Source organism: Lacinutrix sp. MEBiC02595 (assembly GCF_053601555.1).
Map to the genome: position 1 here is coordinate 1 of NZ_JBSHNU010000135.1, position 115,343 is coordinate 115,343.

The following is a 115,343-nucleotide window of genomic DNA, read 5'->3' on the forward strand; positions in this document are numbered from 1 at the left end:
TCGTCTAAGTTACTTACTCCATCTCCATCACAATCTGCAGTTGCCCAGTCACTTGTTGTGTCTGTTAAATCTACATTTGATAATGTTCCTCCGATACAAGGATCCGTATCATTTGGATCCGTATCACTTGTTTCTCCATCACCATCACAATCCGTAATTGCTGTTACAGGTAAAGTAATATCTGCTGCTGTAAATTCACAAGCATCGTTTGGATCGGTGTCGTTTGGTCCTTGAACGCCGTCTCCATCAGGATCCACCTCGTCTAAGTTACTTACTCCGTCACCATCACAATCTGCAGTTACCCAGTCACTTGTTGTGTCTGTTAAATCTACATTTGTTAAATCTCCTCCGATACATGGATCGGTATCATTTGGATCCGTATCACTTGTTTCTCCATCACCATCACAATCTGTGATTGCTGTTACAGGTAAAGTAATATCTGCTGCGGTAAACTCACATGCATCATTTGGATCTGTGTCGTTTGGTCCTTGAACGCCGTCTCCATCAGGATCCACCTCGTCTAAGTTACTTACTCCGTCACCATCACAATCTGCAGTTGCCCAGTCACTTGTTGTGTCTGTTAAATCTACATTGGATAATGTTCCTCCAATACATGGATCCGTATCATTTGGATCCGTATCACTTGTTTCTCCATCGCCATCACAATCTGTAATTGCTGTTACAGGTAAAGTAATATCTGTTGCTGTAAATTCACAAGCATCGTTTGGATCGGTGTCGTTTGGTCCTTGAACGCCGTCTCCATCAGGATCCACCTCGTCTAAGTTACTTACTCCGTCACCATCACAATCTGCAGTTGCCCAGTCACTTGTTGTGTCTGTTAAATCTACATTGGATAATGTTCCTCCGATACAAGGATCGGTATCATTTGGATCCGTATCACTTGTTTCTCCATCGCCATCACAATCTGTGATCGCTGTTACAGGTAATGTAATATCTGTTGCTGTAAATTCACATGCATCATTTGGATCTGTGTCGTTTGGTCCTTGAACGCCGTCTCCATCAGGATCTACTTCGTCTAAGTTACTTACTCCGTCACCATCACAATCTGCAGTTGCCCAGTCACTTGTTGTGTCTGTTAAATCTACATTTGTTAAATCTCCTCCGATACAAGGATCTAAAGGATTAGGATCAGAACTATTTGGTGTTCCATCTCCATCACAATCTTCCGTAGGTATATTTAAACAAGGCACTGTATAACCATCTATTCCTGCATCTACACTACCATTTGTTGTTATCGTTACTGATGTTGGCTCTGATCCTTCTGTTAATGTAGCTCCAACTGGTAAAGTAGTCGTATCTACCACGATATCCACTGTTCCTGCTGGTACTCCTTCTATAGTATACGTTCCATCCGCCGCTGTAGTTGCTGTTGGCTCTCCTGCGTCTAATACACCATCGCCATCTAAATCAGCAAATACAGTTACTGGTGTAGTGAATCCGGTTTCTGTTCCGTTTTGTATTCCATCACCATCTTCATCGTTATATACGGTTCCAGTTACTGTTCCGGCTGTAGTATAACCATCTGTCCCTGCTGTAACTGTTCCACTTACTGGTACCGTTACCTCTGTTGGTTCTGTTCCTTCTGTTAATGTTGCACCTGTTGGTAAAGTAGTTGTATCTACTACGATATCTACTGTCCCTGCTGGTACACCTTCTATAATATAGGTTCCATCCGCTGCTGTAGTTGCTGTTGGCTCGCCTGCGTCTAATACGCCATCGCCATCTAAATCAGCAAATACAGTTACTGGAGAAGTGAATCCGGTTTCTGTTCCATTTTGTGCTCCATCACCATCTTCATCATTATATACTAAACCAGTTACCGTTCCTGTAGTAGTATAACCATCTGTTCCGGCTGCAACTGTTCCACTTACTGGTACGGTTACTTCCGTTGGTTCTGTTCCTTCTGTTAATGTTGCTCCAGTTGGTAAAGTTGATTCATCCACTTGGATATCTACTGTTCCGGCTGGTACACCTTCTATAGTATAAGTTCCATCTGCTGCTGTAGTTGCTGTTGGCTCGCCTGCGTCTAATACGGCATCACCATCTAAATCAGCAAATACGGTTACTGGAGATGTGAATCCGGTTTCTGTTCCATTTTGTGTTCCATCACCATCTTCATCGTTATATACTGTTCCGGTTACGGTTCCAGCTGTAGTATAACCATCGGTTCCTGCTGCAACTGTTCCACTTACTGGTACCGTTACCTCTGTTGGTTCTGTTCCTTCTGTTAAAGTTACACCTGTTGGTAAAGTAGTTGTATCTACTACGATATCTACTGTTCCTGCTGGTACGCCTTCTATAGTATATGTTCCATCCGCTGCTGTAGTTGCTGTTGGCTCTCCTGCGTCTAACACGCCATCGCCATCTAAATCAGCAAATACAGTTACTGGAGAAGTGAATCCGGTTTCTGTTCCATTTTGTGTTCCATCACCATCTTCATCGTTATATACTGTTCCCGTTACTGAACCAGCTGTAGTATAACCATCGGTTCCTGCTGCAACTGTTCCACTTACTGGTACCGTTACGTTAGTTGGTTCTGTTCCTTCCGTTAAGCTTGCACCTGTTGGTAGTGTTGTTTCATCCACTTGGATGTTTACAGATCCTGCTGGTACACCTTCTATAGTATAGGTTCCATCTGCTGCTGTAGTTGCTGTTGGCTCTCCTGCGTCTAATACGCCATCACCATCTAAATCTGCAAATACGGTTACTGGAGATGTGAATCCGGTTTCTGTTCCATTTTGTGTTCCATCACCATCTTCATCGTTATATACGGTTCCGGTTACGGTTCCTGCTGTAGTATAACCATCTGTTCCAGCTGATACAGATCCGCCACCAATTGGTGTAACATTCGTTGGTTCTGTTCCTTCCGTTAAGGTTGCTCCCGTTGGTAAAGTAGTTGTATCCACTACGATATCAACAGCAACACCTGTTGGTAAACCTGTAATAGTATATGTTCCATCTGTTGCCGTGGTTGCTGTTGGCTCTCCTGCGTCTAATACGCCATCGCCATCTAAATCTGCAAATACAGTTACTGGGGAAGTAAATCCTGTTTCTGTTCCGTTTTGTGATCCATCACCATCTTCATCATTATATACCGTTCCTGTTACAGAACCTTCACAACCATTAATACCATCATCTGTTACCGCTAATGCAGTACCTTGTCCACCTGCACCTGCTGTAGAAGGAGCGATACCTGTAGCATTAACGCCTCCGGTTAACATTCCATTGGCATCTACATTAGAAGGTAAAAACGCACCACCACCTTCAATAGCATCCGGACAAGTATCATTATCACTATCTGTATCTAAATGATTTGCAATTCCGTCACCATCAGAATCCAAAGTTGTTGTGTTCATTGGGTTAACAAAATTAGTAACACAATTAAACTCCACGTTATGTTGTCTTCCTGAAGCTGAAGCTCCTGCAACTCTAGCAACAACACCTAATCTAATAGTATAAGAAGATCTACCTGTATGTTGTGTCGCATAATTTACTTGCGGAAAATTGCTAGACACAGATGGGTATTCTGTAATACCAGCAGTACCAACTATAAAATTATCTTCAAATGTCACCAATAATTCTGTATCCTGATTAACCGTATAGCTATTTGCCAATTCCGACCAATTCTGTTCGCCAAATCTTGCCCCACCATCTACGTCGTTAAAATTAACAAAGAATTCAGGAATAATAACATCATTAACACCAACTGTTCCACCTGTTGTTACAAAATCAAATCTATATTCCGTATATGCACGATCTCCAATACTAGTTAAAGCAAAAGCCGATCTTGGCTGAAAAGAGTTAATGTTTACAGAATTATCATCTAAAACAGGAATTGTTGTTCCGTTTAATGCTACAATTGTTACTAAAGCATCAATTCCAGAAGTTACACTAGGAAACCTGAATGTTTCATTTACTAAGAATGTATTTATATTACCATCACCACCTGGCTCTTCAGAATAGGCATTATTAAAATTTAATACTGTAGCAGAAGTACAAGCTGGTTGACCAGGTGAAGTAACTAAACCTTCATCTATATCGGTAATACCATCATTATCATCATCTTCATCACATCCATCAGGATAAGCATCCCCATCATTATTTGCTTTATCATCAAATCCAGGACATAAATCGTTTGCATCAATAGTTCCATCATTATCTGAGTCACATTGACCATTTGAATCTGAAGGTGTTCCATCTATAGAACCTCCTACACCTTGACCTGTATTTTCATCCACATTATTTGGCACACCTGTTACGCTATCAACAGTTCCAGTTAATTGTCCATTGACAACACTACTAGTATTAATATTATCTGCTCCTTCAAGTGCATCCGAACAACCATCACCATCACTATCTAAATCTAAATAATCTGGAGTACCATCGCCATCTGTATCTAAATCTGTACAAGCGAAAAGTATAAATTCAATACCATCTGAAAGCACACCAGAAACACCATCTTGAACAAATTCAATTGTAAAAGTTGACATATTACCATTAACTTGTAATGATCCTGCCGCAGTTCCATCTGAAGAGTTTTGCGTACTTTCAAAAGTATAAGCCCCTGAAAGTTCATTTCCAGAACCACTATCTTTTGCTGTAGTTGCTGTCACAAGAAAATCACTAGTACCAGATAATGCAGTCCAAGTCAAACCATCTTGAAGTGTCATTAAAGCAGAGTTTTCTGTTAAACCATCACTTCCTCCCAATCTATCTAGATGCAATATTGGGTTGGTAACATTAATAGGATCTCCCGCTGCGTCTTCAAAAGAAAAAGTTAAAGTACTTCCCCAACTATATTCTCTTTGCAGAGAGACATCTCCACTTAAATTTTCTGACCAAAAAGATGCTGTATTAAAAGCTCCTACTGAATTTGCCTGAAAACCTGTTGAATTAGTTACTAATCTAGCAACAACTCCGTTTCCATAATCAAAAGTAGCTTCTGACCCACTAACTAAAGTCCATGTTCCAGATTGCACTGGAGAAGTACAAATACCTTCATTAATATCTGTAATACCATCATTATCACTATCTAAATCACAACCATCAGGAACTAAATCCCCATCTATATCTACCGCATCATCTGAACCCTGACAGATATCACTACCATCTAAAACCCCATCATTATCTCTATCACATTGTCCATCTGCATCAAAAGCAGATGCATTTTGAGAAGTCCCCAAATCTTGACCATTATTTACATCCACATTATCAGGTACCCCAGTTGCATTTTCAACTGTTCCATTTAACGAACCATCTGTATTGACTTCCGTTGTTACAATAAAATCACCACCTTCTAAAGCATCTGAGCAACCATCATTATCGGAATCAAAATCAAAATGATTAGGGATTCCATCACCATCAAAATCATACACATCTGGCACGCCATCGGCATTAGAATCTGTATAATCCGTTATACTGCTATCCACTCCAGTTCCATTATCGGTTGTGTCATTCCAGTTTGGAATACCATCTCCATCTTCATCATGACTTGGCATAAAATTCCCTGACTCTTCTGTATCTAAAATACCATCATCATCATCATCTAAATCATCTATATCATCCAATCCGTCTCCATCTTCATCTGGCTGAGACCAAATAAAAACTTTACCATCACCCGGATCACTAGAAGCTGCTGAATATTGAATACTAGTAATAGTTGCTCCCACATCTGCTAATTCGCTTAACAAAAACAAAGCAACACCTGCTGTACCACCATTACTATACACTCTATTAGTTAACCAATAATCAGAATCCGGATTTCTACTTGTACTAGGCTCATTTACGGTTCCGACAGTACCTATATCATTAGAATTAGATCCTGTACCTCCATGTCCCCATTGCACATTGTCTCTATTCACAAAAGTTTCACCTAATGAAACTGTTGTAGTACTACCTAATTCCGTTCCGAAAACTTCAATATGCAAGCAGTTGTTTGCATTCCTTTCTGTAACAGCAATAATAGAACTTGAAGCCGAAACAATTCCAGGAGAATATGTTAATGTATGTCTTATAGTACTTTGGCTTTCTTCTAAAGTAAAATCATCACAAGTATCCGCTCCACTTCCAGCAGAAGCTTCAAAATAGTGGTTTAAATTTGCGTCTTGAAAAGCTGCCAAGGCCACCGCATTCCAGTTAGCATCTGCGCTACCTCCAGCTGTAGAATTCGTATGATCATTTTCTCTTATAAAGTGAGAAGATTGATTACCAGGACCGACCTCTGTTAATTGATAACCATTTGGTAGACTAAACTCACTATATATTTTTGTCCCTATAGTTATACTTTGCAATGTAGCAGGGTCCGTATTTCCTGCCGTAGAGCTTGTGTCTTGCGTGTCACTCCATTGAAAAGAGGCCCCAATTCTAATACTATTTGCATTCGATTGAGCAACAATAGATACAATACTAAATATAGCAAAAACTATAGTTAAATAAATTGATTTTGAATTCGAGAATCGTGTAATGATTTTCATATAATTGTGGTAAAATTGTTTTATACTTATAAAAATTATCTGCAACAATATTTTGCAATGCTAAGCACTACAAAACATTGTTAAACTTGTTTTATGCAAAAAAGCCAATACAAATTTGCATTGGATCTATTAAAAATATTAATACTAATACTACTCATTCTCTTAGGGAAAAATAATGGTTAATTTCTTGTTTTACGGTTTTCCCGTAAACTAATATTCCTACAAAAATATCATTACAATATTTTTAACAAAGGGATTTAATAAAATTATTCACTTAATTCGGCTAAACGCAAATACGCTCGATTAAACGCTAATTGTGTTAATTTATTTAACAAAAATATCTAAAATAAACATCTAATTTATCCTAAACCATCAACTAACTACTGTATTCTCGACCATATGTTCTTCTTTTCCGATGAATCATATTTTTTAGCAAATTTAATGGACATACTACCTAATGGATTACTTCATCTTACTATAATTTACAAAAGACCGAGATATTCTAGACTTAAGTTTTATTATATTCCTAGTTTAAAATATATTATAATTATCGAAATACAATTAAGATAATTCTGTGAATACTTTATATTTGCACAAATTATTTTTTATGAAATTTACAGACGAAATCAAACGAAGAAGAACCTTTGGAATTATCTCTCATCCCGATGCTGGTAAGACCACTTTAACAGAGAAGTTACTATTATTTGGTGGAGCAATTCAAGAAGCTGGAGCTGTAAAAAGTAATAAAATTAAAAAAGGGGCCACGAGTGATTTCATGGAAATAGAAAGACAGCGTGGAATTTCTGTAGCGACTTCTGTATTAGCTTTTGAATATAATGGTATTAAAATAAACATTCTAGATACGCCAGGTCATAAAGATTTTGCGGAAGACACTTTCCGTACTTTAACAGCAGTAGATAGCGTTATAGTAGTAATTGATGTAGCAAAAGGGGTAGAAGAGCAGACTGAAAAATTAGTGGAAGTATGTCGTATGCGTAATATACCTATGATTGTTTTTATTAATAAAATGGATCGTGAAGGTAAAGATGCTTTTGAACTACTTGATGAAATTGAGCAAAAATTAGGATTACGAGTAACCCCTTTAAGTTTTCCTATAGGAATGGGTTATGACTTTAAAGGGATCTATAATATATGGGAGAAGAATATTAATTTATTTAGTGGAGATAGTCGAAAGAATATTGAAGAAACCATTGAGGTATCTGATTTAAACTCTCCTGAATTAAATACTTTAATTGGTGATAAAGCTGCCGAAACACTGCGAGAAGAAATAGAATTAGTAGAAGGTATTTATCCTACTTTTAATAATCAAGAATATTTAGATGGTACATTACAACCTGTATTTTTTGGATCTGCTTTAAATAGTTTTGGAGTACGTGAATTATTAGATTGTTTTGTTGAGATAGCTCCTAAACCAAGAGCGAAACAAAGTGAAGAGCGTCTTGTACAACCCGATGAAGAAAGCTTTACTGGTTTTGTATTTAAAATTCATGCCAATATGGATCCTAACCATAGAAACCGTTTGGCTTTTGTTAAAATAGTTTCAGGAGAGTTTAAAAGAAACACGCAATACTTACATGTAAGACACAATAAAAAAGTCAAATTTTCTAGTCCGAATGCCTTTTTTGCAGAAAAAAAGGAAATTGTAGACATCTCCTATCCTGGTGATATTGTAGGTTTACAGGACACTGGAACTTTTAAAATTGGAGATACATTAACCGAAGGTGAGATACTGAATTATAAAGGTGTACCGAGTTTTTCACCAGAGCATTTTAGATATATCAATAATGCAGATCCGATGAAATCTAAACAATTAAATAAAGGTATAGACCAATTAATGGATGAAGGTGTAGCTCAATTATTTACTTTAGAATTAAACGGAAGAAAGGTTATTGGTACCGTTGGAGCATTACAATATGAAGTAATACAATATAGATTAGAGCATGAATATGGTGCAAAATGTACCTACGAAAATTTAAATGTATTTAAAGCGTGTTGGATTGAAACCGATGATATAAAAAGCGAAGAATACAAAGAATTTTTAAGAGTAAAACAACGCTATTTAGCAAAGGACAAAAGAAATCAATTAGTCTTTTTAGCAGATTCCTCTTTTTCTTTGCAAATGACACAACAAAAATACCCTAGTCTAAAATTTCACTTTGTAAGTGAGTATAAGTAATAAAAAACATTTTAAAGCTATTTAAGAGGCTTTATAAAAACAAACGATTAATATTAAGTAAATATTTATTAACGAAAAAATCACCTATTTAAAACAGGTGATTTTCTTTAAAGTTATAATTTATTTCTATAATAAAAATTAAACTAATAAGAATATATTATACCTTGATGTATTTATCAATAATTGGTTAAGCTTCTCCTGTTAGTCCAAAATTCAATGGAATTGGAGGTTGCTCAAAAAAAACATTTGGAGCACATCCTTAAAAACTAAGATTTAAATTTTTATACTAGATCCACTACTAAGCTTCACCCGTTGGTCCGAAATTCAATGGAATTGGAGGTTGCTCATAATCTTTGATTTCACCATGCATGTTTTCAAATTTAGCTACATTATCACTTAAAGCCTTCATTAAACGCTTTGCATGTTGCGGTGTTAGTATAATTCTAGATTTCACCTTACTTTTTGGTGTTCCAGGCATAATACTAACAAAATCCACTACAAATTCTGAAACAGAATGGTTAATGATTGCTAGATTAGAGTAGGTTCCTTCTGCAACTTTCTCGTCTAATTCAATATTAATTTGCCCTGGTTTTTTCTTATTTTTATCTTCTGCCATTGTAAACTTATTTACGCTTCCGCAAAAGCGAAAGTCTTATTAATAATCATATTTAAAATAAAAAGTCCTGTTTAAAAAAACAGGACTTTTAAATCTATTATTTATAAAATCTCATAAACATTCATGAGATCCCAACCTGTGTTGGGATAAATTCGATTAGCCAACACTTCAAAAAGAAGTGTTGTAATCTCATTTAATTATAATTCACTTCTTGTTTTGCTTGCATCATTTGATCAAACTCTTCTTTAGAACCTACGATAATGTTTTCATAGTTACGCATTCCTGTTCCTGCTGGAATTCTGTGTCCTACAATTACATTCTCTTTAAGTCCTTCTAAAGTATCGATCTTACCAGCTACAGCAGCCTCATTTAATACCTTTGTAGTTTCTTGGAAAGAAGCTGCAGATATAAACGATTTTGTTTGTAGTGATGCTCTTGTAATACCCTGTAAGATAGGTGTAGCAGTTGCAGGCTTAGCATCTCTAGCTTCCACTAACGCTTTATCCTCACGACGTAAAATAGAATTTTCATCTCTTAAATCACGTGCTGTTACAATTTGTCCTTCTTTTAAGGTAGCAGATTCTCCTGCGTTTTCAACTACTTTCATTCCAAAGATATCATCATTTTCAACAATGAAATCTGATTTATGCACTAGTTGATCTTCTAAGAAGATAGTATCACCAGAATCTATGATTCTAACTTTACGCATCATTTGTCTAACAACAACCTCAAAATGCTTATCATTAATTTTTACACCTTGTAAACGATATACTTCTTGTACTTCGTTAACTAAGTATTGTTGCACTGCTGAAGGTCCTTTAATATTAAGGATATCGTTAGGTGTTATAGAACCATCGGATAAAGGCATACCAGCTTTCACGAAATCATTTTCTTGAACAAGAATTTGATTCGATAATTTCACTAGATATTTCTTAATATCTCCAGTTTTAGACTCTATAATAATCTCACGATTACCTCTTTTAATTTTACCGAAAGAAACAACACCATCAATTGCACTTACAACTGCTGGATTAGAAGGGTTACGCGCTTCAAATAATTCTGTTACACGTGGTAAACCTCCTGTAATATCTCCTGCTTTAGAAGACTTACGTGGAATCTTAACTAAAATTTTACCAATCTTAACTTTCTCACCATCATCAATCATAATGTGAGCTCCTACTGGTAAGTTGTAAGAACGAATTGCTTCCCCTTTACTATCCTCAACAATAAGTGTTGGAATAAGCTTTTTGTTTCTAGATTCAGAAATTACTTTCTCTTGGAAACCTGTTTGCTCATCAATTTCAACTTGGTAAGTTATACCTTGCTCAATGTTCTCATAACGTACTTTTCCAGCAAATTCTGAAATAATTACACCATTATATGGATCCCAAGAACAAACTACATCTCCTTTAGATAATTTGTCTCCGTTTTTAACTTGAACAAAAGAACCATAAGGAATATTGTTAGTACTTAAAGTAATACCAGTTTTCTTATCTATTAATTTGATTTCAGAAGTACGAGAAATTACAACATCTACGATGTTACCTTCATTATCTTCTCCTTTAACCGTTTTTAACTCTTCAATTTCTGCAATACCGTCAAACTTAACGGCTAATTTATTTTCTTCAGAAATGTTACCTGCAATACCACCTACGTGGAATGTACGTAAAGTTAACTGTGTACCTGGTTCTCCAATAGATTGTGCTGCCACAACTCCTACTGCTTCACCACGTTGCACCATTTTATTCGTTGCAAGGTTTCTACCATAACATTTAGCGCAAATACCTTTTTTAGCTTCACAACTTAATGGAGAACGAGCATCTACTTTATCCACTGGAGAGTTTTCAATTGCTTTTGCAATATCTTCTGTAATTAACTCATTAGCTCCAACTAATAATTCATCAGTTAATGGATTATATATATCGTTTAATGAAATACGACCTAAGATTCTTTCTTCTAAAGTTTCAACAACTTCATCATTCTTTTTAAGTGGAGAGATTTCTACTCCTCTTAACGTACCACAATCTACAGTGTTTACTATTACATCTTGAGATACATCTACTAGACGACGTGTTAAATAACCTGCATCGGCAGTTTTAAGTGCTGTATCGGCAAGACCTTTACGTGCACCGTGAGTAGAAATAAAGTACTCTAAAATAGAAAGCCCTTCCTTAAAGTTAGAAAGAATTGGATTTTCAATAATAGATCCACCTCCTGCAGTCGATTTTTTAGGCTTCGCCATTAATCCACGCATTCCTGTTAACTGGCGAATCTGTTCTTTAGATCCACGAGCACCAGAATCAAGCATCATATACACCGAGTTGAAACCTTGTTGATCTTCACGAATACGTTTCATTGACAATTCTGTCAATTCTGCATTTGTAGAAGTCCAGATATCAATAACTTGGTTATAACGCTCATTATTTGTTATAAGTCCCATGTTATAGTTACCCATAATACCGTCCACTTTTACGTTTGCAGCATCAATCATAGATTGTTTTTCTGGTGGAATAATAATATCCCCTAAACTGAAGGATAAACCACCTTTAAATGCGTAGTAATATCCTAAGTTTTTAATTTCATCTAAGAAATCCGCTGTTTCTGGTACCGATGTTACTTTTAAAATATCACCAATAATATTTCTTAGTGATTTTTTAGTTAATACATCATTGATATACCCTGCTGCTGCTGGCACTTTTTTATTAAAGATTACACGACCAACAGTAGTTTCAATAATTTGAGGAACTAATTCTCCTGCTTCATTGAAATCGATTGCTCTTACTTTAATTCCCGCATTTAAATCCACACGTTTCTCATTGTAGGCAATAGTTACTTCTTCATCCGAATAAAAAGTTAAACCTTCTCCTTTAATTTTAACATCTTTAGTAGAAGTTCTTAGCTTGGTCATATAATATAGACCAAGTACCATATCTTGTGAAGGTACTGTTACTGGCGAACCATTTGCAGGATTTAGGATATTATGAGATGCCAACATTAATAATTGACATTCTAAAATAGCTTCTGGTCCTAATGGTAAATGCACAGCCATTTGATCTCCATCAAAATCGGCATTAAATGCAGTAGTTACTAATGGGTGTAATTGAATTGCTTTTCCTTCAATTAATTTTGGTTGAAAAGCTTGAATACCTAGTCTGTGTAATGTAGGAGCACGATTTAAAAGCACTGGATGTCCTTTTAAAACATTTTCTAAAATATCCCAAACTACAGGTTCTCTTTTATCTATAATTTTCTTTGCAGATTTTACAGTTTTTACAATTCCTCTTTCAATTAGTTTTCTAATTACAAAAGGTTTGTAAAGTTCTGCTGCCATATTTTTAGGCAATCCACATTCAAATAATCTTAATTCTGGTCCTACAACAATTACAGAACGTGCAGAATAATCAACACGCTTACCAAGTAAGTTTTGACGGAAACGTCCTTGTTTACCTTTAAGTGAATCTGATAATGATTTTAATGGTCTATTCGAGTCTGTTTTTACAGCAGATGATTTACGTGTGTTATCTAATAAAGAATCTACAGATTCTTGTAACATACGTTTTTCATTACGTAAAATAACTTCTGGTGCTTTTATTTCAACTAATCTTTTAAGACGGTTGTTTCTAATAATTACACGACGATATAAATCATTTAAATCTGAAGTTGCAAAACGTCCACCATCTAAAGGCACTAATGGTCTTAATTCTGGTGGGATAATTGGTACTACTTTCAAGATCATCCATTCTGGACGATTCTCTCTATTTTCGTTAGAGTCTTTTAGAGCCTCTACAACTTGTAAACGTTTTAAAGCTTCCGTTTTACGTTGTTTAGACGTTTCGGTATTTGCTTTATGACGCAACTCATAAGAAAGTGTTTCTAAATTTATTCTAGCCAATAAGTCGATCAAACATTCAGCTCCCATTTTTGCAAGGAACTTGTTTGGATCTGTATCATCTAGATATTGGTTTTCTTGCGGAAGTGTTTCTAGAATATTTAAATATTCTTCTTCGGTTAAGAAATCCATTTTTTGTAATGGTTCTCCTTCGGCATTTTTAGCAATACCTGGTTGAATTACTACGTAACGTTCGTAGTAGATTATCATATCAAGCTTCTTTGAAGGAAGTCCTAATAAATAACCAATTTTGTTTGGTAAAGAACGGAAATACCAAATATGTGCAACAGGAACCACTAAATTAATGTGTCCTACTCTATCACGACGTACTTTCTTTTCTGTTACTTCTACACCACAACGATCACATACAATACCTTTATATCTAATACGTTTATATTTACCACAAGCACATTCATAATCCTTTACAGGACCAAAAATACGCTCACAGAATAAACCGTCACGTTCTGGTTTATGTGTACGATAATTGATAGTTTCTGGTTTTAAAACTTCCCCTCTAGATTCTGCTAAAATAGATTCTGGTGATGCTAAACCAATGGAGATTTTATTAAATCTCTTTACCGTGTTCTTATCTTGTTTTCTTGCCATGTTTTTTAAGTCTTCAGTTATCAGCCTTCAGTATACAGCGCTTGCTATATACTGTTGACCGACTACTATTTTTTTACTCCTCTAATCTGATGTCTAATCCTAAACCTTTCAATTCATGCATTAATACATTAAATGATTCTGGTAATCCCGGATCTGGCATTGGTTCCCCTTTAACAATACTTTCGTATGTTTTAGCTCTACCAATTACATCATCAGATTTAACTGTCAATATTTCTCGTAATGTTGCTGATGCACCATATGCTTCAAGTGCCCAAACTTCCATTTCACCAAAACGTTGTCCACCAAATTGTGCTTTACCACCAAGAGGTTGTTGTGTAATAAGTGAGTATGGTCCTATAGAACGCGCGTGCATTTTATCGTCAACCATATGTCCTAGTTTCAACATATAGATAACTCCAACCGTTGCTGGCTGATCAAAACGATCTCCTGTACCACCATCATAAAGATAGGTATGTCCAAATCTTGGAATTCCAGCTTCATCTGTAAATTCGTTAATTTGATCTAGAGTTGCACCATCAAAAATAGGCGTAGCATATGTACGATTTAATTTTTGTCCGGCCCAACCTAATACGGTTTCATAAATTTGACCAATATTCATACGAGAAGGTACACCAAGTGGATTTAATACAATATCAACTGGAGTTCCATCTTCTAAGAAAGGCATATCTTCTTGACGTACAATACGTGCAACAATACCTTTGTTACCATGTCGTCCTGCCATTTTATCACCAACTTTAAGCTTACGCTTTTTAGCAATATAAACTTTTGCTAATTTGATGATTCCTGCTGGTAATTCATCACCAACAGAAATAGTGAACTTCTCACGTCTTAAAGAACCTTGTAAATCATTTTCTTTAATTTTGTAGTTATGAATTAAATCTGCAACTAACGTGTTGGTCTTGTCATCTGTTGTCCAAGTACCTGACGTTAAGTGTGTATAATCATCTACAGCATTTAACATTTTAAGTGTAAATTTCTTTCCTTTAGGAAGTACTTCTTCACCTAAATCATTAAAGATACCTTGTGCAGTTTTACCATTAACAAGTGTAAATAACTTATCTACTAAAACAGCTTGCAAATCGTCAAACTTCGTATAATATAAAGCTTCTAATTGCGCTATATCTTCTTTATCTTGCGCACGTTTACGTTTATCTTTAACTGCTCTTGAAAATAACTTCTTGTTAATTACCACACCATGTAATGAAGGTGAAGCTTTTAAAGAAGCATCTTTTACATCTCCGGCTTTATCCCCAAAGATTGCACGTAATAATTTTTCTTCTGGAGTAGGATCTGATTCCCCTTTTGGTGTAATTTTTCCGATAAGGATATCACCAGGTTTTACTTCTGCTCCAACACGAATCATTCCGTTTTCATCCAAATCTTTTGTCGCTTCTTCAGAAACATTAGGAATATCATTAGTTAACTCTTCGTTACCTAATTTGGTATCTCTAACTTCTAAAGAATACTCATCTATATGAATAGATGTAAAGATATCTTCACGTACTACTTTTTCAGAAATTACAATTGCATCCTCAAAGTTATACCCTTTCCAAGGCATAAAGGCTACTTTCATATTTCTACCTAAAGCTAGCTCTCCTTTTTGAGTTGCATAACCTTCCGATAAAACTTGTCCTTTAACAACATGATCTCCTTTTTTAACAATAGGTTTCAAGTTGATAGAAGTACCTTGATTGGTTTTTCTAAATTTAGTTAGCGGATATGTTTTTGTATCGGAATCGAAACTAACTTTAGCTTCATCATCTGTACGGTCGTATTTTATTGTAATTTCTAATGAATCTACATACTGTACAACACCATTTCTCTCTGCATTAATAAGTACACGAGAATCTGAAGCCACTTGACGTTCTAAACCAGTTCCTACAATAGGAGCTTGCGGACGTAATAATGGTACAGCTTGACGCATCATGTTAGATCCCATTAGGGCTCTATTCGCATCATCATGCTCTAAGAAAGGAATTAATGAAGCTGAAATAGATGATATTTGATTCGGTGCAACATCTGTATAATGTAAATCTTTAGGATCAATTACCGGGAAGTCACCTTCCATTCTAGCAATTACCTTATCATGTAAGATTTTACCATCTGCATCTACTTTTACAGTTGCTTGTGCGATTAATTTATCTTCTTCCTCTTCTGCACTTAAGTATATAGGTTCGCTTTTAATATCTACTACACCATCTGTAACTTTTCTATACGGCGTTTCAATGAATCCCATAGAATTCACTTTAGCAAATACAGAAAGTGACGAGATAAGACCAATATTTGGTCCCTCTGGTGTTTCAATAGGACAAAGTCTTCCGTAGTGTGTATAGTGAACATCACGTACTTCGAAACCTGCTCTTTCACGAGATAAACCTCCTGGTCCTAATGCCGAAAGACGACGCTTATGCGTAATCTCTGCAAGAGGATTGGTTTGATCCATAAATTGCGATAACTGATTGGTACCAAAGAAAGAATTAATTACAGAAGATAATGTCTTCGCATTAATTAAATCAATAGGTGTAAATACTTCGTTATCACGAACATTCATACGCTCACGAATAGTTCGTGCCATACGTGCTAAACCAACACCAAATTGTTGTGATAATTGCTCACCAACGGTACGTACACGACGGTTAGATAAGTGATCAATATCATCAATCTCTGCTTTAGAATTGATTAGCTCAATTAAATATTTTATAATAGTTATGATATCTTCTTTGGTAAGCACTTGCTTATCCATACCGATATCTAACTGTAATTTCTTGTTCATTCTGTAACGACCCACTTCTCCTAAAGAGTAACGTTGATCACTAAAGAATAATTTATCTATAATACCACGTGCAGTCTCTTCATCTGGCGGCTCTGCATTACGTAGTTGTCTATAAATATGTTCTACAGCTTCTTTTTCAGAGTTTGTAGGATCTTTTTGAAGTGTATTATGAATAATAGCATAATCTCCTTGTTCTGCGCTTTCTTTATGTAAAAGAATTGCTTTTACATTCGCATCAAGAATTTCTTCAATATTATCTTTATCTAAAACAGTATCCCGATCTAAAACGATTTCATTACGTTCAATCGATACTACTTCTCCTGTATCTTCATCTACGAAATCTTCATGCCATGTATTAAGAACACGTGCAGCAAGTTTACGTCCTAAGATTTTCTTAAGACCTGATTTTGAAACTTTAACTTCTTCAGCTAAATCAAAGATCTCTAAGATATCTTTATCACGTTCAAAACCAATTGCTCTAAATAAAGTAGTTACAGGTAATTTTTTCTTTCTATCAATGTATGCATACATTACAGAGTTGATGTCGGTAGCGAACTCTATCCAAGAACCTTTAAATGGAATTACTCTTGCAGAATATAATTTAGTTCCATTTGCGTGGAAGGATTGTCCAAAGAACACACCTGGTGAACGGTGTAATTGAGAAACTACAACACGTTCTGCACCGTTGATACAAAAAGTACCAGAAGGTGTCATGTAAGGAATAGTACCTAAGTATACATCTTGAACAATAGTCTCGAAATCCTCATGTTCAGGGTCTGTACAATATAACTTTAACCTTGCTTTTAATGGCACACTATATGTAAGTCCTCTTTCGATACATTCTTCTATAGAGTATCTAGGTGGATCAATAAAGTAATCTAAAAATTCTAATACAAATTGATTACGTGTGTCTGTTATTGGGAAGTTTTCTAGAAAGGTATTGTATAAGCCTTCATCTCCTCTTTCTTCAGATTTAGTTTCTAACTGGAAAAAATCCTGAAAGGATTTTATTTGAATATCCATAAAATCAGGATACTCCGTTCTATTTACAATAGACGAGAAATTTAATCTTTCAGCTTGTTTTGCTAACATCAATGGACGGAATTTTGATTAAAAAAAATATAAAGCGTATACGTCATATTTATATACGCAAAATGGTCTAGGTCTTAGAACGCATGTTCTAGACCTAAACCTTTATGTTGTTTGCTTGTTAAACTTACTTAAGCTCAACCTCTGCTCCAGCTTCCTCTAAAGAAGATTTTAAGCCTTCAGCTTCATCTTTAGAAACACCTTCTTTGATTGCACTTGGTGCATCATCCACTAAACCTTTAGCTTCTTTTAAACCTAAACCAGTTAATTCCTTAACTAATTTTACTACTGCTAATTTAGAACCACCAGCGGCTTTTAATATTACATCGAATTCAGTTTGAGCTTCAACAGCTTCTCCACCAGCAGGTCCAGCAGCAACTGCTACAGCAGCAGCAGCAGGCTCAATACCGTACTCATCTTTTAATATAGTTGCTAATTCATTAACTTCTTTTACAGTTAAGTTAACTAATTGTTCTGCGAAATCTTTTAAATCTGCCATTTTTTCTATCGTTTTAATAATGTTGTAATAATATATTTGTAATTAAGTGCGTACTTCTTTAATTATCCCTCTTTTTGAGATAATGTTTTTAAGATACCTGAAAGTGTTTGTCCACTCGATTGAAGCGCTGAAATAACGTTTTTAGCTGGAGATTGTAATAATCCAATGATGTCTCCAATTAACTCTTCTTTCGACTTGATGTCTACTAACATATCTAATTGCTCATCACCAATGTAAATAGCTTCTTCAATAAAAGCACCTTTTAATAAAGGCTTATCTGTTTTCTTTCTGAAAGCTTTAATTACTTTAGCTGGAGCGTTTCCAGTTTCAGAATACATCACGGATGTATTTCCTTTTAAAACTGTAGGAAGGTCACCAAATTCTCTATCTGATGCTTCCATTGCTTTTTCAAGTAATGAGTTCTTAACAACTGCTAATTGTACGTTTGCTTTAAAACAAGCACGACGTAAATTTGATGTTGCAACTGCATTTAATCCAGAAATATCTGCTAAATAGATATTTGCGTTATCAGCTAATTGTGCAGTTAAGTCTTTAATTACTTGTGATTTCTCTTCTCTTGTCATAATAAAAGTTTTTAACTAATTAACCAATTTTTGGATCTACAGCAATACTAGGGCTCATAGTAGAAGACATAAAAATGCTTTTTACATAAACACCTTTTGATGCAGTTGGTTTAAGTTTCATTAATGTTTGTAATAATTCATTTGCATTATCCTCAATTTTATCAGCACTAAAAGATGCTTTTCCAATTGCAGCGTGTACAATACCAGTTTTATCTACTTTAAAGTCAATTTTACCAGCTTTTACTTCTGTAACGGCTTTTGCAATATCCATTGTTACTGTACCTGTTTTTGGGTTAGGCATTAAACCACGAGGACCTAATACACGTCCTAAAGGACCTAACTTACCCATAACACTAGGCATAGTAATAATAACGTCAACGTCTGTCCAACCACTCTTAATTTTATCAAGGTACTCATCTAAACCAACGTAATCTGCTCCAGCTTCTTTAGCTTCTGCTTCTTTATCTGGAGTTACTAATGCTAAAACTTTCACGTCTTTACCTGTACCATGTGGAAGAGATACTACACCTCTCACCATTTGATTAGCTTTTCTAGGATCTACTCCTAAACGAACTGCTAAATCTACAGATGCGTCAAACTTTGCATTAGAAATTTCTTTAATTAATGCAGATGCTTCAGTAACAGAATAAATTCTTCCTTTTTCTATTTTTGCTAAAGCCTCTTTTTTCTTTTTTGTTAATCTTGCCATTTTAAATTTCTTTTATAGATTAATTTGGCGCGTTTCCAGTCACGGTTATACCCATTGACCTTGCGGTTCCAGCTACCATCTTCATTGCAGATTCAATTGTAAATGCATTTAAATCTACCATTTTGTCTTCTGCGATAGTTTTCACTTGATCCCAAGAAACTTTAGCTACTTTTTTTCGGTTTGGTTCTCCTGAACCCTTCTTGATCTTTGCCGCTTCTAATAATTGTATTGCAGCTGGTGGTGTTTTGATTACAAATTCAAATGATTTGTCTTTGTAAACAGAAATTACCACAGGTAAAACTTTACCTGGTTTATCTTGTGTTCTAGCATTAAACTGCTTACAGAACTCCATGATATTAACCCCAGCAGCTCCTAGAGCGGGTCCAACCGGTGGCGACGGATTCGCTGCACCTCCCCTTACTTGTAACTTAACTACTTTGTCTAACTCTTTTGCCATTTTAAATAATTTAGTCGATTTTTTCTTTTATTGGAAGCAAAAGAAAAATCTATCTTTATGTAACAATTATTATACTTTTTCTACTTGCATATAACTTAGTTCTAATGGTGTTTTTCTTCCAAAAATTTTCACCATTACTTCCAGCTTACGCTTTTCTTCATTTATCTTCTCAATACTTCCGTCAAATCCATTAAAAGGACCATCTATCACTTTTACGGTTTCACCTATAGTGAACGGTATAGCAACATTAACATCGGTATCTACTTCTAGTTCATCTACCTTACCTAACATTCTGTTTACTTCAGATTGTCTTAAAGGCACAGGCTCTCCTCCTTTTGTTTCCCCTAAAAAACCAATAACGTTAGTTACGGATTTTATAATGTGAGGTATCTCTCCACTTAAATTAGCCTGAACCATAATATAACCAGGAAAGTAAACTTTTTCTTTACTTACCTTTTTACCATTACGTATTTGAATTACTTTTTCGGTAGGAACTAGTACTTGATCTACATAATCTTGCAAACCTAATCGAGCTATTTCATTCTCGATATATGCTTTGATTTTGTTTTCTTGACCACTTACTGCTCTAACAACGTACCATTTCTTCTCAATTCCTTCAGACATAAATCTTAAAATTATCCGTTTATTACATTAAAATAATACCCAATAACTTTACTAAAAACTGTATCAACTCCCCAAATTGCTAATGAGAAAATAATAGAAAACACAGCTACTAGAATAGTTAAACTTTGTGTTTCTGCCCATGTAGGCCAGCTCACATTGTTTTTTAATTCTTCAAATGATTCTTTTATATAATTTACAATTCCTGCCATTATAATATTTGTATTTGCACGGGTTGAGAGACTCGAACTCCCGACACCTGGTTTTGGAGACCAGTGCTCTACCAACTGAGCTAAACCCGTAAATATAAGTGAAGGCGTTCCGAAAAACGGAACACCTTTACCTATTATTTATAAACTTTTAATTAGTCTAAAATCTCAGTTACCTGACCAGCTCCAACTGTTCTTCCTCCTTCACGTATAGCGAAACGAAGACCAACATTCATTGCAATTGGTTGGATTAACTCAACATGAATTGTTAAGTTATCTCCAGGCATTACCATTTCAACTCCATCAGGAAGCGCAATGTTTCCAGTTACATCCGTTGTACGAACGTAAAATTGAGGGCGGTAATTTGTATGGAATGGAGTATGACGTCCACCTTCTTCTTTCTTAAGGATATAAACCTCTGCTTTAAATTTAGCATGAGGAGTTACAGAACCTGGCTTACAGATTACCATACCTCTAGAAATCATTGATTTCTCTATACCTCTTAATAAAATACCTGCATTATCTCCAGCTTCACCTCTATCAAGGATTTGACGGAACATTTCAATACCTGTTACAGTAGATGTTAACTTTTCAGCTCCCATTCCAATAATTTCTACAGGATCTCCAGTATTTGCTACACCAGTCTCAATACGACCAGTTGCTACAGTACCACGACCAGTAATTGAAAATACATCTTCAATAGGCATTAAGAAATCTTTATCAATCTCTCTTAATGGCTCTTCGATCCAAGCATCAACAGCTTGCATTAATTCTAATACAGAATCAACCCATTTTTGTTCCCCATTAAGTGCTCCTAAAGCAGAACCTGCAATTACAGGACCATTATCACCATCATATTCGTAGAAAGATAATAAGTCTCTGATTTCCATGTCTACTAATTCTAGTAACTCTTCATCATCAACCATATCCACTTTATTCATGAATACAACCATACGAGGAATTCCTACCTGACGACCTAATAAGATATGCTCACGTGTTTGTGGCATTGGACCATCAGTTGCAGCTACTACTAAAATAGCTCCATCCATTTGTGCTGCACCTGTAACCATGTTCTTCACATAATCGGCGTGACCTGGACAGTCAACGTGCGCATAGTGACGATTCTCTGTTGCATATTCTACGTGAGAAGTATTAATTGTTATACCTCTTTCTTTTTCTTCAGGTGCGTTATCAATTTGATCAAATGATCTTGCTTCTGAAAAACCTGCATCAGCTAATACTTTAGTAATAGCAGCAGTTAAAGTTGTTTTACCGTGATCTACGTGTCCAATAGTACCAATATTTAAATGTGGTTTTGAACGATCGAAAGTTGCCTTTGCCATGTTTAATTTATTTTAATCTTATTTATATTATTGTTCAATTTATTCTATACTATACTTTAAAAAGAGCCAATGACGGGAATTGAACCCGTGGCCTCTTCCTTACCAAGGAAACGCTCTACCCCTGAGCTACACCGGCTAAATATTAGAGCGAGAGACCGGGTTCGAACCGGCGACATTCAGCTTGGAAGGCTGACGCTCTACCAACTGAGCTACTCTCGCAATTATTTATAATCCTTAATATTTACAACCTTCATTTTAAAACCGCTTTACTGGTATCGCAATTAAAAAAGTGGGGAGAGTAGGATTCGAACCTACGAAGTTAAAAACAACAGAGTTACAGTCTGTCCTCGTTGGCCGCTTGAGTATCTCCCCAATTATAAATATTTCACTCTGTTAAAGAACTTGAGCCGATGGAGGGACTCGAACCCACGACCTGCTGATTACAAATCAGCTGCTCTAGCCAGCTGAGCTACATCGGCTTTTTTTTTAATGCCTTTTAGCTATAAAAAAAGCCCGCTATTTCTAACGGACTGCAAATGTATATATTTATTTAATTATTCAAAACATTTTTTCAATATTTTTTTCATAAATGTGCTCTTAATTTCTCTTTTCGCTTTTTTAGCTGTCTTTCAAGGGACGCAATTGCCACATCTGTACCCTCTTCGAAAGATTTACATTGTTTTTTCACAACAAAACTATCTCCTGGCACACTTACTCGTGCTTCAAAAATCTTATTTTCTTTATCGCTGGTGTTATCTAATTTTAAAAAAACGTCTGCTTTTATTATCTTATCATAAAAGGTATCTAACTTATCCATACGTTTTTGAACAAAGTCTAATAGTTTTTGGTCTGCATTAAAGTTGACGGATTGCGTGTTTACTTTCATACTTCTAATTTATTATAGGTTAAACAATTATGCTATTTTTTTTTACTTCGTGGATGTGCGTTTAGGTACACTTTTTTTAATTCTGCTATACTGTTATGTGTATAAACTTGCGTTGCAGCTAAACTAGAATGCCCAAGTAATTCTTTAACAGCATTTAGGTCTGCACCTTGATTTAGTAAATGAGTTGCAAAGGAATGTCTTAATATATGCGGACTCTTTTTTACTTTAGTAGATGCTAAACTAAAATACTCATTTATTATACGGTACACAAGTGTTTCGTAAATTTTAACTCCTTTTTGTGTTAAAAACAAATGGTCTTTATCTTTTAGTACTTCTAGTTGATTTCTTACTTCTAAATATTTTTTTATGGTTTGTATAACGGATTCCAACAGAGGCACAAATCTTTCTTTATTACGCTTACCAAGCACTTTTAATGTTCTATTAGAAACATCAACATCCCCTAACTGCAACTGTACTAATTCTATACGTCTAATTCCTGTGGAATAAAACAGTTCTATTATTAGCTTATCTCTAAGCCCTTTAAAGTCTTCTTGAAAATTAAGTTCATCTAAAACAATTGCTACTTCTGCTTCTGAAAACGGTATTTGTATTTTCTTGCTTGTTTTTAATGCTTTGTGTTTTGCGAGTGGATTTATTTCTATTTCCCCAATTTTAAGAAGGAATTTATAGTAGGAATTTAATGCGGAAACTTTTCTATTGATACTTCTGTTTGAAATCTCTCCTTCCACCATAGAGACTATCCAACTTCTTATTTGTGAATAGTTTGCGTCTTCTATACTTTCTTGATCAAATTGCGCCGCATTAAACGTTAAGAAGTTTGACAAATCATTTTCATAGGCTTTAACGGTTAGCTTAGAATAATTTTTTTCTAATAAAAGATAATCTATGAAGGCTTGAAATGGCATTATTGCAGTTAATAGTTAATAGTTAATAGTTAATAGTTAAATGTACTAAAGTTTTATCTGAAATAATTTTTAAAGCAAAAAAAATCCCACTAGCTTTAAACTAATAGTACTTTATCTTTTTTTTACCTCCTATTTATTTTACCGACCAAACCGAATAACTTCTAGGTGGTGCTTGTATTTTCACCCACTTACCAGATTGCGTAGTTGGCTCCCAAGTAGAATGTCCTGTATAATCTTTAATTATGGTATTAGACCAATTGGTTTCTATCCATCGTTCTTGCCAAGAATCTGAATTGTTTATATAAACCACTAAACCATTATTATTAGAACCATTTCTTTTGGCGATATATTCATCGGTATCTACATGTAAGATGTTTGTTGTTCCCCCAGCTAAATTATTATGAATCCAGATTAAGTTATTTAAGCGTTCTTTATTCAACCATTCTTCATAATCTTTATAGAACATTGTAGGATATCCTTCATGGGTTAATATATACGCATATGCTAATATTTTATTGTTTGTAATTTCGTCTGTATCGTGATTCGTTACAAAAGTTACTGCTCTAGATGCATTTTGTTTCCAAAGCATATTATCATTTAAAGCATTTAGATTATTACCCATAAATGCATCTTTCATTTTATAATAACAAGCAAAATCAAAAGCACTTGCCTCTGCTGCACCAGTCCAATAATCTAAGGTAGACACATTACTATCCCAATATTCACCCACTGAAAAACCACCTACTTCATTTTTCCATTCTTTAACCACCCAAGGTTCAAAACCTTTAACATAATCAAAACGCCACCCATCAAAACCAATCACATCTCTATAGTATTTTGCTACACTATTTGCGTTTTTCCATAACCAACCTTGCACATACGTTTGGTCGTGGCATAAGTCGGGAAACCCACCAAATGCACCACTATCATTAGCATGAACGTTATTGGAATGAAAGTCTGTTGCCGAACGAAGAAAATTTCCAGAAAGCGGATTAAAATCTGTCCAAGTGTTTCCTCCTGTATATGGATTATACTCACTCGCTCCACCACTATTATGATTTACTACAATATCTGCAATAACACTCAATCCGTTTAGGTGTGCATTATCTATCATATCTGTAAGCTCTGTTCTGGACCCAAAACGAGTTTCTACACTTCCCATTTGGTTATATTCTCCAAAGTCAAAATAATCGAAAGGATCATAGCCCATAGAAAATGGTCCGTTTTGCGCTTTAGAAACTGGCGGCAACCAAATAGCGTCAATTCCGGCGTTGCTCCAATCTTGCACTTTAGAGTCTATTGTATCCCACCAAGTTCCACCTGCAGGAACATCCCAATAAAAGGCTTGCATCATTACTCCAGAACCTATAGGCTTTAATCCCACACGTTGAGCAATTGGAGATCCTATTTCTTTTGAAACAGAGGCATTGGTTTCTGCTATATCTTCTTGACTACAACTAAATGCGAATAGGGATAGAAATACGAGGCAGCTAATTTTAAAGTTTTTCATTTTGTTTACGCTTTGTGGTTATTCATAGCAAGGAAGCTACCGCTTAACCAGCGATTAACAAAACGGAATCAGTAACGAAAACGTTTTCGTGTTGATAAATAATCAAAATTTAACAGTAAAAATTAACAAAAACACAAAATTAGCGTTTAAATATTAGAAAATCAATAATTAAAAACAGGTGTTTTATTGCTTTATCGATGTTCTGCAAAAAGGATTGAACGGTTTGTTTGAGCTCTTTTTATTTTTCATAAAAAAGCGAGTAGTGAAAGCGTGGTGCTACGAAGCTTTAGCGCAGTAGCATTTGCCCAAATAAAACTGCTATAAAAACAGGATGCTTTACAAAACAAGACAATAAAATTAATCTTTATATAAAGACGCTCTTCTGCTTAAATCTAAAATAAGCTGTTCGTCTTCTTCACTTTCTAGCAAGACGTTGTAGCTCTTCCAGAAGTCTTTATTATACGGTTTTGGTGCAAAAATGTCTGGATCCCAATCTTCTTGTTGTAGGTTTGCGATTTCGTCTTTGTCTAGAATAATTTCGGAGAATAAAATTTCTTGCACGGTATAATAGTAGCGTTCTTCTTTATTGTAACGCGCTTCTTCTACTTTTGAAATCTTTAAAGACGGTTTCATTCCTACATTCACCAATTTTGGTGTTTCGTAATAGATGTAGTTTGGATACATTTTATCTTTATACTCTATATAGGTAATAACCAACTTATGATTGGTTTGCGTATCGAAAAGTCGTTTACTTCTGTCTTTTTGCGCATCGGAAGCTGCTACTAGATTGTATTCTATTTTCTTGATTGCGTAGTTATCGTAGTACACATAAATCCAACCTTCTGCTTGATAGCCTTGATTAAAAACACCTTTGGTATCTAAACCAACAAAGTCTTTAGAGCCTTCAATTTTTATTTTATATAGTTTACGCTCATTATCTACAAGAATTGTATCTAATTTAAATTGATGCGTATCTAAAATGTTATCGCCAAACAGTGCTTTTGCATTATTTGCATTACGTAGCAAGTTTAGTTTTCCTTGAAAAAGGTTTTGTAAACCGTTAATTCTGGTATCATTCCATTTAATAGCTGCTAGCAATTGCTCTGTAGTTACTGATCTTCTACTAATGTCTTTTGCTTTAAGTTTCTGTCTTGTATTTTGATTTTTATAGGATGCAAAAGTGAACAAACTATCTATATCACGAAGGTCATAACTTTTACGTACTTGATCTACATTAATTTTTAAATGGTCTGCACTACTAGCGGCATAACCAGAATCGTATACGGTTATTGCACTTTCTATTAGCCATTTAAATTCGTTTTTATTACGTTCTTTATGTCGTAAAAATCCTTTTTGAATGTATGAGGAATCCGGAAGGTTTCGATCTAGCTTTTTAATTGCTTTCACCACAATTTCGTTTCCTGTTGTTGGTCTTGCTTCTGCTATTAAAACCACTTCATCTAAAGACGCTTGCTCTTCATTCAAATAGATTACTGTTGCATTATCAAAGGATTGAATTGGAATTTTAAATGTAGAATAACCAATAGAAGAAATAACTAGCGTGTCTTGTTCGTGTTTTTGTGGCACTTGTAAAACAAAATTACCATCAATATTGGTTACGGTACCAATCGTTGTATTTTTAATATAGACACTTGCGCTTGCAATAGGAAAAGAATCTAAAGTATCTACAACGGTATTTTTAAGTTCGGTTTGTGCATAACTTGTAAGTCCGAAAAAAAGTAAGGCTACAACGACTAATTGTTTTGTGTTTTTAAATTGCATAGTTTAAATTTAATAGTTTTAGGACCATTTTATTTAGTTAACGATTTGGAATACTAATTAGTATTTCACCTTGTGAGATTCTTAAATCGCCACATTATTTTGTAAAAAAACAATGTAGCGATTTTTAAAATACTACTGAAATTATTTTTCAGCAGGTTTATATACTTTGGAATCTATTACCATTTTATCAAAATAGGGATACCATTTTAACGAAAATGCTAATAAAATTATTTAGCTGCAGGTTTATATTCTTTTTTATCGATAACCATTTTTGCAAAATTATTCTATAATTTTCGCTAAAATAATAATCAGTTTATTTTGCAGCAGGTTTATACTCCTTCTTATCAATTACCATTTTAGCGAGAATCTCACGAAGGATTTCACTTGTTCCTCCTCCAATTGGTCCTAGTCTACTATCACGCAAAAGTCGTGCCATTGGATATTCTTCCATATAACCATAACCTCCTAAAAATTGCATGCATTGGTATGCAACGTCATCTGCCATTTTTGTAGACTTCAATTTAGAGATCGTTGCTTCTTTTACCACATACTCGCCGTTATTAAGTCTGTTGGCTACAGAATAGTTATATTCTCTACACATATCCATATCGGCATAAAGATCTACAAAGCTATGACGTAATGCCTGAAACTTATCTATCGTTGTACCAAATGCGGTACGTTCACTCATATATTGTCTTGCATACTCTAAAGCATAATCTGCTCTTGCATGTGCATTAATTCCCATAATTAAACGCTCTAAAGCAAAATGTTGCATGATATACGGAAAACCTTTTCCTTCTTCACCCATTAAATTACTTGCTGGAATGGTTACATTATCGAAAGCAATTTCAGCAGTATCACTTGCTCTCCAACCTAATTTATCAAGTTTGGTCGCAGAGATTCCTGGGGTATCTCTATCCATGATAAACATACTCATTCCCTTATGTCCTGCGTCTGGATCTGTTTTAGCAGCAACTACTAAATAGTCACTATACACACCATTTGTAATAAATGTTTTAGAACCATTTAAAACATAGGTATCTCCTTTTTTAATAGCTGTTGTACGCATTCCTGCAACATCCGATCCTCCAAAAGGTTCTGTAATACAAAGACAACCTATTTTGTCTCCTGCTATACTTGCTGTTAAATATTTCTCTTTTATTTCGTGACTTCCTTCTTTATTAACATGGGTCATTGCTAAATAGGTGTGTGCCCAAATATTAGCTGCAAATCCGCCAGAGTTTATTTTTTGTAATTCTTCTAACAATATAACGGTGTAGAATAAATCTAAGTTTAATCCTCCATATTCTTCAGGGTATGCTAAACCAAAGAAACCCATATCTCCGAATTTTTTCCAAATAAAACGTTCTACCGTTCCAGTTTCTTCCCATTTATCTATATGTGGAACCACTTCTTTTTTTAAGAAGTCTTGTAAACTTTGTCTAAATAATTGATGCTCTTCGGTGAAGTACATGTTGTTCATAAAGTTGATTTTTTATTATATTCTAATTTAGAGTCAAATATAATTTAATTATCTCAATTTTTTTAACCGGAAAGCCTTTAACTTTTGTTAATTCTTCAATAGATTGAAAACCGTCCCGTAAGACTCTTTGTTCCATAATTTGATGCGCAACTTCGTAATCTATATACGGTATATTTACTAACTGATCTCTTGTCGCTTTGTTTACAGATACTTTATCTATTGCTTTTGGTGTTTTTACGGTAAAATCATTAGTAATACGTGAAATGACTTCTGGTTTTAGTCCGTATACTTCTTGCAGTTGTACGTCTGCAATAAAGCCGTTTTGTTTGTCTCGATATTTTACAATGCGATTAGAGTATGCTTCGCCAATTCCTCTTACCTGTTGTAATTGACTAGCAGTTGCGGTATTTAAATCTGTTTTTTGCTGAAATGTTTTTGGTGTATCAGAATAGTTTGTTGTTTTATAATTAGTATATGTTTTGGGTTTGGGGTTGGTAACCCATTCTGGGAATTTAAAAAACGGGGAGATTTTATTTAAAAGGGAATCGGAAACTTTAGTGACTTGCTGAAACTGTTTCACTGAGTTCACCCATTTATTTTGTTTTCTAAACTGAAGCAATCTATTAATCTCTTCGCTAGTCATTCCTAAAGTGTACCCTTTATAATCGGTAATAAAATTAGGGTTGAAAGGATAGATCTTCGGTTTACGCTTTTCTATTTCTAGTATACGAAGCGAATCCATTTCCTTTTTAAAAAGAGCAAGTTGCTTTTGGTTTACCGGAATTTCTTCCGAAGAAAAATCGCTAAAAAAGGAAAAGCATTGCAAAGCAATAATGATTGCCAACAATAGAAAAATCCCATTTCGTTGTTTTTTAGTAAACACGAAATGGGATTTAAAAGCATTCATCTTAAACAGTTTAGTTTAGATGAAGTTACAAAAAATATTTAATCTTCTGAAATTCTATTTTTTATAGCGTCTTTATATTTGATTAATTCTTCACGCACTCTTGGCGCTAACAATACCAATCCTATCATATTTGGAACCATCATTGCAAAAATCATCGCATCGGAGAAACCAATTACAGAACCTAAACTTGCTGCAGAACCAATAACTACAAATACGCAGAAAATTAATTTGTATGCATATTCCATTTTTTTAGATCTACCAAAAAGGTAAGCCCAACCTTGAAAACCATAGTAAGACCATGAGATCATCGTACTAAATGCAAACAATACTACTGCCACCGTTAATACATAAGGGAACCATGAAATAGCAGATTCGAATGCTCCAGAAGTTAATAAAATAGCTTGTGCATCATTTAATCCTGCGTTTGCTGCCGTTACATTACCTGTAATAATTAATACTAAAGCGGTCATTGTACAAACGATAACCGTATCAATAAATGGTTCTAATAAAGCAACTAGACCTTCACTTGCTGCATAGTTTGTTTTTACTGCAGAATGTGCAATAGATGCAGAACCAACACCAGCTTCATTAGAGAATGCTGCACGTCTAAATCCTTGCACTAATACACCAATTGCTCCACCAGCCATTCCTTCTGGGCTAAATGCACCATTAAATATCTGTGAAAAAGCATCACCAACCATGTGGTAATTTGCAAGAATTACAAATAAAGAAGCAGCTACATAAATAGCAACCATAAATGGTACAATCTTATCGGTTACTTTAGCAATCTTTTTAATTCCTCCAATAATAACAATACCAACTAGTACCGCCATAACGATTCCGAATAACCATCCTCTACCATATAGGAAAGATTCTGTTCCTCCTGTAATACTTTGCACTAGTTGAAAGGCTTGGTTTACTTGAAACATGTTTCCACCTCCAAAAGAACCACCAATTACAAATATGGCAAATAAAACGGCTAATACTTTTCCTAGACCTCCAAGTCCTTTTGCTTTTAACCCTTTAGTTAAGTAGTACATTGGTCCACCATAAACGGTTCCATCTTCTCCAATATCTCTATATTTTACACCTAGTGTACATTCTACAAATTTAGATGCCATTCCAAGAAATCCTGCAACAATCATCCAGAATGTAGCTCCTGCTCCACCAATAGAAACTGCAATTGCAACTCCAGCAATATTTCCTAAACCTACGGTTGCAGATAATGCTGCTGTTAATGCTTGAAAGTGACTTACTTCTCCTTCATGCCCTTCTACTCTAATTGTATCTGGATTATCACCTTCATCTGTAAAGTCCGTTTTTTCATTTTCTACTTTATGATTCGCTCTGTGATCTAAATCGTCATACTTACCTCTAACAATATTAATAGAAGTAATAAAACTAGTAAAATTGATAAACTTAAAGTAAAATGTAAAGTATAATGCTCCTAATATTAATGGAAACAACACCCAAAATATTTTCACATCTCCTCCAAAATCAATTTGATAGAATATAAGGTCTACAAACCATCCTGTTGCATTTCCAAAAACTCGGTCAATTTTTTGATCAATACCAACCTCTTGTGCATCTTGCGCAAAATTTATAAATGGTGAAATTAAAGTAAGAAAAGATAGAAGATATTTCTTCATAATATATGTTAGTTAGTTAAAATTTTAGTTTAAGATAGCAAGATGCTAAAAAAAATTGATTTTTTAAAGCTTATGCTGTTAAAATAGGCAAAGAAACATTCTTATAAAACATTATAAGAAGTAGGTTTCACAGATAAATATGTATACTATAATTAAAATAAATTTTTCTTTTATAGGTATGAAATTCCGCTAAAATAATAGCATAACAGGAAACAAAAAGACAAAGCATGCATGTTTTATTTCACTAGTGTAGGTTATAGACTGTATTTAATACTTTTATTTGTTCTGGTCTACCAAGGACAATTATTTTAGCATTAGCTTCTAACTTTTGATCTGCTTCCGGATTTACTACATACTCGCCATTTCCATTTTTATAGCCAATTACATTACAGCCCGTTTTTCTACGTAAGTCTAAATCCCGAATGGTTTTAATACTTGCATTGGTGTCATATAGTTTTTCGACTACAATTTCTTCAATATTAATTTTTGAATTCCCTACAATTCCTAAATTATCTATAAACTCTATTAAATCTGGAACCACCACTAAAGAAGCCATGTGATCTCCACCAATTCTATCTGGAAGTATTACATTATTTGCTCCTGCAAATTTCAGTTTTTTATACGATGTTTCTTCCGATGCTCTGCTTATTATTCGCATGTTGGTATTCATCTGTCTTGCGGAAAGCACCACAAACAAATTATCTGCATCACTAGGCAAAGCAGAAATTAAAGTATTTGCTCTATCTATTCCTGCTTCCAACAAAACTTCATCTTCATTTGCATTTCCAAAAATAAAAGGTACTTCTTCAGTTTCAAATTTGTCTATAACCTCTTTGTTTTTTTCTATAACAACAAAGGGTTTATTATAAGCAAGTAATTTCTTCGCTGCTTGTTTTCCGTTTCTTCCATAACCACAAATAATAATATGGTTCTCCAACTCATCTATGGTTTTTTGCATCTTTTTTTGTTTTAATTCTTCCAAATTATTTTTGCTTAAAATATATTCTGTAATTACTGATAAGGCGTAACCAACAATAATTATACTCGTTAAAATTAAAAAAATAGTAAATATTTTGGATATTGGATCTAGTGGTTGTACTTCACCAAACCCAACCGTTGTAATGGTTATTACGGTCATGTAAAACGCATCAATCCAGGAATAATGAGATAATAACTTAAAACCTAATACACCAACAAATAGCAGCAGGACTAATAGACTTACTGCGGTATAAATCCGCGTTCTAAAAAATTTTAAAAAAGGGCTAATCATACGCTATAGATCAAAGACCGAAGTTCGTTTTGTATATACAATATCTTTTATTTTCATCCAGAAAGCTAAGAATAAATATAAAGCAAAGCCAAAACCTACCGTTACAAAAGTTAAATAAATAAAGGAGGTTCTTACCACTTTTGCTCGCATACCTAATCGATCTGCAATACGTTGGCAAACATAATAACCATGCTTTTGAAAATATAAGAGAATGCGATAAAAAATATTCATGACTGCAATTTAGTATTAAGTTTATTAGTTTAAAAGTTTATGTGTTGAAAAGTTTCACAAAACCTAATTACTCTTAATTACTTACTTCTCACTGGTTAACAAACAATTACCAATAGCACATTGCAAACATTTATTTTTATCACAATATTCCGTTTTAAGCTGCAATAAAGCTTGGCTATGCATCGCAGATTTCGCTATCGGTTTTAACTCTTGAAACTTGGCAACAATGCTGTTCTTTTCATATGCAATTTCATTAATAATACGCACAATAGCATCATCTACATCTTTGCCTTGCTGTTTTGCATAGCTAAATTTAATTGGGACAATGGTATTTATAATTAGTAAATCGATAAAAGATTTTGTGATTCTTTTTTTAGCGGATTTGCTTGTTTTTCCAAAGGTAAAATGTGTTTCCCAATACGCAGAAGTATCCACCTGAAACAGCTTATAAATTTCTTCTTTAGCGGAAGCTTTTATTATTTTAGAAAATAAACTAGTTTCGGAAGCATAGACATTTACCAATTGCGAAATACGAATGGTAGGAAAATTTGGTGGTCGTAATCTAAAAAACTGCAACGGCATTACAGCAGCGGAGGACAAAGCAAACTTCTGTTTTAAAAACTGATATTCTTTTTGAAGCTCTAAATAATATACATCTTGCACATCTGCATCTAACAAATCTGCTTGCCCAAAAAGCAAAGCCTCCAAACTGGATGGTTTGGCTTGTAGTTTTTGTACCAAATTAAAAGGAAAAGAATTCGCAAGACTTAGAAAAGCATCGCCATTTACTTTTAGTCCGAAATTTTTTGCAAGCATCTTAAAAAGCACCGCTTCCCAATTGTTTTTACTACTTTTTAGTAATTGGGTAATATCTGCCGATTTTCTTTCTAAACGTTCAAAGTACAAACGTTCTAACCAATTGTCCCTTATAAAATCATCGATACCAGCAAAGTCATTTTCGCAGTTTATCCATTTTTGTTTTTTACTAAATAGTTTTTGGTAGTTATGCAACGCAGTTTTACTAACCACCTCTTTAAGCACCAACGTTGGAATTACGGTATTATCTTTTCGATGTATTTCTGTATCGTGTTCCCAAACGACATGCAAGATTACATTATCATAATTCTGGTCTTGCTCATGATTATGTAAAAACCAATCACTAGATTTTATATGAATTTCTACATTGCCAGCCCAAAGTTGGTCTGCAATTTTAATTTGTGCATTAAAAAAGTCTGGTCCTGTATTATGGTTATGCATACCAACTTGTAAAACAATAATCGGTTCTTGCGTCGTTGTTTTTAAATTGGTAAGTGCGAACTTTTTGTGTTTCCAAATATAATGTAGAAAATTTTCTATCATTATACTAAAGTAGTAAATTGTAGCTAAATATTCCATTTCTTATAAAAATCTATTAATTTAGCTTAAAGTCTTCTGTTACATAATTAATTAAATCCCTGCTAATGCTTCATCTAATCTTAGGAAATACAGGCTCTGGAAAAACTACCTATTCCAAGCAACTAAAGAAAGAAACCAAAGGCGTGATTTTTTCTATTGACCAATGGAACAATACTCTATTTCTTGCGGACAAAAAACTAGAAGATGGATTAGCATGGTTTTTAGAACGTATGGAAAGATCAGAAACACTTATTTTGGATTTAGTTACCCAATTAGAAAATGCCAATACCGATGCTATTCTAGATTTAGGGCTTTCTAAATTATCCCATCGAGAAAAATTTAGACAATTTGCTGCTTTGCATGGTTTTGAACTAAAAACACACTTTTTAGATATTAGTAAAGCAACCAGACTACAACGCGTACTTCAACGAAACACCGAAAAAGGAGATACTTTTGAATTTGAAGTGTCCCAAGAGAATTTTGATTTCATGGAGACTTGGTTTGAAAAACCTACAGCATTAGAAATGAAAGATGGTGTAACAGTTACAGAGTAAAAGCTAGTTATTTTCACATTATTATTATTATTATTATGTATGATATTACATTTTAGGCATGACTTTTGTTAAAATTTTAACAACTATAAAAACAATCTATCATGAAAAAACTAAACTTACTATTTGTCTTAAGCATTGCATTTTTACTTATTTCTTGTAATTCTAATGATGACAATTCTGGAACTTCTAATAGTTCTGGAAATTTAATTTCAATTTTTAAAGAATATAATATTAATGGAACATTTTCTCACTCAGTAAATTATAGCTTTGAAGATAACAAATTAATTAAAATCGAACCTTCCTTTGGCAGAAATGAAGAATTGTTCTATGAGAATGATTTACTTTCAACTATCTTAAAATATGATGCATCTAATAATTTAGAATGGACACATACGTTTACCTATGATAATTCTAACAGATTAATACAAAAAAACTCAATAGCAAGTTCTACTAATCCTGTTTCAAATCAAGAAAAATTAATATCATATCCTGATAATTCTAACATACAAGCATTATTCACTTTAAGTAGCACTCAAACCACTCAAGAAAATAGCACTCTAAATTCTGAAAATTATATTATTGAAACCCATTTATTAACTGATGAAGACGATGTAATTAGAACAGATTATTATGAATATACAAATCAGAATTTAACTGAATTTGAGCAAACAGATCATAATGGAATTATAATAAATGAATTAACTTATGAATATTTAGATAAAATTGCATCTGATGCCTATCATTATAATAAATACTTATTTGGCACAGAATGGAAAAATAATTTGGCTTTAGATACTCAATTTGGTTTAGGGCTGGAGTTATATCAAATAAGCAAAAATTATATTAGTAGTTATTATCGTTTTGATTATCTGAGAAATATTTCAAGGACTGTAACATTTGAATATGAATTTGATTCTAATGATAATATTATTGAACAGGTTAAGAACACTGTTGAATCTGATGGAGATACTTATGCAACTATTACTACTTATGAATATGAGTAAACATTGTACATCCTTGTAAAACAAAAAACCTTCAAAAATTTAGAAAGTTTTTTTGTTTCTGAAAATATTCTCAATTTGCTTCAATAATTCGTATTCATAGAGACAGTTCAATATATTAATTTGCTGTTAAGAATTCCCTACAAATTCGGTTATAACTATTGACATCATTATTTTTGTATTCATAATCACTACACTATTAATACAAAACATATACAATGGAAAACTTAAAAAACAAAAAAGCAATAATTACTGGAGGAGGAAGAGGCCTAGGAAAAGCAACCGCTTTAGCTTTTGCCAAGGAAGGAATAGACGTAGCAATTACAGGTAGAAATGAAGCAGTTTTAAAAGAAACCGTTGCCGAAATAAAAACTTTAGGTGTAAACGCTGTTTATGCTGTTTTTGATGTTGGTAATTATGATGAAGTAAAAAAAGGTATTAAAAATTTAGTAGATGCACTTGGATCTGTAGATATTTTGGTTAACAATGCAGGAATTGCTGCTTTTGGAACGCTAAACGATATGGATGTAGAACAATGGAGTGCGATAATACAAACCAACGTAATGGGCATGTATTATGTAACTAAAGAGGTTTTACCTTACTTAATAGATAAAAACGAAGGAGATATTATAAACATATCTTCTACAGCTGGTTTATCTGGAAATGCAACTACTTCTGCATATTCGGCATCTAAATTTGCCGTAATTGGTATGTCGGAATCTTTGATGAAGGAAGTCCGAAAAAACAACATTCGTGTTTGCACCTTAACACCTAGTACAATTGCTTCAGATATGTCTATAGATTTAGGTATTGCAAGTAAAGACTCGGAAGATAGCGTTTTACAACCGGAAGATTTTGCAGAATTAATTGTTGCCGGATTAACTTTACCAAGAAGAGCGATGCTTAAAAGTGCTGCTTTATGGTCTACAAATCCTTAGTGGTTTTTCGTTGCTGGTTTTTAGTTTTTAGACTACAAATGGATATTAAAAAAACCTCCTGAAATTTTCAGGAGGTTTTTTTAATTTTATGATTTAGGTTGCTTTATGAGATTGCTTCGTCGCTTTGCTCCTCGCAATGACAGTTAGAATTAAAAATTATTCTATGTAACCCATTTTTTTCATCCAATCGTTGTTGAACATTTTTCCAACATAACGACTTCCGTGATCATGAAAAAGAACCACTACCACATCGTCTTTTTTAAATTCATCTTTTAATTGTAACAAACCTTTTACAGCTGCTCCTGCACTATTCCCTAAAAACATACCTTCTTCTAAAGCTAGTTTTTGTGTATATACTGCAGCATCTTTATCGGTTACTTTAGTAAATCCGTCAATAAGAGAAAAGTCTACATTTTTTGGTAAGATGTCTTCCCCAATACCTTCGGTTACATAAGGATATATTTCCTTCTCATCAAAGATTCCTGTTTCGTGGTATTTTTTAAATACCGATCCGTAGGTATCAATTCCCCAAACTTTCACATTTGGATTTTGTTCTTTTAAGTATTTACCAACTCCAGAAATCGTTCCTCCAGTTCCTACTCCAACCACAAAATGTGTAATCTTTCCTTCTGTTTGTTTCCAAATTTCTGGTCCTGTACTTTGGTAGTGTGCTTTTGCATTACTTGGGTTATCATATTGATTTACATACCAAGAGTTTGGTGTTTCTTCTCCTAAACGTTTGGAAACGGAATAGTAGGATCTTGGATCTGTTGGTTCTACATCTGTCGGACAAACAACAACCTCAGCACCATGTGCTCTTAATACATCTGTTTTTTCTTTGGATTGCTTATCGCTAATTACAAAAATACATTTGTATCCTTTTACAATGGCAGCAAGTGCTAAACCCATTCCGGTATTTCCTGAAGTTCCTTCAATAATAGTCCCTCCTGGTTTTAAGCGTCCGTCTGCTTCTGCATCTTCAATCATGGTTAAAGCCATTCTATCTTTTGCTGAATTTCCAGGGTTAAAGGTTTCGTATTTTGCTAAAACTAGACAAGGCAATTCTGCTGTTAGTTTATTTAGTTTTACTAATGGTGTATTACCAATAGTTTCTAGTATGTTATTTGCGTATTCCATGTGTACTTCCCATGAAAATGGGAATCTTTTTTTAATTCAACCTATTATTCGAAGTGCAAAAATAGTTAAAAGGGAATAGTTAAAAGTTAAAAGTTCGTTTTTATTTTGCGTTAGGGATTGAGCAATTGTTGGAGCTCCTTGCAAAGAGCGACTTGCGAAAGCGCGGTATTACGAAGCTTTTAGGCCTTCACAGCCATTTCAGCGAAGAAGGCTAGCGAAGTAGTAAACGCCCAACTTATATAAAAAATTTACTTGGAGACATTATTATTATTTATTCAAAACGAATTGCTTTTACTGGAGAAATTTTAGTAATTAGATAAGACGGAATTAATAACATGATTAAACAAAGAATAAATGTGCCGATGTTTAATGCTAGAATATAGCCTAAATTAATATAGATTGGCACTTCGCTCACATGATATACACTAGGGTCTAACGGGAAAAGTTTTAAATATTTTTGTACTAGTAAAATTGTAAAACCGATTAGGTTTCCCCAAAATAAACCGATTAAAATAATATAGCTCGCGTTGTATAAAAATATTTTACGAATACTCCAGTTGTTACTTCCTAGTGCTTTAAAAATACCAATCATTTTTGTACGTTCCAGTATTAAAACGAGTAATGCGGTGATCATATTTATTCCTGCAACAAGTATCATAATACCAATAATACCATAGGTGTTTTTATCGAAAATACTAATCCACTCAAAAATAGAAGCGTGTTTTTGTTCTACGGTCACTGCATTTAATAACGATGGTGTATTTTGAAAAACTTCTCTATATTTTTGGTCTAATTGATTATAATCTTCTAATAAAACCTCAAAGCTTCCTACTTGGTCTGCTTCCCATTTATTGACTCTTTGAATATGTCTAATATCCCCAAGCACATAGGTTTCGTCAAATTCTTTTAGTCCAGAATTATAAATACCTACAATGTTATAGCGGATTTGTGTTGGCAACGCGTTTGGATCTTCTTTTTTAAAAAAAGTAGTGAAGGTATCGTTTAAAGCAAACTGCATGCGTTTAGCTAAGTCTTCAGAAACTAGCACATCTTGGTTTCTTTCTTTGGTATAATCTGGTAATCTACCTTCGATTAAAAATTCATTAAAATAATCCCAATTGTAATCTGCTCCTACTCCTTTTACAATAATGGCTTCAAAATCGGTTTCGGTTCGTATCACTCCGAATTTTGCAGCAACTGCTTGCACATTCTTTATGCCTTCTACATTTTTAAAGGTTGGATAGAAATCTTGTTTGGTAGAAATTGGTTTTCCGCTTTCTTGAGAATTGTTACTATCGAAATTAGAAATAATAATATGTCCATTAAATGCGGATACTTTATCTCTAATTTTTTGTTGCAAGCCAATTCCTGTAGCAACAGCAATCATCATTACTATGATACCAACAGCAATTGCCGCGATTCCAATTTTTATTATTGGTGCCGAAACACTACTTTTATACGCTTTACTACTAATAATGCGTTTAGCTATAAAAAACTCGAAATTCAAACTAGATTATGCGATTTAATGTTTTCAAAAATACAGTTTTATTATTTGTTTTGGTATTAATTTCTTGCGGAAGTAATTCGAAAACAAAAGATACTAATAACTCTAATGAAGCGATGCTTGGACAGGTTGCCTATGACATACAGGAACCAATAGAAAAAACTTTAATTATTGGCGCAAACCAAACCGAAGCGTATTTGCCTTTATTAAACGGAAAACATGTTGGTATTGTTGCGAATCAGACTTCCGTAGTTTTTAAAGGAATAAGTAAAAAGGCAAAAAGCACAAGCTACACACATCTTGTAGATTCTTTAGTAGCTTTACAAGTAAACGTAAAAAAAGTATTTGCTCCAGAACATGGTTTTAGAGGAACTGCAGATGCTGGTGAAGTAGTTAAAGATGGCATAGACACCAAAACAGGTTTGCCAATTGTTTCGTTGTATGGTAAAAACAAAAAGCCTTCTGCAGAGCAGCTTAAAGATTTAGATGTTGTAATTTTTGATATTCAAGATGTTGGTGCTCGTTTTTACACTTACATTTCTTCTTTACATTATGTAATGGAGGCTTGTGCAGAAGCAAATATTCCTGTTATTATTTTAGACAGACCAAATCCTAATGGACATTATATTGATGGTCCGATTTTAGAAATGGAACATAAAAGCTTTGTTGGCATGCACCCAGTTCCTGTGGTTCACGGAATGACTATTGGCGAATATGCAAAAATGATTAATGGTGAAAAATGGCTAGAAAACGGAGTGCAGTGTAATATTACTGTTATTGCCATGAAAAACTACACACATGAAGTTGTATATGATTTACCGATTAAGCCTTCACCAAATTTACCAAATGCAAAATCGATAAACTTATATCCTAGTTTATGCTTTTTTGAAGGTACTAACGTAAGTGCAGGAAGAGGAACAGACAAGCAGTTCCAAATATTTGGGAGTCCGTTTTTGGACACTAAAATGTTTCCATATACTTATGAATTCACCCCAAAACCTAATGCTGGTTCTAAATACCCTAAACATGAAAACAAGCTTTGTTATGGTATGGATTTAAGCTCTAGCAAACATTTAAGCAGATTAGACTTAAATTATATTATTGAAGCATATCAAGCTACCGCGAATAAAGAAACTTTTTTTAATGACTTTTTCACCAAACTAGCTGGAACTCGCGAGTTGCAAAAACAAATAGAAACAAGACATACTGCTTACGAGATTAAGAAAACTTGGGTTCGTGGCTTAGCAGCGTATGATACGATGCGACAAGCCTATTTATTATATAAATAAAAAGCCTCTAGAAAAATTCTAAAGGCTTTAATATGTGCAAATACAATTTGCTTTATGACTAATTCAAACTAGTTGTATGGCTCTCCGTTTGGTCTTAAGTTTTCTGCTCTATACGCTTCACGGGATTGCACGGCGTAACGTCCGTTTCTTCCATTTGTAAGATTGTAGCTTTTATATTCTGTAGAGTCTAAACTAGGCTCTTTTCTTTCTACAACTCTTGACTTTCTTTCTGGTTTAGCGATTACTAGTTCTTTTTCTACTATTGGTCTTTCTGGTTTTGTATATTCCTTTTCAACCTTAGGAGCAAGTATAGCAACTCTCGTTTTATTTTCTTTTACTACTTCTTTCTTTACTCTTTCCTTTTTAAGCTTAGGAGTAAGCGCAGTAACGCTAGTTTTATTTTCTTTTATTATTTCTTTCTTGACTTTATCTTTCTTAATAATCTCCTTTTCTACTTTTCCTTTGTTAACGCTTTCCTCTTTAACAGGTGTTTCTTTTTTTACTTCTGCAACAACAGCTTCTTCCTCTTTAATTATTGGTTCTTCTTCAATAATTTCTGGCACTACTTCTGCAAGTAATTCTTCTTCTATTATAGGATCTTCAATTGGTAAAAGTCTAGAAATTCTAAAAACAATCGTTTTTTGATCTTGATAAATACCTTCTGTTTTTTCAATTTGAAAAGCAGCAATAGTATATTCTCCAACAGGAACAGATGCTAAAGGAATACTAATCTGTTTTGTTTCTCCTTCTACAGGAAAAACTTTAGATTCGTAGGTACCAATAAACTCTACTTTATACAATTTGAAATCACTACTTAAATGCAATGTATCTCCAGCTCTATTTAAATTGTGTTGTAAACTATTTGCCTCTGAATTAATATTTTTTGCAATCGTAGAATATACAATGTTTTGACTATAGGTTGAAGTAACAGCTAACATAGCTACTACTAAGCATAATAATGTAATTTTCCCCTTCTTCATTACGTATATTAATTTAATCATTTTTATGGAATTTGATATAAGCTATTAATCAAACTTCGGTCCAAAGATCATATTAATTTACAAAAAACAGACTCCCATTTATGGTATTTACAGGAATATTCGATGAATACCAACGTTTTATAGATGAAATGCTATTAGACTGAAATAAAAGACTTTAGTTTCTAATAAATTGAAGAAAAACACAAAACCCTTTCGTTTTTTTACTAAAATCTATGAATTATCAATCGTTTAATGCGATAATTGTAGCTCTGATAAAAAATTAATGATTTCCTTCCATAATTTGCAATAATACATCTGGATAATCTGTAATAATGCCATCCACATTAAAACGCAACATTTCATGCATTTCGGAAGCCGTATTAACCGTCCAAGGAATTATTTGAAATCCTTCATCTTGATATTTACGAGTAGTTTCTAGATCTAATAGTCTATAATAAGGACTTATAATTTCTGGCTGGTGACTTAACTGTTTTAGTTTTTTAGAAATAGATTCATCTTCATCTACTAAAATAGCGACTTTCATTTCTGGAGCTTGTCTTTTAATTTCTTCTAAAATACGGATATCAAAAGATTGCAGATTACACCTTTCTAACATTTTATGCTCTTGAATGACCTGTAAAACCAATTTTACAAATGCTTTTGGTTTGGGAGTAAAAACACCATCATATTCTGGTAAGGCTTTAATTTCAATATTATATTTAATTGTTTGACTTAATGCTTCCGAAGCATTAAAGACTTCCACTAAAGTAGGTTTGTAGGTTTTTATTTTTTCTTGGTTAGGAAATCTTTCATGAAGTTTAGAACCACAATCAAAAGCTTTAATCTCTTCATATGTTAAGGCATATAAATTGTACTTTTCACCATCTACTTCCGGAATTTCTTTTCCGTTAGGATCTAAGCAAATAGCAGGATTCATATAAGGCTCGTGCGAAACGATCACTTTTCCATCTTTAGATATAACTACATCTAACTCTAAAGTATGCACACCTAACACGATTGCTTTTTTAAATGCAGGAATGGTGTTTTCTGGTAGTAAACCTCGACAACCTCTGTGCCCTTGGATATCTATACTTTGCGAAGAATTAAAACTCATAAATTAAATATTAAAGAAAGTATCATACTCTTTTGCATAACTATTCTTTAGGGTTTGTAATGGTAGGATTTCTATATTTTTGAAAAGGTTGTTTTAGCAGATTTGTAATGCTACTGTTTTCTGCTTCGTTTGGAAAAACATCTACTCCATAGATTAATTTATCTCTATCTAATTTCATGAAGGTCCCTAAAAGCCTATCCCAAACCGAAAAAATATTTCCGTAGTTAGAATCTGTATACGGTAAAACATAATGATGGTGGACTTTATGCATATCGGGTGAAACCAAAAAATAGCTCAAAACGACATCTACTTTTCTTGGCAACTTAATATTAGCATGTGTAAACTGGGTGGCTATTAAAGATAAAGATTGGTACAACATTACGATGGCTATTGGCGTACCAACAATAAAAACACCAAATAAGGTAAAAGTAAAACGAATAATACTCTCTAAAGGGTGATGTCTATTTGCTGTGGTAGTATCTACTTTATGATCGGTATGATGTACTACATGTATTTTCCACAAAACGCTAACTTTATGTTCTACAAAATGCGCTAAATAAGCACCAAAAAAGTCTAAGAAAAATACACCGAGAAACACATATAAAGCTAACGGCATTTCTGGTAACCAATTGATAATTCCGAAATCATTTAGTTTCACCCAATCTGCCGTTTTAAGTAATAAGAATGCCAATGCGAAGTTTACAATAATGGTTGTAAACGTAAAGAATAAATTAGGCGCTGCATGTTTCCACTTTTTATAATTGAATTTATATAAAGGTAAGACACCTTCAAGTAGCCAAAAAAAAGTAATTCCTCCAACAAGAATAAGACTTCTATGTACTGTAGGAATGGTTTCGAAATAGTTAATTAGGTTTTCCAAATATTGCATCGTTTTTGTAAATATAACGAAAAGAAAAAAGGTTTTAGTTATAGTAATTATAACTTAATACGCTTTTTCATTGCTTCTACAATATTAAAAGCCGCCGGGCAAATAGCTACATTTTTCATGGTTATATTAGAAATTTGCTGAAACTTTTTTCTGTCGGTATGCGGAAACTCTCTACACGCCTTTGGTCTTACATCATATATCGAACAATAGTTATCTGCTCCTAAAAAAGTACATGGTACAGATTGCAAAACGTAATCATTATCTTCATCTACTCTTAAATAATTAGCAATAAACTGTTGTGCTTTTTGTTTAAAATGTTTTGCAATTCTATCTACATCTTTATCAGTAAACAAAGGACCTGTCGTTTTGCAACAGTTCGCACAAGTTAAACAATCGGTACGCTCAAATTCTTCTTCATGCAAATCTTGCATGATATAATCTAAATTTTTTGGTGCTTTCTTTTTTAGCTTTGTAAAAAAGGTTTTGTTTTCCTTATGCTTATCTTTGGCAAGCTTTGGGAGTTGATTTAGAAATTCTTCCATAGGGACAAAAGTAATTTTATATCATGAGATTTCCGCCTTTGCGGAAATGAAAATATTTTTCAATGAAGGATTTATTCGGAAAAGCATTATTAGATTATCAAAACAATAACTATACGGAAGACATTATTACTTCCACCAATATAAGTGATACGGACGAATTACCCATTCCATATCTTTTTAGGGATTATGCGGAAATGCCTAAACTGGAACAAAAAGCATTGCAACTTGCTAAAGGAAAAATTTTAGATGTTGGTGCTGGAGCTGGAAGCCATAGTTTGTATTTACAAGAAAAAGGTTTTACGGTAAAAGCCATAGATATTTCGGAAGGCGCCATTGCAGTTTGCAAACAAAGAGGTGTTTTGCATGCGGAAGTAAAAAATATATTAAAAGAAACGGAAACTTTTGATACTATTTTATTATTGATGAATGGTACCGGAATTTTTCAAGAGCAACATCAGGTGGTAACCTATCTGAAGCATTTAAAAAGCATTCTAAATCCCGGAGGACAAATACTAATCGATTCTAGTGATATTAAATATATGTACGAAGATGAAGATGGCGGATTTTGGATGGATACTACTGCCAATTATTATGGTGAACTAGATTATTTCTTAAGCTACAAAGGAGAAAAGGAAAGTCCGATGAAATGGCTTTACTTAGATTTCAACATGTTGCTTACTGCTTGTACTTCTGTTGGCTTGCAATGTGCATTAGTTACCGAAGGAGAACACTTTGATTATTTGGCACAATTATCATTATAAAACGTAACGATTGCTATTAGTTCTTCTCTTTTAAAAACTTTATTTTCAATTTTGGTTACTAAAATGGAACATTCACTAAAAAATTCCATTGTACGCTTTCTAAATGATTTCAATGCAGCATAATTAAAAGCTATAGGCACATCATCATTTCTAGTTAAAAGAGATTCAGTAATAATAGATACTCTATTATTTGCAGTATAATTAACTTTTCGTTTAAGAAGTTTCACCTTACCATCTACTATTAATTCCGCGAAACCCTTTTTAGTTTTTTTCTTGTTTTTATTAATGGTAATGATAGTGGCTTCTCTATTTTTTTTAATTCTTTTCCCTTTAACCTTTTCTGAATAGGAGACCTTTAAAACTATCTTCTCTATTTTTTTGGCGTCAATTAGTTTAACAGGTTTTCTATCTGCAATTCTAAATCTTAATTTATCATTGGAATAAAATGGACCTCCAGTACCGCTAATTGGTAATTTTGCTTCTCCTGTTTTAACAGATCCATCTTTAAAATGAACTTCGGCTTTTGACCAAGAGTCGTACTGCGAAAATGTATTACTTGTAATAAATATAAAAACTACTAAAAAAATAATTTGTACTTGCTTCATTAATTTATTGTTATTGTTTTCTGTTCGCTTTTTTTAATCGCTTTTTTTCATCTTTAGTATATTGCTTATATGCTGCAATAGTTTTAACGTCTGTTTCACCAGAAACAGGGGCATCATAGCCCAAATTAGATAATTTTGTTTGTAGCGTTTTTAATGCTTTTGCATCTTTTGAATATACCAAAAAGTCACAAGCAATTTTTTCTCTTTTAGAAAATGTACCATCTTCTTTTTCACAAGAAATATAACATTCCCCTTTTTTAGCCTTCTTAGGAAGATCCATATCCTGAGCAAAACTATTTAAAGATAAAAGTCCGACTAAAAATATAAATACAAACTGTATTCTATTACAAGTTAAATCCTTTTTCGCTTAACTTATCTACTATACTTCTATAAAAACCACTACTCCACATTTCAGAAATCTTACTCATAGATTCATTCATAGAATCTTGAGATCCCGTAATTTTTTGTCCGGTATCACTTCTGTAAAACTCGGTTAATGCTACTTTATCACCTTCCGTAAGATGACTAGCTTCTTTAAACATATTTTGCCCTGCTTTGGTTGCATACAAAGCGTTCATGTTTTTTACATCTTCATGAGTAAAATGCCCGCGATACGCAGAAACTACCATTTGACTTAACTCGTTTAAAGACTCTGTTTTAAGTCCTTTAAGTTCGTTCCAAAGCGTTTCTGGAACCCCTTGCGAAGCATATTGCTCTTGCAGCATAGAAAACATTTGATCTACTACGTTTTCATAATAACCATACGTCCCATTACTCTTAATACATTGTTTTACGTCTTCACTATACGCGTCTACTTGTGCAAAAGTTGTTGTAGATATTATTAATGCAATGATAAGTGTATATATTTTTTTCATGTTTCCTTTCCGCGAAAGCGGTGATCTTAGTTAATAAATGTTTTTACAAAGAAAGCAATTATTGTGCCACGCCATCTATAAAAGTTTGTTGTACTTTAATCTTTGGGATTTCTGACACAGGAACCTGCATAATATCTTGATTTAAAATAATAAAATCTGCAAACTTACCAGGTTCAATGCTTCCTTTTTCTTTTTCTTCAAAATTAGCAAAAGCGGCCCAAATAGTCATTCCTTTTAAAGTTTCCTCTCGGCTTAATGCATTTTCTTTATTAAAACCATTTTCTGGGTATCCTTTTACATCTTGTCTAGAAACGGCTGCGTAAAAAGTTAAAAACGGACTAACCTGTTCTACAGGGAAATCGGTACCCAAAGCAACTCTTCCGCTTTGATTTAATAAGGTTTTATAGGCATACGCTCCTTTGATTCTTTCTTTTCCTAAGCGTTCTTCTGCCCAATACATATCACTTGTAGCGTGTGTTGGCTGTATAGAAGGAATAATGTTTTCATTTTTAAAAAACTCAAAATCATTATCTGTTATTACTTGCGCATGTTCTACTCGCCAACGTTTATCTGTTTTTCCTTCTAGTGCTTTTTGATAGGTATTTAAAACAAAATGAATTGCAGAATCTCCAATGGCATGTGTGTTCATTTGATAATCTGCTTTTTCAATTCTTGTTGCTAGGTTTTTATAATCTTCAAGACCAATAACCATTGCTCCAAAATGATTGTGCTTATCGGTATATTCTTGTTTCAAAGCTGCACCTCGAGAACCTAACGCGCCATCTGCATATACTTTTACAGATTGCACATTTAGTTTTTCTGTTTTAATTTTCCCTTTCGGAAGGTAATAATCCAGGTTTTCTTTGGAATTACTAATCATCGCATAAACTCGCATGTTTAGTTTTTCAGCCTTTTGCAAACTATCTATCAATTCAATAACATCTCGATCTAATCCTGCATCGGAAACGGTTGTTAATCCTAAATTAGTACAAATAGTTTGCGCTTCTAATAATGCTGTAATTTTTTCTTGTTTTGTAGGTTTTGGAAAAATAGCTTCTACTAATTCCATCGGATTATCAATTAGAACCCCAGTAAGTTTTCCATTTTCTAATAGGATTTCTCCTCCTTCTACTTTAGTATTCTTTGTGATTTTTGCTAAATCTAAAGCTGCTTGATTACATAACATAGCGTGACCATCAATTCTGCTTATTGCCACTGGAGTATCTGGAAATAATCTATCTAATAATGCTTTGTTTGGATATTCTTTTTCTTCCCAATCGTTTTGATCCCAACCACGACCAATAATAAAAGAGCTCTTTCTTTTTTCTTGAAAATCGGTAACGCGTTTTATTACATCTACAAAACTAGTGGTACCAACAAGATTTACACGTTGCTCATATAAACCCAATCCGTAGAAATGACAATGCGCATCTATAAATCCTGGAACAATGGTTTCTCCTTTGGCATCGATAATAGTATCTGCAACAAATTTATTTTTAATGGTTTGTGAAGTACCAACTTCTATAAACTTGCCGTCTTTTATCGCGAATGCTTCCGCAGTTTCAAAGTTAGGGTTTACAGTGTAAATTTTTGCATTGGTAATTATGGTGTCTACTTGTTGGGTTTCTTTGTTACAGGAGAAGATTAGTAGTAAGATTGCTATGGAAATAAGTTTTTTCATGGGATTGGTTTAATTCAGGTGGCTTATAGGATTTTGTAAATATAATTTATTTGAATTAAAAAAACACCTCCAAAGAGCTAGGAACGCGACCTTCAAAACAAAATATATTTTATTTTTCGACTATCCCCGAAGGTATAACTCTATTTTTTAGACAGCTATAAAAAACACCCATAAAGTCCCCTCAAGGGGACAACTCAAACGAGAAAAAATTATAACTAATTTAAGTATCTATTCTTTTTATAAGAAATTGAAAGTTATTTTCCTGAAAACACCCTAAAGTCCCCTCAAGGGGACAAGCCTAACGATTAAAAGAGTAACTAATTTAGTAATCATCCTTTTAGAGGAAGACGAATCTTAAGACGTTTTAAACAAAGAATTAAACATTTGAGTAATCACGCAACGCTGTCCTCTCGAGGGGACTTTAGGGGTGTTTTTAAAACTCTTTTCTAAAGTTTTGGGACATATTAATAATTTACAAAAAAAAGAAACAATCCTAATTAGCTACGCTCGCATCCTTCAAAAAAACATTTTTTTAAAGCACACCTTCATTAGAACATTTTAAACCTGTAAAAAATGACAAATAAGTTTTATCTATAATTAATTCACTAGATTTAAGAAATGGCGAATAAAATAATTCCATATCGATCAGATCTTAAATTACTTGCTAGACACTTAAGAAAGAATAGCTCGCTTCCTGAGGTTTTACTTTGGCAAAACATTAAACAAAGAGCTTTAGGTGTACAGTTTCACAGGCAAGTACCAATGCTGGACTATATTGTAGATTTTTATTGCCATGAAATTGGATTAGCAATAGAAATTGATGGAGCTACACATGACCATGCATTTTTAGAAGATGCTAAAAGACAAGGAGAAATGGAAGCTTATGGAGTGACTTTTATTAGATTTACTAATTAGGAGGTGAAAAAAGAAATGTTTAGTGTTTTATTAGTCTTGCAAGAAACGGTTAAGGAATTGAACGAGTAAAAAGGGGAGTTTGGTTGACAAATGGAATGATGTTGTATTCTTAAAAACACCCCTAAAGTCCCCTCGGGGGGACAACTTTAACGTTCAAAAAAATTTATTTATTGTTTTGTTAGCTTTAAAGAAAAAATAAAGGATACAGAATTAAAAAAGGTAATATGGAAAGTTATTCCTCTGAAAACACCCCTAAAGTCCCCTCGAGGGACAACTCAAACGGGAAAAAATTATAACTAATTTAAGTATCTATTCTTTTTATAAGAAATTGAAAGTTATTTCCCAGAAAACACCCCTAAAGTCCCCTCGAGGGGACAAGCCTAACGATTAAAAGAGTAACTAATTTAGTAATCATCCTTTTAGAAGAAGAATCTTAAGACGTTTTAAACAAAGAATTTAAACATTTGAGTAATCACGCAACACGGTCCCCTTGAGGGGACTTTAGGGGTGTTTTAAAAACCTTCTGTTGAAACAATGTAAACTTATTATGATTTAGTTTCCATTTGAAAGATTGCTTCGTTCCTCGCAATGACTTTAAAAATCAAACTTATACGTTGCTCCTGCTAAAAACTGTAATCCTTGCACCGGATAATTTTGCCAGCGATTATATTCTTGATTTGCTATGTTGTTAATTTTCGCAAATGCAGAAAACCGATCATTAATATGATAACCAACATGCACATTGGCATCAAAGTAACTATCTAATGTTATGGTTTCTGTTGGATTTAATAACGTTGGAAAGCTTGTATTCTGAATATCATTAAAACCACTCAATCCTTTACGTTCTCCAACAAAAAACAGATTAGCTCCTGCAAACCACTGTTTGCTTATTTGATAATCTAAAAATAGATTCGCTTTTAAATTTGGAAGATTCCATGCTTCCGCTTCATCATCTACATTATAAGAAAAGTATTCTGCTTTTACTCCTAAAGTAAAATTTCTATTCAAATCTGCTTTAATTTCTCCAGAAACTCCGAAGGTAGAAACGTCATCATAAACGATTCCAAAGGAATTTCCGTTTTGGTATGCTTCCTCCGCATTAAAGCCATAAGGCACTAGATTATTTCTAAACATTGCTTTATCACTTTCTCTTATATATTTTCCGCCAATATTATAGTTTATTCCATTAGCAACCTTTCCTTTTAATCCAACAAAAACATTATACTTCTGATCGGTTGGTGTCATGAATAAGGTTGGAGATACAAACGGGTTTTCTTGTGCAAAATCATAATAGGTATTCTGAACCAAATCTCCTTGAATTCCTCCATAAGCGATTAAAATTTCATCTACCATTCTATAGGATGCTGAAATATTCGGATAGATAAAAAACTTACTTTTTCCAGATTCTATATCGTTTAGATAAAATAGGCTAACTCCCAAATCCAGCGTTAGATCCTCTTTTATTAATTGGTATGTTGGTGAAAGTCCGATATTGAAATTCCCGTATTTCAATGCTTCGTCAGTATAATAGTTTCTGTCAAATTCTCCACCTAAATAATCCAATCGCAATCCGATATTAAAATCTAAATCCTGAATAGTCAAATCTCCATTGGTATTCACTAGAAATCTATTTTCACCAGAGTCATTATTGTCGCCAAATCTTCGGTACAAAACGTTTGCTTCATTTATATAAGCATCGGTAAAAGCAATATCTCCACCAAGATTAAATCCGATAAAAGAATGATCGACATCGCCAATAGCATCCGCAGCATCTTTATCATATAAAGGTTGTGGCAAACCATACCAATTGTATTTTTGATGCAGAAATCCACCTGCTATATTCCAAGCTAAATCGCGTTCATTTCTAGCATAATTAGCACTCACTTTGGTATTTGAAAAATTATCATCTAAAAGCAGATCACTAATTCCTCCTTGCGAAGAATGATGACTGATATAGCCACCAACACTTTCGTTTCTATTGATGGCATGATTTAAATACACTTCCCCTAAAATAGTGGTGTACATTCCTCCTGCTAATGTTGCATAATTGTCGAATAATTTTGCAGGTTCCTCTTCATCTACTTCTGCCGCTTTTCCTTTTGCAGGCGTAAAGGTCGATGCTACCGGAAAAGAAAAGATATTGTATTGAATCTCTTTCTTCGTAGCTGTAGTTTCATCATCTAACGAAGGAACTTCCTTTACCTTAAAAGCATCGGAAACGGTAGGTGTGTATGGTTTTACAACCTGAATAACATCTGGATTTAAAGTATCTTGATCTCGTTCTTGTGAGAAACCTAAAGTGGTTATTAAAATTAAAACGAATACTAGAATTATATTTTTTTGCTTTCGCATATTTTTTATTTGCTGTTATTAAATTATTGAAACCTGCTTACTCTTCTTTGTTTTTTTTCCTCGAATACTCGATTTTTTTTTAGCAAACTATTAAAGATGTTTTTACTAAAATTTATATTTCTCGTTGTATTCATGAGATTCCTGCCTTCGCAGGAATTTACTAATCTTCTGGAACAACCGAAGCATTGGTCTTTGCTTGTTCTGCTTTTATTTTACTTAATTCGGTTTGTGCTTCTGCTACTACATCTTCAAATGCTGCAAAATTTTGTATCACACTTTCTAAAATATAAGTAGCTTGAAAAGCATCTTCTAAAGCATAATAGTTTTTCGCCATAACCACTAAACCTTTTGCGCTATAATATTTATAACCAGAATAATCTTTTGCTAAACGTTGAATGGTTGTGTTGGAAGCGGCATAATTTCCTGCTTTATTTTTAAAGTATCCATTATAGAATAATGCTTCTGCTGCTGTTTCTCCTGTTGCAGTAACTTCTACTTGCGCATAGGCAGTTTTTGCTCTTGCCTCATCTCCTGTTTTCATTGCAGAACGAGCAATAATCACGTGTGCATCACTTTTAATTCGGTTATCAATACTTGCATGTGTTAATACTTTTTCGGCATAGATAACTGCTTGGCTATACTTTTCTAATTCGTAGTTTGCCTTCATTAAATTAGATTGCGCAAAAATTACGTTTTGTGGAAAGTTCGCTTCTGTTTCTAATCTAGTCAATACAGGAATTGCTTCTTTCCAAGTTTTACGTTCGGTATAAATTTGTGACAAACGCAATAGAGCTTCTTCTGTAAATTCACTTTGTGAAGCTTCTGTAACATATTTAAAATGCGGTGCAGCGGTATCTTTTAAATCCTTTTTAAAGTATAATTCGGCTACATAGAAATGCGATTGTAAAGCATGTAATCCATTTGGAAACTGATTTAAATAGCCGTTAAATTGTTTAATTGCTTTATCGGTTTCATTATCTAAATATTTCTTTTCTGCAGCTTCGTAAGTTGTATTATCTAAATCTGCATCTGTCACTTCTACATAATCTAAGGTTCTTACCCAAGAAGCATATGCATCTACTTTTCCTAAATCTATATAAATTAAACGCGCTGTTGCCACTGCTTGATTCGCTTCTGGAGTACTTGGAAAATCTGCTGCTACTTTTTTAAACTTCACTAAAGCAGGTTCGTTCTTACTTCCATTATAATGTACTAATCCTTGACGAAGTAACGCTTTTGGCACAAATGCACTCGTATTATATTCGCTACTCAAACGATCATAAGTCTGCATTGCTTTGTCTGTATTTCCTGCTTTCACATAGGAATTACCAAGTTCGTACATCGCATCATCACGTAATTTTGAAGTTTTGTATTTACTAATAAAATCTTCTAATTCGGAAATCTTTTTAGAAGCATTCCCTGCATAACCAGTACTTAATGCTTTTTGAAAAAATGCATAATCGGATTCTATTTTACCAATTTTAATAGCTTCATCATATGCTTGAATAGCTTCGTTATATTGACTGGAAACAAAATAACCATCTGCTAAACGAAGATATGCGTCATTCAATCTAACCGTATCCTCGTTACGTTTGCTAATAAATTGATTGAAATATTGTGTTGCTTGCGTATAGTTTTTCTGTTTGAAATACGTGTATGCAATATGGTAATCTAGATTTGTAATTTCAGGAGTTTCTGAAGCAGAAGTCTGTTGTTCAAACTGTTTAAAACCAACTAGTGCATCGTCATAATTAGAAAGATTATAATCGGTTTCGGCTTTCCAAAAAGTTGCTCTTGCAGTATATTTTGCATCTTGAGGTTCTTTTATAGATTTATCGAAAAGGGTTTCTGCATCTTGAAAATTATTATCGTTATACAATTCTATTCCTCTATAAAAAGTTACTTTTTGGTATGCTACTTTGTTTTCAAAGCTCTTTTTACCTTCTAATAATTTTAAAGCTTCCTTATAATTTTTAGAGGTGATATAGGAATCGATTTGCAAAGTTTCAATTTCCTCTTTATAGGCTGTTTCCGGATATTTTTCTATATACGCTGCAAGTACTTGCGGAACGGATTGATACGGATTACCAATTTCGTAACTAATCTTGGCGTAATTCAACCAAGCATCTTCTTGAATTTTTAAGTCATAATCCATTTCTGAAGCATTACGAAACGCATTTAAAGCTTCCTGTTTTTTATCCAAATTCACATAGCTTTCTCCCAGATGATAATAGGCGTTTTGCGCAACGCTATTATTACCACCAACAATTTTATTGAACTCGCTTATGGCTTTATCGTAATCTTTTTGTTTATAATATGCATAACCAAGTTGGTAATAATCTGTATTATTCCATTTTCCGCGATTTCCTTCGTATGCAGCTAAAAACGGTATTGCTTCGGCATATTTCTCCAAGTTAAAATAGCTTTCTCCAATAATTTTATTGAGTTGCGAAACTTCTGTGTTATCACTATTTGGTAATTGCTCTTTAGCAAGTTTTATTGCTTCTTCAAACTTACCTAGTTTAAAATGTAAATCTGCTTGATAATACGATAGCTTTTCTTTGTATTTTTCTTCTTCACCTACTTGGTCAAAATATTCATTAGCCTTATCATAATCATCATTTTGATACGCCATAAAACCAATATAATACTTTGCTTGTGATCCATATTCTTGCGAATTCTCCACACGACTTAAGTAGGTTTTTGCAGTTTTATAATCTTGGGTTACAAAAGCAACGTAGCCATTATTAAAATTAAACCTTTCTTTTTCTGCTCTTGCTAGTCCGCTTTCATCCACTTTATCATACCATTTTTTAGCGTACGCATATTTTTGGTTAATAAAATAGTAATCTGCAACCTCTGCATAAGCAGTATTTCGTTTGGTGCTTGTAGGATAATCTGCTACAAAATTTTCTATTAGCTGATCTGCATTTTGCTGATTTAAACGCACTGCGCAATTGGCAATATAAAACGCACAATCACTTTGTAGAACTTCTGTTTTTGCGGTTTTCTTTATCTGATTGAATAAAGATTGTGCAGCTAGATATTGCTGATTATTATATAAGGATAATGCTTTCTGATATTCTACAATATCACTTGTATATGCTGCAGATTGCTGCGCTATCACTTGAAAACTACAAGCAATGGCTAAAAGGAATATATAAAGGTCTTTTCTAGTCATGGACTATATTTTTTATTATTAAGAACTTATCTTGACTTTTCCTATTCCCTAAAAATTTCAAAAATACACCCATATTTTGTTACTTTTTTTATTTGTATCACAACTATAACTTTCAAAAAGTGCTACATCTGGTTAAATTTCAACTCCTTTTCGGTTACATACAAAAAGTCAAAATAAGTTCAATCAAAGATAAATTAATATGTAAATGATAACGTTACAATTTTGTTATAATTATACACCGAGTTATTAAAAAAAGAAAGTTGAAAGTTATAAATAAAAATGTTTCACGGAGACACACGGAGACTCGCAAAGTTTCACGGAGGAATAGTAACCATATATCTGCTTTTATATTCGTATAGAAACTCTCGCGTTCTATACTATTAAAAAGGAAGGCAGATAATTCAACCCTGAAATTATTTATAGAACACAAAAAACTTTTAAGATATAACTTTTAACTTTTAACTTTTTAATAATACATTTACAACTCTTAAAACCATTATACTTTATGTCGAATCTTGTTTTGCAATTAAAAGATGTTTCTATTTTTCAAGGAAATAACTTAGTCCTTTCTGATGTTAATGTAGAAGTTAATAAAGGAGATTTTGTTTATTTAATAGGAAAAACGGGCTCTGGTAAAAGTAGTTTTATGAAAACACTTTATGGCGATTTAGCCTTAACGCAAGGCGAAGGACATATTGTAGATTACGATTTACGCAAATTAAAAGAAAAGGAAATTCCATTTTTAAGACGAAAACTTGGTGTTGTTTTTCAGGATTTCAAATTGCTAACAGACCGAACGATTAACGATAATTTATTGTTTGTTTTAAGAGCTACAGGCTGGAAAGACAAAGATAAAATGAAAACTAGAATAGATGAAGTTTTAGATAAGGTTGCCATGAAAACGAAAGGTTTTAAGTTTCCGCATGAACTTTCTGGTGGAGAGCAACAACGTGTTGCTATTGCTAGAGCTTTATTGAATGACCCTGAATTGATTCTTGCTGATGAGCCAACAGGAAATCTAGATCCGCAAACTAGTATTGAGGTGATGGAGGTTTTACAGGAAATTAATAAAAATGGAAATACAATTTTAATGGCAACGCATGATTATGCTTTGTTATTAAAATATCCTAGCAAAACTTTAAAGTGTGATGAGAATCAGATTTTTGAAGTGGTACAACGCAAAAGTTAAAACAAGTTCTTAAAAAATCGTTTAAAAGCACTTTCCTTTTTGTCTTTATTTAGATCTTCCTTTTTATCTTTTGAAGTAGTAGAAGCCTTTCTAGTATCCTGAAATTCAATAATAAAAACACCGAAATTATTTAATGTTTTCGTTTCCTTCGGATTTACAGCTTGCATTGGCACTGTAATTTTAGCATCTTCCGTTATAGTTCCAGTTTTTAAAACACGATCTAAGTTCTCCACATCTGTAATAGTGTACCTGCTTCCTTTTTTGATATGGTATTCCGAGAAATCGACCACAACATCTTGCTCCTCTTTATTAAAAAGAACGACTCTGTAACTATTCGTTTTATATGCACTTTTCGTAATATCTAAAACGTGGTCTAGGTTAAATTCGCCAATGTGCTTTTTTTGGCTATCTATATCTATGTTAAACTTAGATTTCCATTCACTAAATGGATAGTTTGTTTTGTTAATTCGGAACCCTGCAGCTTTTTTAGAATAGTATATATTATTAGAAAACTTCCAGTTCTTATTTTTTGCTAATTCGAAAACCGAGTTTGTAAAATTCATATACCCCGTATAAACGATATTATTTTTAAAGGTTAGCGTTTTTGCATACAGTATTCTTAATGCGTTATTTCTTCCTAAAATAATATTATTCTCTACCAAGACATTTTCTACTGGTGCTTTATGATAAAAACCTAAAGTTAAAGAAGGTGCATTGCCGTTTACCTCGTTTTTTAAATAGTTGGTATTATGATATAATATGTTATTGGTAACTTTAATGTTTTTTGCAATATTAATGGCATTTCTATCATCGGAAGCTACAATAATATTGTCTACCGTATATTTATTTGCAGGTAAACCACTATTAAAAATCACGTTATTATCTAGCGTAATATTTTTTACATATTCAAAATTTGCATTTCTACCAGCAGACCAAACCTCAATACCTTTATAGTAATTATTAAAAATGACATTATTCTTTATAATTCGTTCTTCCTCACTTTTATTCTGCACATAGAATCCTTCACCAACACCTCTTCCTTTTTTATTAATAGATCCATTATTAAAAACAAAACATTCTGTAATTAAGGTGCCTCCTGTACTTTTCCAAGAACCAAAACCTAAACCAGGATTGTTATATATTTTAAGATTTATAAACTTGCAATTGTTTCCTAATAAATGGTAAACTCCTGCCGTTTTTTCTATTTTACCAACTCGTACATCTCTATTAAATTCCCCCAACCAAGTAACTTCAAAATCCTTATAAATTACTTGTCCGCCTCGAACACCTAGAGTCTGTTCTTGGGAGGAAGCAACATTTCCATTTAAAACAACTCTATCGTTTGGAAATGCGCTTACTGTAATATATTTATTCGCTGTAGTAGTATTAAGTGTACTATTATATCTACCATTATAAATTCCTGCATGCAACCAAATAGTATCATCGCCTTTAACAATCTTATTCGATTGCGTCAATGCGGTTTGTAAATCCCAAGGATTTTGTAATGAACCATTTCCCGTAGATATTCCAGGATTAGTTTTATGGTTTTTAGGAAACACATGAAACTCTTGTTGTGCAAAACTTAACACTACAAATAAGACGGATAAAATAGTAAGACAGATTTTCTTCATAGTAACAAAATTACAATTACTATACCAATAGCAAACAGATTACATTATTTTTGTTAGTTTTGAATAAATCTAACAAGCATTCATGCTCTCTATATTAATACCTACATACAATTACAACATAAGCGCTCTTGTTGCCGAAGTGTATGCACAAATAAAACAGCTGGATGTTCCTTTTGAAATATTATGCTATGATGATGGCTCCACAGACCAGAACATTATTATTGCGAATAAAGAGATTAATAGTCTAGAAAACACAAAGTATCGCATACTTGACAAAAACATTGGCAGAAGTGCCATTAGAAATCTTTTAGCAAAAGAAGCGAAGTTTGAATGGTTACTTTTTTTGGATGCCGATGTGCTTCCAAAAGAAAATAATTTTATTGCTACCTATTTAAAAGCTATATCTAAAACTTCTCAGGTTATTTATGGCGGCATTTTGTATGACGAAAAGAAACCAGACAATGACCATTTACTGCGTTGGACTTACGGAAGAAAACGCGAAGCACTTTCTACCTACAAAAGAAATAAAAATAGTTACTTAAGCTTTTTAACACTTAATTTTTTAATTAGAAAAGATGTTTTCAATGTGGTTACTTTTGATGAAGACATTCCTAATTTAAGGCACGAAGACACTTTGTTTTCCTATCATTTAAAATTAAATAAGATACAAGTAGCACATATTGAAAACCCTACCTACCATTTAGGCCTAGAAGAAAGTAGTGTCTTTTTAAGAAAATCTATTGAATCTATTGATGCTTTACATCTGTTTTTAAAACAAGACTTAATACCTAAAAACTACACCTTCATTACCAAAGTGTTTTTCAAACTTAAAAAAGTAAAGCTTCATTATTTATTGGCTTTTATTTATAGAAATTTTAAAGGTTCTTTTGATAAAAACCTACTTTCAAAAAAACCATCTCTATACCTATTTGATTTATATAGATTAAGCTACCTTTGTTACTTACACACCTAATTAATGCCATTTTTTTCTATAGTAATTCCATTATACAACAAAGAATATTTTATTGTGCAAACAATACAAAGTGTTCTTGACCAAACGTTTCAAGATTATGAAATTATTATTGTTAATGATGGTTCTACAGACGCTAGTTTAAATAGCTTAAGTGTATTTAACGATTCTAGAATTAAGGTACTTACTATTAAAAACCAAGGCGTTTCTCATGCTAGAAACTTTGGAATAGAAAAAGCAAACGCCGAATATATTGCCTTTTTAGATGCCGATGATTTATGGCTAAATACACATCTAGAACAGCTAAAAAAGCTAAGCGAAGACTTTCCTAATTGTGGTTTATATGCAAATGCATATGTAAAAAAAATGGGAGAAATCTCTTTAGAATCGGATTATATAGACATTCCAAAATCATGGAATGGTATTGTTAAAGACTATTTTAAATCCAGTATATTTAGCTGTGTTGCGTGGACATCTGCAGTAATGGTTCCTAAAAAAGTATTGGAAAAATTTAACGGCTTTGATGAAAAGATAACACTTGGCGCTGGAGAAGATACCGATTTATGGATAAAAATTGCGATACAACATCCCATAGCTTTTAATAACAATGTTACTGCCATTTATAACTTACATGCAGATAATAGAATTTCTAACTCGAATACTAATTTGAGACAATTTCTAGATTTAGATGTATATGAAGAAGCTGCAAAAAGCAATACTTCCTTAAAAAAATACTTAGATTTCAATAGGTTTTCCATTGCTTTACAATACAAGCTTGTAGGTAATAAAGAGAAGATGGATTTTTATTTAAAGCATTTAAACAAGCGTAATTTAAATGCAAAACAACGTTTTTTACTAAGTTGTAACAGAAGATCTTTATTATTTTTAATGAAAACACAAAAAACACTACGACGGTTTCATGTTAATTTAAGTCCGTTTAAATAATTCGAAGTCTTTATATTCTCGAATGTAATCGCTCTCTTCAAAAACATCTGAAGCTAACACCAAACAAACAGATCCTGAAGAGAAATCCTCAAGCTCACGCCAAATACCGACAGGTATTAACAAGCCTTTATTGGGTTTATTAAGTGTAACAGATTGTTTGTTTTTTCCATCATTTAAAATAACCGTAAAACTACCACTTAAGGCAACCAAAAATTCTATTTGTTCTTTATGTGCATGACCGCCTCGATATGCATCACTTGGCACATCATACAAGTAATAGACTCTTTTTATTTCAAAAGGAGTACAATCTTTTTCAATAACAGCTAGATTACCTCTACTATCTGCAATTCTAGGTATATCAATAATTTTAATATCTTTTATGGTAGTTTGGCTCATGTACTTTCAATTAATTTTTTCCAATCCTTAGAAATATTCGCTATAGAAAACGCTGCAACACTATGTTTTGCATTTGCTTTACAATATTGATATAATGTTTTGTCAAATATAAAACTATCCATAGCTTCGGCTAGCGCATTTACGTTATAATTTTCTACTAACAACCCATTTACTTTATTTTGTATGACTTCTCTTGGTCCAGAGTTACAGTCTACCGCGATTACCGGAGTTGCTAATGCTAACGATTCTGGGATTACCATAGGAAAACCTTCGTGCCTACTTGTAAGCATGGTAAACAAAGCGTTTTTTACATACGGATACGGATTTGCAGTAAACCCTTTAAATATCACATGAGTTTCTAAATGTAATTCTTTAGTATACGCTAGTATTTCATTATAATCTTGACCATCTCCAAGTACTAGCAATTTAATATGCTCTTCTGCTAATTTTGATTTTTTATATGCTTGCAATAATAACTTTAAATTTTTATGCGAATCGTCAATCCTTCCGTAGAAAATAATATAGCTATCCTTTTCTATTTCAAATGCCTTTCTTTCTAAAGCTTTCTTTTCAATTTCTTTAAAGTTAAATGCATTGTATATGGTATGCATTTTTTTAATTTGAAATTCTTTTTTAAATTTCCGACTTATTTCTTCGGAAACCGCCGTAAATGTTTCGTTTTTATATAGCCAAACATTCAACCATTTATAAGGCGTAAATGTTTTTTCTTGGATATAATTATGAAGCACATAAATTACAGGAATATGCGTATACAAGTATTTAGTAAAGATCCATTCCCGATAAGCCAGCACGCGATATCTATTATCAATAACACCATCGAAATTATGCTTTTTTAGGTATTGCTTTAATTTTCGGAATCTTTTAATTTTACCTAAAAAAGTATCATTTTTATCTTTAAATTCCCCTAAATTAAAAAGGGTGCCAGAATACGCATATTCCACGGAAGATAAAAGCGTTACCACATGCACATTATAACCAAGATCATGCAAAATATTAGTCAGTGTTGCCGAAGATTTCTCTGCTCCTCCTTTAGCAAGTGAAGAAGTAACCACACAAATCTTTTTTTTATTGTTATTTTGCAAGTGATAATGTATTAGAAACCAAATATAGTAAATGAAAATCTTATTAATAGGAGAATACAGCAGATTACATAATTCTTTAAAAGAAGGCCTAGAATCACTGGGAGCGCAAGTTACTATTGCTGGTTTTGCTGACGATTTTAAAAATTATCCTGTAGACATTTATTTAGAAGACTCCTATAACAAAGGGGTTCTGCTTTTCGTAAAAAAAATCATATATAAATTAACAGCTATAGACATTACTTCTTTAAATACTAGAAGACAAATCAATAAACACAAAAGCAAGCTTATTAATTATGATGTTGTCCAATTAATAAATGAAAACCCTTTTTGCACCCTACCGAAAGTAGAAATCAAATTATTAGAATACATTTTTAAACACAATAAAAAAGTGTTTTTACTGTCTTGTGGCACCGATTATATTAGTGTTAATTATGCTTTTGAAAAAAAGTTTAGATATTCCATCTTTACTCCATATGAAAACAATAAAGTATCTAAAGCTAACTACTGGAATGTACTAAAATGGCGTACAGAACCTTTTAAACAGTTACATAATTATGTTTTTAAAAACATGCAAGGTGTAATTTCAAGCGACTTAGATTATCACTTACCAATGCGTAATCACAATAAATATCTTGGATTGATTCCAAATCCAATAAACACGGTAAAAGTAAAAGTAGAGCCCATAAACATGACCAACAAGATTGTAATTTTTCATGGTATAAACGACCAAAATTATTACAAAAAAGGCAATGATATATTTGATAAAGCTTTAGAATTAATTAAAGATAAGTATGCTTCCAAAATCGAGATTATTGAAGCAAGAAGCCTTCCGTATTCCGAATATATTAAATCGTATAATGCGGCTCATATTCTTTTAGATCAAGTATTTGCATATGACCAAGGTTATAATGCATTAGAAGCGATGGCAAAAGGAAAAGTGGTTTTTACAGGAGCAGAACAAGAGTGGTTAGATTATTATGGTATTGAAGAAGACACCATTGCAATTAATGCTTTACCGGATGCTGAGAAAATTGCTAAAAAATTAGAATGGCTAATTTTACATCCGGAGAAAATCACTGAAATTTCTAAAAACGCTAGAGCTTTTATTGAAAAAGAACATGATTACATTTTAATAGCCAAGAAATACCTGGAAGCTTGGTCTATAACGCGCTAGGTTAATACTTCCTCCTTTTTGCTGAAGCTACTCCTTATTATTACATTTTCAGAAGCATATTTCTTTCTAAAAAAGTCTATGTTTTCTATTCCTATTTCTAAAAATGCAGCATACTATTATTCGGATAGTATAATAATTCTGAAGAAAACATTTCACAAAAACTAAGCGCAGTTTTCATCTTCATCTTCACCTTCATTCTCATCGGGTATAACACCAAACAAGGAAGAACTAAAGATTAGCAAAATTACAATATAGTAAACAAGATAATTAACAAAGTGGGCAATTGTTGCTCCTTTAACGCCATATAAATCAATAAAATATATGTTTGCTAAATACATTAATAGCACAGAAAATGCTTCGGTGATAATATAGTGCCAAAACATATTTTTTGCTAAAAACTGATAGGAAATCACAATGGATAGTACTTTTACAAAATCTCCCAATAACTGCCAAAAAAACAAGTCTTCTACTGGCTTAAATTCTGCAGTAAACACTATTGCAATAATATAAGTTCTAAGAAAATAAATAACGATTAAGCCTAAAGCAAAAATGGGGATAATGGTTTTATAAAACCCAAAAACTTCTTTTCTAAATTCCTTAACGTTATCTATTTCAGACAAACGAGGCAAGATGTATAAGGTTAATAAGGTACTTACAAACATCAAATAATATTTAGAAATCCTTGTCATTGCCTCCCAAAACCCCGCCGCTTGATAACTAACATTATCTATAATATAGTTACGTACAATAATTGCTACTAATGGTAAAACTATCGCTGAGAACAAAGCCATTACCGAATACGTACTTAATTTTTTTATAGCCGAAAGTCGAACATTTTTAACCGTAATTAAAGGCACTAAACTACGCTGATTTAAAATACCAACTAAAGTAATTAATAAAATTAAAGACTCGGCAATTACAATGGCAACTAAGGCACCATCTATTTTATTTAACCAAATTAAAACTATCGTTATAAGCGCACCAAGAATTTGTCCGATAATACTAATAATTAGAATTATTCGATATTTAGAAAAGCCATTTAAAATGGAGAAAGCGAACATATTCAATGTATAGAAAGGCAATGCAATTGCAAATATTTTAATTACATACGCATAATTATTATATGCCGGAAAAAGGTAGTTATTGATGTGTTCCGCATTAAAATAGCATAAAAAAGCAACCAAAAAAGTAGATATAAAACCTAAGTAAAAGACGGTTGATAAGGTTTTACTTAATTCTAATGCGTTATCTTTAAACTCTGCAACATATTTAACCACGCCATTATAAAGTCCTAGAATAGAAATGGATTGCGCGGAATGCAAAAAATTACGCAAATTCCCAATTAAAGCCATTCCTTCTGCTCCAACAAAATACGCAATGGCTTTAGAAGTTAAAAAACCCGTAAGTATTTTAGTTAAAACTGCCGCAGAATTGAGCGAAGCAACTTTAAATAAAACATTAGAGTTTATATAGTTCAATACGCGCTTCATCTGCTTACTTGATTTGGTTTTTGGAGTACAGAAGAAACATTTGCATCTATTTTTTTAAGATAAAATGTAGGTCCTAATATTTTCAATTAATAGTCGTTTAAAATTTTAATAACTTGGGTTACCTCGTCGTTTGTAAGAACAGGACTCATAGGTAAACTTACAATGTTTTTATGAATTTCTTCTGTTATTGGTAATTCTAATGACTCAAATGCTTTAAATGCCTCTTGTTTATGTGGAGCAATAGGATAATGCATTAAAGTTTCGATTTGATGTTGGTTTAAATACGTTATAAAATGGTCTCTGTTTTCTACTAAAACAACAAACACATGAAACACATGGTTGTTCGAGTTATTATAAAATGGAAGTATTACTTTTTCGTTATTAACTTCAGCAATATAACGTTTTGCTACCTGTCTTCTAATTTCATTATCTGCATCTAACGTTGGAAGTTTAACATTTAAAAAAGCGGCTTGAATTTCATCTAGCCTATTATTAAAACCTATAAACTCATTTACATATTTTTTGGAAGCACCGTAGTTTCTTATTTTTTTAATCACTTCTGCTAAAGCAGTATGGTTTGTGGTCACCGCTCCTGCATCTCCTAAAGCGCCAAGATTTTTACTCGGATAAAAACTAAAGGCTGCAGCATCACTTAAATTGCCTGCTCTATTATTATTTTCATGTATTGCGCCATGTGCTTGTGCTGCATCTTCAATAACTAATATGTCGTATTTTTTCGCAAGTATATTAATACGTTCCATATCTGCTATTTGTCCGTATAAATGTACCGCAAGAATCGCTTTTGTTTTTGGTGTTATTTGTTTTTCAATATTAGCAACAGAAATATTATAAGTGTTTAAGTCTGGCTCTACAAAAACCGGTTTTAAGCCCGCTTGCATTACCGAAATAATACTTGCTATATATGTATTTGCAGGCACAATAACTTCATCATTATCGTGTAATAACCCAAGTTCTTTATATGCTTTAAATATTAAAATCAATGCATCTAAGCCATTACTTGTACCAATACAATGTTTGGTGCCGCAATAGTTTGCAAAGTTGGTTTCAAAAGCTGCTACTTGTTTGCCTAAAACATAATAGCCAGAATCTAAAAACTGTTGAAACTGTTCTTGAAACTGCACTTCAAAACGCGCATTCATTTTATGTAAGTCTAGAAACTTAATCATATAAAAATAGTATCTAAATTATCGATATTCTTAAAATCTATTTGGTAAAAATCTTGAGTGATGGTTCTTGCACCAAAACCTTCTTTCCAATATTGCAATCCTTGATTTATATTTTTGCTTTTGTTTTCATTCGAGATTCCGAAATCAAAATAAGGCTTATCGGCAAAGACTTTCTGCATCAAATATAGATGTAAAAAATCTAAACTTCCAATTAAATTTTTATCAGCATTACCAGAAATGTATTGTGAATGTGCAACGTGATTTGTTTCAAAAATAGTAGTTCCAGCTACAATCTTATCTTCTTTATACACGTTGAATTGTCTAATTTGCTTTGGAAACTTGCTTTTTAAATAGGTGACTTCCGCTAAACTATGCACTGGTTGCGCTTCATGCTTCGCATTTAAATTGGGTATAAGAATGGTATTCCAAAAAGCATCGAAGGTTTCTACTTCTTTAACTATCAAGTTTTGTTTTAAAGCTCTTTTATTTCCAGCTATTCTATCTTTAGATAGTTTTGGTTGCTGTTGTACATTTAAAACCGAAAGTGTATCTCTTCGAATTAAATCTGCTTTTAAAATAAAAGACAAATACTGCATTTCATCATTTGGTACCGGACTATAAAAAGACGGAAGTTCTTTTAGCTCTATACTTTCAAATCCGTTTTCTTTATAGAAATTTAAAGCTGCTTTTAAACACTCGGTAAATTCTTTTAGTTTTATGGTTTCTAAAACTACTAGTCCGCCATACGTTAAACCTTGATGCGAGTGTATTTTATTCGCAACAAAGTTAGCAGGTAATACAGCGATTAGCTTTTCCTTTTTAAAAACGAGTAACGAATAATCGTCAAATCGATCTTGATGGTATTCTATAAAGTCTCTATGAAATAGAAAAGTAGCATTTTTAGCTTTGGTAATAAAACCATCCCAAAGTGCTTTATATTCCGGATTATATTTATATATCGTGAAAATAATTTCTTCGTTTTTTTTGTAAAGCTGAATTTACTAATTTAAAAGCTATTTATGTAATTTAACCGCTTTGAAGTTTCGTTTGTTCCTTTTTTTAAATTATAATCACCATTACTTTGTATTGCTTGATGCACCGAATAGTAAAAACCATTTCCATTATCTAGGTTATAACTTCCGTTTTCTTCTAGATTATTTAAGTAAGTTTTATCCTCACTTAAGACAGAAAACAAAACTCGAAACAGATTTACATTCGATTTTAATTCTGTGTCATAACCTGCTTCTAAATTACCATTCCATTTTATAGCAGACAATACTGAAAAAATAGAGCTCATATTAACTGGATTATCATTGGTATATTTTTCCTTATAATTATCTACTCCAACCATTCCTCCATGATCCGCAAGAACAATTATCATCGCTTCAGGATCTTTATTAGATATATAATCGATAGAATTTTTCAACCAAGAATTTGCTTCTTCTAATCGATTTAAATACCAATCTCTTTCTGTTGCCACATCTACAATGGTATCATACAATTTCACATGATGCGGCATTAATCTTTCTATAAAAAAGAATTTAGGCTTTTCGGAATCTATTTCCATCATTTCCTCTAAATCTACTAAAACATCTTTTTTTAGATTCTCACCATGGCTGAAAATCGGAATTTCATCCAAGCTAATATTTCTATAATCATACTTCTGAGCACTATTGTTGTGCTGAAAATATTCAATTTCAACATCTAAAAAAGTGGCATAGCTGTTCTTTTTCAGAATAGAAATAACCGGATTCTGACCACTAATAACATCTCTGGCGTTTATCATTTCTAGGGAAGGAAAAGTGTCTTCTCCAAAATAATGCTGTTTCATACTAAACATGGAAGCATTAGATGTTAAAGTCGCTGGATAGTTGCTTTTAAAATCTGGATATACTTTAAAACCTTCCATTTCTAGCCAATTATATATTTCGCTTTCCGCATAATATGGTGCTTTGCTTAAAACCTCTTCTCCCACATAACCGTCTGGCTGTATTAAATATATGTTTGGGGTTTTCTTTAGCTGCACATTTTCGATAGCATCTGGCTGTTCTTGCCAACGTAAAGGCTTAAAGGAATCATATAAAAAAATCACGTTTTTGCATAAAGGCAACACGCACATTAATAGTATAAAAACGAGAAGTTTCTTGTACGATTTATAAAACTTAAGAGACAACAAAAACGCAATAAAAAAGATAATAACTAAAGCTGTTTTCATTACTTTGAAATAAATAACTTTAGATAATAAAGTAGCAACAACAGCTATTATAAGTACAAAAAGTAAATGCTTTCTATACTTTTTTAGAAGCGGTATTTTATTGAACACAAAATAAGAAACGGCAAAACTTAAAACAGAAAGACCTATAAATATTAGAAAAAAGGTTACAAGCTGTGAAAGGGAATTCTTAGAAAAAAAGTGGTTAGAATAAAAATACAACAAAGGATATAATCCACTTATTAAACCTGCTAATAGTGGTGTGTCTTTGTCTGAATTCACAAAGTCAGTTATATATTTTTTTATTTTTTTTATCATATGTAGAATTGAAATAACAATGTTAATCGTTCTTTTTCTCCAGACTTTCCTTTTGCAATTTAAAGACAATTTCTCCTTGCTCGTTAATTCTTTCATACACTCCAAAAGGAGCTCCTTTTTCTATAATATTATAACTTTTATCTTCTTGTAAGTTATTTAAATACGATTCATCATCACTTAAATATGCGAATAAAATCCGGAATAAATTAACATTCGTTTTCAACTTTTCATCAAAATCTGGTGCTTTATTTGGCCATTTTATTGCTAAAGCCGATGTAAAAATAGTCCGTACCAAATCTTCCCGCATTTGTTTTTCTTTCGATTGGGAAGTATAGTCATAACCAACAAAACCACCATGATCTGCCACTACCACGATTAAGCTATTAGGATCTTTTTCATTAATTAAATGAATTACATCCTTCAACCAGATATTTGCAAATTCTAACTCTTTTAAATAGTTTAACCGACCAATATCTTTTCCTTTAGCTCCATTTTTGAAGGTGGCTATATGTCCTGGTTTTAATTTTTCAACAAAATAAAAATTATTTGTTTCTTTATTATTCGTTATAGCAATTTCTAAATCGGAATTAATATTTCTTAAATTACCATATCCTCTAGAAAGATACGATATATCCTTACTTTCTAGATTCGCAAAATCATAAGCGACCTTTGGTTTATTAAGTAGCAAATACGATTTTTCAAGTATTAGGTTCGTTCTATACTTATTGTTTTTAAATATAGAAATTACAGGATTATCACCTACAATAACATCACGAGCATTATAAAATTCGTTTATTCCTGGTTTGGGATTGCTATAATAATGATGTTTCATTGCAAACATAGAACTGTTTGAACTTAACGTAGAGCTGTAATTACTTCTATAGTTGTTGTACAATTTAAAACCACTTTCTACTAAGAAGGATTCAAAGTTACTATTATCATAATTATAATTACTTTTATTCAATTCCGAAAAATTAGCATATCCATCTGGCTGAATAATATACACATTTGGATTTTTCACAAAAACGACTTCTTCAATAGCGTCTGGTTGTTGCATCCAAGCTGTTGTATAGTTTATTTGCTTATAGAAATGAGGCACCAATTTTGCAAAAACTAATACTGCAAGTAACAACTGAAAAACAATAATTTTCTTAAAATGATTCTTTAAAATAACACCCAATAAAAAGGCCACTAATGTCACCAATAAAATCTTTTTACTACTATAACCAGAAGTACTTAAAACAATTAAAGAAGCAAAAATGCAAAGGTTTAAAATAGGAATAATGAAGTTACCGTACTTTTTCCAAAGATTCATTTTAGAAAAAATTTTATGAAGCACATAAATGACTCCTATTGGAAGTGCGACATATAGAGTAACAAAGAATAAAACCTGATTCCAAGAATTCATCAATGTAAAATTCTTGTTATAGTAATAAAACAAAGGATATAATCCAGCAGCAACACCTGCTAGAATCGGATAATCCCTATCGCTTTTTAAGAAAGCAAAAACTTTATTTCTAAAGCTATTCCACATTTTTAATTATTTTACGTGTTTATTGAAAACTACTTCCCCTTTTTCGTTAATATACTCATAAACTCCAATAGGTGCATCTTTTATTATTTGCAAATAACTTTTATCTTCTTGCAGGTTTTGCAAATACATTTCATTTTCACTTAGATAAGAAATCAAAACCCGAAACAAATTAACTGGTGTTTTTATTTTATCATCAAAAGCAGCTGGCTTTCCTGGCCATTTTATTGCTAATTGTGCAGTAAAAATAGAATAAATTAAATCTCTATCATTCCGTTTTGCTCTACTTTCTAATGTCGTGTTCATGCCAACAAAACCGCCATGATCTGCAGCAATTACTATCATACTATTTTCATCATTTGCAATTATAAAATCTACAACTTTCTTTAGCCAGACATTAGTTTTTTTTAGTCGTTCTAAATAACCTACTCGTTCTTTCTCTGCTATGTTTCCAGGGTTTTTATTAATTGTAATATGACTTGGTGATAACTTTTCTATAAAGTAAAAATTGTTTGTTTCTTTTGAAACCTTCATTCTCGTTTTCAGATCTAAAAAAACATCCCTATGCGCCTGAAAACCTTTAGGAAATGGAGAAAACTGATAAGGGTCTATGTTGCAATAATCATAGGCAACATGAGGTCTGTTTTTTAATAAATAAGAACTATCAATTAACAGTTGTGTATTATAGTTATTATTATTTAAAATTTGTAAAACAGGATTCTCTCCTACAATAACATCTCTCGCATTATAAAGTTCTGTAATCCTATTGCTTGGTTCATTATAATAGTGATGCTTCATCGCAAACAAGGAACTATTAGAACTTAAAGTAGAATAGTAATTACTTCTATAATTAGCATACACTTTAAAATCATTCGCATTTAAATAAGATTCAAACACACTGTTATCAAATTTATAATAGCCTTTTTCTATTTCAGAGAAATTAGCATAGCCATCTGGTTGAATGAAATAAATATTTGGTTTCTTTTTAAAAATGACTTCTTCAATGCTATCAGGTTGACTTATCCATGTGCTTGGGTTTTTAATATTAAAAAGGAAATAATTTGAAAACCAAAAAAAAGTGACACCAGCTAAAAGCAATTGAAAAACTACTATTTTATTAAAATATCTATAGAGTAAAAAAGTCCCTATTAAAACAAGTACAAAAGCAAACACAGCAGTTTTAAAAGTAAAGCCTATAGTTACATAAATTAGCAAATAAATAGACCAAGAAAAATTAAGCAAAGGCAAAACAAACTTCTTTATTGGTTTAAAAAAAGCGACTCGAATACATAATGAATATGCTATTTTAAAAACGACATAAGGTATTATTAAAAAATAAAACACAAAATACAAAAACTGACTCCATGAATTAATTAGTGTGAAATTTCTATAATAATAAAAAGTCAAAGGGTATAAACCAGATGCAATTGCAGCGAGTATAGGATAATCTTTTGAACTGTTGAGAAAAGAAATTACTTTATTTCGAAAATCACTTAACATCTTTTGGCTTTAGTAAATACATCACGCGTTCACTATTTGCAATAGGTTTTTTTTCAATAAGCTCAAAATAGGTTGTATAAGCAGCTTCAAAATTAGTTAAAGAATACCAATCAAAATGGTCTTTAAAATCTACTTTACTATTTAATAAACGTTGTACCCAAGAATCGTTTCTTTTAGGAAACTCAATGACCAAATGCTTAGAAAACGAAGCAAAAAACTGCGCAGACATTTCAAAAGTTACATTACCCGATAAAGACATATGATGAATTACAGCTAAAGCTAATGTAACGTCTGGAGCGAAGTCTTTCATTCTATTAATAAAAGAATCGCGTTCTTTATTTTGAAAACCTATAGCTGCAGACGGATTTAAAACATCTAAAACAAAAGGAGTAATAAAAGATTCTTTATTTTCTCTAATGGCTTTATAATTAAAATCTACAGCATTATTATCGATATCGCAAACCAAAGCTTGCTTTAAATTGGCATCTATTTTTCTAACAAAAGTGCCATCATTTCCACCAACATCAATTAGCGTCTTGGTATTTAAATCTACAATCCACTTGTTGATTATGGTCGATTTCTGCACGAAAGCATCGTCACTATAATTGGTTTTATCATAGTAATTCCCCCATTCACTATGCTCTTTTAAAGTCAGTTTTTTAATATAATCATACAAGCTTTGTATAATGTTTAACTGTCCTTTTTTAGATAATGCGGAAGCTTTAGATTCGCCTTTATAATCTTCGTTATGCTTGTCCTCAAACTTTGCTAACAAATGAATATTAGCGTATAAAAACGGATTCATTTTTGTTTTAAACGGAAGCATAGAAGCTAACATCTTAATAGGAATTCCATCTATAAAATTACTCATTAACTTTATAGATTGTGCACCGTGATAATGCGCCAAAACTAATGGTCCTAAAAAGTGGGTAATAAATTGTTTATATGCGCGCCAAGGTGTATTCTCTTGATAGAAATCGAAAGAAAGTGTATCTATAAATATAGCTTTCCCTTCATGAAAAGTAACATTAAAAGCGGTTGCATCTTTAAGCGAAAAACCTTTTTCTAAGCTGTATTTCTGAAGCTTTAGCGTTAGCAACGCAGCTTCTTTATACATGTTAAAACTCCACTCGTACGGATAGGTTATAAACGGAATATTTTCTGGCTGTATAACAATCTTATCTTCCGAATTAGAAATTTCTTGATGCGGAATTAATAATTTGTTTTTAAATAAACTATCAAAAAACCCAGTGCTTGTTAATGCGTTGTATTGCTTAAAATATATAGGAAATATGGTTCGTTTAATAACTCCTTCTTCAGTAAAAATATAACCTGAAGGATCTCTAAAAGAAGAAGCGTGCTTGCTGTTATCTACCACGAACTATTGTTTTGTTTCTGAATCTTGGTCTTCAATTTCAATATCATCATACATCTCCGCTTCTTGGTTTTTAGAAAAACCTAAAAGGGTTTTTATTTTATACAATAAACCTTTAGAAAATAATATAACACCAGCTACTGCTGCAACTACTGCCTGTATTATCATTGCTCCTAAACCCGGATCGAAATATAAAAAATGCATATTATTTTTTTTTGTAAATATACTAAACTTAAACTTTACAAGTATCTTTAATTTTTAGATTTAATAACTTCCAGAATTCGCCAGTATATAAAACAAAAAAAGGAACCCAAAATGGATTCCTTTTAAATATATAATAAAAACTATTGCTTAAGCAATCTTGTTTCTTTTACGATCGTTTTCTGTTAACCAAATTTTACGTAAACGTAAGTGGTTTGGTGTCACTTCCACATACTCATCTTTTTGAATATATTCTAAAGCTTCTTCTAAAGAAAATTTAATAGCTGGTACAATCTTCGCTTTATCATCTGCTCCAGAACTACGTACATTACTTTGCTTCTTCGCTTTTGTAATATTTACAGCCATATCATCTTGACGAGAGTTCTCACCAATTACTTGACCTTCGTAAACACTTTCTCCTGGCTCAATAAAGAACTTACCTCTATCTTGTAATTTATCAATAGAGTAAGGAATTGCTGTACCGTTTTCCATAGAAATTAAAGATCCAGAAACACGTCCAGGAATATCTCCTTTTAATGGTTGGTATTCTTTAAAACGGTGTGCCATAATAGCCTCTCCAGCAGTTGCTGTTAGTAATTGGTTACGTAAACCAATAATACCACGAGAAGGAATCATAAACTCACAAATCATACGCTCACCTTTAGCAACCATACTTAGTAACTCCCCTTTACGTTTCGTTACAAACTCTACTGCCTTACCAGATACTGTTTCTGGAAGATCAATAGTTAATTCTTCAATTGGTTCACATTTAACACCATCAATTTCTTTAATGATTACTTGTGGTTGTCCAATTTGTAATTCATAACCTTCACGACGCATCGTTTCTATTAAAACCGATAAGTGTAATACACCACGTCCAAAAACCATAAATTTATCGGCACTACCAGTTTCTCCTAGTTTAAGCGCTAAGTTTTTTTCTAATTCTTTTTCTAAACGATCTTTAATATGACGAGAAGTCACATATTTTCCATCTTTACCAAAGAAAGGAGAATCGTTAATAGTAAATAACATACTCATTGTAGGTTCATCTATTGCAATAGATTTTAAACCTTCTGGATTTTCTATATCTGCGATTGTATCTCCAATTTCAAATCCTTCGACACCTACAAGTGCACAAATATCTCCAGTTTGAACGCTTTCTACTTTCTTACGTCCTAAACCTTCAAATATAAATACTTCTTTAATTCTTGTTTTTGTAATTGTTCCATCTGCTTTCACTAAAGAAACTTGTTGTCCCTCTACAAGCGTTCCTCTTTGTAATCTACCAATCGCGATACGACCTGTAAAAGAAGAGAAATCTAAAGATGTAATTAACATTTGCGTAGTCCCTTCTTCAAATTTTGGAGTAGGAACATGCTCTATAACCATATCTAATAATGGCTCTACATTTGTAGTTTCATTTCTCCAATCATCACTCATCCAGTTGTTCTTTGCAGAACCATATACTGTTGGGAAATCTAGTTGCCATTCTTCGGCTCCTAATTCAAACATTAGATCAAAAACTTTTTCATGTACTTCATCTGGAGTACAGTTTTCTTTATCTACTTTATTAATAACCACACAAGGTTTCAATCCTAAGTCAATCGCTTTTTGTAATACAAAACGCGTTTGTGGCATCGGACCTTCAAATGCATCTACTAATAGTACAACACCATCAGCCATATTTAATACACGCTCTACTTCACCTCCAAAATCGGCGTGACCTGGTGTATCAATAATATTAATTTTTGTGTCTTTGTAAACTACAGATACGTTTTTAGAAGTAATTGTAATTCCTCTTTCACGTTCTAAGTCATTGTTATCTAGAATTAAGTCCCCAGTATTCTGGTTTTCTCTAAATAGTTGACAATGGTACATGATCTTATCTACTAATGTAGTTTTACCATGATCTACGTGTGCAATAATTGCGATATTTTTAATATTAGCCATAATAGTGCCTTATTTTAAGCGTGCAAAGGTACATTAAATTCTTTTGATAATTAACATCTTACAAACTATTTATGACTTCCATAAAAAATATGGCCTTTCAACGGGTTATTAATTCCATAAAATAGCGGCGCTTTTATTAATTCACATAAATTAAATATCATAATTTAACATATCGATTATTTTTTAGTTAATTATTTGTTATAATTGGAATATGCTGTAATTTTTCTTCCTATTTTTCGTTTTCTAATTTAATTACTCCCTAAAGTAACTATAACTGAATAATAATTTTTCCCTAACTAAAATTAATAGCATTATGAACCTAATTACCAAGTATTCAAAATTCATCCCTTACCTATATTTTCTAACTATTATTGCGTATTGGTTTACAGATATTAATAAAATGGAAGGTATTTCTGCCTATCCTATATTATTATTTGGTATTCCATTCCTATGGCAAATAATTAAACCGAACAACAGATTAAATTTCGGATTAGGTATCACTTTTGTATGTCTGTCTTCTTATATGATATTAGCATATCTATCAGATGTACTTCAAATTATTTCCTTTTCTCACGCTACAACACAGTTTGTTGCTTATGGAGGCGTATTTGTTGCTGCCAACTTTATTATGGCATTATGGATTATGAGAAATAGTATGAAAAAAAGTTTTTAAATTGATTATCTTTGTCGCTTAAAATTTAAGTAGATGAATCTTCAAGATATTCCAAAAATAAAACATACCAATTCTAATAATTTCTTCCTTTTAGCAGGCCCTTGTGCTATTGAGAGTGAAGAGATGGCCTTTCGTATTGCCGAAAAAGTATTAGAAATAACAAACAAACTAGAAATACCTTACATATTTAAAGGAAGTTTTAAAAAAGCAAACAGAAGTAGAATTGATAGCTTTACAGGAATTGGCGATGAAAAAGCTTTAGAAATTTTAAAAAAGGTTTCTGAAAAATTTGATATACCAACAGTAACAGACATTCATGAAGTAAGCCATGCTGCGCTTGCTGCAAAATATGTCGATGTTTTACAGATTCCTGCATTTTTAGTTCGACAAACAGATTTGGTAGTAGCTGCTGCAAAAACGGGTAAAGTGGTAAACTTGAAAAAAGGACAATTTATGAGTCCGGAAGCCATGAAACACGCTGTACAAAAAGTAAAAGATTCTGGTAGCAATAAAGCTTGGATTACCGATAGAGGTACTATGTTTGGCTACCAAGACATGATTGTCGATTTTAGAGGGATACCAACCATGCGTCAATACGCCCCTACCGTTTTAGATGTAACACACTCCTTACAGCAACCTAATCAAAGCGTTGGTGTTACTGGTGGAAGACCAGATATGATAGAAACGATAGCTCGTGCTGGAATTGTAAATAATGTAGATGGGTTATTTATTGAAACACATTTTGATCCTGCAAATGCAAAAAGTGATGGCGCAAATATGTTACATCTAGATAATCTAGAAAAATTACTTACCAACTTGGTAGCTATTAGAAAAACCATAAACGCATTATAATTACCCCAAATTTCTTTTTTAATGAAAAATGCAACGCTAAAATATTTAGCACTATTCAGTCTTATATTATTTTCAACTACTACAATTGCGCAAGAGGATGTTATTGTCACCGAAAAATACACTGCGAACAACAAAGGTAAATTCTTTCTAAGTTGGGGAGGAAACAGAGAAACATTTTCTAAATCGGATATTAGATTTCAAGGGGAAGGTTACGACTTTACCATTCATGATGCTTCTGCAAAAGACAAACCAAAAGGTTGGCATATCGATTATATAAATCCGACAAGAATGACCATACCTCAAACCAATGTAAAGGTTGGCTATTTTATTTCTGACAAATACAATATTGCATTTGGTGTGGACCACATGAAGTATGTAATGAAAGAAGATTTAACTAAGAATGTTAGCGGTTATATAGATCTTCCTTTAGATGAAGAAGGAAGTATTTTTAATCAAGAATTCACTGGAGATCCGTATTTTGTTTCTGAAGATTTTCTACAATTTGAACATACAAACGGTTTGAATTATGTGTACTTAGAGCTTAATAGATTTGATGATATTTCATCTATTCTAAAAATTAATAATACCGATACATTTCAAATAAACATAACCGAAGGTTTTGGCGCTGGAGTTTTATATCCTAAATCGAATACTACACTTTTACAAAAAGATAGATACGATGAATTTCATGTTGCGGGTTATGGTGTTTCTTTAAATGTTGGACTAAACCTTACTTTCTTTAAATACTTTTTTATTGAAACTGATCTAAGAGGTGGCTTCATCAATATGCCAGATATTAGAACGACTAGCAATACTAGTGAAAAAGCGTCGCAACATTTCTGGTATCTACAACGTGTAATTTCTGTTGGCGGAAGATTTAGAATTTAGATAACTACGCTATTTATTAGTAGACTTTACTATATTGAAGATACCCAAAATAAGTAAGCAACTCTCCTCCTTTTTTCAAGGAGGAGAGTGAATTTCAAATTTAAACTAAAAGAAATTGGAAACAAAGAGGTCGTTTTTGTTTACTTTCTTTTATAAAAGCTTTTGTCTTTGTTTATATACACTTCTTGAAGGATTCCTATAAAAACGGTATCCTCAATTTCTTCCAAAGTCCTATAGCGCAAAGACTTTACTAGTTTGCGGTTTTCACTAACTAAATATACTTCGTACTTTTTAGACAAATGTGCTGCATGCCAAAAACCAACATCTACAAATTCCTTTTTAGCACTAGCATATAAATAACAAATAGGTTTGTTATTTATATAGTAACAAGGAATTCGCCATTTAAACTTGAGCTCCGCTTCTGGCAATGTATGCGCTATAACCGTCTGCAAATGCATTAAAATAGAACGATATGGTTCTGGTTGATTAATTATGTATTGCTCTGCTGGATTCATAGTTTTATTAGATTCTATAAAATTAACAAAAATTTATAAGCAAACATTCAAATAATTTCACTTACTTTGTAATTCAAAGTACTTTTACATGGAAGCCAAAGATTATTTAAAAGACATTAGTGAGATTAAAAATTTAATGAATAAATCCTCCCGTTTTATTTCATTAAGTGGCTTAGCGGGAATCTTAGCAGGAGTCTATGCACTTATTGGTGCTGCAACCGCATATTGGTTGGTAACAAAACATAGTTACGGCACATTACTTCTAGATGGTTGGGTTTTTAAAACCTGTTTACTGGTTTTGGCTTTAGTTGCCTTTTTTAGTATTGTAACTGCCATTTTTTTAACCACAAGAAAAGCAAAAAAGAATAAGGAGAAAATTTGGGATGGTTCTTCTAGACGATTGGTCTTTAATTTTTTAATCCCATTAGTTACAGGAGGAATCTATATATTAATTATTCTTGGGCAACAAAAGTACGGACAAGCGGGAGCGTTAATGCTTATTTTTTACGGCCTTGCTTTAGTGAATGCATCCAAATATAGTATTGGAGATATTAGATATTTAGGAGTGATAGAAATAATTTTAGGTTTAATTTGCGCTTTATTACCCGGATATGGGTTTTTCCTTTGGGTTCTTGGCTTTGGTGTATTACACATTATTTACGGAACCATAATGTATATTAAATATGATAAGAAATGAATAAAGCAATAAAGATAGGATTAATTGCAACCATAATAGTTTATGCTATTGGCGTGTCTTACACTTACTATTCCAACCAAAAATTTAATCAACAATTTGAGCATTTGGATGTAGACAAGGATGGCGTTTTAAATAGTGATGAAAAAACAAAGACATCTAAAGTCTTTTTAAATGCATTAGAAAAACGAAAAACAACCAATGAAGCGCTTATTATATTAATACCAGTATCTCTATTTATTGGTGTTATTTGTTTTGGTATAACCATTCTTTTTAAGAAAATGAAAACCATTGATACCAATGAAATTAATTACCAGTAGATGAGTATTCTAATAATTCTCATACTAGCAATTCTAACCTACTTTTTATCGAAGTGGGTGTTAAAAAAGCTACATCTAGGAAACGACAAAAACAGAAAATTAGTAGCCCTAATTCCAGCTATATTTTTGAGTCCTATAATTTATTTTGGATTAATTTATTTATGGATATTTTCCATTTCGTATTATCCTTCCAATGCTTTTGACAAACAAGAATGGGAAACAAATATCGAAGAAAGATATAAAATGTCTGAAGATATAATGGAAAGCAAAATATTAATCGGAAAAACGAAAGAAGAAATAACAGCATTATTAGGAAAAGATTTTCACGAATACAACCAAAATCACATTGCCTATGACATTGGATTTATTCCTGGACTTTTTAGTATGGATCCAGACGTTTTAGACATATATTTTGAAAATGGAAAAGTAACTAAAGTGGAGCAACACCAAACCTAAATAAATAGATTCCTGCCCTAGCAAGAAGTATATGAGCATAATAACAAACATAAATAAAGCATTCGATCATCGCATTAGACTAGGCATCATGTCTATTTTAATGGTAAATGAGTACGCCGATTTTAAAATGCTTAAAGAATTGTTGGACGTTACAGATGGCAATTTAGCAAGTCATACCAAAGCGCTTGAAAAAGACGAATATATAAGTGTAGAAAAACAATTTATTGGAAGAAAACCAAACACACGCTATGCAACAACAACACTTGGAAGACTTGCTTTTAAAAAACATATAGAAGCTCTAGAAAAATTAATACATAAACAATAAAACCTTTTTTTTAATTATTTACTTTGAAATTCAAAGTACTTTACAAACACAATTATTATGGAAGAAATACAAAAACAAAACACCAACAAATTCGGCAACTGGATGAAAACATCTATAACTGCAAGAATGCTCATGATTGGCTTTTTAACCTTAATCCTATTAATACCATTATCCTTTATAGAAAGTTTAATAAAAGAACGCTCCTTTAGGCAACAAGACGTTGTAAGTGAAATAAACCAAAAATGGGGAAATGAGGTTTTAGTATATGGGCCAATCTTAAAACTGCCTTACAAAACCTACAGCGAGACAAAAACCTATAACGAAAAGACAAAAACCTATTTCAAGGAAACACAAACACATACAAACTACGCATACATATTTCCAGAAAAACTAGACACCAAAGCATCCGTAAACTCCAAAACACTTAACAGAGGCAACTTTGAATCTGCTGTATTTACAACCAACATGGATTTTTCTGGATACTATATTCCAACAGATCTAGAATCTAAAGGAATTAAAAAAGAAGATATCCTTTGGGATAAAGCAAGCGTTATCATTAAAACCTCCAACTTAAAAGGGATTAAAAGTGAAATGCTTTTAAAACTTAACGACAACACCTATTCCTTTCAAACCAATTTTAACGACGCTAATAATAACAATCACAACCATCTAGATGTATTAGAATCTGGTTTTATAAAAGCAGCAGATATTACCGAAGCTAGTAATTCTAATTTCAGTATCACCATGGCTTTTAATGGGAGTAAACAAATAGAACTAATCCCAATAGGAAAAACCACCACCATGAGCATGACATCTAATTGGGCAGACCCTAGTTTTATTGGTAACTACTTACCAAATGACGAAACCAAAGAAATTACAAAAGACGGATTTAAAGCAGATTGGAAAATTCTACATATCAATAGAGCTTTCTCACAACAACACCTCAACAAAATCCCCAACCTCAACTCTTTTGCTTTCGGAACCAAATTTATGGTTATGGTAGACGAGTATCAAAAAGCAGAACGCTCCGCAAAATATGGTTTCCTAGTCATCGGTTTAACTTTCCTAATTTTCTTCCTCATACAAAGCCTAAGCAAAATAAACATTCACCCATTTCAATATTTAATGATCGGTATCGCACTCACCATGTTTTACACCTTACTCGTTTCCATTTCCGAACACAGTAATTTTTTAAAAGCATATCTCATTGCAGGAATTTCAGTAATTGCGCTAATCACACTCTACTCCAAATCCATTCTAAAAACCTTTAAATTCCCTGTATTTATCGGTCTATCATTAACTGCATTATACACCTTTATTTATGTAATTATCCAATTAGAAAACTACGCTTTATTAGTTGGTAGCATTGGTTTATTTATAATATTAGCAACCGTAATGTTTGTATCTAGAAAAATAGATTGGACTAATGGATAGGTTTTATAATAATAATTATAATTATGGCGTTACCTTTTTTTCATACCTCACAGGTTTCAAAAACCCGTCAGAATCAAAAAAGGTCGCGCTTTTCGTTATATCTTTTTTTCGTACCTCAAAAAAGGATGCCACTGCAATCGCTAACGCAAATCATAACTACAATGAAAAATTTAATTTTAACAGGAAAAATAACAGCCGCATCTAGTTTTATAATAGGCTCCATACTATTAGCCATCTATCTATATTTTGAGAATCCTAATCACTTAGAAACAACAGGAATAACTTTTATAGTCATCGCCTTTTGGGTGAATTTAATACTATGGATAATCTTAGTTATCTCGGCAATCCTTAAACCAGAATACCGAGTAGAAATATTAAAAACTTGTGGAATCATGCTCTTAAATATCCCAGTAACTTTTGGTTATTTTCTTCTTGTTTTATACGCTTTAGATAACCATTTTTAATCATGAAATTCAAACGAAACAATAAATACATAATAGCTTCCATCCTGCTTTTTGCAGTCGAAGCACTAATTGCAATCTTTTTAAAAGATGGTTTTATTCGCCATACCTTTGGAGATTATCTAGTCGTAATACTAATGTATTGTATGTTTAAAAGCTTTATAAAAACCAAACCTTTTTACATAGCAATAGCTGTATTAATTATTGCTTATGGCATCGAGTTTTTACAACGCACTAATTTTCTTGAAGTTTTAAATCTTCAAAACAACAGATTAGCAATACTTATTTTAGGAAGCACTTTTAGTATTTCAGATTTACTCGCTTACACGTTAGGCGTAATTACCATTCTTATTTTTGAACACAAATCACAAACCCATGCATAACTTAAAAAGTCTATTATTTAACCGATATAAAATCTATGCTTTCCTAACAGTATCGATGTTATTGAGTATCTTTTTACTAATGGTACGCATGAAGATTACACATACCTTTATATATATATTCTTAACATGGAATTTGTTTCTAGCGGTAATACCATATACCATTACAACCTATTTAAAAAGTAAAGTAAGCTCTAGTAAATGGCAGCTTGCTATTTGGTGTATTGTTTGGTTACTATTTTTGCCAAATGCACCTTATATTATTACCGATTTAATACATTTAAAAATAAGCGAAAACCCTATTTTTTGGTTAGATGTATTATTACTAACTACTTTTGCATACAACGGTTTAATGCTTTTCTTCCTAACGATGGTAGATATCCAAGAGTTACTTCAAAAGCACATTAGCAAAAACAAAGTAAACGGCATTACTTACTTTATTCTAGCATTAACAGCCTTCGGAATTTATTTAGGTAGATTTTTGCGCTATAACTCTTGGGATATTTTACAACATCCTTCGGCTTTATTCAAAGACATTTTATATATGGTGATTCAACCGCAACAACATCTAGAAGTTTGGCTATTCACGCTTACTTTTGGAAGTTTTTTAGCAATCAGCTTTAGTATGTTTCAGACATTTCAAAAAATAGAAAAAAATTAATCTTCTCTATTCTTTTCTTGAATCTTTCTAACAATATTAGCAGCTACTTTTCTTGGCATAAAACGAGGTAAAATCGCCAAAAATTTATTAAAACCACCAGGAATAGCACACGCTTTTCCTTTAAGCATCGATTTATACCCATAAGCAGCTACATCTTTTGCAGAAGCCATATTAAAGGTTATTTTATTGTCTTTACTATCTTCTGAAACGGTTTCTTGAAATGCTGTTTTTGTTGGTCCGGGACATAAAGCAGTAACGCTAACTCCCGTTCCTTTTAACTCGCAAGCAATAGCTTCAGAAAAAGAAAGCACATATCCTTTAGAGGCATAATAAATAGACATTAATGGTCCTGGCTGAAAGGCCGCTAGAGATGACATATTTAATATTTTACCAGACCCGCGTTTTACCATACCTTTTAAAACTAGTTTGGTTAAATGGGTTGTGGTCATAATATGCACATGCAACATGGCAGATTCACGTTCCCAATTGGTTTCTACAAAAGAACCAAACAAACCAAATCCGGCATTATTAATCAGTACATCTATTGGTGCATTATTTAAATCGTCCATGATTTCCTGTGCTATATTTGGAAGACTTAAATCTTTAGCTAATGTGGTTACGCTTACTTTAAAATCACGTTCTAATTCGGTTTTAACTCTAGCAAGATTGGTAGCGTCAATATCTACTAATACTAAATGATATGCATCTTTAGCTAATAAAAGTGTTAACTCATAACCTAATCCAGATGCAGCTCCTGTTATTAATGCTGTTTTACTCATGTGTGACTTTAAGTCTTAATATTATTTTCCGTTTACATAATCTTGTAAATACGAGAATCTTTCGGTTAGTTTTTTGTTTTCTGTGATTTTTGCTCGCTTTAAAATACCTCTTTGGTCATCATTAAAAAATGCTGGAATTACGTGTTCTAAGAACATTTCTCCAAAACCTTCACTGGCGTCTTTTGGTAGCTCACAAGGCAAGTTATCGACAGCCATAACGGTTATTGCATTTGGCGCATTAAAAGCGACTTCCGTTTCGGTTTTTGCATCATAGCCATAAAAAGGATCTGCGATAGTGGAAGCTTTTAAGGTGGAAGCTACTGGTCCGTCAACATCACAAGAAATATCTGCTACTAAATTAATTTTAAAGTCTGGTGATTTCGCATCTTCTCTGGTAAATAAATACGGCGCATTGTTACCATAAAAATGACCAGCAATAAAGAAATCGGTTGCTGCTGCATACGGCATAAAGTTACTTTCATAACCGGTAGGATCTTTATAAAAAGCCCACTTATCTCCTACTTTACCATCTTTACGTTTTGCATATTCCATCACATCTGCCATGACATAAACAGGCTCTGTAAATTTGGAGGTTAAATACAAGGCATCACTGACTTCTTTTATTTTTAAATGGTCTAGAATTTCTTTTGCTCCTTGCGCCACTTTCCCTGTTCCTGTTAAAAGAATTTTAATATTTGGAAGGGTGATTTTATCTAGTTCGGCTTTTACAGCATCCAAATCTGCAAGATTTTCTACTTTTGGTAAGTTGAATAATCCGTCACGTAAACCTAATGCTCTAAATCCGTTATACGCACCAACCAATCCTGCGTAACGCCCGAAACCAATTAATCGTGCTCCACTTTGCTTTACAATGGTTTCATGATCATACATTTCGATGTTTCTTTCTAGCATTGCTAAAAGTAACTTTCTATTGTACGGTTGTTTTTTGATGGTATGCGAAAAGTAAAAATATTTTTTATTCGGAATTAAATTATCGATTGGCACTTCTTTTACACCAATCATAACATCTGCGTCGGATACATCTTCGGTCACCTCAAATCCTAATGCTTTATATGCGGCATCTGGAAATACGCGAATATCGCTAGACTCTACAACAAAGGCTGCTTGTGGGAATTGTGTACGAGCTTCGGCTAGTTTTTCTGGTGAGAAAACCACACGTCTATCTGGTGGGTTTTTGCGTTCTTTGATGATGGCGAATTTCATTGCAAATTTATTTTTTCATTCTCACAAAAGTGGGAATCTTATGTTTATACTATTGGATTCATTCTAGCTACGAGTTCACGAAAATTTGTCAGGAACATGTTGTTGGAATAATTTTTGCACTAAAGTAATAGGAATTGCGAGGTTATACAAACTTTTTAATAACTTTGCATTTGTAAACCGATGCTTTTGTGTAGGTTTGCGCGCGTTAAGGATTGCAGCGACATCCTTTTGCTTTTTTCTAGCAAAAGATATAGCGGAAAGCCTGACGCATTTTTGCCCTTAAAAGCAAAAATGAGTAACGCACTAATTACCATTACAAATTTTGGGGTCGACTGGTTTTGACAGCGAGATTAATGAAACGGTAAGCACGTCGAGTAATGAGATTATACTCGTAAATACTTATTTCAACTTTTTAAACGGCGAGAATAACTACGCTTTAGCTGCATAATCTGAATTATAGTAAGATTAAGCCTCGTCCTACTAGGTAGGAGAGCTAAATGTCTCCTGAAAGCCTTAGTTAATGGCGTTCTATTAGAGGCATCGTAAAAATTGACTATGATTGTGTTGCGCTTTGAGGCACTTTCAAGATAAAGAAGATAAGTTGTAAGTGGGTTGTCTTTAACCAGCTTGCAATCGAAAACCCAAGAAAAGAATAAACGTGTAGAAAGCCCTTTGGTTACTTGTTTGGACGAGAGTTCGATTCTCTCCGACTCCACATTAAAAAACCTCAACAAATTGTTTATCCAATTGTTGAGGTTTTTACTTGTCAACGAGTAGTCAACAATGCTAATTTCATGTAATTTTACTGCTTCACAGCCAACCCATCATGTTTCCATCGGGATATTCCACCTTCTAAATCGTAGATTTTTGTGAATCCTGCTTCCTGAAGCTTTTCAGCACATTTAGCGCTTCTTCCTCCAGAATGACAATATAATAAAACTGGCTTTTCTTTATCTAGCTTTAGAATATCTTGAGCAAAAGTTGGTGATTTATAATCTATGTTTTGCGCATTATCAATATAGCCGCTTTTAAACTCTTTTGGAGTTCTTACGTCTACCAATTGTACCTGACCCATTTTTAAAAGGGATTGCATTTCTTGGGTAGAAACTACTGTTATGTTGCTTGTATTCGCTTCTTTACAACCAAAACTACTAAAAGTCAGTATTGCAAGCACTAGTATGGATAAATGTTTCATTGGTTTGTTTTTTCTTAGTTAGTTACATCTCCAGTCCACTCACTAAATCCGCCCAATAGGTTTTTTGTATTTTCAAAACCTAGCTGATTCATGATCGCACAAGCTTGTGCACTTCTTCCTCCAGATCTACAATATACGTAAAAGGTCTTACTTTTATCTAGAGCTTCTACTTTACTCATAAACTCTTGTGGCTGATAAATATCTATTATTAATGCATTTGGTATAATACCTTCGTTTGTTTCTTCTTCTGTTCTAACATCTAATATTACTGCATTTTCATCTTGCTGTAATTCTTCCTGCCATTGTTGTTGTGTTAAATCTGCCATTTTTTTATTTTTTTACAAAATTAAGATTTCTTTAGTTAGTAGACGAAAAAAAATCCGAAGTATTACTACTTCGGATTTTTTTTACTCTTTTTATTGCAACTTATACTTTAATAGAACAACCAATTGCTCTAGTTTCCTTCTCTTCTATTTCCTTTCCATGTAATAAAGCATCTACAGCATTCTCTACATATTTTTTGCTCACGGAAGCTTCATCTTGGTAATTATCATCTATTGCTCCAATATACTTTACTTCATTTCCTTTCTTCGTTTTTTGAAGAATATAAACGTGTGGCGTTTTTGTTGCTCCGTATTGCGGATATATTTTTTGTCCGCGATCCATTAAATATGGAAACGTAAACCCTTTTGCTTTTGCTCTTGCTTGCATAGCTTCTAATCTATCTCCAGGTTTTACATCTGGATTATTAGGCATAATAGCAATTACAGGATATCCCTTATCTGCGTATTTTTTATTTAAAGCTTCTACTCTATCTTCGTAAGCAACCGCATACGGACAAGTATTACATGTAAAAACGACAATAAAACCTTTGGCTTCATTATAATCTTTCAAAGAAACCATATTACCATCTATATTCTTTAACGAAAAATCGGTAGCAATATCTCCTATTTGGTAACCAGGATTTACACTTGTCTTGTTTTCAGTAAATGCGCTTACTAGCAATACAATTGCTAATGCGGAAACTATTTTAATGGCCTTTTTCATAATTATTTTATTTGATAAATTTATTTATTGCAATGTTATCTCCTCACCTATTGTTTGAGATTTCTTTTAAAATTGTCGTTTTCGCTTAAAGCGGAATTAAAAGCTAAAAGATGCTACTTAAGAAATGTATCTACTTCTTTCTTTAATTCTTCATAACTGAAGGATTTCTCGTAAAACGCACGTTTTTCTTTGTTATAAATCACTGTTGCTGGTAATGCACCAGACCATTCTTCACTCACTTTAGGAATCCATGTATTGGAATCTGGATCGTTTAAGGCAACCACCTTCGATTTTAGTTTATGCTTTACTATAAAAGGTATTAATTTTTTCTTGTATTGCTTCGGAAAATCTAAACTAACCAACAACACTTCTACATTTTTACTTTTATAAGCTTCATTTATTTCCTCAAAATGAGGTAACTCTTTAATGCATGGAGCGCACCAAGTAGCCCAAAAATTTACAACATAGATTTTATCATCTTTAATATTCAAAAACCCTTCAAATGCATCAAAATCATACACCGCAACATTAGGGACTTCAAAATTAGAGACTTCGGATGTGACCTTCTCTTTTTCAAGATTAGCAGAAACCTCACGGTCTTGGTTTTCTTGCTTACAACTTACAAACAAAATAAACACGATACATAAAACTCTTAAATTCATAAACATAAAATTATACATTACAAAAATAAGCACAAGTACCTTTAACAAAAGTTTAATTTGACTTTTATATTTATTACTACCTTAAAAGCTCATAATAATCAAAATATTTTCTAACTTACAGCTAACTTAAAATAATGTTACTAGATAAGGTTCGATTAATAGCTAACAATTCACTCTTTACAAACTAGTAACAACACAAACTACCATGAAAATGGTAGTTTTTTTTATATAAAACATTGGTAGTTTATATTTAGATTTATATCTTTGTTTTTTAAATAAAAAATAATTGAATACTATTTTAAATAATACTTGGTGGTGGAACTCTCGAAACGCAATCTTCGTGAACTAACGCTATACCGTATATTTAATTAAAATATCAAAAAAGGCTTGTCATTCACGACAAGCCTTTTTTTTTATTCTGAACTTGAGTCAGAACCTTTTTAACCAATTAATGATATCTCATAAAAGAAAGAGATACTGAAATAAATTCAGCATAAAAATGAAAACATTCAGTCTGTATACACATTATAAAAAAATACTAGCAGATACAATTACTCCTGTTAGTATTTACTTAAAAATAAGAGACAAATACCCAAACAGTATTCTATTAGAGAGTAGTGATTATCATGCAAACGACAACAGTTTCTCCTATATCTGTTTTAATCCTATTGCATCTATTAAAGTAGAAAACGAGGAGATAGAACAACATTTTCCAGATGGGAGTTTCAAAAAAAACTATACCAAAAATATTTCGGTAACCGAAGAGATTGATAAATTCACACAGCGTTTTAAAGTGAATTCTCAAGAAAAATTCAAATTTATAAACAATGGTATTTTTGGTTACACGGCTTATGATGCGGTTAAATATTTTGAAGATATAGAAATTTCAAAAAAAGAAAACTCTATAGAAATCCCAGAGATTTACTATGCCGTATATCAAAACATTATTGCTATAAACCACTTTAAAAACGAAGCTTATATTTTTGCGCATTGTCATAATACAGAAAATAATATAGATGAAGTACTTCAGTTAATAAAAGCGAAGAATTTTGCATCTTATAAATTTTCTAAAAATGGCGAAATCACTTCCAACCTTAGCGATGAAGAGTATAAATCACATGTAGAATTAGCAAAAAAACATTGTGCGCGAGGGGACGTTTTTCAATTGGTACTGTCTAAAAAATTCTCACAAGACTATAAAGGAGATGAATTTAATGTATATCGCGCTTTACGAAACGTAAATCCTTCGCCTTACTTATTCTATTTCGATTATGGAGATTTCAAGATTTTTGGAAGTTCACCAGAAGCACAGTTAATAGTTTCCGATGGTAAAGCAGAAATTCATCCTATTGCAGGTACTTTTAAACGTACTGGGAATGACGAGAAAGATACCGAATTAGCAAAACAACTTGCCGTTGACGACAAGGAAAATGCAGAACACGTGATGCTAGTCGATTTGGCTAGAAATGATTTAAGCCGGAACGGAAGCCAAGTAAAAGTAGAAACCTATAGAGAAGTTCAATTTTTCTCGCACGTTATTCATTTGGTGAGTAAAGTCATTGGTGAAAAACACAAAAATGTTTCTACCATGCAAGTCGTTGCAGATACTTTTCCTGCAGGAACCTTAAGTGGCGCACCAAAACATAAAGCGATGCAGCTTATTGAAAAATACGAAAAAACGAGTCGCGCATTTTATGGTGGTGCCATTGGTTTTATGGATTTTGAAGGTAACTTTAATCATGCTATTATGATTAGAACATTCTTAAGTAAAGATCATACACTGCATTGGCAAGCTGGTGCCGGAATTGTTTCTAAATCCAGTCCGGAAAACGAATTACAAGAAGTATATAATAAGTTAGGTGCATTAACAAAAGCTATAGAATTAGCAGAAAAAATTGACCGATGAAAATAAAAGTATTAGTAATAGATAACTACGATAGCTTCACCTACAATTTAGTACACTATTTAGAAGATTTAAATTGTGAAGTAACCGTAAAAAGAAACGACAAACTGACTTTAGAGGAAGTAGATGCTTTTGATAAAATTGTACTTTCTCCAGGACCAGGAGTTCCTGACGAAGCAGGTTTATTAAAAGAAATCATAAAAATGTATGCACCAACAAAAAGCATTTTAGGTGTTTGTTTAGGACAGCAGGCTATTGGAGAAGTTTTTGGAGGAAAATTAATTAATTTAGAAGAGGTTTATCATGGTGTTGCAACCAACATTACAGTAACCGTGGATGACGAATCCCTTTTTAACGGATTAGGTAAAACATTTCCTGTTGGTAGATATCATTCTTGGGTTGTAGATACTAATTTACCAGAAGTTTTAGAAGTTACTTCTTTGGATGAAAACGGACAAATAATGTCGCTACGTCATAAATTTTATGATGTTCGCGGTGTACAATATCATCCAGAATCGGTTTTAACGCCAAACGGAAAACAGATCTTAGAGAACTGGGTGAACCATTAGTAGTAGTAGTAGTAGTAGTAGTAGTATTTACTCCTGTCCATCTTGAATATCTATATAAGATGTCACTTCGAGTGATTTTTGAAGCATGAAAAAATAGCATCGAGAAGCAAAATTAGTTCTCGATGCCATTTAAATAAAAAATAGAAATCACTCGAACGAATAAAAATAAAGTAACGCAAATTCAATTTAAAAGATTTCCGCCTTCGCGGAAATGATAAATAAAAATTTATCAATGAAACAAATACTAAACAGACTAATAAACCACGAAAGCATCTCTACCGAAGAAGCAAAACAGGTTTTAGTAAACATATCAAAAGGCGATTATAACCAAAGTCAGATAGCAGCATTTCTAACCGTTTACATGATGCGAAGCATTACACTCGAAGAATTACAAGGTTTTAGAGATGCATTATTAGAGTTGTGTATTCCTATAAATTTATCCGACTATAACGCCATCGATTTATGCGGAACTGGTGGCGACGGAAAAAACACCTTCAACATTTCTACCTTAGCATCCTTTGTAACTGCCGGAGCTGGAGTAAAAGTTGCTAAGCATGGAAACTACGGAGTATCTTCTGCTTCCGGATCATCCAACGTTATGGAAGCATTAGGTGTTCATTTTTCAAATAAATCCGACTTTTTAAAACACAGTATAGAAACGGCAGGTATTTGTGTTTTACATGCTCCTTTATTTCATCCTGCCATGAAAAACGTGGCTCCAATACGTAAAGAACTAGGTGTAAAAACCTTTTTTAATATGTTAGGCCCGATGGTAAATCCATCCTTTCCTAAAAACCAATTAGTAGGTGTTTTTAATTTAGAACTACAACGTCTGTATGGTTATTTATATCAGGAAACAGATACAAACTATAGTATTGTACACGCATTGGATGGCTATGACGAAATTTCATTAACTGGAAATACAAAAATTATTTCTAACGCGACAGAAACGATGTTATCGCCAAAAGATTTAAACATAAAACAAATTAGCCAAAGTGATATTTTTGGTGGTGAAACGGTGAAGTCTTCCGTAAAAATATTTTTAAACGTTATAAAAGGAAAAGGAACTGAAGCGCAAAATAACGTGGTTTGTGCAAATGCGGGATTAGCAATTGCTACCGTAAATAAAATAGACCATAAACTAGGGTTTGAACTAGCAAAAGAATCGCTATTAAGCGGAAAAGCGAAAGCGAGTTTAGATAAACTTGTTGCATTGAGTAAATAGGCAAGTTTAAATGTCACTTCGACTAATTTGAGAGGTACGAACAAATTGTATCGAGAAGATAATATGTTCTCGATACAATTTCGATAAAAAAATCGAAATCACTCGAACTGACGAAATACAGTATAATAAAATAAATTCCATTTTTTATGGAAAAATGAATATGGATATATTAACTAAAATAACAAACGACAAACGCATCGAAGTAAATCTTCGCAAGCAACTTATTCCTGTCCAACAATTGGAACAATCTATATTGTTTGAAAGACAAACCATTTCTTTAGCTCAAAACTTAAGAAATAGCACAACAGGAATCATTGCAGAACACAAACGTCGTTCGCCTTCCAAACAAGTAATAAATCACGACTTAAACGTTTTTGATGTTGCAAAAGGATACGAAGATGCCGGAGTTTGCGGTATGTCTGTTCTAACCGACGGAAAATACTTTGGAGGAAGTTTAGACGATTTACTTACCGCAAGAGCAAGTTGTAATCTACCATTGCTTCGTAAAGAATTTATCATCGACACGTATCAAATTCTGGAAGCCAAAGCGTATGGTGCAGATGTTATTTTATTAATAGCTGCAATTCTCACCAGAGAAGAAATAAAGCAGTTTTCAGAATTTGCAAAAAGCCTATCTTTAGATGTCCTTTTAGAAGTACATAACGAAGAAGAATTACAAAAATCGATGATGCCGAGTTTAGATATGTTAGGCGTAAATAATAGAAATCTAAAAACGTTTGAAGTCAGCCTAGAAATCAGTAAATTACTAAGCGAACAGATTCCTAACGATTTTGTAAAAGTGTCTGAAAGCGGTATTAGTGCTGTGGAAGCTATTAAAGAATTACAACCTTATGGCTATAAAGGATTCTTAATTGGAGAAAACTTTATGAAAACAGAAAATGCCGGCGAAAGCGCGAAAAGATTTATAGAAGAATTAAAGTAATGTCACTTCGAGTGATTTGTGAAACAACATGTATCGAGAAGTAAAATAGTTGATTAAAAATTTAAACAATTAGTTTGTCATTCCGCACTGGATGCGGAATCCATTCTAAATAGTACTAACATAAAAACGATTCTGAATCAAGTTCAGAATGACAAAAGTTATGAAACTAAAAATATGCGGAATGAAATCCGAAAACAACATTTTAGATGTTGCAGAAATACAACCAGATTATCTAGGTTTTATATTTTATGAAAAATCACCAAGATTCTTTAATACCGAAATCCCTGAATTACCAGAAAGCATCGAGAAAATTGGCGTTTTTGTAAATGCGCCTCTTAATTATATTGTAGATAAAATAGAAACCTATAATTTACAAGGTGTACAGTTACATGGCGATGAATCACCAGAATTTTGCGCACAGTTAAAGGACTATGATGTATTTGTTATCAAAGTGTTTTCTGTAAAAAATCAATTTGATTTTAGCGTTTTAGAACCTTATGAAGGTGTTTGTAAATATTTCTTGTTTGATACCAAAGGAAAAGAACCTGGAGGAAATGGATATCCTTTTAATTGGAATGTATTCAAAAAATATCCTTCTAAAAAACCATATTTTTTAAGCGGCGGCATTGGCCCTGAAGAAATAGAATCGTTACTATTATTCTTAAAGCGTCCAGAATCGGATTTATGTTGCACCTTAGATTTAAACAGCAAATTTGAGAAATTACCAGGCGTAAAAGATCTTAGTAAACTTAAAGAATTTAAACACCAATTGGCTATTAACAACTATATCCGTTAGGAATAGAATATTGAAAAACCATGATTTATAATATTAACGAAAAAGGATACTACGGCGAATTTGGAGGTGCATACATTCCAGAAATGCTGTATCCTAATGTCGAAGAGTTACGCCAAAACTATTTAAAAGTAATGGCAGAACCGGACTTTAAAAAAGCCTTTGATCAGCTATTAAAAGATTATGTTGGTAGACCTTCTCCGCTCTATTTTGCAAAACGTCTTTCGGAAAAATACAATACAAAAATCTATCTGAAACGTGAAGATTTAAACCATACCGGAGCACATAAAATCAACAATACGATTGGTCAGATTTTAATGGCGCAACGTTTGGGCAAGCACAGGATTATTGCCGAAACTGGCGCAGGACAACACGGTGTTGCCACAGCAACCGTTTGTGCATTAATGGGTTTAGAATGCATCGTGTATATGGGCGAAATTGATATTGCGCGTCAAGCACCAAACGTTGCAAGAATGAAAATGTTAGGCGCAACTGTAGTACCTGCATTATCCGGAAGTCGCACACTTAAAGACGCAACCAACGAAGCTATTCGCGATTGGATTAACAATCCCGTAGACACGCATTATATTATTGGAAGTGTTGTTGGTCCACATCCATATCCAGATATGGTAGCTCGTTTTCAATCTATTGTTTCCGAGGAAATTAAATGGCAATTACAAGAACACGAAGGCAAAACACAACCCGATTATGTAGTCGCTTGTGTTGGTGGTGGTAGTAATGCCGCTGGTGCATATTATCACTTTTTAGAAGATACCGATGTGAAACTTATTGCGGTAGAAGCTGCAGGTTTAGGTGTAGATTCTGGTGAAAGTGCTGCCACTTCCGTGTTAGGAAAAGAAGGTATTATTCATGGTAGTAAGACGCTATTGATGCAAACTAATGACGGACAAATAACAGAGCCATATTCTATTTCGGCAGGATTAGATTATCCAGGTGTTGGCCCAATGCATGCTCATTTGTATAAAACAGGTCGCGCAGAATTTGTTGCCATTACAGACGATCAAGCCATGAAAGCAGGATTAGAATTATGTAAGTTAGAAGGTATTATTCCCGCTATCGAAAGCTCGCATGCACTAGCCATTTTTAAGGAGAAAAAGTTTCAACCAGAAGATATTGTCGTGTTAAGTTTATCTGGTCGTGGGGATAAGGATTTACAGAATTATATAGACTATTTTAAGTTGTAGTTTTTCATTTCCGCGAAGGCGGAAATCTCATTAATTATAAATGGATTTACATTACGTATACATATTAACTAATAAAAACCATACGGTTTTATATGTTGGTCGATCTAAGCAATTAAAGATAAGACTGAATCAGCATAAAAACAATAGTTTAAAAACTTTTACAGGAAGATACAACGTAGATAAACTTGTCTATTTTGAAACTACTAAATATGTAAACAATTCTATTAAAAGAGAAAGACAAATAAAGAAATGGAATCGGGAATGGAAAGAAAATTTAATAAATGATATGCATCCAGATTGGAACGACTTATCCGATTTAGTATAAACAAATATTTAAAAGATTTCCGCCTTCGCGGAAATGAAAAAAAATATCATTCAATGAACAGAATCAATCAGAAATTACAAGAAAACAAAAAACTACTTTCTATATACTTTACAGCAGGTTATCCAAATTTAGATAACACTGCAACCATCCTTCAAAACTTAGAAAAAAGTGGTGTAGACATGATAGAAATAGGCTTGCCATTTAGTGATCCTTTAGCAGATGGACCAACCATTCAAGCGAGTTCTACACAAGCTTTAAAAAACGGAATGACTACCGAAGTACTTTTTAATCAGTTAAAAGATATTCGTAAAACCGTTTCTATTCCGTTAATAATCATGGGATATTTTAATCCAATGCTACAATATGGTGTAGAAGCATTCTGTGAAAAATGCCAAGAAATTGGAATCGACGGATTAATAATTCCGGATTTACCGGTAGACGTGTATAACGACGACTACAAAGCCATTTTTGAAAAATATGGAATAATAAATGTATTTTTAATAACACCACAAACTTCTGTAGAACGTATTCACTTTATAGATTCTATTTCCAATGGTTTTATTTATATGGTAAGTAGCGCAAGTGTAACAGGAAGCAGCTCTGGTTTTGGAGAAGAACAAACGAGTTATTTTAAACGCATTGCAGACATGAAACTTAACAATCCGCAAATTATTGGTTTTGGTATTTCAAACAACGAAACTTTTACACAAGCAACCACGCATGCAAAAGGAGCTATTATTGGTTCTGCTTTTATAAAACATCTAACAAACAAAGGTGTTCATGAAATAGATAGCTTTGTAAAAAACATATTAAATTAAGAATAAAGCAAATGGACAGCATTATTTATAGATCGGCAACATTAGAAGATTTACCAACGCTATTAGCATTTGAGCAAGGTATTGTTTTGGCAGAACGCCCTTTTGATGTTACTTTAAAACCAGATCCAATTAGCTATTATGATATTAAAGAGTTAATTCTCTCTAACACAGTAGAAGTGCATGTAGCAACACATAACAATGTTGTTATTGGCTCGGGATATGCAAAAATCATGAACTCTAAACCGTATCACACACACAAACAACATGTGTATTTAGGTTTTATGTATGTTAATCCAGAATATAGAGGTCAAGGTGTAATTCAATCCATTACGGAAGCTTTAAAAACTTGGGCCAAATCGAATGCTATTTTTGAAGCGAGATTAGACGTATATCACGATAATGCTCCAGCAATTAGAGCCTATGAAAAAAGTGGTTTCACTAAAAATCTTGTAGAAATGAGAATGTCTCTGAAATAATAAACTTATGAAATTACTAAACGATTGGAAAGTAATAGCAGTACTTTGTTTAACATTAGGCTTAGCTCCTTTTGTACCAGAACCACATATTATTGGTAAATTAAAATGGATTTTTGGCGGAGCAGAAGGCATGAAATTCATGGATTGGTTTGATGTCGTTTTACATGGCTTTCCTTTTGTATTACTTATACGGATAATTATCTTAAAATTAACGGCAAACAATAGTCCTAAATAAAGTACCACTTTCACGGAAAATAAGCACGGCATTAAACATAGCGCCTAGAACCAGAAAACTAAACAGGCAACTAATCCCACTAACAATCCAATTATTGGTTTTGCTTTTATAAAGCATTTAATCAATAAAGGTCTTTCTAATATATCCTCATTCCGATTACATATTTTAACATCGTTTCGGCTAATTTAACGTTGTATTGTGAGAAACTTCTTTTAAAAATCTGTACTTTAAAAAGGAACATTAAAATTAAATTATGGGAATGATAGAAGACAGAAAGAAATTTAAAACAACAGTAAGACAAACAAATCCAACGAATCCAATAGGATATACAAAGATGGAAACAAATGATTTTGACATGGATAAAAGCACCATCAAAAAACAACAAAATAAAACAAACAGCTAACTGAATTTAGTGAAGCTATTAAATGCCTATTCTGTATCTTTGAATAGGCATTTTTTGATGAAAACATAATTAATACTTGAAAACTATGAAATATCAAATTGTTATAAATAAAATAAAATATCTTGACGAATTAGATAATGCTTGGCTACATGAAGACTATGTCAATTTGCTTGAAAGATTTGGATTTCCAGATGCTGCTAGTGCTAATCCAGAAGAATTAAGAGAATTGCTATTCATGGCAATATCCGATTTTGAACCTCAAGAAGCAGCGGCTATTATTTTAACCTATAAATTATCTGCGGAATTAAGTGAGAATCAAATAGAACAGATTTCTCATGAAATGTTATTAGATAAAATTTCTGAAGAGTATGCAAATATTGCATTACATCATCAGTTATATAATATAAACCAATTACTTTTTAAAGCATATAACGGCACTTTTCCGAATGCGAAAGCAACAACTATTGAATTCCAAATTTCGCCAAATAAAAATATTACAAAAGAAATTGTTTTAAAAGCTTTTAATGCTTCGTTTTCAAAAAACAATGTCATCAAAAGGTTATACATCAACCAGATTTTAGGAAAAGAAGAATTTGATGAAGCGGAACATATTATTTGGAGTTTACAAAACAAGGAAAACACTTCTTACACGTTAATCACTTCAGAATATTGGATAAGTAAAGACTCCTTTTTAGAAGCCGAATTTGAAGCAAACGTAATTGAATTTGAAGAAGAAAACGAATAATTAAACATACACACCCACTTTCGTGGAAAGTAAGCATGGCATTAAACATAGTACTCATAGAACCCGAAATACCGAACAATACAGGAAACATTGGAAGACTAGCATTAGCTTCTGGATCTAATTTACACTTAGTAAAACCCTTTGGTTTCGAAATTACAGATGCGCGTTTAAAGCGTGCCGGATTAGATTATTGGCAACACCTCAACTTACATTATTACGATAGTTTAGAAGATTTCTTAACGAAAAACGAAAAGGCCAATATGGTGTTTTTATCTAGCCATGGTACACAAAACCACTGGGATATTAAATTTGAAGACAATATGTTTTTAGTTTTTGGTAAAGAATCTGCAGGCTTACCTAAAGATCTTCTAGAAAACAATACAGACAAGTTATTTAAGATTCCTTTATACAGTGAACACGTTAGAAGCTTAAACTTAGCAAATGCGGTAAGTATTGTGGTTTATGAAGGTTTACGTAGTTTACAATAACCGGAGACCTTAGTTGGCATTAAAAATATTTGAACTTTGTTTAACTCTTGATAATAAAACGATGAATACACTACTAAAAGCATTTTTTTTTCTAGCCATCTTTTCTATTCTTAGCTGTCAACAGGATAAGAAATTATCTACTGATCCAATAACCACAAAAAAGGAGAAAGAGGAAACGCCACTAACAAATCAATTTAAGGAATATTGGTATTCTGGGAAAGCGGAATTGAATAGCTATACATTGAAACAATCTCGATATGGAGAAATTCGCGACGGGGAAGTGGTATTAGTATTTGTTACAGAACCATTTTCATTAAGTAAACAAGTCAAATTAGATAATCCTCAAGATGCCGGAGAAGATAATGTATCCGTTTTAAAATTAAACAACATTAGAAAATTCACGACAGGTATCTATGATTATTCTATTGTAACTTCTTCTTTTACACCGGTGGATTCTAAAAAGTATCCGCATACATTAAAATTAAATACGAGTATTCAAGAATGGTGCGGACATACATTTACACAATTAAATCTCGAAGAAGAAAATTATAATTTCAAACAATTCTCTTACTTTGAAGCAGATGGAGATACAGAAAAGACCATTCCTGCAGCACTTCTAGAAGAAGAACTAATGACACATATTCGTTTAAATAACGGGCAATTACCTTTGGGAGAAATAGACCTGATTTTCTCTACGATATACAGTCGTTTTGGATATCACGAACTAAAATCTACCAAAGCTAAAATCAGTAAAACAGAATCAGACAGCATAATAAGCTATACCATTGCATACTTGAATTATGAAAGAAAGCTTTCTATAGCTGTTGAAAACGAATTCCCATATAAAATACTATCTTGGACGGAAGATGATGGAGATGGATTAATAACAGAAGCACAGTTGAAAAAAAGCATTAACGAACCGTACTGGAATCAGAAAAGTCTAGGTGACGAAGCGAAACGAAAAGAGCTTCAATTAATAAAGTAAAAGCCTAAAGCAAGCATCCAAATAGCAAAGACCTAAACGAGTATTGGATCGCTATACTATTAAATTAATAAATTATACTTATGAAATTAAACTTATTGTCTTGCGATGCCCAAAGACCAGATAAAAGAGCGATAGCGAAATGTATTGCAGAGGTTGCCACCAACATCAGCGAATCCTTATCTCATGAACTTACAGATATTCTCTTAGAAGGCGATGCTGTAGATATTGAGGTGCTAGATAAAAACTCAGGTTCTGCTTTACGGTCTTTTCGTAAACTAGATATTGATTACGAAATTATAGAATAAATAAAAGGAACTGCAATATCTTTTCCTAGCACCCAAAAATTAAGGTGTAGAATTAGAAACCTGTAACATTTTACCATTATACAATTGGTTTCCTGTTAGTGCAAAGTTATGTATATATGCCGCCATTTGTGCTGCTGTTGTTGGTGCTTTATAATCTGGAAAAGCTTCTTTAAGCATTTCGGTTTGTACCGCTCCTAAAGCTAACACGTTAAACTGTGGTCCTGTTTCTTTGTATTCTTCGGCCAATAATTCTGTTAACGTAATTACGGCACCTTTACTAGAACTATATGCTGCGAGTCCAGGAAATTTCATACTACCTTGCACACCTCCCATAGAACTTATAGTTACTACATGACTATTTTGTTTCATAAAAGGTAAAACGGTTCTAGACATTTCGGCAACACCAAAAACGTTGGTTCTGTACACGTTTTCAAAATCTTCCATGGTCGTTTCTGCAAATGGTTGGTTTAATAATGTTCCTGCATTATTAATCAAAATATCTACTTGTTTCCATTCCGTTTTAATAAATGCTTCTACTTTCTTATAGTCTTCGGCTTTGCTTAAATCAAAAGACATAGAAGTAATATTTTCAAAATGTAGATTATTCACGGGTTGCGCATTTCGCGATAACGCTAATACATTATGTCCTTGGTTTGCAAAAAGATGTACTAGTTCAAAACCAATCCCTCTACTTGTTCCTGTAATTATTATATTTTTAGTCATTTAGAATAATTTCTTTAGTTGGTGTATTACTCATTTTTTCAATTGCTGGGATAATAGAATTCACAAGGTTTGCCATGTGATTATAATCTAATTTATCTGCTTCATCATCTACATGATGGTAATAATCATAGTTTGATAAATCACAAGAAGAAATGGTGTGACAAGGCAAATTGAATTCCTTATAAAACGCATAGTTATCAGATTGTCTAAACAGGCTATACTTCTTTGCTATTTCTGAAAAACCAATGACATTCGCTCCTAAATATGCATTCATTTTTTCTGACATGTTAGACTTTTCGAAACCTGTTAGAAAAGCAACATAATCACGATCTACAAATGGCACACCAATCATTTCCATATTAACCATAGTATATAAATCTAAATTTTCGGCCTTTAATCTTTTCGCTAAATGATTGGATCCTAATAAACCTTTTTCTTCTGCAGAAAACAATACAAAAAGTAAGCTACGTTTATTATTCTTTTTTGCAGCAAAGTATTTTGCCATTGCAATTACAGAACTCGTTCCTGCTGCATTATCATTAGCACCATTAGCTATGGAGTCGTTATTTACTGCTTTTTTAGAAATACCAATATGATCATAATGTGCACCAATAACCACATATTCATTTTGAAGTGTTGGATCATTACCTTTAATAACACCAACCACATTAAAGGCATCTAAACTATCTACTTTAAAAGTATCTCTATACGTATCAAAATAAGGTTTTACACCGAAAATTTTAAATTGATTTTCAATATAAGTCGCTGCTTCATCGATACCTTCAGATCCAGTATCTCTTCCTTTTAAAGCATCTGAAGCTAAATAAGTTACCGTTTCTTTTAATTCATTACTCGTTATTGTTATTATTTTGCCCTTTTCTTTTGTAGAAGTTTTACAACTAGAAACTATAATCAAAGCAAGTAATACTATTATTTTCTTCATGAGATTGTTTTAAAGTTTAAAGATAAAAAAAACCTAACTCAAATAATTGAATTAGGCTTTTGTTTTATAAGATTCCTAGTTTGCACTTCGACTGTGCTTAGTGTGACACTTAAAATATATTATACTAACATGGTTACAGGATTTTCAATATAGCCTTTTAAGGTTTGTAAAAATAAAGACCCTGTTGCTCCGTCTACTGTTCTGTGATCACAAGCAAGTGTTAATTTCATTGTGTTACCAACTACAATCTGTCCTTCTTTTACTACTGGTTTTTCAACAATGTTTCCAACAGAAAGAATTGCAGAATTAGGTTGATTGATAATAGATGTAAAACTCTCTATACCAAACATTCCTAAATTAGAAATAGTGAAAGTACTACCTTCCATTTCATCTAATGACAATTTCTTGTTTCTTGCTTTACCAGCATACTCTCTTACGGCTGCTCCAATTTGTGGTAAACTTTGCTCGTTAGCAAATTTTACTACAGGAACTAATAAACCATCTGGAACTGCAACTGCAACACCAATATGTACATGGTTATTTAATTGCATTCTATCCTCAAACCATTGCGAGTTTACCTGAGGATGCTTTTTTAATGCTAAAGCACAAGCTTTAACAATCATATCGTTATACGATATTTTTGTATCTGGAATAGAATTGTATTGTTTTCTAAATGCAATTGCATTCTCCATATCAAATTCCACATTTAAATAATAATGTGGTGCCGTAAACTTAGACTTCGCTAGGTTTTTAGCTATAGCTTTACGCATGTTTGAATTTGGCACTTCATCAAAATCTTCTTGTCCTGTTGGAACAAATTTACCAACTGAAGCAGTCGCTGCGGCTGGTGTAAAGTTTTCGATATCGCGTTTTACAATTCTTCCATTTTCACCAGAACCTTGTACTTGCGATAAGTTAATTCCTTTTTCATCTGCCATTTTCTTGGCTAGAGGAGAAACGAATACACGTCCGTTAGCATTTAAATTAGCATTAGAAGTCGCAACAGCTTTCGATGCATCGCTTTTAGGCGCATCCTTTTTAGGAGCTTCTTTTTTAGTTTCCGCGGATTTAGGTGCTGCTTCTTTTTTATCTGTAGTTCCTTCTGTATTAAAGTTTTTTGCGATTCCAGAAACATCGGTTCCTTTTGGGCCAATGATAGCTAAAAGGGAATCTACTTTAGCGGTATCTCCTTCCTCTAAACCAATATATAATAAGGTTCCAGATTGAAAAGACTCAAATTCCATCGTTGCTTTATCGGTTTCAATTTCGGCAAGGATATCTCCTTCTTCCACAACATCTCCAATTTTTTTAAGCCACGTTGCAACCGTACCTTCTTCCATCGTATCACTTAACCTTGGCATCGTAACTACGATTACTCCTTCTGGTAAGTCTTGATCTTCATTAGAAGCCTTTTCTACTTCTGCTGTAGCTTCTTCTTTTTCTTCTTCTTTAGAAGCATCTTCCTTTGCGCCAGAGATTAAGGCAGAAACATCTTCTCCTTCTTCTCCTATAATTGCAAGAAGCTCATCTACTTTCGTAGTTTCTCCTTCTTGAATACCAATATATAATAAAACACCTTCATGAAAAGATTCAAACTCCATGGTTGCTTTATCGGTTTCAATTTCTGCAAGAATGTCTCCTTCTTCTATTTTATCGCCAACTTTTTTAAGCCACGTTGCAACAGTACCTTCTTCCATCGTGTCGCTCAATCGAGGCATGTTTATTATTTCTGCCATAGCTTATAATTTATGTTGTATGAATGGATAATCTTCTTGTTCGTAAACTACATCATACATCAAGCTTTTGTCTGGGTACGGAGATTCTTCAGCAAATTTTTCACATTCACTGACTAATTCTTTCACGCGCTTCGCAATAACTTTAAAATCGTCTTCTGTAGCGTAATTTTTATCTAAAATAACTTCTTTTATTTGCGTGATAGGATCTATTTTCTTGTATTCCTCTACTTCGTCTTTTGTTCTGTAATGCTGAGCATCACTCATAGAATGTCCTCTATAACGGTAAGTTTTTAATTCTAAAAATGTTGGTCCATCACCACGACGAGCACGTTCTAGCGCTTCATCAAAAGCTTCTGCAACTTTTATTGGGTTCATACCATCTACTGGTCCGCAAGGCATTTCGTAACCTAAACCTAGTTTCCAAATGTCTGTATGGTTTGCAGAACGTTCTACAGAAGTTCCCATCGCGTAACCATTGTTTTCACAAACAAAAACTACTGGTAATTTCCATAACATTGCCATGTTAAAAGTTTCATGTAAAGAACCTTGTCTAGCTGCACCATCACCAAAACAGCAAATAGTTACTGCTCCTGTTTCATGGTATTTATCTCCAAAAGCCATTCCTGCTCCTAAAGGTATTTGACCACCAACAATACCGTGTCCGCCATAAAATCCTTTTTCTTTGGAGAATATATGCATAGAACCACCAAGACCTTGAGAGGTACCTGTTGCTTTACCAAATAGTTCTGCCATTACGCGTCTAGGATCTACTCCCATTCCTATTGGTTGCACATGATTTCTATATGCAGTTATCATTTTATCTTTAGAAAGATCCATTGCATGCAAAGCTCCTGCTAATATTGCTTCTTGACCATTATAAAGGTGAAGAAAACCTCTTACTTTTTGTTGAATATATACTGCGGCTAGTTTGTCTTCAAACTTGCGCCAGAATAACATATCTTCATACCATTTAAGGTATACTTCTTTGGTGATTTTTTGCATTGGTAGTGCTACTTTTTAAAGAAATTATAAAATTCTATTTTTTTGGACACCAATCTAAAATTGGTATTCGCTGCATTTACTATGGAATTCTTTCAGAAAACAATTTTCCAAAAATTAATTCCACCAACAAAAGTAATACTTTAGTTAGGAATAAAAAAGGCTGAAAATCGTAAAATTCATCGAAATCGATTTCGGAAACACTAAAGTGCCGACTTATCGAAAACCAAAGGAAGTAAATTAGCTAAGGAATGTGATTTTGCCACTTTTCCTGTTTCTCCCATAAAATAAATTTCTATATCTTCATTTTGTTTTACTTCATACTCTGCAATTGCTTGTCTGCATGCGCCACAAGGAGGAATTGGCGCCATGGTTTGATGTAAAGTAGACCCAGCAGTAATTGCCATAGTTATCATTTTAACACCTGGGTATTTTGCTCCTGCATAATAAATTGCGGTACGTTCTGCACATAAACCAGAAGGATACGATGCGTTTTCTTGATTGCTTCCGGTTACCACTTCTCCGTTTTCTAAGGCTATTGCAGCTCCAACAAGAAATTTAGAATATGGTGCGTATGCGTTTTCTCTAGCTTCCATTGCTTGCTCCATTAAGGAAGCAATGTTTTTTGGTAATTCGTTAAAATCATCAAAAACGGTTAAGGTAGATTCTATTTTTATTTCTTTCATCTTTTAGTTTTTATTGCATCTTAATTGCTAGATGTAATATTCAAAAATAATATGTTACTAGTTGCATTCCCAAAGCAATGCATGTTTCATTCTTTAAATATAAGAAACTTTTATACCAAAAAAATTTTAAAACGATCGATTAAAGTTGTTTCTATTCCCTTTCATTTTTAAAATAAAATATAAACACAACTCGTACAGTGCTTCTATGTTATTTGATTTAAAGAAAAAAAAATTCAAATTTAGTATCTATCCTTTTAAAACCCATTTGTTTTGAGACAAAAAAACTATTGCTTTTGGCAATAGTTTTACTTGTTATTCTATACTTAATATTAATATTCTGTATACGAGTCTGCTCCAAGATTAAAGGCTAGAGAGAAGCGCAATGTGTTTTCTAAAGGACTCTGTACTTTAGATGCTGAGAATAAATACGATAAATCTATTGTTACCGCACTAAATTTAAATCCTGCTCCTAAAGCAAAAAACTTTCTTGCTCCTTTTTCATCACTCTCATTAAAATATCCTCCTCTAAAAGCAAAGGAGTTTTGATATGAATATTCTGCACCAATAGCATAGGTAAATTCTTTAAGCTCTTCGCTAAAACCTCCAGGCGCATCACCAAAAGATTGAAACATACCAGAAATAAAGCTTACGTCTGGATCTTTACCATCTATAATATAATTATCGTTAACTAAATTCCCCTTTGGTCCATCTATATCTTCATTATATTCCCCATTACCATCGACGTCTGTATATTCATACTCTTTACCAGTAACTGGAGGAGTAGGCACCAATAATTTAGTAACCTCACCTGTTACAGAAACTTTATTGTAATCGTCTAAAATAAAATCAAAACCACCACCTAAGCGCAATGTTGTTGGTTGAAAGTTTTCTACGCCGCCTTCGGAATATTTAAACTTTGGCCCAATATTTTGAATTGCAAAACCTAAACGTGTTCTACCATTAAAGCTATCATACGCTTCTTCTTCACTCTGGTAATACCCTGAAATATCTACTCCAAAAGTACTTGCTGCTGTTGCATCTTCATCAATACCGTTTAGTTTTAAATCGGAACGTAAATAACGCATACCTACAGACATTGCAAATTGTTCACTTAATTTTAGTGCATATGCAGCATCAATAGTAAATTCATTTGGTCTTTGTACTAAAGCTTCCGAAAATTCATCTTGAACAAACTCAATATCTCCTAAAGAAAAATATTTTAAACTTGCTGAAAAAGCACTTCTTTCATTTAACTTATTATAATAGGTTAAGTTTCCTAAAAAGATATCTTTTACTAAATTACTTAAATATGGTGTGTAGCTAACGCCTATTCCTTGTTTATCTGTAGCAAATGCATATTTGGATGGATTCCATTGTTGCGAGAACGCATCCACAGATGTTGCAACTCCCATATCTCCCATTGCTGCTCCTCTTGCATCTGGTGCAATAAGTAAAAATGGAACTCCAGTTGTGATCACTCTAGAATCGTTTGAATCTGGAATTACCGTGGTTTGCGCATTTATTTTAACAATTAATAGTAAGCATGCTATAGTTAAAATTGACTTCTTCATATGGTGTTTTTTATTTAACAAATATAAATTAATATTATAGTATTACAAGTTTCTCTATTTTTTCGACCTTTTTATTTAGAGTATTGGAACGTACCGTTAGCTTATACACATAAACTCCTTTACCTATTTTGTCTCCAAAATCATCGCGTCCATCCCAAATAATATCTCTAGAAAGTGCTGATGCACCTTTACCACAACATTCTGAGGAATTGGTTTGCCCATTTAAAGTTCTCACCAATTTACCTGAAACTGTGAATATCTGTACTGAAACGTCTAAAGGCTCTGAACTATTGTGATTAAACCAAAATTCGGTGTAATTTACAAAAGGGTTTGGGTAATTCAATACGTTTTTAACTACTAATTGTTCGTTTTCATTATAGACTACAAATTGTATTTCTTGGATGGATGAATTATTATAAACATCCCAAGCTTTAAGTGTTAAGGTATGTAAACCAGGCTCTAAATCTCTAAAAGGGTAATTTACTAATCCTTTGGTGTAATCATCTACTTCTGTTTGATAATAATCGTTTAATACATAAGGACTTGTTTCATCTCCATCAATAATTGCAACAATATCATGTCCAATTCCGCTGGCTGTATTAATTCCGTTTTCATCTTCTAACTTCACTAAAAGCGAAGGAGATTCATTGGTAATACCTCCAGAAACAAAACTTTCGTCATTCATATAAAGCGTAACTAAAGGCCCCGTATTATCTTCTGGTGCATCTGCATTTATTCCTCCTATTTTAATAGTTTCTATACTTGCTCCCGTTTGATCTTGTAGGAATGGAATTTCGGATTTTGCATAAAAACTTGCTTTACCAAAACCTACAGGAATACCAATATCTCTAGGCACTACAAAATCGAATTCAAACAATCCATTGGTTATAGATGCTTGCCCTCTAAAAATTATTTCTCCAAGTGTTTTAAAATCTAAATATATTATTTGCCCACTTTCACGCACTCCATCATTGGCAAGGGTTCTTCTATCTATTTCTTTATCATAAATGGTGGTCGATAATACACCATTATAATTTGTAAGTACATTACCAGAAATATCGGTTACTTCTCCAGATAATTTGACATGACTTAAAGCTTCTAATGTATCTGTTTCGTCTGCAATAGCTACATCATTAATTTTAGTAAGTCGGATATTAGGTTTAGCAAAGGTTAATTTCATTGCAGGATCTCCAATAAAAAACACCAACCTTCTTTGTGGTGTACTAGATACAGAAGGATCATTTTTTGTTAATCTTAAAGCTTCCGCTACAGAAGGGTATTCATGATCTTGATAGTCATCGGAGTCATTATATGAAAACATATACTCACCTAAAACTTCATTTAAGGTAATACCTACACTCACAAATATTTTTCTTGTTGTAGAAATTAAGCACACCGCACCTCCTGTAGGATTCCAGAACATATATTCTCCAGCGGTTGGTCTTAAAGGATTATCAAACCTTGTATACTCACAAGTTACTGTGACAAAACAACCTAATTTACACACATTATTTAACTCTCGTGAATCTGGTGCTTCAAAAATATGCTCATGAGCAAGTCCATCTTCACCACCATGACCAAAATAATTAACTACAAGAGCACCATTTTCTATAGCATTAACTATAGCTTCATTTACTTTAGGGTATCGCGCGCCTCCTGCCGATGCTTCTTGTAAATAAGCATCCGAATGGATTTTTATAGGATTTAAAAACGGTTTATTTGCTACTATAAGGTTTGCCAATTCATCGGTACTTTCTTGTAGTACTTTTTCCCACGATTCGTCAACGTCATCCGATACAACTACAAAATTATTTCTCCAACTACCATAACTTGCGTCGTTGTGATAAGATATAATTTTATCTACCACTTCTTTTGCTTGCTGCGTTGAGTTTACAAGAATCCTACCAACAGCGATGTCTAATTTTTCGGAAGGTTCCATGTTTCCTTCGTTTTCATCCATCATTCCAAAAAAATCATCAGACACAAAAGAGCTTGTTAAATTAAAGCTTTCTATAGCGTGCCATGAAGGAACAACATTAGTATTGTTTGGTAACCTTTCTTTATAATCTACAGAGCCATCCCCAAAAAGGCATAAATACTTTATTTTATTTCCTGGTGTACTTGCATTATCATAGATGTATTTTACAAAATTTCTAATAGCACCAATATCTTGATTACCGGTACTGAATTCTTTATATATTCTATCTAGTGTTTCTACTTTAACATTTAATCCATATTCCTGTCTGTTGATTTCTGCTAGTCGTTCTGCTTGCGCTAAAAGATAGGTAGGTGTAACTATTAAATAATCCACATCCTGAAATGCACCTTGGTTATTTAAAAAGATGGTTCCTTTTAAGTCTTGATTAGCTACACTTGTATTAGAATCTCTTTTTGGTTGGTAAAAATCTGCCGTGGTTACCACAGCATATTCTTTGAAGCTACCTAAATTAGAAGTAAAGCTTAAGCTTGCACTGGCGTCTGTATTGACCGCTGTTGTTATATTATATAAATCTGTAACATCCCAAACTTCGGAAACATTAGCGGCATTAGTTAATGTGTATCTTCCAATTCCAGAAGCTCTTACAACCTCCTTATTTTTAAAAACAAATTGATTTCCCGAAAAGTTTAATGCGCGAGTAGCTTCTATGGAAATATAATCTAAATATGCATTAGCACTTGGATTCCCTGCATTATTATGGTTTAAAGTAACAGCTACAGCATCCGAATTAATATTTACGTTTCCATTAAAAGAAGATTCCACGGCTAAATTATCACCCGTAAGTCCTGTTAAAGCTATGGTTGTAACCGCATTTCCATTTATATCTACCTGCATACTAGAAGCCGTTTCCGCATCGGATGCAACAAATACTTTAAGTATTGCTGGTTCACTAGAAACGATATCCGGAAAACTAAAGTCATATGTTTTACTATTTTCGATATCAAATCTATCCCCAAACCATCTTCTTCCAACATTTACCAAATTATATTTATCTACTTCATAGAATTGATAATCCTGAAATTGCGTAATCTCTAAATCGATATTACCTGTAGGTTGCATAAAAGGTTGTACTCTTTTACCTTGACCAGAACTAATGTTTATATAATAATAGGTCTTATCTGTATATAAATTTATATTGGTCTTACTATCTGCGTCAAACCCTCTTGGTCCTCTGGCGTAAAACAAAATATAATCCTCATTATTAAATTCTCCATCATTTTCACCTACCACTCGTATGGCATTTTCGACAACATCATAAGGATATACTTCTGCATTAGCATATGGTATCATTTGCCCACCATTACCAAATAACTTAATATTTCTAGGATCTACGCTATTCACATTAACACCTATAGAACTTAAAAAACTTTTTGAAATTTTAAATACTCCTGTAGTATCTACATAAAACCGATGCCATTCTCCAGAACTTAAAACAGAATTGGTAAGTTGTCTTCTTGCTGCACTTGAAAACCTTGAACTTTTACTGCTATTGGTATTATAATTAACCGTAAACGACGTTATTTTTTTATAGACACCTCTTTCCTTTATAATAGGAGAAACAATAAAATACGCATTCCGTTTATTTCTAGCAATAGAATTAGCCAAGCTATATTTTACAGTATCCGGAATAGTTTTAAGATCGACTCCTTTTAATTCGTTTAAAGAAATACTCGTATAACTAACTTGCGATAAAGTTACCGAAGACTCATTAATATAATTAGAGGTATCCCATTGTGCTACAAATTGCAAGCCATCTTTTAAACTATAATTAAAATGTTCTTTATCAAAGGAAGGAACCTCTATAGAAAAGTTTCCATTTGTAATCGTTTTATAATCTTTCCAAGTTATTTGAAACGTTTGCTGCTGGGCAAACCCTATAAATGGGAATATTAGTAGGAGTAAAAATAATTTCTTTTTCATTGCATAAATAACGTTAATAATTGCCTGTTATTATTAAAAAACAAACAATTTTAAAAAAACGAATCAAAAGTACAATAATATTTTATAAAATTGTGCGTTATTAGTTCTACAAATGAACGATGAAATTATTAAAAACATCGTTATAAGGTTTAATAATTAGGGTGAAGTGCAATTTTTTTTAATCAATTTTTACAAATTTTCTTGTAGTATTGGCTTTAATTCTTATATTGCATCACTAAAATAACAAGTAGCTTACTTTAAAAGTATGAACATGAAAAAAGTAGTATTATTATTAATCTTAGCAGTATCTGTAACTGCAGTTAGCTGTAAAAGATCTAGTTCTAAAAATACATCTAGAGCAACAGGTTGGAAAATCAATTCCAAAGAAGGTGGTTTTCAATACAATGAAAAATTTAAAGAGCAAGAAACTGCTCCTGGATTAGTATTTGTTGAAGGAGGAACATTCACAATGGGTAAAGTTCAAGATGATGTTATGCATGATTGGAACAACACGCCTAACCAACAACACATTCAATCTTTTTACATGGATGAATCTGAGGTTACAAATTTTATGTATTCTCAATACTTATACTGGTTAAAATCCACGTATCCTCCATCGGAAGAAAACTTTAAAGACATTTACAATGGTGCAGCTCCAGACACTTTAGTATGGAGAAACCGTTTAGGTTACAATGAAGTTATGACAAACAATTACTTACGCCATCCTGCGTATGCAGAATATCCTGTAGTTGGTGTTAGTTGGATTCAAGCAGTTGAATTTGCTAATTGGAGATCAGACAGATATAATGAGTTAAATCTAGAACAAGCTGGTTGGATAACAAGAGATGCTAAACTAACAGCAACTGCGGATGCAAACTTTAACACAGATACGTATATAAATGCACCAACACAAACGTATGGTGGTAATGATAGTATTATTAATCCTGAAAGATCAAGACGTCGTGTGCAAACTACTGCATCAGGAGATACTATTAATAAATATGCAACAAGAGAAACTGGTGTAATTTCACCAATGTATAGACTACCTACGGAAGCGGAATGGGAGTATGCAGCTTTAGGAATGTCTGATTTAAGAAGTTACAACACATATAGAGGTAGAAAAAAATACCCTTGGGCTGGACAATACACACGAACAGGAAAACGTAAAGTTCGTGGTGACCAAATGGCTAACTTTAAACAAGGTAAAGGGGATTATGGTGGAATTGCTGGATGGAGTGATGACGGAGCAGATATAACAAAACAAGTAATGTCTTTTCAAGCAAATGACTACGGTTTATATGATATGGCTGGAAACGTTGCAGAATGGGTTGCGGATGTTTATAGACCTATTGTAGATGATGAGTTTAATGACTTTAACTACTATAGAGGAAATGTGTATACTAAAAATGCTATTAATGACGACGGAACTGTAAAAATTGTTACTGTTGATGACATAGTATACGATACTTTATCTAACGGAAAAATTGTAGCAAGAAACCTCCCTGGTGAAATTGCACAAGTTGGTGTTGATGAAAACGAGACTTACTTAAGAACAAACTTTGACAGAAGTGATAACCGTAACTTTAGAGATGGAGATAAACGTTCTTCTAGACAGTATGGAGATTCTTTTGACGAAGAAGAAGGTGGAGAAGGCGACCATGATGCAGTAACAAGAAAAATGTATAACTCACCAAAACATAGTGTAGAAACAGATTCTACAGGAGCTATGATTCGTGAGTATGACCAATCAAGCAAACGTACTTCTTTAATTAATGATGAAGTAAGAGTTTACAAAGGTGGTTCTTGGAAAGACAGAGAGTACTGGTTAGATCCAGCACAAAGACGTTATTTCCCTCAAGATATGGCAACAGATTATATTGGATTTAGATGTGCAATGTCTCGTGTAGGTTCAAAATCTAAAGGAACAAACAAAACAAAGAATTAATAATTCTTTTATAAAAATAAAAAAAGTCCTGACAATAGTCAGGACTTTTTTTTATACATTTATTTTATAAAACGAGTATATTAAGAACACTATCACCTGCGTGAATAATGAATAGCGAACAGCATGTGACAGTTAAAATATAATAAATAAAACATATGAAAATAGGGCAATTACACCAACTGTTTTTACAATGTAATACCGTGAGTACAGACACAAGAAAAATAGAAACCAACACCATGTTTTTCGCTCTAAAAGGCGACAACTTTAATGGGAATACCTTTACGGAACAAGCACTAAAAAATGGTGCTAAATATGTTGTAGTTGATGAAGCGGAATATCTTATTAATAAACAGACCATACTTGTTGAAAACGTTTTAAAAACACTGCAAGCATTAGCCAGTTATCACCGAAACTATTTAAAAGTAAAAATCATTGCACTAACAGGTAGCAATGGCAAAACAACAACCAAAGAATTAATAAACGCTGCACTATCTCAAAAATATAAAACAGTAGCCACGGTAGGTAATTTAAACAACCATATTGGCGTCCCTTTAACCTTATTATCCATGAATACCAATACCGAAATAGGTATTGTAGAAATGGGTGCAAATCATTTAAATGAAATTGAATTACTATGTAATATAGCCCAACCAGATTATGGTTACATTACAAACTTTGGTAAAGCACATTTAGAAGGTTTTGGCAGCATGGAAGGCGTTATTAAAGGAAAAACTGAACTATACCATTATTTAATAAAAAACAAGAAACCTATTTTTTTTAATGCGGATGATGCCATTCAAACTGAAAAACTAAGCAGTTATATTACAAAGTACGGTTTTTCACAAACCAACAAAGAATACTACCAGATAGAAATGGTAGAAGCAAATCCTTTTGTAAAACTAAAAGCGGAAGATCAAATCATCACCTCTAACTTAATAGGCGCATATAACTTCACGAATCTTTGCGCGGCAACTACTATTGCAAAACACTTTGATGTTCCCTTAAAAGACATAAAAACAGGGATTGAAAGTTATACCCCACAGAACAACAGGTCGCAAATAATAACTATAGAAAACAACAACGTAATTTTAGATGCTTACAACGCAAACCCTTCAAGTATGCAAGTAGCACTAGTTAATTTTTCTAATTTAAAAGAGCGAAATAAAATCGTTATTTTGGGAGATATGTTTGAATTGGGAAGCGAAGCAGAAAAAGAGCATCAAAATATAGCGCAACTAGCAATTGATTTAAGCTTGGACAAAATATATTTAATAGGTGAAAATTTCTTTAAAACGGAAACGCCTTCCGATAAAGTAAAGAAGTATAAGTCCTTTGAAACTTTTAAAAATAACTTTGAGAAACCTAAGAACGCAACACTTTTAATAAAAGGATCTCGAGGTATGGCTTTAGAACGAACTTTGGATTTGATGTAACCATATTACCAACTTTAAAACGGATTTATAAATAAAAAAGCTTCTCCCAAAAGAGAAGCTTTTTTATTTATGCTCTACATGAGATTAGAGATCCCTAATCGAAACCTATTTAGTAAGTAAAGCAGGAATGAAAACGCCCTTCATTCTTGTTTTTTATAAACAAAAAATCCCGATACAAAAGTATCAGGATTTTTTTTGATGTGGGCGACAAGGGATTCGAACCCCTGACCCCTTGGGTGTAAACCAAGTGCTCTGAACCAACTGAGCTAGTCGCCCGATTTATTTTTTTAAGGTTTCGGAAAACCTATACTCTAAACTACTTTTGTCTCGAGTCCCGTTTAACAGGACTGCAAATATACACCTGTTTTTGGATTCTCAAAAACTTTTCACAACAACATTACTACTTTATTTAAAAAAAAGAAAGACTATGTAATGGGTAAAAATATCTTTACAAAAGAAACTACATGTAAATACAAGTATTTCAAATATTTAGGAACTAATTTCTCAAAACTTAAAGGCGAAAGCTTATTACTTAATAAATGTCAAGGCTTAGATTACTAAGAGGTTTTGGATGCCTTGTACATTACCTATTTTAAATTCTTTAAATCTAAAGTATACTAAAGTAAATTGGCAATATTACTTTGCTTTACTGTCTCTTTATTCTATAGAAAAATAGGATCAAAACAGAATCTTTTTAAAAACGAAAAATCCCCATACAAAAATATGAGGATTTTTAATTTCTGTGGGCGACAAGGGATTCGAACCCCTGACCCCTTGGGTGTAAACCAAGTGCTCTGAACCAACTGAGCTAGTCGCCCGAAATATTTTTTTAAGGTTTCGGTAACCTTATCTTTAATCATTTTGAATAAAGCCCTATTCTTTGGGACTGCAAATATAGATTAGTTTTTGGATTCTCAAAAACTTTTTTAAAGTTTTTTTTAAATTATTTCTGCAACGACAAAAGTACTGCCTCCAACATAAATAACATCTCCTATTTTAGCCGATTTCAACGCTTGTTTATATGCTTCATTTACAGAATTATATGCTTTCCCAACATAGTTTTTTTCTTTAAAGTAAGCCCACAACTCTTCCGCATTTTTTCCGCGAGGAATATTTGGTTTACAAAAATAATAAGTGGCGTTTTTAGGTAAAAGAGCAATTATCGAGTCCAAATCTTTATCATTAACCACTCCAAAAACAATATGAAGCGCATGAAAAGGTTCCTCTTGTAATTGTGTCATGGCATAAATAAGTCCTTCTTTATTATGTGCAGTGTCACAAATAACCTTCGGATCTTCTTGTAAGATTTGCCATCTTCCTTTGAAACCTGTATTTACGACTACCCCTTTTAGTCCTTTTTGTATATTACTTTTTGAAATCTTCCAGTTTTGTTCTTGTAATAGGCGTATTGTTTGCAAAACTGTTTTTATGTTCTTTTCTTGATAGCTTCCTTTTAAGTCACTTTGATAAACTGTAGAAACCAATTGATCGGCATAATATATAGGAGAGGAAACTTTCGATGCTATTCGATTAAAAACAGATTTTATTTCTTCTTGTGTTTCGCCAATAACCACCGGAACATTCTTTTTAATGATACCTCCTTTTTCTTCCGCTATAGCGTGCAAGGTATTACCTAAAAACTGTGTATGATCTAATCCTATATTTGTAATAACAGAAACTTCTGGTGTAATAATATTGGTAGAATCTAAACGACCACCCAAACCAACTTCAATAATTGCGATATCGACCTTTTGCTTTGCAAAATAATCGAAAGCCATACCAACGGTCATTTCAAAAAAGGAAAGGGAATGCGCTTCAAAAAAGGATTTGTTATGCTTTATAAAACTACTTACAAACTGCTCACTAACTTCTTTACCATTAATCTTAATACGCTCTCTAAAATCTTTTAAATGCGGAGAAGTGTACAAACCAACCGTATACCCTGCTTCTTGTAAAATAGCAGCCAACATATGACTTGTAGAACCTTTTCCATTGGTTCCAGCTACATGAATAGTTTTAAATTGATTTTCCGGATTATTTAAATGATTAGCAAGTAAGACTGTATTACTTAAGTCTACTTTATACGCTGCTTTACCCTGCTGTTGATACATTGGGAGTTGAGAGAACATCCAATTTACAGTATCTTGATATGTCATTTTTTATTGCCCTAAATTGAAGTTAACTTTCACAAAACCTACTTGTTTTGCAGGTGCTTTACTATCTGGTCGCCATTTATGAGATAAAGCGATTTTTTTAGCTGGTTCCAGTAAACACGAAGCCGTATTTGTGGTTCCTTTTACTCCTGCTTCTGCTTCTACCACATTACCACTTCTGTTTACCACTATTCTTACAATGACCATTCCAGACTCATTGCAATCTTGTTTAAATACTTCTTTTGAAGGTTTTCCTCTTCCGTTTAAGCCATAACCTACTCCTCCACTTCCAGACCCTGGATTTCCAAAATAACTTGGCGCATACGGATCGCCATTTAATTGTCCTTTATCCCCTGCTTTGTCATCATCACCTTCACTACCTGTTTCACTTCCTTCGGAATTACTAACGCCTCCAATTAAAGCGTCTAGTTTTTTCTTTTTCTCTTCTTGCTCCCTTTTCTCTTTTGCAATTCTATCTGCTTCGGCTTTGGCTTTAGCATCTGCAACCGCCTTTGCTTTTGCTACGGCATCTTTTTGTTTTTGTATAGCAACTGCTTCTTCGGTTTCTTGGGTTAAAACTTCTTCTGTAGCTTCCGTTGCTTTTGTAGGTTCTGCTTTTGTAGGTTCTGTTTCTGGAGGTCTATCGATGTCTAGGTCTTCCGATTTTACCGGTTTTGTAGGTTGTACGTTTCCGCTACCAAAATCTGTAGTTCCAAAATTTACTGCAACACCATATTCTTCTGGAGGATCCATATATTTTGGTCCTACGACAAAGATTAGCAAAAGAATTATTAACGTAACTAACGTTGTAATCTTTGCTGAATCTTTTTCGTGTTTGGTATTAAAGTATTTCATTTAAATTTTATTCTTGCATTACGAAGAAAACAAGTTATTCTTTCAATTTAATTCTAATCGGTAATCCATAGGAAACGGTTACTGGACTTCCTTGCTGCATTCCTGGTTTCATTTTAGGAAGCAATCTAGTTACTCGTTTTGCTTCTGCTTCTAATTTGGGATCTGCAGCTCTTGCACCTATACTTACCACATTACCAGAAGTATTAATTTTGAAGGAGATATTAATTTTTTGCACCCCAGTTAAATCTGCTGCTAAATCAGTATCAAAATTATTCATGATAAATTCTTTTATTTTATCACTCATACATTGTTTTCTAGTCGCATTATTTCCTCCTTCGCACCCCGGATAAATAGGAACGTTTTCAATTAAGGCAAATGATGTTTCTCCGCCTCCAGCATTTGCTTTGGCTTTAGCTGCTGCAGCCGCTGCTGCTTTTGCTTCTCCTGCGGCTTTAGCATCTGCTGCCGCTTTTGCTTCACCTGCTGCTTTGGCGTCTGCTCTTGCTTTAGCTTCGGCATCCGATTTAGCTTTTGCTGCTGCTTTTGCATCTGATTCTGCCTTTGCTTTTGCCGCCGCTGCTTTTGCATCTGCTGCTACTTTTGCCTTCGCTTTTGCATCTGCTACGGCTTTTTGTTTCGCTTCGTTTTCTTTTTTTAATTTCTCTGCCGCATCTGCTTTTGCTTTAGATGCTGCTGCTGCTTTATCTTTTGCATCCTTTGCATCTTTAGCATCCCTTGCATCTTTTACTTCTTTGGCTAT

At 33.0% G+C, this 115,343-nt stretch carries 100 protein-coding genes, 7 tRNA genes, 1 other RNA gene and 1 pseudogene (1 of these 109 running past the window's edge); 40 read left to right on the forward strand and 69 right to left on the reverse strand.

What is annotated here, in order from left to right; all coding sequences use genetic code 11:
- Positions 1 to 6,494 (reverse strand): annotated as a pseudogene (locus ACVCZW_RS01445) (hypothetical protein); the annotation flags it as partial.
- Between the two features lie 607 nt (positions 6,495 to 7,101).
- Between ACVCZW_RS01445 and ACVCZW_RS01450 the strand changes: the two are divergent.
- Positions 7,102 to 8,691: a peptide chain release factor 3 gene (locus ACVCZW_RS01450; protein ID WP_452227977.1), complete on the forward strand. Its 1,590-nt coding sequence runs from the start codon at positions 7,102 to 7,104 to the stop codon at positions 8,689 to 8,691.
- Between the two features lie 298 nt (positions 8,692 to 8,989).
- Here ACVCZW_RS01450 and ACVCZW_RS01455 read toward each other — a convergent pair whose 3' ends face one another.
- The 25 genes from ACVCZW_RS01455 to ACVCZW_RS01575 all read right to left on the reverse strand — a co-directional run bounded on the left by ACVCZW_RS01455 (position 8,990) and on the right by ACVCZW_RS01575 (position 34,110).
- Positions 8,990 to 9,307 (reverse strand): DUF3467 domain-containing protein, encoded by a 318-nt coding sequence (locus ACVCZW_RS01455; RefSeq protein ID WP_303426250.1) that lies wholly within the window; start codon positions 9,305 to 9,307, stop codon positions 8,990 to 8,992.
- 193 nt (positions 9,308 to 9,500) lie between these two features.
- Positions 9,501 to 13,802 carry a DNA-directed RNA polymerase subunit beta' gene (gene rpoC, locus ACVCZW_RS01460; RefSeq protein WP_452227976.1) on the reverse strand — a complete coding sequence of 1,434 codons (4,302 nt, stop codon included), beginning with the start codon at positions 13,800 to 13,802 and terminating at the stop codon, positions 9,501 to 9,503.
- A gap of 73 nt (positions 13,803 to 13,875) precedes the next feature.
- Positions 13,876 to 17,688 carry a DNA-directed RNA polymerase subunit beta gene (gene rpoB / locus ACVCZW_RS01465; protein ID WP_452227975.1) on the reverse strand — a complete coding sequence of 1,271 codons (3,813 nt, stop codon included), beginning with the start codon at positions 17,686 to 17,688 and terminating at the stop codon, positions 13,876 to 13,878.
- Between the two features lie 124 nt (positions 17,689 to 17,812).
- On the reverse strand, positions 17,813 to 18,184 hold the full coding sequence (rplL, locus tag ACVCZW_RS01470) for a 50S ribosomal protein L7/L12 (protein WP_452227974.1): 372 nt from the start codon (positions 18,182 to 18,184) through the stop codon (positions 17,813 to 17,815).
- Positions 18,185 to 18,246: 62 nt separating this feature from the next.
- Positions 18,247 to 18,768: a 50S ribosomal protein L10 gene (gene rplJ, locus ACVCZW_RS01475; RefSeq protein ID WP_452227973.1), complete on the reverse strand. Its 522-nt coding sequence runs from the start codon at positions 18,766 to 18,768 to the stop codon at positions 18,247 to 18,249.
- A 19-nt stretch (positions 18,769 to 18,787) separates the two neighbouring features.
- Positions 18,788 to 19,477, reverse strand: coding sequence for a 50S ribosomal protein L1 (rplA, locus tag ACVCZW_RS01480; RefSeq protein ID WP_452227972.1), 690 nt, complete (start codon positions 19,475 to 19,477; stop codon positions 18,788 to 18,790).
- Between the two features lie 19 nt (positions 19,478 to 19,496).
- Positions 19,497 to 19,934, reverse strand: coding sequence for a 50S ribosomal protein L11 (gene rplK / locus ACVCZW_RS01485; protein WP_452227971.1), 438 nt, complete (start codon positions 19,932 to 19,934; stop codon positions 19,497 to 19,499).
- Positions 19,935 to 20,003: 69 nt separating this feature from the next.
- A complete protein-coding gene (gene nusG / locus ACVCZW_RS01490; protein ID WP_055443104.1) occupies positions 20,004 to 20,558 on the reverse strand; it encodes a transcription termination/antitermination protein NusG in 555 nt (184 codons plus the stop codon).
- A gap of 11 nt (positions 20,559 to 20,569) precedes the next feature.
- Positions 20,570 to 20,767: a preprotein translocase subunit SecE gene (secE, locus tag ACVCZW_RS01495; RefSeq protein WP_452227970.1), complete on the reverse strand. Its 198-nt coding sequence runs from the start codon at positions 20,765 to 20,767 to the stop codon at positions 20,570 to 20,572.
- Positions 20,768 to 20,784: 17 nt separating this feature from the next.
- Positions 20,785 to 20,857: transfer RNA gene (locus tag ACVCZW_RS01500), tRNA-Trp, on the reverse strand.
- Positions 20,858 to 20,919: 62 nt separating this feature from the next.
- Entirely contained in the window at positions 20,920 to 22,107 is a 1,188-nt protein-coding gene (gene tuf / locus ACVCZW_RS01505) for an elongation factor Tu (protein ID WP_452227969.1), read from the reverse strand.
- A 64-nt stretch (positions 22,108 to 22,171) separates the two neighbouring features.
- Positions 22,172 to 22,243 (reverse strand) — tRNA-Thr (locus ACVCZW_RS01510).
- A 10-nt stretch (positions 22,244 to 22,253) separates the two neighbouring features.
- Positions 22,254 to 22,326 (reverse strand) — tRNA-Gly (locus tag ACVCZW_RS01515).
- A 71-nt stretch (positions 22,327 to 22,397) separates the two neighbouring features.
- Positions 22,398 to 22,479 (reverse strand) — tRNA-Tyr (locus ACVCZW_RS01520).
- Between the two features lie 33 nt (positions 22,480 to 22,512).
- Positions 22,513 to 22,586: transfer RNA gene (locus ACVCZW_RS01525), tRNA-Thr, on the reverse strand.
- Between the two features lie 104 nt (positions 22,587 to 22,690).
- Complete coding sequence (hpf, locus tag ACVCZW_RS01530) at positions 22,691 to 22,993, reverse strand: ribosome hibernation-promoting factor, HPF/YfiA family (protein WP_055443102.1); 303 nt, start codon at positions 22,991 to 22,993, stop codon at positions 22,691 to 22,693.
- Between the two features lie 32 nt (positions 22,994 to 23,025).
- The gene (locus ACVCZW_RS01535; protein ID WP_452227968.1) at positions 23,026 to 23,919 is read right to left on the reverse strand and encodes a tyrosine-type recombinase/integrase; all 894 of its coding nucleotides are present in this window, start codon (positions 23,917 to 23,919) and stop codon (positions 23,026 to 23,028) included.
- Positions 23,920 to 24,052: 133 nt separating this feature from the next.
- Complete coding sequence (locus tag ACVCZW_RS01540; RefSeq protein ID WP_452231479.1) at positions 24,053 to 25,429, reverse strand: alpha-amylase; 1,377 nt, start codon at positions 25,427 to 25,429, stop codon at positions 24,053 to 24,055.
- 357 nt (positions 25,430 to 25,786) lie between these two features.
- Positions 25,787 to 27,211: a carboxypeptidase-like regulatory domain-containing protein gene (locus ACVCZW_RS01545; RefSeq protein WP_452231480.1), complete on the reverse strand. Its 1,425-nt coding sequence runs from the start codon at positions 27,209 to 27,211 to the stop codon at positions 25,787 to 25,789.
- A 313-nt stretch (positions 27,212 to 27,524) separates the two neighbouring features.
- Entirely contained in the window at positions 27,525 to 28,694 is a 1,170-nt protein-coding gene (locus ACVCZW_RS01550) for an acyl-CoA dehydrogenase family protein (RefSeq protein ID WP_452227965.1), read from the reverse strand.
- Between the two features lie 22 nt (positions 28,695 to 28,716).
- Positions 28,717 to 29,601, reverse strand: a complete 885-nt coding sequence (locus ACVCZW_RS01555) for a ComEA family DNA-binding protein (RefSeq protein WP_452227964.1) — start codon at positions 29,599 to 29,601, stop codon at positions 28,717 to 28,719.
- 38 nt (positions 29,602 to 29,639) lie between these two features.
- Positions 29,640 to 31,250: an alanine/glycine:cation symporter family protein gene (locus ACVCZW_RS01560; protein ID WP_452231481.1), complete on the reverse strand. Its 1,611-nt coding sequence runs from the start codon at positions 31,248 to 31,250 to the stop codon at positions 29,640 to 29,642.
- A 244-nt stretch (positions 31,251 to 31,494) separates the two neighbouring features.
- Positions 31,495 to 32,520, reverse strand: coding sequence for a potassium channel family protein (locus tag ACVCZW_RS01565; RefSeq protein WP_452231482.1), 1,026 nt, complete (start codon positions 32,518 to 32,520; stop codon positions 31,495 to 31,497).
- Between the two features lie 3 nt (positions 32,521 to 32,523).
- Positions 32,524 to 32,751: a PspC domain-containing protein gene (locus ACVCZW_RS01570; RefSeq protein WP_452227961.1), complete on the reverse strand. Its 228-nt coding sequence runs from the start codon at positions 32,749 to 32,751 to the stop codon at positions 32,524 to 32,526.
- An 81-nt stretch (positions 32,752 to 32,832) separates the two neighbouring features.
- Positions 32,833 to 34,110, reverse strand: a complete 1,278-nt coding sequence (locus ACVCZW_RS01575) for a DUF2851 family protein (RefSeq protein ID WP_452231483.1) — start codon at positions 34,108 to 34,110, stop codon at positions 32,833 to 32,835.
- A gap of 101 nt (positions 34,111 to 34,211) precedes the next feature.
- Here ACVCZW_RS01575 and ACVCZW_RS01580 point away from each other — a divergent pair, with 101 nt between their 5' ends.
- The 3 genes from ACVCZW_RS01580 to ACVCZW_RS01590 all read left to right on the forward strand — a co-directional run bounded on the left by ACVCZW_RS01580 (position 34,212) and on the right by ACVCZW_RS01590 (position 36,639).
- A complete protein-coding gene (locus ACVCZW_RS01580) occupies positions 34,212 to 34,700 on the forward strand; it encodes an AAA family ATPase (RefSeq protein WP_452227959.1) in 489 nt (162 codons plus the stop codon).
- A gap of 101 nt (positions 34,701 to 34,801) precedes the next feature.
- Positions 34,802 to 35,704, forward strand: coding sequence for a hypothetical protein (locus ACVCZW_RS01585; RefSeq protein ID WP_452231484.1), 903 nt, complete (start codon positions 34,802 to 34,804; stop codon positions 35,702 to 35,704).
- 215 nt (positions 35,705 to 35,919) lie between these two features.
- Entirely contained in the window at positions 35,920 to 36,639 is a 720-nt protein-coding gene (locus tag ACVCZW_RS01590; protein WP_452231485.1) for a 3-ketoacyl-ACP reductase, read from the forward strand.
- Positions 36,640 to 36,795: 156 nt separating this feature from the next.
- Here ACVCZW_RS01590 and ACVCZW_RS01595 read toward each other — a convergent pair whose 3' ends face one another.
- Both ACVCZW_RS01595 and ACVCZW_RS01600 read right to left on the reverse strand, forming a co-directional pair.
- On the reverse strand, positions 36,796 to 37,776 hold the full coding sequence (locus ACVCZW_RS01595; protein WP_452231486.1) for a PLP-dependent cysteine synthase family protein: 981 nt from the start codon (positions 37,774 to 37,776) through the stop codon (positions 36,796 to 36,798).
- A gap of 271 nt (positions 37,777 to 38,047) precedes the next feature.
- Positions 38,048 to 39,283 (reverse strand): ABC transporter permease, encoded by a 1,236-nt coding sequence (locus tag ACVCZW_RS01600; protein WP_452231487.1) that lies wholly within the window; start codon positions 39,281 to 39,283, stop codon positions 38,048 to 38,050.
- An 8-nt stretch (positions 39,284 to 39,291) separates the two neighbouring features.
- On the opposite strand from ACVCZW_RS01600, the gene ACVCZW_RS01605 reads away from it, so the two are divergent.
- Positions 39,292 to 40,569 carry an exo-beta-N-acetylmuramidase NamZ family protein gene (locus ACVCZW_RS01605; RefSeq protein WP_452231488.1) on the forward strand — a complete coding sequence of 426 codons (1,278 nt, stop codon included), beginning with the start codon at positions 39,292 to 39,294 and terminating at the stop codon, positions 40,567 to 40,569.
- A gap of 68 nt (positions 40,570 to 40,637) precedes the next feature.
- Here ACVCZW_RS01605 and ACVCZW_RS01610 read toward each other — a convergent pair whose 3' ends face one another.
- From ACVCZW_RS01610 to ACVCZW_RS01625, 4 genes are all read right to left on the reverse strand, one after another.
- Positions 40,638 to 41,570: a hypothetical protein gene (locus tag ACVCZW_RS01610; protein ID WP_452231489.1), complete on the reverse strand. Its 933-nt coding sequence runs from the start codon at positions 41,568 to 41,570 to the stop codon at positions 40,638 to 40,640.
- A gap of 259 nt (positions 41,571 to 41,829) precedes the next feature.
- Entirely contained in the window at positions 41,830 to 42,663 is an 834-nt protein-coding gene (locus ACVCZW_RS01615; RefSeq protein ID WP_452231490.1) for a glycerophosphodiester phosphodiesterase, read from the reverse strand.
- 40 nt (positions 42,664 to 42,703) lie between these two features.
- Positions 42,704 to 43,543, reverse strand: coding sequence for a sterol desaturase family protein (locus ACVCZW_RS01620; protein WP_452231491.1), 840 nt, complete (start codon positions 43,541 to 43,543; stop codon positions 42,704 to 42,706).
- Positions 43,544 to 43,599: 56 nt separating this feature from the next.
- Positions 43,600 to 44,094, reverse strand: coding sequence for a YkgJ family cysteine cluster protein (locus ACVCZW_RS01625; RefSeq protein ID WP_452227950.1), 495 nt, complete (start codon positions 44,092 to 44,094; stop codon positions 43,600 to 43,602).
- Positions 44,095 to 44,156: 62 nt separating this feature from the next.
- On the opposite strand from ACVCZW_RS01625, the gene ACVCZW_RS01630 reads away from it, so the two are divergent.
- Positions 44,157 to 44,855 (forward strand): class I SAM-dependent methyltransferase, encoded by a 699-nt coding sequence (locus tag ACVCZW_RS01630; RefSeq protein WP_452227949.1) that lies wholly within the window; start codon positions 44,157 to 44,159, stop codon positions 44,853 to 44,855.
- Here the strand turns inward: ACVCZW_RS01630 and ACVCZW_RS01635 are convergent.
- The 4 genes from ACVCZW_RS01635 to ACVCZW_RS01650 form a co-directional block, all read right to left on the reverse strand.
- Positions 44,831 to 45,460, reverse strand: a complete 630-nt coding sequence (locus ACVCZW_RS01635; RefSeq protein ID WP_452227948.1) for a hypothetical protein — start codon at positions 45,458 to 45,460, stop codon at positions 44,831 to 44,833. The two genes, ACVCZW_RS01630 and ACVCZW_RS01635, sit on opposite strands and share 25 nt — an antisense overlap.
- Before the next feature lie 10 nt (positions 45,461 to 45,470).
- A complete protein-coding gene (locus ACVCZW_RS01640) occupies positions 45,471 to 45,740 on the reverse strand; it encodes a hypothetical protein (RefSeq protein ID WP_452227947.1) in 270 nt (89 codons plus the stop codon).
- Between the two features lie 64 nt (positions 45,741 to 45,804).
- Positions 45,805 to 46,335 (reverse strand): DUF2059 domain-containing protein, encoded by a 531-nt coding sequence (locus ACVCZW_RS01645; RefSeq protein ID WP_452227946.1) that lies wholly within the window; start codon positions 46,333 to 46,335, stop codon positions 45,805 to 45,807.
- A 58-nt stretch (positions 46,336 to 46,393) separates the two neighbouring features.
- Positions 46,394 to 48,016 (reverse strand): amidohydrolase, encoded by a 1,623-nt coding sequence (locus ACVCZW_RS01650; RefSeq protein WP_452231492.1) that lies wholly within the window; start codon positions 48,014 to 48,016, stop codon positions 46,394 to 46,396.
- Positions 48,017 to 48,634: 618 nt separating this feature from the next.
- Here ACVCZW_RS01650 and ACVCZW_RS01655 point away from each other — a divergent pair.
- Entirely contained in the window at positions 48,635 to 48,931 is a 297-nt protein-coding gene (locus tag ACVCZW_RS01655) for an endonuclease domain-containing protein (RefSeq protein ID WP_452231493.1), read from the forward strand.
- Positions 48,932 to 49,525: 594 nt separating this feature from the next.
- Here the strand turns inward: ACVCZW_RS01655 and ACVCZW_RS01660 are convergent.
- Entirely contained in the window at positions 49,526 to 51,283 is a 1,758-nt protein-coding gene (locus ACVCZW_RS01660) for a TonB-dependent receptor (protein ID WP_452231494.1), read from the reverse strand.
- A 160-nt stretch (positions 51,284 to 51,443) separates the two neighbouring features.
- Complete coding sequence (locus ACVCZW_RS01665) at positions 51,444 to 54,464, reverse strand: tetratricopeptide repeat protein (protein WP_452231495.1); 3,021 nt, start codon at positions 54,462 to 54,464, stop codon at positions 51,444 to 51,446.
- Positions 54,465 to 54,969: 505 nt separating this feature from the next.
- Here ACVCZW_RS01665 and ACVCZW_RS01670 point away from each other — a divergent pair.
- The gene (locus ACVCZW_RS01670; RefSeq protein WP_452227942.1) at positions 54,970 to 55,653 is read left to right on the forward strand and encodes a cell division ATP-binding protein FtsE; all 684 of its coding nucleotides are present in this window, start codon (positions 54,970 to 54,972) and stop codon (positions 55,651 to 55,653) included.
- Here the strand turns inward: ACVCZW_RS01670 and ACVCZW_RS01675 are convergent.
- A complete protein-coding gene (locus ACVCZW_RS01675; RefSeq protein WP_452231496.1) occupies positions 55,650 to 57,284 on the reverse strand; it encodes a hypothetical protein in 1,635 nt (544 codons plus the stop codon). The two genes, ACVCZW_RS01670 and ACVCZW_RS01675, sit on opposite strands and share 4 nt — an antisense overlap.
- A gap of 82 nt (positions 57,285 to 57,366) precedes the next feature.
- Here ACVCZW_RS01675 and ACVCZW_RS01680 point away from each other — a divergent pair, with 82 nt between their 5' ends.
- Together ACVCZW_RS01680 and ACVCZW_RS01685 are read left to right on the forward strand one after the other, a co-directional pair.
- Positions 57,367 to 58,257 (forward strand): glycosyltransferase family 2 protein, encoded by an 891-nt coding sequence (locus ACVCZW_RS01680; RefSeq protein WP_452227940.1) that lies wholly within the window; start codon positions 57,367 to 57,369, stop codon positions 58,255 to 58,257.
- Between the two features lie 3 nt (positions 58,258 to 58,260).
- Entirely contained in the window at positions 58,261 to 59,199 is a 939-nt protein-coding gene (locus ACVCZW_RS01685) for a glycosyltransferase family 2 protein (RefSeq protein ID WP_452231497.1), read from the forward strand.
- Here ACVCZW_RS01685 and ACVCZW_RS01690 read toward each other — a convergent pair.
- The gene (locus ACVCZW_RS01690) at positions 59,182 to 59,595 is read right to left on the reverse strand and encodes a sugar 3,4-ketoisomerase (RefSeq protein ID WP_452227938.1); all 414 of its coding nucleotides are present in this window, start codon (positions 59,593 to 59,595) and stop codon (positions 59,182 to 59,184) included. The two genes, ACVCZW_RS01685 and ACVCZW_RS01690, sit on opposite strands and share 18 nt — an antisense overlap.
- The gene (locus ACVCZW_RS01695) at positions 59,592 to 60,698 is read right to left on the reverse strand and encodes a glycosyltransferase (RefSeq protein ID WP_452231498.1); all 1,107 of its coding nucleotides are present in this window, start codon (positions 60,696 to 60,698) and stop codon (positions 59,592 to 59,594) included. The genes ACVCZW_RS01690 and ACVCZW_RS01695 overlap by 4 nt, the downstream gene beginning before the upstream one ends.
- Positions 60,699 to 60,729: 31 nt before the next feature.
- Between ACVCZW_RS01695 and ACVCZW_RS01700 the strand changes: the two genes are divergently transcribed.
- On the forward strand, positions 60,730 to 61,872 hold the full coding sequence (locus ACVCZW_RS01700; RefSeq protein ID WP_452231499.1) for a glycosyltransferase: 1,143 nt from the start codon (positions 60,730 to 60,732) through the stop codon (positions 61,870 to 61,872).
- Positions 61,873 to 62,033: 161 nt separating this feature from the next.
- Here the strand turns inward: ACVCZW_RS01700 and ACVCZW_RS01705 are convergent, their stop codons facing one another.
- The 9 genes from ACVCZW_RS01705 to typA form a co-directional block, all read right to left on the reverse strand.
- The gene (locus ACVCZW_RS01705) at positions 62,034 to 63,362 is read right to left on the reverse strand and encodes an O-antigen translocase (RefSeq protein ID WP_452231500.1); all 1,329 of its coding nucleotides are present in this window, start codon (positions 63,360 to 63,362) and stop codon (positions 62,034 to 62,036) included.
- Positions 63,363 to 63,448: 86 nt separating this feature from the next.
- Positions 63,449 to 64,549 carry a DegT/DnrJ/EryC1/StrS family aminotransferase gene (locus ACVCZW_RS01710; RefSeq protein WP_452231501.1) on the reverse strand — a complete coding sequence of 367 codons (1,101 nt, stop codon included), beginning with the start codon at positions 64,547 to 64,549 and terminating at the stop codon, positions 63,449 to 63,451.
- Complete coding sequence (locus ACVCZW_RS01715; protein WP_452227933.1) at positions 64,546 to 65,136, reverse strand: hypothetical protein; 591 nt, start codon at positions 65,134 to 65,136, stop codon at positions 64,546 to 64,548. Before ACVCZW_RS01715 ends, ACVCZW_RS01710 begins: the two co-directional genes overlap by 4 nt.
- Positions 65,137 to 65,555: 419 nt before the next feature.
- Positions 65,556 to 66,641, reverse strand: a complete 1,086-nt coding sequence (locus ACVCZW_RS01720) for a sulfatase-like hydrolase/transferase (protein ID WP_452227932.1) — start codon at positions 66,639 to 66,641, stop codon at positions 65,556 to 65,558.
- A 460-nt stretch (positions 66,642 to 67,101) separates the two neighbouring features.
- Positions 67,102 to 68,613, reverse strand: coding sequence for a hypothetical protein (locus ACVCZW_RS01725; RefSeq protein WP_452227931.1), 1,512 nt, complete (start codon positions 68,611 to 68,613; stop codon positions 67,102 to 67,104).
- A gap of 6 nt (positions 68,614 to 68,619) precedes the next feature.
- Positions 68,620 to 70,110 carry a hypothetical protein gene (locus tag ACVCZW_RS01730; protein WP_452227930.1) on the reverse strand — a complete coding sequence of 497 codons (1,491 nt, stop codon included), beginning with the start codon at positions 70,108 to 70,110 and terminating at the stop codon, positions 68,620 to 68,622.
- Positions 70,100 to 71,488, reverse strand: coding sequence for a class I SAM-dependent methyltransferase (locus ACVCZW_RS01735; protein WP_452227929.1), 1,389 nt, complete (start codon positions 71,486 to 71,488; stop codon positions 70,100 to 70,102). Before ACVCZW_RS01735 ends, ACVCZW_RS01730 begins: the two co-directional genes overlap by 11 nt.
- A gap of 3 nt (positions 71,489 to 71,491) precedes the next feature.
- Complete coding sequence (locus tag ACVCZW_RS01740; RefSeq protein WP_452227928.1) at positions 71,492 to 71,689, reverse strand: hypothetical protein; 198 nt, start codon at positions 71,687 to 71,689, stop codon at positions 71,492 to 71,494.
- 147 nt (positions 71,690 to 71,836) lie between these two features.
- The gene (gene typA / locus ACVCZW_RS01745; protein ID WP_452227927.1) at positions 71,837 to 73,636 is read right to left on the reverse strand and encodes a translational GTPase TypA; all 1,800 of its coding nucleotides are present in this window, start codon (positions 73,634 to 73,636) and stop codon (positions 71,837 to 71,839) included.
- A 313-nt stretch (positions 73,637 to 73,949) separates the two neighbouring features.
- On the opposite strand from typA, the gene ACVCZW_RS01750 reads away from it, so the two are divergent.
- Genes ACVCZW_RS01750 through ACVCZW_RS01760 form a run of 3 tightly spaced genes read left to right on the forward strand, consistent with a single transcriptional unit; the run spans position 73,950 to position 76,049 of the window.
- On the forward strand, positions 73,950 to 74,309 hold the full coding sequence (locus ACVCZW_RS01750; protein WP_452227926.1) for a hypothetical protein: 360 nt from the start codon (positions 73,950 to 73,952) through the stop codon (positions 74,307 to 74,309).
- Positions 74,310 to 74,342: 33 nt separating this feature from the next.
- Entirely contained in the window at positions 74,343 to 75,161 is an 819-nt protein-coding gene (gene kdsA / locus ACVCZW_RS01755) for a 3-deoxy-8-phosphooctulonate synthase (RefSeq protein WP_452227925.1), read from the forward strand.
- 21 nt (positions 75,162 to 75,182) lie between these two features.
- A complete protein-coding gene (locus tag ACVCZW_RS01760; RefSeq protein WP_452231502.1) occupies positions 75,183 to 76,049 on the forward strand; it encodes a hypothetical protein in 867 nt (288 codons plus the stop codon).
- A 140-nt stretch (positions 76,050 to 76,189) separates the two neighbouring features.
- On the opposite strand, the gene ACVCZW_RS01765 is transcribed toward ACVCZW_RS01760, so the two are convergent.
- Positions 76,190 to 76,564, reverse strand: coding sequence for a DUF1801 domain-containing protein (locus tag ACVCZW_RS01765; RefSeq protein ID WP_452231503.1), 375 nt, complete (start codon positions 76,562 to 76,564; stop codon positions 76,190 to 76,192).
- Positions 76,565 to 76,652: 88 nt separating this feature from the next.
- Here ACVCZW_RS01765 and ACVCZW_RS01770 point away from each other — a divergent pair, with 88 nt between their 5' ends.
- The 8 genes from ACVCZW_RS01770 (at position 76,653) to ACVCZW_RS01805 (ending at position 81,295) form a co-directional block, all read left to right on the forward strand.
- The gene (locus tag ACVCZW_RS01770) at positions 76,653 to 77,261 is read left to right on the forward strand and encodes a hypothetical protein (RefSeq protein WP_452227922.1); all 609 of its coding nucleotides are present in this window, start codon (positions 76,653 to 76,655) and stop codon (positions 77,259 to 77,261) included.
- Positions 77,258 to 77,578, forward strand: a complete 321-nt coding sequence (locus ACVCZW_RS01775; protein ID WP_452231504.1) for a hypothetical protein — start codon at positions 77,258 to 77,260, stop codon at positions 77,576 to 77,578. Before ACVCZW_RS01770 ends, ACVCZW_RS01775 begins: the two co-directional genes overlap by 4 nt.
- On the forward strand, positions 77,579 to 78,034 hold the full coding sequence (locus ACVCZW_RS01780) for a hypothetical protein (RefSeq protein ID WP_452227920.1): 456 nt from the start codon (positions 77,579 to 77,581) through the stop codon (positions 78,032 to 78,034).
- A gap of 31 nt (positions 78,035 to 78,065) precedes the next feature.
- A complete protein-coding gene (locus ACVCZW_RS01785; RefSeq protein ID WP_452227919.1) occupies positions 78,066 to 78,359 on the forward strand; it encodes a winged helix-turn-helix domain-containing protein in 294 nt (97 codons plus the stop codon).
- 57 nt (positions 78,360 to 78,416) lie between these two features.
- On the forward strand, positions 78,417 to 79,793 hold the full coding sequence (gene creD, locus ACVCZW_RS01790) for a cell envelope integrity protein CreD (RefSeq protein WP_452231505.1): 1,377 nt from the start codon (positions 78,417 to 78,419) through the stop codon (positions 79,791 to 79,793).
- Between the two features lie 161 nt (positions 79,794 to 79,954).
- A complete protein-coding gene (locus ACVCZW_RS01795) occupies positions 79,955 to 80,257 on the forward strand; it encodes a hypothetical protein (protein WP_452227917.1) in 303 nt (100 codons plus the stop codon).
- 2 nt (positions 80,258 to 80,259) lie between these two features.
- The gene (locus tag ACVCZW_RS01800) at positions 80,260 to 80,637 is read left to right on the forward strand and encodes a ribosomal maturation YjgA family protein (protein WP_452227916.1); all 378 of its coding nucleotides are present in this window, start codon (positions 80,260 to 80,262) and stop codon (positions 80,635 to 80,637) included.
- A gap of 88 nt (positions 80,638 to 80,725) precedes the next feature.
- Positions 80,726 to 81,295, forward strand: coding sequence for a DUF1361 domain-containing protein (locus ACVCZW_RS01805; protein ID WP_452227915.1), 570 nt, complete (start codon positions 80,726 to 80,728; stop codon positions 81,293 to 81,295).
- On the opposite strand, the gene ACVCZW_RS01810 is transcribed toward ACVCZW_RS01805, so the two are convergent.
- Together ACVCZW_RS01810 and ACVCZW_RS01815 are read right to left on the reverse strand one after the other, a co-directional pair.
- A complete protein-coding gene (locus tag ACVCZW_RS01810) occupies positions 81,292 to 82,074 on the reverse strand; it encodes an SDR family NAD(P)-dependent oxidoreductase (RefSeq protein WP_452227914.1) in 783 nt (260 codons plus the stop codon). The genes ACVCZW_RS01805 and ACVCZW_RS01810 overlap by 4 nt on opposite strands.
- Before the next feature lie 21 nt (positions 82,075 to 82,095).
- Entirely contained in the window at positions 82,096 to 83,298 is a 1,203-nt protein-coding gene (locus tag ACVCZW_RS01815) for an NAD(P)-dependent oxidoreductase (protein ID WP_452231506.1), read from the reverse strand.
- Between the two features lie 324 nt (positions 83,299 to 83,622).
- Between ACVCZW_RS01815 and ssrA the strand changes: the two genes are divergently transcribed.
- Positions 83,623 to 84,016: a transfer-messenger RNA gene (gene ssrA, locus ACVCZW_RS01820) on the forward strand.
- A gap of 84 nt (positions 84,017 to 84,100) precedes the next feature.
- Here the strand turns inward: ssrA and ACVCZW_RS01825 are convergent.
- The 4 genes from ACVCZW_RS01825 to ACVCZW_RS01840 form a co-directional block, all read right to left on the reverse strand.
- Positions 84,101 to 84,493: a rhodanese-like domain-containing protein gene (locus tag ACVCZW_RS01825; RefSeq protein WP_452227912.1), complete on the reverse strand. Its 393-nt coding sequence runs from the start codon at positions 84,491 to 84,493 to the stop codon at positions 84,101 to 84,103.
- A 14-nt stretch (positions 84,494 to 84,507) separates the two neighbouring features.
- Entirely contained in the window at positions 84,508 to 84,819 is a 312-nt protein-coding gene (locus tag ACVCZW_RS01830; protein ID WP_452227911.1) for a rhodanese-like domain-containing protein, read from the reverse strand.
- Between the two features lie 100 nt (positions 84,820 to 84,919).
- Complete coding sequence (locus ACVCZW_RS01835) at positions 84,920 to 85,540, reverse strand: thioredoxin family protein (RefSeq protein ID WP_452227910.1); 621 nt, start codon at positions 85,538 to 85,540, stop codon at positions 84,920 to 84,922.
- Positions 85,541 to 85,653: 113 nt separating this feature from the next.
- Entirely contained in the window at positions 85,654 to 86,202 is a 549-nt protein-coding gene (locus ACVCZW_RS01840; protein WP_452227909.1) for a TlpA family protein disulfide reductase, read from the reverse strand.
- A gap of 499 nt (positions 86,203 to 86,701) precedes the next feature.
- Here ACVCZW_RS01840 and ACVCZW_RS01845 point away from each other — a divergent pair, with 499 nt between their 5' ends.
- The 15 genes from ACVCZW_RS01845 (at position 86,702) to ACVCZW_RS01915 (ending at position 97,620) form a co-directional block, all read left to right on the forward strand.
- Positions 86,702 to 88,108, forward strand: a complete 1,407-nt coding sequence (locus tag ACVCZW_RS01845; protein ID WP_452227908.1) for an anthranilate synthase component I family protein — start codon at positions 86,702 to 86,704, stop codon at positions 88,106 to 88,108.
- Complete coding sequence (locus ACVCZW_RS01850) at positions 88,105 to 88,674, forward strand: anthranilate synthase component II (RefSeq protein WP_452231507.1); 570 nt, start codon at positions 88,105 to 88,107, stop codon at positions 88,672 to 88,674. The genes ACVCZW_RS01845 and ACVCZW_RS01850 overlap by 4 nt, the downstream gene beginning before the upstream one ends.
- A 232-nt stretch (positions 88,675 to 88,906) precedes the next feature.
- Positions 88,907 to 89,899, forward strand: coding sequence for an anthranilate phosphoribosyltransferase (trpD, locus tag ACVCZW_RS01855; RefSeq protein ID WP_452231508.1), 993 nt, complete (start codon positions 88,907 to 88,909; stop codon positions 89,897 to 89,899).
- Positions 89,900 to 90,059: 160 nt separating this feature from the next.
- Positions 90,060 to 90,842, forward strand: coding sequence for an indole-3-glycerol phosphate synthase TrpC (gene trpC, locus ACVCZW_RS01860; protein ID WP_452227905.1), 783 nt, complete (start codon positions 90,060 to 90,062; stop codon positions 90,840 to 90,842).
- Between the two features lie 160 nt (positions 90,843 to 91,002).
- On the forward strand, positions 91,003 to 91,638 hold the full coding sequence (locus tag ACVCZW_RS01865; RefSeq protein ID WP_452227904.1) for a phosphoribosylanthranilate isomerase: 636 nt from the start codon (positions 91,003 to 91,005) through the stop codon (positions 91,636 to 91,638).
- A 20-nt stretch (positions 91,639 to 91,658) separates the two neighbouring features.
- Entirely contained in the window at positions 91,659 to 92,840 is a 1,182-nt protein-coding gene (gene trpB / locus ACVCZW_RS01870; protein WP_452231509.1) for a tryptophan synthase subunit beta, read from the forward strand.
- Positions 92,841 to 92,880: 40 nt separating this feature from the next.
- Entirely contained in the window at positions 92,881 to 93,165 is a 285-nt protein-coding gene (locus tag ACVCZW_RS01875; protein ID WP_452231510.1) for a GIY-YIG nuclease family protein, read from the forward strand.
- A gap of 53 nt (positions 93,166 to 93,218) precedes the next feature.
- Positions 93,219 to 93,983 carry a tryptophan synthase subunit alpha gene (trpA, locus tag ACVCZW_RS01880; RefSeq protein WP_452231511.1) on the forward strand — a complete coding sequence of 255 codons (765 nt, stop codon included), beginning with the start codon at positions 93,219 to 93,221 and terminating at the stop codon, positions 93,981 to 93,983.
- An 11-nt stretch (positions 93,984 to 93,994) separates the two neighbouring features.
- Complete coding sequence (locus ACVCZW_RS01885) at positions 93,995 to 94,459, forward strand: GNAT family N-acetyltransferase (protein WP_452227900.1); 465 nt, start codon at positions 93,995 to 93,997, stop codon at positions 94,457 to 94,459.
- Between the two features lie 7 nt (positions 94,460 to 94,466).
- Positions 94,467 to 94,694 carry a hypothetical protein gene (locus ACVCZW_RS01890; protein WP_452231512.1) on the forward strand — a complete coding sequence of 76 codons (228 nt, stop codon included), beginning with the start codon at positions 94,467 to 94,469 and terminating at the stop codon, positions 94,692 to 94,694.
- A gap of 253 nt (positions 94,695 to 94,947) precedes the next feature.
- Positions 94,948 to 95,097, forward strand: coding sequence for a hypothetical protein (locus tag ACVCZW_RS01895; protein WP_452227898.1), 150 nt, complete (start codon positions 94,948 to 94,950; stop codon positions 95,095 to 95,097).
- 85 nt (positions 95,098 to 95,182) lie between these two features.
- Entirely contained in the window at positions 95,183 to 95,842 is a 660-nt protein-coding gene (locus ACVCZW_RS01900; RefSeq protein ID WP_452231513.1) for a hypothetical protein, read from the forward strand.
- Between the two features lie 35 nt (positions 95,843 to 95,877).
- Entirely contained in the window at positions 95,878 to 96,330 is a 453-nt protein-coding gene (locus ACVCZW_RS01905) for a tRNA (cytidine(34)-2'-O)-methyltransferase (protein WP_452227896.1), read from the forward strand.
- 61 nt (positions 96,331 to 96,391) lie between these two features.
- A complete protein-coding gene (locus tag ACVCZW_RS01910) occupies positions 96,392 to 97,315 on the forward strand; it encodes a septum formation inhibitor Maf (RefSeq protein ID WP_452231514.1) in 924 nt (307 codons plus the stop codon).
- A gap of 80 nt (positions 97,316 to 97,395) precedes the next feature.
- Positions 97,396 to 97,620: a hypothetical protein gene (locus ACVCZW_RS01915; RefSeq protein ID WP_452227894.1), complete on the forward strand. Its 225-nt coding sequence runs from the start codon at positions 97,396 to 97,398 to the stop codon at positions 97,618 to 97,620.
- Between the two features lie 39 nt (positions 97,621 to 97,659).
- On the opposite strand, the gene ACVCZW_RS01920 is transcribed toward ACVCZW_RS01915, so the two are convergent.
- The 7 genes from ACVCZW_RS01920 to porU form a co-directional block, all read right to left on the reverse strand.
- A complete protein-coding gene (locus ACVCZW_RS01920; RefSeq protein ID WP_452227893.1) occupies positions 97,660 to 98,343 on the reverse strand; it encodes an SDR family NAD(P)-dependent oxidoreductase in 684 nt (227 codons plus the stop codon).
- Positions 98,336 to 99,286, reverse strand: a complete 951-nt coding sequence (locus ACVCZW_RS01925; protein WP_452227892.1) for a M28 family peptidase — start codon at positions 99,284 to 99,286, stop codon at positions 98,336 to 98,338. Before ACVCZW_RS01925 ends, ACVCZW_RS01920 begins: the two co-directional genes overlap by 8 nt.
- A gap of 119 nt (positions 99,287 to 99,405) precedes the next feature.
- Entirely contained in the window at positions 99,406 to 101,022 is a 1,617-nt protein-coding gene (locus ACVCZW_RS01930) for a pyruvate dehydrogenase complex dihydrolipoamide acetyltransferase (protein WP_452231515.1), read from the reverse strand.
- Between the two features lie 3 nt (positions 101,023 to 101,025).
- Positions 101,026 to 102,024, reverse strand: a complete 999-nt coding sequence (gene pdhA / locus ACVCZW_RS01935; protein ID WP_452227890.1) for a pyruvate dehydrogenase (acetyl-transferring) E1 component subunit alpha — start codon at positions 102,022 to 102,024, stop codon at positions 101,026 to 101,028.
- A gap of 200 nt (positions 102,025 to 102,224) precedes the next feature.
- Positions 102,225 to 102,707, reverse strand: coding sequence for a cytidine deaminase (gene cdd, locus ACVCZW_RS01940; RefSeq protein WP_452227889.1), 483 nt, complete (start codon positions 102,705 to 102,707; stop codon positions 102,225 to 102,227).
- A 329-nt stretch (positions 102,708 to 103,036) separates the two neighbouring features.
- Complete coding sequence (porV, locus tag ACVCZW_RS01945) at positions 103,037 to 104,278, reverse strand: type IX secretion system outer membrane channel protein PorV (RefSeq protein ID WP_452227888.1); 1,242 nt, start codon at positions 104,276 to 104,278, stop codon at positions 103,037 to 103,039.
- A 34-nt stretch (positions 104,279 to 104,312) separates the two neighbouring features.
- Positions 104,313 to 108,197 carry a type IX secretion system sortase PorU gene (gene porU, locus ACVCZW_RS01950; protein ID WP_452231516.1) on the reverse strand — a complete coding sequence of 1,295 codons (3,885 nt, stop codon included), beginning with the start codon at positions 108,195 to 108,197 and terminating at the stop codon, positions 104,313 to 104,315.
- A gap of 265 nt (positions 108,198 to 108,462) precedes the next feature.
- On the opposite strand from porU, the gene gldJ reads away from it, so the two are divergent.
- A complete protein-coding gene (gene gldJ / locus ACVCZW_RS01955) occupies positions 108,463 to 110,142 on the forward strand; it encodes a gliding motility lipoprotein GldJ (protein WP_452227886.1) in 1,680 nt (559 codons plus the stop codon).
- Between the two features lie 155 nt (positions 110,143 to 110,297).
- Positions 110,298 to 111,575: a UDP-N-acetylmuramoyl-tripeptide--D-alanyl-D-alanine ligase gene (locus ACVCZW_RS01960; protein ID WP_452231517.1), complete on the forward strand. Its 1,278-nt coding sequence runs from the start codon at positions 110,298 to 110,300 to the stop codon at positions 111,573 to 111,575.
- Between the two features lie 201 nt (positions 111,576 to 111,776).
- On the opposite strand, the gene ACVCZW_RS01965 is transcribed toward ACVCZW_RS01960, so the two are convergent.
- From ACVCZW_RS01965 to ACVCZW_RS01985, 5 genes are all read right to left on the reverse strand, one after another.
- Positions 111,777 to 111,851: transfer RNA gene (locus tag ACVCZW_RS01965), tRNA-Val, on the reverse strand.
- A 467-nt stretch (positions 111,852 to 112,318) separates the two neighbouring features.
- Positions 112,319 to 112,393 (reverse strand) — tRNA-Val (locus tag ACVCZW_RS01970).
- A gap of 120 nt (positions 112,394 to 112,513) precedes the next feature.
- Positions 112,514 to 113,731: a bifunctional folylpolyglutamate synthase/dihydrofolate synthase gene (locus tag ACVCZW_RS01975; RefSeq protein WP_452227884.1), complete on the reverse strand. Its 1,218-nt coding sequence runs from the start codon at positions 113,729 to 113,731 to the stop codon at positions 112,514 to 112,516.
- A gap of 3 nt (positions 113,732 to 113,734) precedes the next feature.
- Positions 113,735 to 114,583, reverse strand: coding sequence for an energy transducer TonB (locus ACVCZW_RS01980; protein WP_452227883.1), 849 nt, complete (start codon positions 114,581 to 114,583; stop codon positions 113,735 to 113,737).
- A 34-nt stretch (positions 114,584 to 114,617) separates the two neighbouring features.
- Positions 114,618 to 115,343: the 3' portion of an energy transducer TonB gene (locus ACVCZW_RS01985; RefSeq protein ID WP_452231518.1), read on the reverse strand. It continues 528 nt past the right edge of the window; 726 of the gene's 1,254 nt are visible here — the last part of the coding sequence; the start codon falls outside the window, past its right edge; the stop codon is at positions 114,618 to 114,620.

What these genes read in the sequence shown, in the direction of transcription:
- ACVCZW_RS01975 (WP_452227884.1), bottom strand. Translation starts at nt 113,731, where the DNA reads ATGACATATCAAGATACTGTAAATTGGATGTTCTCTCAACTCCCAATG.
- ACVCZW_RS01650 (WP_452231492.1), bottom strand. Translation starts at nt 48,016, where the DNA reads ATGAAAAAACTTATTTCCATAGCAATCTTACTACTAATCTTCTCCTGT.
- nusG (WP_055443104.1), bottom strand. Translation starts at nt 20,558, where the DNA reads ATGTCTGAAGGAATTGAGAAGAAATGGTACGTTGTTAGAGCAGTAAGT.
- ACVCZW_RS01610 (WP_452231489.1), bottom strand. Translation starts at nt 41,570, where the DNA reads ATGATTAAATTAATATACGTAATGAAGAAGGGGAAAATTACATTATTA.
- creD (WP_452231505.1), top strand. Translation starts at nt 78,417, where the DNA reads ATGGAAGAAATACAAAAACAAAACACCAACAAATTCGGCAACTGGATG.
- ACVCZW_RS01785 (WP_452227919.1), top strand. Translation starts at nt 78,066, where the DNA reads ATGAGCATAATAACAAACATAAATAAAGCATTCGATCATCGCATTAGA.
- ACVCZW_RS01615 (WP_452231490.1), bottom strand. Translation starts at nt 42,663, where the DNA reads ATGAGTTTTAATTCTTCGCAAAGTATAGATATCCAAGGGCACAGAGGT.
- trpC (WP_452227905.1), top strand. Translation starts at nt 90,060, where the DNA reads ATGGATATATTAACTAAAATAACAAACGACAAACGCATCGAAGTAAAT.
- ACVCZW_RS01780 (WP_452227920.1), top strand. Translation starts at nt 77,579, where the DNA reads ATGAGTATTCTAATAATTCTCATACTAGCAATTCTAACCTACTTTTTA.
- pdhA (WP_452227890.1), bottom strand. Translation starts at nt 102,024, where the DNA reads ATGCAAAAAATCACCAAAGAAGTATACCTTAAATGGTATGAAGATATG.
- ACVCZW_RS01670 (WP_452227942.1), top strand. Translation starts at nt 54,970, where the DNA reads ATGTCGAATCTTGTTTTGCAATTAAAAGATGTTTCTATTTTTCAAGGA.
- secE (WP_452227970.1), bottom strand. Translation starts at nt 20,767, where the DNA reads ATGGCAGGAATTGTAAATTATATAAAAGAATCATTTGAAGAATTAAAA.
- ACVCZW_RS01535 (WP_452227968.1), bottom strand. Translation starts at nt 23,919, where the DNA reads ATGCCATTTCAAGCCTTCATAGATTATCTTTTATTAGAAAAAAATTAT.
- ACVCZW_RS01845 (WP_452227908.1), top strand. Translation starts at nt 86,702, where the DNA reads ATGAAAACATTCAGTCTGTATACACATTATAAAAAAATACTAGCAGAT.
- ACVCZW_RS01595 (WP_452231486.1), bottom strand. Translation starts at nt 37,776, where the DNA reads ATGGAATACGCAAATAACATACTAGAAACTATTGGTAATACACCATTA.
- ACVCZW_RS01705 (WP_452231500.1), bottom strand. Translation starts at nt 63,362, where the DNA reads ATGAAGCGCGTATTGAACTATATAAACTCTAATGTTTTATTTAAAGTT.
- ACVCZW_RS01920 (WP_452227893.1), bottom strand. Translation starts at nt 98,343, where the DNA reads ATGACTAAAAATATAATAATTACAGGAACAAGTAGAGGGATTGGTTTT.
- ACVCZW_RS01685 (WP_452231497.1), top strand. Translation starts at nt 58,261, where the DNA reads ATGCCATTTTTTTCTATAGTAATTCCATTATACAACAAAGAATATTTT.
- ACVCZW_RS01905 (WP_452227896.1), top strand. Translation starts at nt 95,878, where the DNA reads ATGGCATTAAACATAGTACTCATAGAACCCGAAATACCGAACAATACA.
- ACVCZW_RS01640 (WP_452227947.1), bottom strand. Translation starts at nt 45,740, where the DNA reads ATGGATCTTCCTAAGAAGGCTAAAAAAGGGGAATGTTATATTTCTTGT.
- rplJ (WP_452227973.1), bottom strand. Translation starts at nt 18,768, where the DNA reads ATGACAAGAGAAGAGAAATCACAAGTAATTAAAGACTTAACTGCACAA.
- ACVCZW_RS01805 (WP_452227915.1), top strand. Translation starts at nt 80,726, where the DNA reads ATGAAGATTACACATACCTTTATATATATATTCTTAACATGGAATTTG.
- rplA (WP_452227972.1), bottom strand. Translation starts at nt 19,477, where the DNA reads ATGGCAAGATTAACAAAAAAGAAAAAAGAGGCTTTAGCAAAAATAGAA.
- ACVCZW_RS01915 (WP_452227894.1), top strand. Translation starts at nt 97,396, where the DNA reads ATGAAATTAAACTTATTGTCTTGCGATGCCCAAAGACCAGATAAAAGA.
- ACVCZW_RS01775 (WP_452231504.1), top strand. Translation starts at nt 77,258, where the DNA reads ATGAATAAAGCAATAAAGATAGGATTAATTGCAACCATAATAGTTTAT.
- trpA (WP_452231511.1), top strand. Translation starts at nt 93,219, where the DNA reads ATGAACAGAATCAATCAGAAATTACAAGAAAACAAAAAACTACTTTCT.
- porU (WP_452231516.1), bottom strand. Translation starts at nt 108,197, where the DNA reads ATGAAAAAGAAATTATTTTTACTCCTACTAATATTCCCATTTATAGGG.
- ACVCZW_RS01690 (WP_452227938.1), bottom strand. Translation starts at nt 59,595, where the DNA reads ATGAGCCAAACTACCATAAAAGATATTAAAATTATTGATATACCTAGA.
- ACVCZW_RS01565 (WP_452231482.1), bottom strand. Translation starts at nt 32,520, where the DNA reads ATGATTAGCCCTTTTTTAAAATTTTTTAGAACGCGGATTTATACCGCA.
- ACVCZW_RS01810 (WP_452227914.1), bottom strand. Translation starts at nt 82,074, where the DNA reads ATGAGTAAAACAGCATTAATAACAGGAGCTGCATCTGGATTAGGTTAT.
- ACVCZW_RS01980 (WP_452227883.1), bottom strand. Translation starts at nt 114,583, where the DNA reads ATGAAATACTTTAATACCAAACACGAAAAAGATTCAGCAAAGATTACA.
- ACVCZW_RS01710 (WP_452231501.1), bottom strand. Translation starts at nt 64,549, where the DNA reads ATGATTAAGTTTCTAGACTTACATAAAATGAATGCGCGTTTTGAAGTG.
- ACVCZW_RS01760 (WP_452231502.1), top strand. Translation starts at nt 75,183, where the DNA reads ATGAAAAATGCAACGCTAAAATATTTAGCACTATTCAGTCTTATATTA.
- ACVCZW_RS01910 (WP_452231514.1), top strand. Translation starts at nt 96,392, where the DNA reads ATGAATACACTACTAAAAGCATTTTTTTTTCTAGCCATCTTTTCTATT.
- hpf (WP_055443102.1), bottom strand. Translation starts at nt 22,993, where the DNA reads ATGAAAGTAAACACGCAATCCGTCAACTTTAATGCAGACCAAAAACTA.
- ACVCZW_RS01700 (WP_452231499.1), top strand. Translation starts at nt 60,730, where the DNA reads ATGAAAATCTTATTAATAGGAGAATACAGCAGATTACATAATTCTTTA.
- ACVCZW_RS01930 (WP_452231515.1), bottom strand. Translation starts at nt 101,022, where the DNA reads ATGGCAGAAATAATAAACATGCCTCGATTGAGCGACACGATGGAAGAA.
- cdd (WP_452227889.1), bottom strand. Translation starts at nt 102,707, where the DNA reads ATGAAAGAAATAAAAATAGAATCTACCTTAACCGTTTTTGATGATTTT.
- ACVCZW_RS01850 (WP_452231507.1), top strand. Translation starts at nt 88,105, where the DNA reads ATGAAAATAAAAGTATTAGTAATAGATAACTACGATAGCTTCACCTAC.
- ACVCZW_RS01450 (WP_452227977.1), top strand. Translation starts at nt 7,102, where the DNA reads ATGAAATTTACAGACGAAATCAAACGAAGAAGAACCTTTGGAATTATC.
- ACVCZW_RS01560 (WP_452231481.1), bottom strand. Translation starts at nt 31,250, where the DNA reads ATGAAGAAATATCTTCTATCTTTTCTTACTTTAATTTCACCATTTATA.
- tuf (WP_452227969.1), bottom strand. Translation starts at nt 22,107, where the DNA reads ATGGCAAAGGCAACTTTCGATCGTTCAAAACCACATTTAAATATTGGT.
- porV (WP_452227888.1), bottom strand. Translation starts at nt 104,278, where the DNA reads ATGAAGAAGTCAATTTTAACTATAGCATGCTTACTATTAATTGTTAAA.
- ACVCZW_RS01665 (WP_452231495.1), bottom strand. Translation starts at nt 54,464, where the DNA reads ATGACTAGAAAAGACCTTTATATATTCCTTTTAGCCATTGCTTGTAGT.
- ACVCZW_RS01680 (WP_452227940.1), top strand. Translation starts at nt 57,367, where the DNA reads ATGCTCTCTATATTAATACCTACATACAATTACAACATAAGCGCTCTT.
- ACVCZW_RS01900 (WP_452231513.1), top strand. Translation starts at nt 95,183, where the DNA reads ATGAAATATCAAATTGTTATAAATAAAATAAAATATCTTGACGAATTA.
- gldJ (WP_452227886.1), top strand. Translation starts at nt 108,463, where the DNA reads ATGAACATGAAAAAAGTAGTATTATTATTAATCTTAGCAGTATCTGTA.
- ACVCZW_RS01840 (WP_452227909.1), bottom strand. Translation starts at nt 86,202, where the DNA reads ATGAATTTAAGAGTTTTATGTATCGTGTTTATTTTGTTTGTAAGTTGT.
- ACVCZW_RS01550 (WP_452227965.1), bottom strand. Translation starts at nt 28,694, where the DNA reads ATGAACAACATGTACTTCACCGAAGAGCATCAATTATTTAGACAAAGT.
- ACVCZW_RS01825 (WP_452227912.1), bottom strand. Translation starts at nt 84,493, where the DNA reads ATGAAACATTTATCCATACTAGTGCTTGCAATACTGACTTTTAGTAGT.
- rpoB (WP_452227975.1), bottom strand. Translation starts at nt 17,688, where the DNA reads ATGTTAGCAAAACAAGCTGAAAGATTAAATTTCTCGTCTATTGTAAAT.
- trpD (WP_452231508.1), top strand. Translation starts at nt 88,907, where the DNA reads ATGAAACAAATACTAAACAGACTAATAAACCACGAAAGCATCTCTACC.
- rpoC (WP_452227976.1), bottom strand. Translation starts at nt 13,802, where the DNA reads ATGGCAAGAAAACAAGATAAGAACACGGTAAAGAGATTTAATAAAATC.
- ACVCZW_RS01830 (WP_452227911.1), bottom strand. Translation starts at nt 84,819, where the DNA reads ATGGCAGATTTAACACAACAACAATGGCAGGAAGAATTACAGCAAGAT.
- ACVCZW_RS01865 (WP_452227904.1), top strand. Translation starts at nt 91,003, where the DNA reads ATGAAACTAAAAATATGCGGAATGAAATCCGAAAACAACATTTTAGAT.
- ACVCZW_RS01815 (WP_452231506.1), bottom strand. Translation starts at nt 83,298, where the DNA reads ATGAAATTCGCCATCATCAAAGAACGCAAAAACCCACCAGATAGACGT.
- ACVCZW_RS01625 (WP_452227950.1), bottom strand. Translation starts at nt 44,094, where the DNA reads ATGGAAGAATTTCTAAATCAACTCCCAAAGCTTGCCAAAGATAAGCAT.
- ACVCZW_RS01605 (WP_452231488.1), top strand. Translation starts at nt 39,292, where the DNA reads ATGCGATTTAATGTTTTCAAAAATACAGTTTTATTATTTGTTTTGGTA.
- ACVCZW_RS01545 (WP_452231480.1), bottom strand. Translation starts at nt 27,211, where the DNA reads ATGCAATTTAAAAACACAAAACAATTAGTCGTTGTAGCCTTACTTTTT.
- ACVCZW_RS01765 (WP_452231503.1), bottom strand. Translation starts at nt 76,564, where the DNA reads ATGAATCCAGCAGAGCAATACATAATTAATCAACCAGAACCATATCGT.
- ACVCZW_RS01885 (WP_452227900.1), top strand. Translation starts at nt 93,995, where the DNA reads ATGGACAGCATTATTTATAGATCGGCAACATTAGAAGATTTACCAACG.
- ACVCZW_RS01660 (WP_452231494.1), bottom strand. Translation starts at nt 51,283, where the DNA reads ATGCGAAAGCAAAAAAATATAATTCTAGTATTCGTTTTAATTTTAATA.
- ACVCZW_RS01895 (WP_452227898.1), top strand. Translation starts at nt 94,948, where the DNA reads ATGGGAATGATAGAAGACAGAAAGAAATTTAAAACAACAGTAAGACAA.
- ACVCZW_RS01630 (WP_452227949.1), top strand. Translation starts at nt 44,157, where the DNA reads ATGAAGGATTTATTCGGAAAAGCATTATTAGATTATCAAAACAATAAC.
- kdsA (WP_452227925.1), top strand. Translation starts at nt 74,343, where the DNA reads ATGAATCTTCAAGATATTCCAAAAATAAAACATACCAATTCTAATAAT.
- ACVCZW_RS01925 (WP_452227892.1), bottom strand. Translation starts at nt 99,286, where the DNA reads ATGAAGAAAATAATAGTATTACTTGCTTTGATTATAGTTTCTAGTTGT.
- ACVCZW_RS01540 (WP_452231479.1), bottom strand. Translation starts at nt 25,429, where the DNA reads ATGAAAAACTTTAAAATTAGCTGCCTCGTATTTCTATCCCTATTCGCA.
- ACVCZW_RS01770 (WP_452227922.1), top strand. Translation starts at nt 76,653, where the DNA reads ATGGAAGCCAAAGATTATTTAAAAGACATTAGTGAGATTAAAAATTTA.
- ACVCZW_RS01960 (WP_452231517.1), top strand. Translation starts at nt 110,298, where the DNA reads ATGAAAATAGGGCAATTACACCAACTGTTTTTACAATGTAATACCGTG.
- trpB (WP_452231509.1), top strand. Translation starts at nt 91,659, where the DNA reads ATGATTTATAATATTAACGAAAAAGGATACTACGGCGAATTTGGAGGT.
- ACVCZW_RS01750 (WP_452227926.1), top strand. Translation starts at nt 73,950, where the DNA reads ATGAACCTAATTACCAAGTATTCAAAATTCATCCCTTACCTATATTTT.
- ACVCZW_RS01740 (WP_452227928.1), bottom strand. Translation starts at nt 71,689, where the DNA reads ATGCATTTTTTATATTTCGATCCGGGTTTAGGAGCAATGATAATACAG.
- ACVCZW_RS01585 (WP_452231484.1), top strand. Translation starts at nt 34,802, where the DNA reads ATGAAAAAACTAAACTTACTATTTGTCTTAAGCATTGCATTTTTACTT.
- ACVCZW_RS01590 (WP_452231485.1), top strand. Translation starts at nt 35,920, where the DNA reads ATGGAAAACTTAAAAAACAAAAAAGCAATAATTACTGGAGGAGGAAGA.
- ACVCZW_RS01580 (WP_452227959.1), top strand. Translation starts at nt 34,212, where the DNA reads ATGCTTCATCTAATCTTAGGAAATACAGGCTCTGGAAAAACTACCTAT.
- ACVCZW_RS01730 (WP_452227930.1), bottom strand. Translation starts at nt 70,110, where the DNA reads ATGTTAAGTGATTTTCGAAATAAAGTAATTTCTTTTCTCAACAGTTCA.
- ACVCZW_RS01555 (WP_452227964.1), bottom strand. Translation starts at nt 29,601, where the DNA reads ATGAATGCTTTTAAATCCCATTTCGTGTTTACTAAAAAACAACGAAAT.
- ACVCZW_RS01875 (WP_452231510.1), top strand. Translation starts at nt 92,881, where the DNA reads ATGGATTTACATTACGTATACATATTAACTAATAAAAACCATACGGTT.
- ACVCZW_RS01795 (WP_452227917.1), top strand. Translation starts at nt 79,955, where the DNA reads ATGAAAAATTTAATTTTAACAGGAAAAATAACAGCCGCATCTAGTTTT.
- ACVCZW_RS01455 (WP_303426250.1), bottom strand. Translation starts at nt 9,307, where the DNA reads ATGGCAGAAGATAAAAATAAGAAAAAACCAGGGCAAATTAATATTGAA.
- rplL (WP_452227974.1), bottom strand. Translation starts at nt 18,184, where the DNA reads ATGGCAGATTTAAAAGATTTCGCAGAACAATTAGTTAACTTAACTGTA.
- rplK (WP_452227971.1), bottom strand. Translation starts at nt 19,934, where the DNA reads ATGGCAAAAGAGTTAGACAAAGTAGTTAAGTTACAAGTAAGGGGAGGT.
- ACVCZW_RS01835 (WP_452227910.1), bottom strand. Translation starts at nt 85,540, where the DNA reads ATGAAAAAGGCCATTAAAATAGTTTCCGCATTAGCAATTGTATTGCTA.
- ACVCZW_RS01800 (WP_452227916.1), top strand. Translation starts at nt 80,260, where the DNA reads ATGAAATTCAAACGAAACAATAAATACATAATAGCTTCCATCCTGCTT.
- ACVCZW_RS01725 (WP_452227931.1), bottom strand. Translation starts at nt 68,613, where the DNA reads ATGTGGAATAGCTTTAGAAATAAAGTTTTTGCTTTCTTAAAAAGCGAT.
- ACVCZW_RS01675 (WP_452231496.1), bottom strand. Translation starts at nt 57,284, where the DNA reads ATGAAGAAAATCTGTCTTACTATTTTATCCGTCTTATTTGTAGTGTTA.
- ACVCZW_RS01635 (WP_452227948.1), bottom strand. Translation starts at nt 45,460, where the DNA reads ATGAAGCAAGTACAAATTATTTTTTTAGTAGTTTTTATATTTATTACA.
- ACVCZW_RS01655 (WP_452231493.1), top strand. Translation starts at nt 48,635, where the DNA reads ATGGCGAATAAAATAATTCCATATCGATCAGATCTTAAATTACTTGCT.
- ACVCZW_RS01570 (WP_452227961.1), bottom strand. Translation starts at nt 32,751, where the DNA reads ATGAATATTTTTTATCGCATTCTCTTATATTTTCAAAAGCATGGTTAT.
- typA (WP_452227927.1), bottom strand. Translation starts at nt 73,636, where the DNA reads ATGGCTAATATTAAAAATATCGCAATTATTGCACACGTAGATCATGGT.
- ACVCZW_RS01645 (WP_452227946.1), bottom strand. Translation starts at nt 46,335, where the DNA reads ATGAAAAAAATATATACACTTATCATTGCATTAATAATATCTACAACA.
- ACVCZW_RS01575 (WP_452231483.1), bottom strand. Translation starts at nt 34,110, where the DNA reads ATGATAGAAAATTTTCTACATTATATTTGGAAACACAAAAAGTTCGCA.
- ACVCZW_RS01890 (WP_452231512.1), top strand. Translation starts at nt 94,467, where the DNA reads ATGAAATTACTAAACGATTGGAAAGTAATAGCAGTACTTTGTTTAACA.